Origin of the sequence: Paenibacillus sepulcri (assembly GCF_042647105.1) — a bacterium.
GTDB lineage: Bacteria > Bacillota > Bacilli > Paenibacillales > Paenibacillaceae > Paenibacillus_Z > Paenibacillus_Z sepulcri.
The window spans coordinates 749,727-865,069 of record NZ_JBHRUP010000001.1; the positions used below are offsets into that span (position 1 = coordinate 749,727).

General features: G+C 51.8%; 101 protein-coding genes, 1 riboswitch and 1 other annotated feature (2 of these 103 cut by a window edge). Of the genes, 22 read left to right on the top strand and 79 right to left on the bottom strand.

What is annotated here, in order from left to right; translation table 11 throughout:
• On the bottom strand, positions 1-1,361 hold the 5' end (the start) of the coding sequence (gene ileS, locus ACFOLF_RS03315) for an isoleucine--tRNA ligase (protein ID WP_210039831.1). The gene continues 1,402 nt to the left of window position 1, outside the view; the window shows 1,361 of its 2,763 coding nt (coding positions 1-1,361); it begins with the start codon at positions 1,359-1,361; the stop codon falls past the left edge of the window.
• A gap of 61 nt (positions 1,362-1,422) precedes the next feature.
• Positions 1,423-1,677: a binding site (T-box leader), on the bottom strand.
• A gap of 49 nt (positions 1,678-1,726) precedes the next feature.
• Positions 1,727-2,632: a TetR/AcrR family transcriptional regulator gene (locus ACFOLF_RS03320; RefSeq protein ID WP_210039830.1), complete on the bottom strand. Its 906-nt coding sequence runs from the start codon at positions 2,630-2,632 to the stop codon at positions 1,727-1,729.
• A 152-nt stretch (positions 2,633-2,784) separates the two neighbouring features.
• On the opposite strand from ACFOLF_RS03320, the gene ACFOLF_RS03325 reads away from it, so the two are divergent.
• Entirely contained in the window at positions 2,785-4,332 is a 1,548-nt protein-coding gene (locus ACFOLF_RS03325) for a DHA2 family efflux MFS transporter permease subunit (protein WP_379113314.1), read from the top strand.
• Positions 4,333-4,483: 151 nt separating this feature from the next.
• On the opposite strand, the gene ACFOLF_RS03330 is transcribed toward ACFOLF_RS03325, so the two are convergent.
• Positions 4,484-6,256 (bottom strand): glutamine--tRNA ligase/YqeY domain fusion protein, encoded by a 1,773-nt coding sequence (locus ACFOLF_RS03330; protein ID WP_379113312.1) that lies wholly within the window; start codon positions 6,254-6,256, stop codon positions 4,484-4,486.
• Positions 6,257-6,300: 44 nt separating this feature from the next.
• Positions 6,301-7,206 carry an NAD(P)/FAD-dependent oxidoreductase gene (locus ACFOLF_RS03335; RefSeq protein WP_210039828.1) on the bottom strand — a complete coding sequence of 302 codons (906 nt, stop codon included), beginning with the start codon at positions 7,204-7,206 and terminating at the stop codon, positions 6,301-6,303.
• Between the two features lie 474 nt (positions 7,207-7,680).
• On the opposite strand from ACFOLF_RS03335, the gene ACFOLF_RS03340 reads away from it, so the two are divergent.
• Both ACFOLF_RS03340 and ACFOLF_RS03345 read left to right on the top strand, forming a co-directional pair.
• A complete protein-coding gene (locus ACFOLF_RS03340) occupies positions 7,681-9,189 on the top strand; it encodes a UDP-N-acetylmuramoyl-L-alanyl-D-glutamate--2,6-diaminopimelate ligase (protein WP_210039827.1) in 1,509 nt (502 codons plus the stop codon).
• Between the two features lie 212 nt (positions 9,190-9,401).
• Positions 9,402-10,340 (top strand): hypothetical protein, encoded by a 939-nt coding sequence (locus ACFOLF_RS03345; RefSeq protein ID WP_210039826.1) that lies wholly within the window; start codon positions 9,402-9,404, stop codon positions 10,338-10,340.
• A 613-nt stretch (positions 10,341-10,953) separates the two neighbouring features.
• Here ACFOLF_RS03345 and ACFOLF_RS03350 read toward each other — a convergent pair.
• Both ACFOLF_RS03350 and ACFOLF_RS03355 read right to left on the bottom strand, forming a co-directional pair.
• A complete protein-coding gene (locus tag ACFOLF_RS03350) occupies positions 10,954-11,541 on the bottom strand; it encodes a hypothetical protein (protein WP_210039825.1) in 588 nt (195 codons plus the stop codon).
• Between the two features lie 293 nt (positions 11,542-11,834).
• Entirely contained in the window at positions 11,835-12,830 is a 996-nt protein-coding gene (locus ACFOLF_RS03355) for a type I glyceraldehyde-3-phosphate dehydrogenase (RefSeq protein WP_210039824.1), read from the bottom strand.
• Between the two features lie 225 nt (positions 12,831-13,055).
• Here ACFOLF_RS03355 and ACFOLF_RS03360 point away from each other — a divergent pair, with 225 nt between their 5' ends.
• Positions 13,056-14,048, top strand: coding sequence for a GntR family transcriptional regulator (locus tag ACFOLF_RS03360; RefSeq protein WP_210039823.1), 993 nt, complete (start codon positions 13,056-13,058; stop codon positions 14,046-14,048).
• 189 nt (positions 14,049-14,237) lie between these two features.
• On the opposite strand, the gene ACFOLF_RS03365 is transcribed toward ACFOLF_RS03360, so the two are convergent.
• Both ACFOLF_RS03365 and ACFOLF_RS03370 read right to left on the bottom strand, forming a co-directional pair.
• Positions 14,238-15,440, bottom strand: coding sequence for a hypothetical protein (locus ACFOLF_RS03365; protein WP_210039822.1), 1,203 nt, complete (start codon positions 15,438-15,440; stop codon positions 14,238-14,240).
• A gap of 198 nt (positions 15,441-15,638) precedes the next feature.
• Entirely contained in the window at positions 15,639-16,046 is a 408-nt protein-coding gene (locus ACFOLF_RS03370; RefSeq protein WP_210039821.1) for an Rrf2 family transcriptional regulator, read from the bottom strand.
• A 162-nt stretch (positions 16,047-16,208) separates the two neighbouring features.
• Here ACFOLF_RS03370 and ACFOLF_RS03375 point away from each other — a divergent pair, with 162 nt between their 5' ends.
• Positions 16,209-16,928 (top strand): FHA domain-containing protein, encoded by a 720-nt coding sequence (locus tag ACFOLF_RS03375; protein ID WP_210039820.1) that lies wholly within the window; start codon positions 16,209-16,211, stop codon positions 16,926-16,928.
• Positions 16,929-16,961: 33 nt separating this feature from the next.
• Here the strand turns inward: ACFOLF_RS03375 and ACFOLF_RS03380 are convergent, their stop codons facing one another.
• The 10 genes from ACFOLF_RS03380 to ACFOLF_RS03425 all read right to left on the bottom strand — a co-directional run bounded on the left by ACFOLF_RS03380 (position 16,962) and on the right by ACFOLF_RS03425 (position 31,425).
• A complete protein-coding gene (locus ACFOLF_RS03380) occupies positions 16,962-19,004 on the bottom strand; it encodes a penicillin-binding transpeptidase domain-containing protein (RefSeq protein WP_379113310.1) in 2,043 nt (680 codons plus the stop codon).
• A 226-nt stretch (positions 19,005-19,230) separates the two neighbouring features.
• Positions 19,231-20,070 (bottom strand): 1,4-dihydroxy-6-naphthoate synthase, encoded by an 840-nt coding sequence (locus ACFOLF_RS03385; RefSeq protein ID WP_210039818.1) that lies wholly within the window; start codon positions 20,068-20,070, stop codon positions 19,231-19,233.
• Positions 20,067-20,774 carry a futalosine hydrolase gene (locus tag ACFOLF_RS03390; RefSeq protein ID WP_210039817.1) on the bottom strand — a complete coding sequence of 236 codons (708 nt, stop codon included), beginning with the start codon at positions 20,772-20,774 and terminating at the stop codon, positions 20,067-20,069. Before ACFOLF_RS03390 ends, ACFOLF_RS03385 begins: the two co-directional genes overlap by 4 nt.
• A 154-nt stretch (positions 20,775-20,928) precedes the next feature.
• Positions 20,929-21,255 carry a YnfA family protein gene (locus tag ACFOLF_RS03395; protein ID WP_210040003.1) on the bottom strand — a complete coding sequence of 109 codons (327 nt, stop codon included), beginning with the start codon at positions 21,253-21,255 and terminating at the stop codon, positions 20,929-20,931.
• 360 nt (positions 21,256-21,615) lie between these two features.
• Positions 21,616-23,406, bottom strand: a complete 1,791-nt coding sequence (atzF, locus tag ACFOLF_RS03400) for an allophanate hydrolase (protein WP_210039816.1) — start codon at positions 23,404-23,406, stop codon at positions 21,616-21,618.
• Positions 23,403-27,047, bottom strand: a complete 3,645-nt coding sequence (gene uca / locus ACFOLF_RS03405) for an urea carboxylase (protein WP_210039815.1) — start codon at positions 27,045-27,047, stop codon at positions 23,403-23,405. The genes atzF and uca overlap by 4 nt, the downstream gene beginning before the upstream one ends.
• A gap of 28 nt (positions 27,048-27,075) precedes the next feature.
• The gene (locus ACFOLF_RS03410) at positions 27,076-27,738 is read right to left on the bottom strand and encodes an urea amidolyase associated protein UAAP2 (protein WP_210039814.1); all 663 of its coding nucleotides are present in this window, start codon (positions 27,736-27,738) and stop codon (positions 27,076-27,078) included.
• A gap of 44 nt (positions 27,739-27,782) precedes the next feature.
• On the bottom strand, positions 27,783-28,499 hold the full coding sequence (locus ACFOLF_RS03415; protein WP_210039813.1) for an urea amidolyase associated protein UAAP1: 717 nt from the start codon (positions 28,497-28,499) through the stop codon (positions 27,783-27,785).
• A 76-nt stretch (positions 28,500-28,575) separates the two neighbouring features.
• Positions 28,576-28,726: riboswitch (guanidine-I (ykkC/yxkD leader) on the bottom strand.
• A 105-nt stretch (positions 28,727-28,831) separates the two neighbouring features.
• Complete coding sequence (locus tag ACFOLF_RS03420) at positions 28,832-30,580, bottom strand: ATP-binding cassette domain-containing protein (protein WP_210039812.1); 1,749 nt, start codon at positions 30,578-30,580, stop codon at positions 28,832-28,834.
• Positions 30,577-31,425, bottom strand: coding sequence for an ATP-binding cassette domain-containing protein (locus ACFOLF_RS03425; RefSeq protein ID WP_210039811.1), 849 nt, complete (start codon positions 31,423-31,425; stop codon positions 30,577-30,579). The genes ACFOLF_RS03420 and ACFOLF_RS03425 overlap by 4 nt, the downstream gene beginning before the upstream one ends.
• Positions 31,426-31,520: 95 nt before the next feature.
• Between ACFOLF_RS03425 and ACFOLF_RS03430 the strand changes: the two genes are divergently transcribed.
• On the top strand, positions 31,521-32,141 hold the full coding sequence (locus ACFOLF_RS03430) for a biotin transporter BioY (protein WP_210039810.1): 621 nt from the start codon (positions 31,521-31,523) through the stop codon (positions 32,139-32,141).
• 249 nt (positions 32,142-32,390) lie between these two features.
• On the opposite strand, the gene ACFOLF_RS03435 is transcribed toward ACFOLF_RS03430, so the two are convergent.
• Complete coding sequence (locus tag ACFOLF_RS03435; protein WP_210039809.1) at positions 32,391-32,993, bottom strand: TetR/AcrR family transcriptional regulator; 603 nt, start codon at positions 32,991-32,993, stop codon at positions 32,391-32,393.
• 204 nt (positions 32,994-33,197) lie between these two features.
• On the opposite strand from ACFOLF_RS03435, the gene ACFOLF_RS03440 reads away from it, so the two are divergent.
• The gene (locus ACFOLF_RS03440; RefSeq protein ID WP_210039808.1) at positions 33,198-34,691 is read left to right on the top strand and encodes an MFS transporter; all 1,494 of its coding nucleotides are present in this window, start codon (positions 33,198-33,200) and stop codon (positions 34,689-34,691) included.
• 87 nt (positions 34,692-34,778) lie between these two features.
• Here the strand turns inward: ACFOLF_RS03440 and ACFOLF_RS03445 are convergent, their stop codons facing one another.
• Positions 34,779-36,707 (bottom strand): FtsX-like permease family protein, encoded by a 1,929-nt coding sequence (locus ACFOLF_RS03445; protein ID WP_210039807.1) that lies wholly within the window; start codon positions 36,705-36,707, stop codon positions 34,779-34,781.
• Positions 36,694-37,467: an ABC transporter ATP-binding protein gene (locus ACFOLF_RS03450; RefSeq protein ID WP_210039806.1), complete on the bottom strand. Its 774-nt coding sequence runs from the start codon at positions 37,465-37,467 to the stop codon at positions 36,694-36,696. Before ACFOLF_RS03450 ends, ACFOLF_RS03445 begins: the two co-directional genes overlap by 14 nt.
• Before the next feature lie 180 nt (positions 37,468-37,647).
• Here ACFOLF_RS03450 and ACFOLF_RS03455 point away from each other — a divergent pair, with 180 nt between their 5' ends.
• Positions 37,648-38,319, top strand: a complete 672-nt coding sequence (locus ACFOLF_RS03455) for a response regulator transcription factor (protein WP_210039805.1) — start codon at positions 37,648-37,650, stop codon at positions 38,317-38,319.
• Positions 38,316-39,347 carry a sensor histidine kinase gene (locus ACFOLF_RS03460; RefSeq protein ID WP_210039804.1) on the top strand — a complete coding sequence of 344 codons (1,032 nt, stop codon included), beginning with the start codon at positions 38,316-38,318 and terminating at the stop codon, positions 39,345-39,347. The genes ACFOLF_RS03455 and ACFOLF_RS03460 overlap by 4 nt, the downstream gene beginning before the upstream one ends.
• An 88-nt stretch (positions 39,348-39,435) precedes the next feature.
• Here the strand turns inward: ACFOLF_RS03460 and ACFOLF_RS03465 are convergent, their stop codons facing one another.
• Genes ACFOLF_RS03465 through ACFOLF_RS03475 form a run of 3 tightly spaced genes read right to left on the bottom strand, consistent with a single transcriptional unit; the run spans position 39,436 to position 41,960 of the window.
• Positions 39,436-40,155: an SDR family oxidoreductase gene (locus tag ACFOLF_RS03465; RefSeq protein WP_210039803.1), complete on the bottom strand. Its 720-nt coding sequence runs from the start codon at positions 40,153-40,155 to the stop codon at positions 39,436-39,438.
• A gap of 33 nt (positions 40,156-40,188) precedes the next feature.
• Entirely contained in the window at positions 40,189-41,220 is a 1,032-nt protein-coding gene (locus ACFOLF_RS03470; protein ID WP_210039802.1) for a zinc-dependent alcohol dehydrogenase, read from the bottom strand.
• A gap of 32 nt (positions 41,221-41,252) precedes the next feature.
• The gene (locus ACFOLF_RS03475) at positions 41,253-41,960 is read right to left on the bottom strand and encodes an RraA family protein (protein ID WP_210039801.1); all 708 of its coding nucleotides are present in this window, start codon (positions 41,958-41,960) and stop codon (positions 41,253-41,255) included.
• Between the two features lie 89 nt (positions 41,961-42,049).
• On the opposite strand from ACFOLF_RS03475, the gene ACFOLF_RS03480 reads away from it, so the two are divergent.
• Positions 42,050-42,859 carry an AraC family transcriptional regulator gene (locus ACFOLF_RS03480; RefSeq protein WP_210039800.1) on the top strand — a complete coding sequence of 270 codons (810 nt, stop codon included), beginning with the start codon at positions 42,050-42,052 and terminating at the stop codon, positions 42,857-42,859.
• A 20-nt stretch (positions 42,860-42,879) separates the two neighbouring features.
• Here the strand turns inward: ACFOLF_RS03480 and ACFOLF_RS03485 are convergent, their stop codons facing one another.
• The 7 genes from ACFOLF_RS03485 to ACFOLF_RS03515 form a co-directional block, all read right to left on the bottom strand.
• Positions 42,880-43,632 (bottom strand): hypothetical protein, encoded by a 753-nt coding sequence (locus tag ACFOLF_RS03485; protein ID WP_210039799.1) that lies wholly within the window; start codon positions 43,630-43,632, stop codon positions 42,880-42,882.
• Positions 43,633-43,679: 47 nt separating this feature from the next.
• Positions 43,680-44,741, bottom strand: coding sequence for a glycoside hydrolase family 88 protein (locus ACFOLF_RS03490; protein WP_210039798.1), 1,062 nt, complete (start codon positions 44,739-44,741; stop codon positions 43,680-43,682).
• 157 nt (positions 44,742-44,898) lie between these two features.
• Entirely contained in the window at positions 44,899-49,164 is a 4,266-nt protein-coding gene (locus ACFOLF_RS03495; RefSeq protein WP_210039797.1) for a discoidin domain-containing protein, read from the bottom strand.
• Between the two features lie 127 nt (positions 49,165-49,291).
• Positions 49,292-51,595, bottom strand: a complete 2,304-nt coding sequence (locus tag ACFOLF_RS03500) for a helix-turn-helix domain-containing protein (RefSeq protein ID WP_210039796.1) — start codon at positions 51,593-51,595, stop codon at positions 49,292-49,294.
• A gap of 61 nt (positions 51,596-51,656) precedes the next feature.
• Entirely contained in the window at positions 51,657-53,309 is a 1,653-nt protein-coding gene (locus ACFOLF_RS03505) for an extracellular solute-binding protein (RefSeq protein ID WP_210039795.1), read from the bottom strand.
• 40 nt (positions 53,310-53,349) lie between these two features.
• Positions 53,350-54,225, bottom strand: a complete 876-nt coding sequence (locus tag ACFOLF_RS03510) for a carbohydrate ABC transporter permease (RefSeq protein ID WP_210039794.1) — start codon at positions 54,223-54,225, stop codon at positions 53,350-53,352.
• 48 nt (positions 54,226-54,273) lie between these two features.
• The gene (locus ACFOLF_RS03515; protein WP_210039793.1) at positions 54,274-55,218 is read right to left on the bottom strand and encodes an ABC transporter permease; all 945 of its coding nucleotides are present in this window, start codon (positions 55,216-55,218) and stop codon (positions 54,274-54,276) included.
• Positions 55,219-55,573: 355 nt separating this feature from the next.
• On the opposite strand from ACFOLF_RS03515, the gene ACFOLF_RS03520 reads away from it, so the two are divergent.
• On the top strand, positions 55,574-56,065 hold the full coding sequence (locus tag ACFOLF_RS03520; protein WP_210039792.1) for a hypothetical protein: 492 nt from the start codon (positions 55,574-55,576) through the stop codon (positions 56,063-56,065).
• Between the two features lie 102 nt (positions 56,066-56,167).
• Here ACFOLF_RS03520 and ACFOLF_RS03525 read toward each other — a convergent pair whose 3' ends face one another.
• Complete coding sequence (locus tag ACFOLF_RS03525; protein ID WP_210039791.1) at positions 56,168-57,397, bottom strand: hypothetical protein; 1,230 nt, start codon at positions 57,395-57,397, stop codon at positions 56,168-56,170.
• Between the two features lie 304 nt (positions 57,398-57,701).
• Here ACFOLF_RS03525 and ACFOLF_RS03530 point away from each other — a divergent pair, with 304 nt between their 5' ends.
• Positions 57,702-58,652 carry a M15 family metallopeptidase gene (locus tag ACFOLF_RS03530; RefSeq protein ID WP_210039790.1) on the top strand — a complete coding sequence of 317 codons (951 nt, stop codon included), beginning with the start codon at positions 57,702-57,704 and terminating at the stop codon, positions 58,650-58,652.
• A gap of 62 nt (positions 58,653-58,714) precedes the next feature.
• Here the strand turns inward: ACFOLF_RS03530 and ACFOLF_RS03535 are convergent, their stop codons facing one another.
• Positions 58,715-59,863 (bottom strand): MGDG synthase family glycosyltransferase, encoded by a 1,149-nt coding sequence (locus tag ACFOLF_RS03535; protein WP_210039789.1) that lies wholly within the window; start codon positions 59,861-59,863, stop codon positions 58,715-58,717.
• Positions 59,864-60,204: 341 nt separating this feature from the next.
• Here ACFOLF_RS03535 and ACFOLF_RS03540 point away from each other — a divergent pair, with 341 nt between their 5' ends.
• Entirely contained in the window at positions 60,205-60,690 is a 486-nt protein-coding gene (locus ACFOLF_RS03540) for a C40 family peptidase (protein WP_210039788.1), read from the top strand.
• Between the two features lie 115 nt (positions 60,691-60,805).
• On the opposite strand, the gene ACFOLF_RS03545 is transcribed toward ACFOLF_RS03540, so the two are convergent.
• The 10 genes from ACFOLF_RS03545 to ilvD all read right to left on the bottom strand — a co-directional run bounded on the left by ACFOLF_RS03545 (position 60,806) and on the right by ilvD (position 70,608).
• Positions 60,806-61,066, bottom strand: coding sequence for an HPr family phosphocarrier protein (locus ACFOLF_RS03545; RefSeq protein ID WP_210039787.1), 261 nt, complete (start codon positions 61,064-61,066; stop codon positions 60,806-60,808).
• Between the two features lie 39 nt (positions 61,067-61,105).
• Entirely contained in the window at positions 61,106-61,669 is a 564-nt protein-coding gene (locus ACFOLF_RS03550) for a hypothetical protein (RefSeq protein ID WP_210039786.1), read from the bottom strand.
• Positions 61,670-61,871: 202 nt separating this feature from the next.
• Positions 61,872-62,705: an undecaprenyl-diphosphate phosphatase gene (locus tag ACFOLF_RS03555; RefSeq protein WP_210039785.1), complete on the bottom strand. Its 834-nt coding sequence runs from the start codon at positions 62,703-62,705 to the stop codon at positions 61,872-61,874.
• Between the two features lie 23 nt (positions 62,706-62,728).
• The gene (locus ACFOLF_RS03560) at positions 62,729-63,343 is read right to left on the bottom strand and encodes a DedA family protein (RefSeq protein WP_210039784.1); all 615 of its coding nucleotides are present in this window, start codon (positions 63,341-63,343) and stop codon (positions 62,729-62,731) included.
• Positions 63,344-63,573: 230 nt separating this feature from the next.
• A complete protein-coding gene (locus tag ACFOLF_RS03565) occupies positions 63,574-65,556 on the bottom strand; it encodes an ABC transporter permease (protein ID WP_210039783.1) in 1,983 nt (660 codons plus the stop codon).
• Positions 65,531-66,301, bottom strand: coding sequence for an ABC transporter ATP-binding protein (locus ACFOLF_RS03570; protein ID WP_210039782.1), 771 nt, complete (start codon positions 66,299-66,301; stop codon positions 65,531-65,533). Before ACFOLF_RS03570 ends, ACFOLF_RS03565 begins: the two co-directional genes overlap by 26 nt.
• Before the next feature lie 78 nt (positions 66,302-66,379).
• Entirely contained in the window at positions 66,380-67,372 is a 993-nt protein-coding gene (locus ACFOLF_RS03575; RefSeq protein ID WP_210039781.1) for a sensor histidine kinase, read from the bottom strand.
• Positions 67,373-67,375: 3 nt separating this feature from the next.
• Positions 67,376-68,074 carry a response regulator transcription factor gene (locus tag ACFOLF_RS03580; protein ID WP_210039780.1) on the bottom strand — a complete coding sequence of 233 codons (699 nt, stop codon included), beginning with the start codon at positions 68,072-68,074 and terminating at the stop codon, positions 67,376-67,378.
• Positions 68,075-68,193: 119 nt separating this feature from the next.
• Positions 68,194-68,733 carry a DUF1697 domain-containing protein gene (locus tag ACFOLF_RS03585; protein WP_210039779.1) on the bottom strand — a complete coding sequence of 180 codons (540 nt, stop codon included), beginning with the start codon at positions 68,731-68,733 and terminating at the stop codon, positions 68,194-68,196.
• Positions 68,734-68,913: 180 nt separating this feature from the next.
• Complete coding sequence (gene ilvD / locus ACFOLF_RS03590; protein ID WP_210039778.1) at positions 68,914-70,608, bottom strand: dihydroxy-acid dehydratase; 1,695 nt, start codon at positions 70,606-70,608, stop codon at positions 68,914-68,916.
• Positions 70,609-70,778: 170 nt separating this feature from the next.
• Here ilvD and ACFOLF_RS03595 point away from each other — a divergent pair, with 170 nt between their 5' ends.
• A complete protein-coding gene (locus tag ACFOLF_RS03595; protein ID WP_210039777.1) occupies positions 70,779-71,525 on the top strand; it encodes a YwaF family protein in 747 nt (248 codons plus the stop codon).
• A 6-nt stretch (positions 71,526-71,531) separates the two neighbouring features.
• Here ACFOLF_RS03595 and ACFOLF_RS03600 read toward each other — a convergent pair whose 3' ends face one another.
• Positions 71,532-72,122 (bottom strand): TetR/AcrR family transcriptional regulator, encoded by a 591-nt coding sequence (locus ACFOLF_RS03600; protein WP_210039776.1) that lies wholly within the window; start codon positions 72,120-72,122, stop codon positions 71,532-71,534.
• A gap of 160 nt (positions 72,123-72,282) precedes the next feature.
• Between ACFOLF_RS03600 and ACFOLF_RS03605 the strand changes: the two genes are divergently transcribed.
• On the top strand, positions 72,283-73,044 hold the full coding sequence (locus ACFOLF_RS03605) for an SDR family oxidoreductase (RefSeq protein WP_210039775.1): 762 nt from the start codon (positions 72,283-72,285) through the stop codon (positions 73,042-73,044).
• A 93-nt stretch (positions 73,045-73,137) separates the two neighbouring features.
• Here ACFOLF_RS03605 and ACFOLF_RS03610 read toward each other — a convergent pair whose 3' ends face one another.
• The 11 genes from ACFOLF_RS03610 to ACFOLF_RS03660 form a co-directional block, all read right to left on the bottom strand.
• Positions 73,138-74,103, bottom strand: coding sequence for an aldo/keto reductase (locus ACFOLF_RS03610; protein WP_210039774.1), 966 nt, complete (start codon positions 74,101-74,103; stop codon positions 73,138-73,140).
• A 12-nt stretch (positions 74,104-74,115) separates the two neighbouring features.
• A complete protein-coding gene (locus ACFOLF_RS03615; protein ID WP_210039773.1) occupies positions 74,116-74,634 on the bottom strand; it encodes a DinB family protein in 519 nt (172 codons plus the stop codon).
• Positions 74,635-74,831: 197 nt separating this feature from the next.
• On the bottom strand, positions 74,832-75,035 hold the full coding sequence (locus ACFOLF_RS03620; RefSeq protein ID WP_210039772.1) for a CLC_0170 family protein: 204 nt from the start codon (positions 75,033-75,035) through the stop codon (positions 74,832-74,834).
• Positions 75,036-75,058: 23 nt separating this feature from the next.
• Complete coding sequence (locus ACFOLF_RS03625; RefSeq protein WP_210039771.1) at positions 75,059-76,300, bottom strand: Ger(x)C family spore germination protein; 1,242 nt, start codon at positions 76,298-76,300, stop codon at positions 75,059-75,061.
• Positions 76,269-77,387 carry a GerAB/ArcD/ProY family transporter gene (locus ACFOLF_RS03630; RefSeq protein ID WP_210039770.1) on the bottom strand — a complete coding sequence of 373 codons (1,119 nt, stop codon included), beginning with the start codon at positions 77,385-77,387 and terminating at the stop codon, positions 76,269-76,271. Before ACFOLF_RS03630 ends, ACFOLF_RS03625 begins: the two co-directional genes overlap by 32 nt.
• Positions 77,338-78,957 (bottom strand): spore germination protein, encoded by a 1,620-nt coding sequence (locus ACFOLF_RS03635; RefSeq protein ID WP_210040002.1) that lies wholly within the window; start codon positions 78,955-78,957, stop codon positions 77,338-77,340. The genes ACFOLF_RS03630 and ACFOLF_RS03635 overlap by 50 nt, the downstream gene beginning before the upstream one ends.
• A gap of 293 nt (positions 78,958-79,250) precedes the next feature.
• A complete protein-coding gene (locus ACFOLF_RS03640; protein WP_210039769.1) occupies positions 79,251-79,793 on the bottom strand; it encodes a GNAT family N-acetyltransferase in 543 nt (180 codons plus the stop codon).
• Positions 79,794-79,843: 50 nt separating this feature from the next.
• Positions 79,844-80,830, bottom strand: a complete 987-nt coding sequence (locus ACFOLF_RS03645; protein ID WP_379113307.1) for a zinc-binding dehydrogenase — start codon at positions 80,828-80,830, stop codon at positions 79,844-79,846.
• Positions 80,831-81,162: 332 nt separating this feature from the next.
• Positions 81,163-81,678 (bottom strand): hypothetical protein, encoded by a 516-nt coding sequence (locus tag ACFOLF_RS03650; protein ID WP_210039768.1) that lies wholly within the window; start codon positions 81,676-81,678, stop codon positions 81,163-81,165.
• A 97-nt stretch (positions 81,679-81,775) separates the two neighbouring features.
• Positions 81,776-83,446, bottom strand: a complete 1,671-nt coding sequence (locus ACFOLF_RS03655; RefSeq protein WP_210039767.1) for a family 10 glycosylhydrolase — start codon at positions 83,444-83,446, stop codon at positions 81,776-81,778.
• Positions 83,447-83,579: 133 nt separating this feature from the next.
• Positions 83,580-83,906 (bottom strand): hypothetical protein, encoded by a 327-nt coding sequence (locus ACFOLF_RS03660; protein WP_210039766.1) that lies wholly within the window; start codon positions 83,904-83,906, stop codon positions 83,580-83,582.
• A 198-nt stretch (positions 83,907-84,104) separates the two neighbouring features.
• On the opposite strand from ACFOLF_RS03660, the gene ACFOLF_RS03665 reads away from it, so the two are divergent.
• Positions 84,105-84,371, top strand: coding sequence for a hypothetical protein (locus tag ACFOLF_RS03665; protein ID WP_210039765.1), 267 nt, complete (start codon positions 84,105-84,107; stop codon positions 84,369-84,371).
• Positions 84,372-84,498: 127 nt separating this feature from the next.
• On the opposite strand, the gene ACFOLF_RS03670 is transcribed toward ACFOLF_RS03665, so the two are convergent.
• The 3 genes from ACFOLF_RS03670 to ACFOLF_RS03680 all read right to left on the bottom strand — a co-directional run bounded on the left by ACFOLF_RS03670 (position 84,499) and on the right by ACFOLF_RS03680 (position 86,890).
• A complete protein-coding gene (locus ACFOLF_RS03670; RefSeq protein ID WP_210039764.1) occupies positions 84,499-84,669 on the bottom strand; it encodes a hypothetical protein in 171 nt (56 codons plus the stop codon).
• Between the two features lie 241 nt (positions 84,670-84,910).
• Positions 84,911-85,051, bottom strand: coding sequence for a hypothetical protein (locus tag ACFOLF_RS03675; RefSeq protein ID WP_210039763.1), 141 nt, complete (start codon positions 85,049-85,051; stop codon positions 84,911-84,913).
• A 33-nt stretch (positions 85,052-85,084) separates the two neighbouring features.
• The gene (locus tag ACFOLF_RS03680) at positions 85,085-86,890 is read right to left on the bottom strand and encodes an LTA synthase family protein (RefSeq protein ID WP_210040000.1); all 1,806 of its coding nucleotides are present in this window, start codon (positions 86,888-86,890) and stop codon (positions 85,085-85,087) included.
• 322 nt (positions 86,891-87,212) lie between these two features.
• On the opposite strand from ACFOLF_RS03680, the gene ACFOLF_RS03685 reads away from it, so the two are divergent.
• Together ACFOLF_RS03685 and ACFOLF_RS03690 are read left to right on the top strand one after the other, a co-directional pair.
• Positions 87,213-88,397, top strand: coding sequence for a permease (locus tag ACFOLF_RS03685; protein WP_210039762.1), 1,185 nt, complete (start codon positions 87,213-87,215; stop codon positions 88,395-88,397).
• Positions 88,398-88,414: 17 nt separating this feature from the next.
• Positions 88,415-89,386: a TIGR03943 family putative permease subunit gene (locus ACFOLF_RS03690; RefSeq protein WP_210039761.1), complete on the top strand. Its 972-nt coding sequence runs from the start codon at positions 88,415-88,417 to the stop codon at positions 89,384-89,386.
• An 80-nt stretch (positions 89,387-89,466) separates the two neighbouring features.
• Here the strand turns inward: ACFOLF_RS03690 and rpmG are convergent, their stop codons facing one another.
• From rpmG to ACFOLF_RS03720, 6 genes are all read right to left on the bottom strand, one after another.
• Positions 89,467-89,616, bottom strand: coding sequence for a 50S ribosomal protein L33 (rpmG, locus tag ACFOLF_RS03695; RefSeq protein WP_210039760.1), 150 nt, complete (start codon positions 89,614-89,616; stop codon positions 89,467-89,469).
• 35 nt (positions 89,617-89,651) lie between these two features.
• A complete protein-coding gene (locus tag ACFOLF_RS03700; protein WP_210039759.1) occupies positions 89,652-90,863 on the bottom strand; it encodes a GTP-binding protein in 1,212 nt (403 codons plus the stop codon).
• Between the two features lie 59 nt (positions 90,864-90,922).
• On the bottom strand, positions 90,923-91,951 hold the full coding sequence (locus ACFOLF_RS03705) for a metal ABC transporter substrate-binding protein (RefSeq protein WP_210039758.1): 1,029 nt from the start codon (positions 91,949-91,951) through the stop codon (positions 90,923-90,925).
• A gap of 100 nt (positions 91,952-92,051) precedes the next feature.
• Positions 92,052-92,945, bottom strand: a complete 894-nt coding sequence (locus ACFOLF_RS03710; RefSeq protein WP_210039757.1) for a metal ABC transporter permease — start codon at positions 92,943-92,945, stop codon at positions 92,052-92,054.
• A complete protein-coding gene (locus tag ACFOLF_RS03715; RefSeq protein ID WP_210039756.1) occupies positions 92,891-93,598 on the bottom strand; it encodes a metal ABC transporter ATP-binding protein in 708 nt (235 codons plus the stop codon). Before ACFOLF_RS03715 ends, ACFOLF_RS03710 begins: the two co-directional genes overlap by 55 nt.
• Before the next feature lie 432 nt (positions 93,599-94,030).
• Complete coding sequence (locus tag ACFOLF_RS03720) at positions 94,031-94,468, bottom strand: Fur family transcriptional regulator (protein ID WP_210039755.1); 438 nt, start codon at positions 94,466-94,468, stop codon at positions 94,031-94,033.
• A 189-nt stretch (positions 94,469-94,657) separates the two neighbouring features.
• Between ACFOLF_RS03720 and ACFOLF_RS03725 the strand changes: the two genes are divergently transcribed.
• Positions 94,658-94,855 (top strand): hypothetical protein, encoded by a 198-nt coding sequence (locus ACFOLF_RS03725; protein WP_210040028.1) that lies wholly within the window; start codon positions 94,658-94,660, stop codon positions 94,853-94,855.
• A gap of 283 nt (positions 94,856-95,138) precedes the next feature.
• A complete protein-coding gene (locus ACFOLF_RS03730) occupies positions 95,139-96,641 on the top strand; it encodes an MDR family MFS transporter (RefSeq protein WP_379113305.1) in 1,503 nt (500 codons plus the stop codon).
• Between the two features lie 40 nt (positions 96,642-96,681).
• Here ACFOLF_RS03730 and ACFOLF_RS03735 read toward each other — a convergent pair whose 3' ends face one another.
• Positions 96,682-97,398 (bottom strand): AAA family ATPase, encoded by a 717-nt coding sequence (locus ACFOLF_RS03735; RefSeq protein ID WP_210039754.1) that lies wholly within the window; start codon positions 97,396-97,398, stop codon positions 96,682-96,684.
• A 246-nt stretch (positions 97,399-97,644) separates the two neighbouring features.
• Here ACFOLF_RS03735 and ACFOLF_RS03740 point away from each other — a divergent pair, with 246 nt between their 5' ends.
• Positions 97,645-98,802 (top strand): SGNH/GDSL hydrolase family protein, encoded by a 1,158-nt coding sequence (locus ACFOLF_RS03740; protein ID WP_379113357.1) that lies wholly within the window; start codon positions 97,645-97,647, stop codon positions 98,800-98,802.
• Between the two features lie 15 nt (positions 98,803-98,817).
• On the opposite strand, the gene ACFOLF_RS03745 is transcribed toward ACFOLF_RS03740, so the two are convergent.
• From ACFOLF_RS03745 to ACFOLF_RS03755, 3 genes are all read right to left on the bottom strand, one after another.
• Positions 98,818-99,195 (bottom strand): VOC family protein, encoded by a 378-nt coding sequence (locus ACFOLF_RS03745; protein ID WP_210039752.1) that lies wholly within the window; start codon positions 99,193-99,195, stop codon positions 98,818-98,820.
• A gap of 159 nt (positions 99,196-99,354) precedes the next feature.
• Positions 99,355-99,495, bottom strand: coding sequence for a hypothetical protein (locus ACFOLF_RS03750; protein WP_210039751.1), 141 nt, complete (start codon positions 99,493-99,495; stop codon positions 99,355-99,357).
• Positions 99,496-99,541: 46 nt separating this feature from the next.
• Positions 99,542-100,498 (bottom strand): carbon-nitrogen hydrolase family protein, encoded by a 957-nt coding sequence (locus ACFOLF_RS03755; RefSeq protein WP_379113303.1) that lies wholly within the window; start codon positions 100,496-100,498, stop codon positions 99,542-99,544.
• 250 nt (positions 100,499-100,748) lie between these two features.
• On the opposite strand from ACFOLF_RS03755, the gene pdxR reads away from it, so the two are divergent.
• A complete protein-coding gene (pdxR, locus tag ACFOLF_RS03760; protein ID WP_210039749.1) occupies positions 100,749-102,191 on the top strand; it encodes a MocR-like pyridoxine biosynthesis transcription factor PdxR in 1,443 nt (480 codons plus the stop codon).
• A gap of 135 nt (positions 102,192-102,326) precedes the next feature.
• On the opposite strand, the gene ACFOLF_RS03765 is transcribed toward pdxR, so the two are convergent.
• From ACFOLF_RS03765 to ACFOLF_RS03815, 11 genes are all read right to left on the bottom strand, one after another.
• Positions 102,327-103,262, bottom strand: coding sequence for a phosphotransferase family protein (locus ACFOLF_RS03765; RefSeq protein WP_210039748.1), 936 nt, complete (start codon positions 103,260-103,262; stop codon positions 102,327-102,329).
• A gap of 33 nt (positions 103,263-103,295) precedes the next feature.
• On the bottom strand, positions 103,296-104,321 hold the full coding sequence (locus tag ACFOLF_RS03770) for a THUMP domain-containing class I SAM-dependent methyltransferase (protein ID WP_210039747.1): 1,026 nt from the start codon (positions 104,319-104,321) through the stop codon (positions 103,296-103,298).
• Between the two features lie 351 nt (positions 104,322-104,672).
• A complete protein-coding gene (locus tag ACFOLF_RS03775) occupies positions 104,673-104,951 on the bottom strand; it encodes a hypothetical protein (protein WP_210039746.1) in 279 nt (92 codons plus the stop codon).
• A 163-nt stretch (positions 104,952-105,114) separates the two neighbouring features.
• The gene (locus tag ACFOLF_RS03780; RefSeq protein WP_210039745.1) at positions 105,115-106,047 is read right to left on the bottom strand and encodes a manganese-dependent inorganic pyrophosphatase; all 933 of its coding nucleotides are present in this window, start codon (positions 106,045-106,047) and stop codon (positions 105,115-105,117) included.
• Between the two features lie 119 nt (positions 106,048-106,166).
• Positions 106,167-107,117: an alpha/beta fold hydrolase gene (locus ACFOLF_RS03785; RefSeq protein WP_210039744.1), complete on the bottom strand. Its 951-nt coding sequence runs from the start codon at positions 107,115-107,117 to the stop codon at positions 106,167-106,169.
• Positions 107,118-107,436: 319 nt separating this feature from the next.
• Positions 107,437-109,530, bottom strand: coding sequence for a transglycosylase domain-containing protein (locus ACFOLF_RS03790; protein ID WP_210039743.1), 2,094 nt, complete (start codon positions 109,528-109,530; stop codon positions 107,437-107,439).
• Between the two features lie 270 nt (positions 109,531-109,800).
• Entirely contained in the window at positions 109,801-110,619 is an 819-nt protein-coding gene (locus ACFOLF_RS03795; RefSeq protein WP_210039742.1) for a carbohydrate ABC transporter permease, read from the bottom strand.
• 1 nt (position 110,620) lies between these two features.
• Entirely contained in the window at positions 110,621-111,499 is an 879-nt protein-coding gene (locus tag ACFOLF_RS03800; protein ID WP_210039741.1) for a carbohydrate ABC transporter permease, read from the bottom strand.
• A 74-nt stretch (positions 111,500-111,573) separates the two neighbouring features.
• A complete protein-coding gene (locus ACFOLF_RS03805) occupies positions 111,574-112,917 on the bottom strand; it encodes an ABC transporter substrate-binding protein (protein WP_210039740.1) in 1,344 nt (447 codons plus the stop codon).
• A 129-nt stretch (positions 112,918-113,046) separates the two neighbouring features.
• Complete coding sequence (locus tag ACFOLF_RS03810; protein WP_210039739.1) at positions 113,047-114,648, bottom strand: helix-turn-helix domain-containing protein; 1,602 nt, start codon at positions 114,646-114,648, stop codon at positions 113,047-113,049.
• A 2-nt stretch (positions 114,649-114,650) separates the two neighbouring features.
• A protein-coding gene (locus tag ACFOLF_RS03815) for a sensor histidine kinase (RefSeq protein ID WP_210039738.1) crosses the window boundary here: on the bottom strand, positions 114,651-115,343 show its final stretch. It continues 1,086 nt past the right edge of the window; the window shows 693 of its 1,779 coding nt (coding positions 1,087-1,779); the start codon falls outside the window, past its right edge; it ends in the stop codon at positions 114,651-114,653.

Genomic DNA, 115,343 nt, shown 5'->3' on the forward strand with positions numbered 1-115,343 from the left:
CTGGAAATACACCAGTCGCCGCGGTCGGCAATCATATTATGCAGCCGGATTTCCCCCCATTCCGGGGTCCAGGCCACGCGCTTGATCTCATCCAGCATCTGCTGGCGGAAACCGTCCACGGAAGCGAACCACTGCTCGGTGGCCCGGAAGATCACAGGCTTCTTCGTTCGCCAATCATGCGGATAGGGATGTGTAATGGTATTCTGATGCAGCAGATGGCCAGATTCCTCCAGCATCTGCGTGACCAGTTTGCCGCCCTTCTCATAGAACATGCCTTCGAATCCCGGTGCTTCCGCGGTGAAATGCCCCTGATCGTCCACCGGACAGAGCACGCCCAGATTATATCTCTGCCCGATCATAAAGTCGTCCTCCCCGTGTCCTGGAGCCGTATGAACGCAGCCTGTTCCTGCCTCGAGCGTGACATGATCGCCAGTCATCACAAGTGAAGTTCGATCGTAGAAAGGATGCTGGCACAGAACGCCTTCAAGTTCGCTTCCCTTGAAGGAAGAGAGCGTATTAACATCCTTCCAGCCGACTTCCCGCGAGACTGCTTCCAGCAGCCCTCCGGCAACCACGAATTTCTTCCCGCCCGTTTCAACCAGAACATAATCAAAGTCCGGGTTCAGGGAAATGCCAAGGTTCGCAGGCAGCGTCCAGGGGGTTGTCGTCCAGATGACGATTGAGGAGTCCGGTGGAAGCTTCCCCTTTCCGTCCTTCAAGTCAAAAGCAACGTATACGGAGGTTGAAGTCTTATCCTGGTATTCAATCTCCGCTTCCGCAAGCGCGCTCTCCGAGGACGGGGACCAGTAAACCGGCTTCAAGCCTTTATAGATGTAGCCTTTGTTCACCATTCCGCCGAACACGCGGATTTGCTGTGCCTCATACTTCGGCTGAAGCGTAATATACGGGTTGTTCCAGTCGCCCCGGATACCCAGCCGCTTGAACTGCACCTTCTGCTTCTCCACCCACACCAGGGCATACTCTTTGCAATAATCACGGAACTCAGAGACCGTCATTTTCTTGCGGTCCACCTTGCCGCCGTTGGCAATCGCCTGCTCGATAGGCAGCCCATGCGTATCCCAGCCGGGAACAAAAGGGGCATCGAAGCCATGCATCGTCTTAAAGCGGACAATAATATCCTTCAAAATCTTGTTCATCGCATGGCCGATATGGATGTTGCCATTGGCATACGGCGGTCCGTCATGCAAAATAAATTTCGGCTTGCCCCTGCGGCTGCTGCGCACCTGGGCATAGATATCCTGCTCTTCCCACTGCTGCTGCAGCTTGGGCTCTGCCTGCGGCAGATTGCCGCGCATGGGAAAATCGGTTTGCAGCAGGTTTAACGTTTTTCCATAATCCATCCGTCTCACTCCTTGTCGGTGTTTAGGTAAATAAATATAAAAAAGACCTCTCATCCCTGAAAAAAGGGACGAGAAGTCTCGCGGTACCACCCTGATTAAGCCTGGCGCCTGTGGCATGTCAGGAACATACCGGCAGCGCCAATGCTTCGCTCTGGTGATCGTTAACGGGATCTGCCGATACTCTCTAAGCCTGTATAAGGTTCAAGAGATACTCAAGGGTGATTTTCCAACGGCGGTTGAAGTCCGGGCTTTCACCAAATCCCCGGCTCGCTGGCTGCAACCTGTGCCTTGTACTCGTCCCTGTCATCGCTTTGGTCGTCATTTTGCTTATTGTGAAGTAGTATAGCGGATAAGCGGATCCTTAGTCAACCAATCCCGTCCAGCTTATGCCTGTACCTGATCAGATGCCTGTTCAGCTGCCAAACAAAGTATTTGAGCTCATGCTCCTGCTCCAGCAGTACGAGCAGCGCCTGCATCACGACCAGTTTGGGTCGTTCCTGTTTGAATTCATCCTGAAGCGCCTCAACCGCCTCTTTCAGCTGCGTTCTTTTTGCATTGGTGACGGACAGCTCCTTCACGGTCGTCAGCAGCACCGCCAGCAGAGCGTTCCGATGATCGTCAGCAGAGACCGCAATCCCTTCCATGCCGCATTTCACGCATTCATTCATCAGCGAGTCGCTTAATACCGGAAGCGGTTTCTTTTGCAGAATGCTCGCAGCCATTTCCTCAATGCGGTCTACAATGAAAGAGGTGATATCTCTGATAATCAGCGGTTTATCCTCGAAGACCAGCAGGAAGATATATTCCCGCACAATGCCGTTATACATAACGACCAGATCCCATATGTTCGGAATGATTTCGTCACCCACCAGCCTGATCAAACCTTCCTTATGGAAGTTAAGCAAGCTGGATTTCAACTGCAGGAAGAACGTCGTCATTTGCCCGTCGGACTTCGTCAGTTCTTTGATTTCCTGCATAATAAACCGGTTGACCATAAAAAACTCAAATTGAATTTCCGTTTCCCGGATAAAAACCTCGCGCGGGGTAAGCTCCGAATGCTCTCGGATAGTCTCAAGCTGCTCACGCAGATTCTGTATCCTGCTCACATGAACTTCCCTGAATAAATCTTCTTTGGACTGAAAGTATTTATATAAAGAACCTTTGGCGATTCCACAATCATCGGAAATATCCTGGATCGATGTGGCCAGATATCCTTTTTCCGAGAAATGACGAACAGCGGACTCAATAATTCTGTCCTTGATAAGGCTCACTTTACTCCCTCTTTTCAAAAAAATGATTTGACTTTCACAAGAATATCGGTAAAATTAAGCCTACCGTGACCGATAGGTTTTTTATAAAAACCATAAGTCAATAATAGGAGGTTATTCAACTCCCGTCAAGGCGAGCTTGAACATGCTGCATATTGTGTCAGGCACGGTATAGAGAAAGAGACAAATATATAGAGATGGAGAGGAACAAACTCATGTCCACGCAAAATGCATCAACTGCTGCGTCAGAGCCGGAATTTTCAATCAAATCCATAATTGCGCCGCTTCTTGCCGTTATTATTGGAATGATCATGGTTATTCTGGACAGTACAGTCGTCAATGTCGCCGTTCCTAACTTGCAGGAATACTTCAACAGCTCGCTCAAAACCATTCAGTGGACGATCACTGGATACACCCTTGCACTATCGGCGGTCATCCCGCTGGCCGGCTGGATGACGGATAAATTCGGCGCGAAGCGGATTTTCCTGATTACCATCGCGCTGTTCACACTCGGTTCTGTGCTTTGCGCATTGGCGCAAACGCCGGAACAGCTCGTTCTTTTCCGCATCATTCAAGGGGTTGGCGGCGGTATGGTGTCCCCAATCGGCATGGCAATGATATTCAAGCTCGCTCCAACCGAGAAACGGGGAGCTGTAATGGGCATGCTCGGTATTCCGATGCTGCTTGCTCCCGCTATCGGGCCGATCCTGTCGGGTTGGTTGATCGGCTTCGCATCCTGGCACTGGATCTTCCTGATCAACCTGCCAATCGGGATTGCCGCGCTGCTTGTCGGAATCAAATATCTGCCTAACGTTGAACGTCAAAAAGCGCCTGCCCTTGATATTCTAGGGATGATCCTTGCTCCCATCGCCTTCTCCATGCTAGCTTACGGCGTGAGCGAAGGTGGAACGGACTGGGGCTCCACCAAGACCTTGACCGGTCTGATCGTAGGCGGCGTCGCCTTGATTTTGTTCATTATTGTAGAGCTTCGCCAGAAGCAGCCGCTGCTGGAGCTGCGTGTATTCGGATCATCGGATTTCACACGCGGCGTAATTATTCTATGGATTTCGCAAGTGGCGTTGTTCGGTGCGATCCTGATGATTCCGCTGTACCTGCAGAATGTCAGAGGCTTCACGGCACTCGAGAGCGGATTGACCACCTTGCCTATGGCCATTTGCTCGATGATCTTCATGCCGATCGGCGGACGTCTGTTCGATAAATTGGGCGCGCGTCCACTGGCCTTCACCGGTCTGACGATCATAGCTGTCGCTCTGTTTACTCTTTCCCAGGTCAATGTGGATACCAAGATGGCTTTGGTCATGATTCCAATTGCCATGATGGGCGCCGGCATGGGATTGTCCATGATGTCGTTGAATACGCATGTGCTGAACTCGGCTCCACGCAGGCTTGTAAGCCGGGTAACGCCTTTGACAACGGCCAGCCAGCAGGTCGTTACTTCATTCGCGATTGCCGGTTTGACAGGATATTTAACTTCCCAAATATCCGTTCATATGAAGGAAGCCGGCGCAGGCGGGGATCCATTGATAAGCGCTACTTCTGCCTTTGACGATACTTTCTTTGTAACAGCCTTCGTCGCGCTTGCGGGCGTATTATTAAGCATCATCCTCCGCAAACCGCGGGTTAAAGCGGATCATGAACGGGAAGAAGATGCTCCGGATCCAGCCATGATGATGGGCCATTAATTTCATATATTAAGAATCAATACTCATAAGAAAGGCCGTCGATTGCAATCGACGGCCTTTCTTTGTTGTACTTGCCGTCCGCTTTCGTACACAGCCACAGGCGCTTTTACAGCTGATAGCTTGCGGACGCGGACGGCACCGTGAAGTTTGGCTACTCGGCAGCCGGCAGCTGGAACGAGCTTTTCAGAGAAACCACTTGATTGAACACCGGCGCTCCCGGCTTCGAGTATTTTGTATCCACGTTAAAATAACCATGACGGAAAAACTGGAATTTGTCCTGCGGCTTGGCTTCCTTCATCTCCGCTTCGACAAACCCCCGCTTGATGGTCAGCGAATTCGGATTGAGTTGATCAAGGAACGTCTTGGCCGGCTTCTCAACCGCTGCCGCATCCAATCCATCCTCTTCGCCAAGCAGCTCATCCTCGGGCGCTTCCGCGCTGATCAGCGGCTCGTACAGTCTGAATTCCGCCTCAACCGCCTGGCTCGCTTCCACCCAGTGAATCGTGCCCTTCACCTTGCGGCCGGTAAATCCGCTGCCGCTCTTGGTCTCCGGGTCATACGTGCAGTGAATCTCGATGACCTTGCCGTCCGCATCCTTGATCATCTCATTGCACTTGATAAAGTAAGCATTCTTGAGCCGTACCTCGTTACCCGGGAACAGGCGGAAATATTTGTTAGGCGGATTTTCCATAAAATCGTCCTGCTCAATATAGATTTCCCGCGAGAACGGAATTTGGCGATTGCCCATTTCCGGATTCTCGCTGTTATTTTCCGCTTCCAGCCACTCTACCTTGCCTTCGGGGTAATTGGTGATGACCACCTTGAGCGGTTGAACGACAGCCATTGTTCTTGGGGCCTTCAGCTTGAGGTCCTCCCGGACAAAATGCTCCAGCATCTGCAGCTCCACAAGGCCCTGGCTTCTGGATATCCCGGTCTCATAGATGAAATTGCGGATCGCCTCAGGCGTGAAGCCGCGGCGTCTTAGGCCCGATATCGTCGGCATGCGCGGGTCATCCCAGCCGTCCACATGCTTCTCGTCGACAAGCAGCTTCAGCTTGCGCTTGCTGGTCACAGTCTGGGCCAGATTGAGCCGTCCGAATTCGTATTGGCGCGGTGTGGCCGCCATCTCGCATTCCGCGACAACCCAGTCGTAGAACGGACGCTGATCCTCAAACTCCAGCGAACAGAGCGAATGCGTCACGCCCTCAATGGCATCCTCAAGCGGATGGGCAAAGGTGTACATGGGATAAATGCACCATTTATCCCCTGTGTTGTGATGGGAAGCATGAGCAATGCGGTAAATGACAGGGTCGCGCAAATTGATATTCGGCGAAGCCATGTCGATTTTGGCGCGCAGCACCTTTTCCCCATCCTTCAATTCCCCGCTGCGCATTTTCCGGAATAGCTCCAGATTCTCCTGAACGCTGCGGTCCCGGTAGGGGCTGTTCTTGCCCGGTTCAGTCAGAGTGCCGCGCATTTCACGAATTTCCGCAGCGCTGAGATCATCGACATATGCCTTGCCCTTCCCGATCAGCTTCTCGGCCCGATTGTATATTTCCTCGAAATAATCGGAAGCGAAGAACAGGCTTTCCCAGTCATAGCCAAGCCATTTTACATCTTCCTTAATGGAATTTACATATTCGACATCTTCTTTTAACGGGTTGGTGTCATCGAAGCGCAGATGGGTCCTGCCGCCAAACTCGTCCGCCAGGCTGAAGTTAATCCAGATTGCCCGGGCATGTCCAATATGCAAATATCCATTCGGCTCGGGTGGAAAACGCGTAACCACTTGCTTCGTCTTGCCGCTTCCCAGATCCTCAGTCATGATATTTTTAATAAAATTGGGGGGAGTTTTCGCATTCTCCACATCGATCAACCTTTCGTTGTACAAATTGGCGACTATTGCTTGCAAAATAAGTTTCATTTAAATATACCTTTAAACCGGGGAATGATCAATATGATCGATTTTCAAGACCCGATCAGGCTCTTATGTATCCAAATAGCAGCCTGCGCGCCATCCCCCATGGCAATCGCCGCTTGTTCGGAATGCACCGTCACATCGCCAGCCGCCCATACATGGCTTACGCTCGTCATTTTCGTGCGGGCGTCCACGATAATATGACGGTTGTCCATCAGCTTGACGCCGAGCTGCTCAGCCAAATCGGATTGAACCTTATTTCTTCCAAAAGCGATGAACCCGCAATCCGCTTCAATGCAAGCTCCGTCCGAAAGCCTCACACCCGCCATTTTACCGTCCGTATGATCCACTGCTGCGACCGCTTCTTCCATATATGCAATTCCCTTTTGCTTGAGCTGCTCGTGCATGCCTGCATCCAGCTCCTGCCGCTCATGGTTGATATATATGATCTCCTCTGTCCAATAACGCAGCACCAGGGCCATCGATGCGCCGGCATTGCCCGAGCCGAGCACCAGCGTGCGCTTGCCTCTGATTTCATAGCCATCGCAGTCCGGGCAAATATAGAGGCTGGTGCCGATACAGGGCTTCAGATCCAGATCGGCAGGCAGCCGGTCCGAAACTCCCGTCGCCAGCAGCAGTCTTTTCGCTTCATACACGGCTCCTGCTGTTGTATCGACCCTGAACCCGCCATTCCGGATTTGTGTCATCACCACTGTGTCTTTCGCCAGCTCGATGCCAAGCTTTTCCGCCTGGGCCCTCCCCGATCGGAGGAGCGCTTCCCCGCTGATTCCTTCCGGCCAACCCATAAGATTATGATAACGGCGGCATATGGTGGATCGGCCTTTGCCCCCATCCAGCAGCAGGACCCGATGCTGATACCTGCCTAACTGGATTGCTGCCTGCAAACCGGCAATTCCCCCGCCAATAATGATGCATTCATATGGACTCCTAATCATGTTGTCCTCCTTTTGCCTGATATGTCGCATGCCCGAAAATTCCATTTCTTTTATTATTCCTCAGCAACAATCCATTAACCCTGGGTTGAATTTAAATCAGTTTTTTGATCAAATCATGCAAAAATTTGCAATTTGGAAACAATCCGTATTGGCGCAGAAACATTGTCGGGCTAATCTTGAATGATAATGCCTCGGCAATGAAGACAATCGGATTGCTTGGATTTCCACACTATAACTCTTTTAATCAGATGGACTGAACGTGAACCATAGGGCAGTCCGCCGCTGCCTCCGGTGCCGACTTTACTGCCATGCAAAAGCATGCTCGAGCTGCATGACATTGGCGCCGTATTTCCCGGACATATTATGTGAAAGAGCTTCACCGTGATCGGGATCAGTGAGACGCCGATACGGGACGGTTTTAACTGATTGCCATGATTGAACCAGTAAGATACTCCATTGAAAGGGGGCAAAACGATGTGGTTGTCGTCCATTGTTACCGGTCTTGAATTCGTCAAGGTGCAAGGAGATCTCGAGATTGAAGTCAACGCCATTGCATTCGACTCCCGGAACGTGACAGCGGGAAGCGTCTTCGTGGCGATATCCGGATTCGAGACCGACGGTCACCGGTATATCGGCAATGCCATTGAACGGGGAGCGGTTGCCGTTATTGTAGAGAAGGAGCTGGACGTGGACGCTCCAATCACAGTCTTGCAGGTTGCCGATTCACGTTATGCGCTTGCGCATCTGTCGGCCGCCTTCTATGATGACCCGACCAAACAGATTAATCTGATCGGCGTTACCGGCACGAATGGCAAAACCTCCATCACCTATTTCATACAATCCATTCTGGAGCAGGCTGGCCGCTCCGTGGGTCTGATCGGCAGCATGGGTGCGCTGATTAACGGCATGGCGGTCAAAAGCAGAAACACGACACCCGAATCGCTTCATCTTCAGCAGTTGTTTGCGAAAATGCGGGAAGCCGGGATTGACGATTGCGTAATGGAGGTATCCTCCCATGCGCTCAGTCTGGGGCGTACCGCCCACTCCCGCTTCAAGGTCGGCATATTTTCCAATTTGACACCCGATCATCTGGAGTTTCACCAGACCATGGATGAATATTTCAGGGTAAAATCCCAATTGTTCGAAAGAACCAGCTGCGCCAATATTATCAACGCCGATGATCCATACGGCCAATTGCTGATCGGCAAGCTGAAAGTGCGGCCGGTAAAACTGATTACTTACGGTATCCGCAATGACTGCGACGTCTATGCTGCCGATATCCGGTATTTTGAGAATGCGGTATCCTTCACTGCCCATACACCCGCTGGATCCATACCGGTGCGGGTACACCTGCCCGGCATTATTTATATCTATAACGCGCTTGCGGCGATTGCCTGCGCCATCGGCTGCGGCATTGGCCTTGATGACATTCAAGCCGGCATTGACAGCTTAAAAGGCGTCCGCGGCAGACTGGAAACCGTTTATCAGGATGATGACAACAAGGTAATCGTCGATTTTGCCCATACCGAGGACGGACTGGAGAAGGCGCTTAAGACGATTCGGCCATTCGTACGCTCCAGAATCATTCTTGTGTTCGGGGTATACGGCGCCGAAGGCGTGCATGGGCAACGCAAGCGGTACGCCATGGGCAAGATTGCGGCGACCTATTCCGACTTGTCCGTTGTCACGTCGGATAATCCCAAAAACCAGAATCGGCAGCGCATCATACAAGAGATCGTCAATGGAATCCGGCAGGCCGGAGGCGAATACCGCTCGTTCGTTGACCGCAAGGAAGCGATTCTATTCGCTCTCCGGGAATGCCGGAAAGGCGATGTTGTACTGATCGCCGGCAAAGGCCATGAAACGACGCAGATTCTGGGCAGCACGGAACTGCCTTTTAACGAACGAGAGATCGTGAGCCAATTCATGGCAGCCAAACGCGAAGCCAGAATGGCAGGGACCTCGAATGAAATTTTCGGGTGAAACGGCATGCAGATGAATGAGACCCGGAAGGATGTCATAGGATGTCATTGATGCAATGGACATTTTTATCGGTCGTCCACTTTTTTGCCCGGCGGAAGCAGCGGCATAACCGCAAAGGTTTGCAAGTCGGAAACAAGTTGTGATTCCACTGAAACATTGTTCGGGTAATCTATATCTAGCCCGAAAAACTAGAATGATGGAGGATTACACTTATGACTACTTTTTCTAAAAGCACGAAGGTTCTCACTTTAGCCGCGCTCGCAGCACTGACCTTGTCCACTCAAGCCGGAGCAGCACCGCTGCAGAACTCATCCATTGCTCCCCAGAAGCTGGCCGCGCAAGCTTCAGCTCTGAATACAGGTACAGCAACCAAGGTATTCAATACTTTCCAGGCCATGCTGAAGAAGTCAGGGCAGCTGCCCCAAGCCTTTACTTATTTGAGCGAGCATATCGATGAAGTGTCTCCCTATCAGGCTTCCTTGATGGTGCTGTTCCTGGAGAACGGGATCAAGAAAGAGCTGCCGGTTATTGAGAAGAAATTTTATCCGGAATCCATTCAAGCCGCTATCGGCAAAGTGTACAAAATCGGAGACAGCCTGACCAATGTCCTCAATCGGACCAAAGACAACAAGCTGAAAGCACTGCTGAAGGAAGCCAACGCGAGCGGCTACAAGCTGGAGACGGCAGAAGGCATGTTCTTCCCCGTGGTCAGCTACAAAGCTCTGCAGCCCTTCACCAAAGGGATTAATGCGGATATCCGGGCATATGTCGATATCATGACCGTTGAATCGGAGAAAGCAAAATTGAAGGATGCCGCCCTCAGGATCGGCTATCAGGAGCTCGTCAACCGCGCTCTTGCGGCAGAACGATTCGTGAAGCAGTATCCAAACTCCAACCGGACCGCGCAAATCAAAAATTTATTTGCTGAATATAAGACGCTTACGTTCTTCGGTTCCAACAACACGCCGCTGTTTGAATATGAAAACAAAAAAATGCAGGCAAATGCAAAGATCGGTTATACCAATGTTCTGAAGTGGAACGATCCGGCTTCCAGCGAGTATTTGACGCTGCTGAAGAAATTCATGGATGTCGTGGCGGATCATGACTATAAGCTGACGTCAGAGGTTGAGAAATTCCGTAAAAATGTGTAGCTCCTCCCTAAATCCCTCCATAGGAGGGACCCCAAAGGGCCGCCGGCCCTCTGGACACCCGGAATTTGAATAACGTTGGCGTTGCAGAGAAACACTTGGTTGACGCTCCCTGCATGGATCGTTTTCGTCCCTTTCGGGACACACTTCCATGCGGAGCTCCCAAGCCGCCTGGTGGACTGCGTACAGCTCCTCCCTAAATCCCTCCATAGGAGGGACCCCAAAGGGCCGCCGGCCCTCTGGACACCCGGAATTTGAATAACGTTGGCGTTGCAGAGAAACGCTTGGTTGACGCTCCCTGCATGGATCGTTTTCGTCCCTTTCAGGACACACTTCCATGCGGAGCTCCCAAGCCGCCTGGTGGACTGCGTACAGCTCCTCCCTAAATCCCTCCATAGGAGGGACCCCAAAGGGCCGCCGGCCCTCTGGACACCCGGAATTTGAATAACGTTGGCGTTGCAGAGAAACACTTGGTTGACGCTCCCTGCATGGATCGTTTTCGTCCCTTTCGGGACACACTTCCATGCGGAGCTCCCAAGCCGCCTGGTGGACTTTGTCCCCTAATAATATAGGAGTTACAGACAATGCTTGGGGTGGCTTTCTCATCCCTTTTGCATTACTGCGGTACACCTGCAATTCTTAATGTTTTTGCTGCTGCCAGGAACATCGGTATTGCCTTCTCTTTTTCATCCTTGAAATAAGAAAAGCGCACAACATACTTTTGTCCGGCATGCTCCACAAGAAAAAAATCTTCTACTCGCGCATCTAAATCTTCTGAACCGATATACTCATCGTATTTTATTAGTTCCTCATTTTCGAGAGTTAACTCATTCAAATTGATATAGCCATAATCCAGGGTGGAAATGAAGCTCTTTGCTTCACTCTCGCCTTCTTTACTATAGCCCCACCCCCTGCCGTCTTCGAATTCATATGTTTCCATTTGCTCGGGAACATATAAGCCCAAGGGGACATAAGGATGCTCGCTGTATACTGCCGTAAATTCCTGACCGCCCCAACCGATCATAATTTTCTCCTCCCAGTTGTATGACTTTAACTCGAAAAGCTTTTCTTTGCCCGCATTTTCAGCTATTGATGTTTCCTCCTGAATGGTTGTCGTAACGTCATTCAGAACTGGCATATCTTGATTGTTCGTGCATGCAGAAATCAGTAATAGCATCGGGATAAGAGTGAACCATTTGTTCATATTAATTCCTCCAGGTTCCATTTTAGTATCCGTTTAAACGTCACTTCTTTTTCGTAATATATAATCTTTATATTCGCTTTTTCAGCGGTTCCATCCTGTACTTGGGATAAGTCAATTGAAAAGAATAAGCTATATTCTTTTTCAAAGATGATCGAATCATCGGCATCTTATATCGATATGCCGACCCGCAGAAAAAAAACAGGAACCCTTCCTCCGGATCGAGGTAGATTCCTGTTTTTTTAGTGCTATCTATGCGGCCACGGGTTCATTCCGGCATCTTTTGAAGAATTGGGTTAGCGGGCCAGAAAGGCAGCGACTTCAGCCAGCCGCGAGGCAAAGCCCCATTCGTTGTCGTACCAGGTGGCAATGGATAGAATCTCTCCCTGAACCTGCGTCAGCGGAAGATCAATAATGGAGGAATGCGAGTCTCCTACAATTCGGGAAGAAGCCCATTCGCCCTCCAAAACATCGATGACTCCCTTCAATACCCCCTCTGAAGCAGCGCTTCTGAAGATATCGTTAATTTGCTCAACGGTACAGGACTTCTCCGCCACAAGATTCAATTCGGCAATGCTTCCGGTACGGGTCGGCACCCGGTAGGCCTTGCCCGTAATTTGCAGATCGGGCCAGATAAATTTCAGAGCTTTCGCCGCTCCCGAGGAGGAAGGAATGATGTTTTCCGCTGCTGCCCAGGAATCCCGGCGGTCCTTCATCGGCTGATCCGTCAGCGATTGGGTGTTCGTATAGGAATGGACCGTTGAGAAAAGTCCATATTTAATGCCGAAATTTTCTTTAATGATTTTAACAACAGGCGCCAATGCATTTGTCGTACAGCTCGCCATGCTGATGATTTTATGTTTTTCCGGATCAAATGTATCCAGGTTGATGCCCTTAAGCAGAACAGCATCGCAATCGTCAAGACTTTTGCTTGGCCCGCTTACGAGCACCCGCTTGGCCCCCCTGTCCAGATGAATCTGAGCAACAGCACGGGTAACGGCGCGGCCGGAACAGTCGATAACAAGATCCACATCCAAGGCCTTCCAATCCGGCACTTCCTTGGATGAGTTGATGTACTGGATCTCTCTTCCGCCGATAACCAGCTGACCTTCACTTCCGGAAACGGACTCGTGCCAACGTTTGTAGTTGGTATCGACCTCGAATAACGCTGCGAGTGTCCCTTCGTCCTTGATATCGGAAACCGATACCGGAACAAATAGTTCTTCCTGCAGCGCCACCCTTAATAATTGTCTGCCTATCCGGCCAAATCCAAATACCGCGATTTTACCCATGTTTAATTCCTCCCTGTATTCAATATGGTTTGCAGCTTCCTACCCGAAACCTGGGAATTCGTTTAGCTTGTCTTCAAATTCCCTCTCTCGCTAAATAACCAGCAATCTAGTTATACCGCATAATTTATTTCCTTGTCAACGCACAAAACCAATAGTTATTATAGATATTAGGAAATATAGATGTATAATATAAATAGTTAACTAGGTATTTGGGGGTTATATAGAATGAGAAACAAGATATGCCTACAGGTCGATCACCGCTTGACGTTCAGTGTGAATACGCAAATCAAGGAACAGCTCAAATGGCTGATCGGCACCGGGCAAATAGAAACGGGAGATATGCTGCCTGCCGCCAGCCAGTTGGCTGCGACACTGGGTCTTAATCGGAATACGGTCAATTGGGTCTATACCCAGCTGCGTGACGAAGGTCTTGTCTCCATGCAAAAAGGCAAGGGGACGCAGGTGCTGGACGGTGCGGAAACGGAGCAGCTGCGAAAGGAGCGCGCGCCGATGCGGCAGCTGCTCGAGCGCGCGATCAAGGAAGCGCAGGCTGAAGGCATCAAGCTGCACGATTTGTTCGTAGCCGGGCTTGCCTACAGCCTGCTGCAGAACGAACAGCCATCGGTTGCGCGGATCCTGTTTGTGGAATGCAAGGGACATGCCTACACCTTCTACCGGAGAGAAATCGAGAAAGCTACCGGCCGCGAAGTCCAAATGGTTTTCCTGGAGGATTTGTTGTCCGGTGGATTAAACGCAATCGAAGAGGCCGGTCAAGCCGATATTATTGTTACAACCTTGAACCAGGCGGAGGAGGTCAAAGCCGTACTTGCGCCTTTCGATAAGAAAGTGCATGTGATCGGCGCCACAGCCGAGCCTTCCGTCCTCCTGGAAATTTCCAGGCTGCAGCCGGATATGGAGGTATCGTTTGTCTGTCTTGGTAAAAAGGGCGGAGAATGGATGGCGCGGCGCGTTAACGATGCCGGCATTACCGGAATCAAGTCTGCAGCATTCGGTCTCCTGGATAGTGAACATCTGTCGGAGGCGTTGGACCGGTCGGCCAAAATTTACGCTTCCGAGGCCGTATTTCCGGAATTGAAGAAAATGGCGCCGGACAAGGTTGAGCTCTTTCCCATGCGCCTGGAACAAAGCAGCGAAAATCTGCTGCGGGAACTCGTTGGGACTGATCATTCGAAGCATGCAGCAGGCGTTAATCCTTAACATACTGAGATTTGATTTCAAGAATCAATTAGCAGAAAAAGCTTCGCTCCCATTCGAGGGCGAAGCTTTTTTTGCGCAGCCTGGCTGCGTCAATTTGGTCCCACCCTGGTAAAGGCTTCAACAGCTTTTAGCCGCCCGGATTCTCTGTCCCTTACATGCATCAGCAGGACAAATAAATTCCCGGCAATTCTAGCCTGCCATCTTTTCTTTCAATCTTAAGGCGATGAGGCGGGCGCCTGCATTTTGCCAGTTGTATAAGGTTCGCTCGGGCACGTAAGCCCGGAACCACTCCAGAGCTTCGAGCAATGTGGCGTCCAGGAGCTCTTCGGAGAATTTGCGGTTATATGGCTTCAGTCCCGCAAGGTAAGGAAAATATAAGGCATTGTAGTACCTCCACTCATCCGTAGTGCCGAATGGCTCATTCTGGCGGGGCTTCAGCTGCTCTATCGATTCGGTCAATACGGCCTTCAATTCTATGGCGCGTTCAATGACCTCGCCCTGTCCGCTTTGGCTATGCATCCGCTGATCAATCAGCTTAAGCCGCGTCAAAGGATTGGATGCCAGACGCTCCAGATCGCCGAAGCTTTTCAGGGCGCTGCGGGTAAAGCGGAACAATGCTTCATCGTCCAGCTGCTCCGGAACCGCTTCCTCGTCCACACGGGGCGCAGCGCGGTCCACCATCCGCAGCTCGGCACTCTCTTCCCGGAGAGCGGGAAATGTCGCATATGCCACATTATCGAGCAGGGTGCGCAGCTGGTGCGAGAACACCTGCAGCCCTACCGACAGTGCGATAACACCCGATAATAACCCCAGCAGCGTGATGTCGCTGCCTGTACCCCATACAATCGCCAGCACGACCATACCGGAGAAGAGCAGCGCGTAGAAGGCGGAATAGTCGAGCGAACGGAAGAAATCAGGCAGCCAGGCCTCGCCCTGCCGCTTGATTTCCATTGAAACCGCTGCGGCTCCGAGCAGCAGCAGCGCCAATCCATTTCCCAGCCAAAGGCCGCTGTTGGTCATGTCAGCGTCAACGAGTCCATTATACACACCAGCGAATATATAGAGCAGAAGCAGCAGTCCGGCCAAGCCCTTTACGGCTGTGAGCTGTTTTCTCAGATAAGCCGAAACCACAAAAACAATAGACAAAAGAAGCAGTATGAGAGTGACCACAGCCGAAATATGATCGATTGCGGAAAGAATAGTTTTGGTTATTCCTCCCGTGGAAAACCTCATTAAGATAGATGAATTCAAGGAGACCGCGAAGGCAGCAAGAGCAGCGCCGATGACAGACAGGCGCGGCTGACCCGGTATTCGATTGAGCATATATAAGCCTAGCCAGAAAATAATTCCGAAACAGAAAAATTGATAAATCAGCAGTCCGTTTGACATCATAACACCCGTCCTTAAGCGTCAGGTTCAATGGGTGCTTGCCCATCCATTATGAGTTTACAGGGTTTCGCGGCAGAAAAAAAGAAGGAATGGGCAAAACGGTTTCCATTTTATTCAACTTGAATTCTTCCGGATGCAACAGCAAAAAGACCACAATCCCGGGTTGGGGAGTGGCCCTTCCATATCTCATTACAGCAATGCCTACTTCCGGACAACCTGTACTTTATCAACAAGCGAAATCAGCTTGCGCTCCCGCAATACCTGCTCCATCGTTTGCTCGGCCTCCACCATGACACCCTGGATCAGGCACTCTTCGCTGTTATGCTCCAATCCGCAATGAAACAATGAAGCCGTTCCTTCTATGGCATGGATCACGTCCAGGAAGGAAATGTCCTCTTTCCTCCGGATCAGCTTGTAGCCCCCGCCTGCCCCGGAAGCCGATTCAATCATGCCCGCTTTGACGAGCTTGGTCAATATTTTGGAAAGATAGGTTTGCGATACCTGCTGAATCTCGGCCAGCTGCTGAACGCCAACCGGATTCTCGGCAGTAGATGCGACCAGATGAAGCATCGTGTGCAGTGCATAATTCGTTGCTTTGGAATATTTCATATCACCGGGCTCCAATGCTAGATTTGATGGATTTATATTAACCTTGTTGATTGTTCAAGTCAATGAAACGTCCCAGTCCTTCCATTCTTTGGATAAGAGGAATATTCGGAGAATTCATGATAAAATAAGAGTTATCTATGGTCTGTACTGGAGGTTTTGCCTGTGAGTTTGCCCTCATGCCTGGTTGTTGAACGCGGTTACCCCTATGAATGCGGAACGATTCTGCCCTGCCATCCCTCTCAGACGATCCTCGGAAGAAAAGGAGAGCAGTGGGAGCCCGACATGGCTTTCGAGAATGCCTTTGTTTCCCGGAAGCAAGCGTCAATCTATTCCGAACATAATCAAACCTTTATCATGGATCTGGACAGCAAGCACGGAACCGACTTGAACGGGAACTCGCTGATCCCGTTTCAGCCTGTGCCGCTAGAGCCGTCCGACAATATCTCCTTTGCCAAAGGCATGGTCGTTCTCACGTTCTCCCCGGTAAATCTTGAGGAGACGCTGGACTTTACCCTTCTAAGCTCGGAGAACCGCAGCCTGCGCAGCGATTTCATGTTTGATCCCATCAGACAGACGATCCGGCTGCATGATCAGGATTATCGTTTTTCGGAAAAAGAATATAATTGTCTGGAGCTGCTTGTCCGCAAAGAGCATCAATTCGTCGGCAAGGACGAGATTATCCGCTGCGTCTGGCCCGAGCGTATGACCGATGATGCGGCTTCGCAAGTGTCGCCGGAAGAATTGAATTCGCTGCTCTACCGCATCCGCAAAAAAAGCAACGACACCTTCGCAATTGAAAGTATACGGGGAAAAGGGTATATCCTCCATGTTGTTCCGCCGCAGCAAACGCCCGTCGTTCCACCCCGCCTTCAAACAAAATAAGGAGCTGCGAATCGATCGCAGCCCCCACGCGGCCTACCCGTTATTCTGGAGCTGGAGCGTTTTTAAGAAAATATGCTTCACCTTCGGAGTCGTGTAGCCGCTCCCCCCGCGTTCCTTCACATCTTCGATCATCATCGCCAGCAGCAAATTCGGATTATCGGCATTAAAACCGGCAAACCAGCCGTTCTCGCTGCCCTCTCCGCCTTTGCTCTGCTTCAATTCTGCCGTTCCCGTCTTGCCCGCGATGGAAGCCCCAGGGATATAGGCGCCGTGGCCGGCACCGCCGGCAGTGCTCACTGCTTTGACCAGATCGCTCTTCAGAAGCGCTGCCGTTTCAGGCGACATGACGTGTTCCTTCCAGTATTTGGCACTGCCTGCCCCGTCATCCTCCGACAATAGCGGGTAGATCATATTCCCGTCATTGACGAGAGCGGAGAACATCAGCGCCACCTGCAGGGAGGTCATCGTCAGCTCCCCTTGTCCATATCCTGTATCCGCCAGTTGAATGTCATTTTGAATGCCGTCGTTGGCCAGCTGCGATTTCTTCAGAGGATAGGGAACCGGGATGGCTTCGCCCACACCGTATTTGGCCGTCTCCTCCGTAAAGGCATCCCGGCCGATGCCAAGCGCCGTCTGGGCAAAATAAATATTATCCGAATATACCAGGGCGTCCTGAAGATTGACCGGGTTCACATCATGCACCCGTTTCACATAATAATTCCCCCACGAGGAATCGGCGCTCCAGGTCAGACCGGAAATATTCTTCTTCTCCGCCGGATCAAGCTTCTTGGTATCCAGACCAATGGCGGCCGTTATGACTTTAAAGGCCGAACCCGGCGCGTAGCCCTGCGCGAAGCGGTTCAGAAAAGGCTTATCCGGATCATCATTCCACTGCTGGTACTGCTTGCCCAGAATTCCCCGCTGGAAGGCGTTGGGATCATAGGACGGACTGCTCACAAGCGCCAGCACGTCTCCGGTCTGCGGATCGATCGCCGCTGCGGAGCCCGTATCGGATTTGAGCTCATCATAGACTGTCTGCTGCAGCTCTCCGTCTATGGTCAGGCGGATCGTCTCGCCGGCTGCGGCTTCAATCTGTGCAAGAACGGCTTTTTCCTTGCCCGCTTCATCGGCGATAATAATCCGCTTGCCGTCCTTCCCCTTAAGCCGCTTCTCGAACACCTGCTCCAATCCCGACTTTCCGATGAGGTCGCCCGTTTTATAGCCTTGGTCCTTATTCTGCTCCAGCTGCTCGGCGCTGATTTCGGCAATATAACCCGTCAGATGGGCGGCGGCGGCTCCATACGGATAGGCGCGCACCGTCTTCTTCTGATAATCCACCCCGGGGATGTCCAGATACGGCTGCAGCGATTCTTGCGGAACAACGGCAATCGGGACGAAAAGATTATCCTTGACCCATGCTGCGCTGAGCTTCTTGTTTATATCGTCCACCGTTATATCAAGCTTCTCAGCCAGACTGGCTTTGGCCCCTTCGGGGTTGTCGCCTAATTTCCCGGGTACGATGCCGATTTGCGGAAGCTCGGCATTGACAGCCAGTCCATTCTCGGACCTGTCATAAATCTCTCCGCGCTGACCTTCCGAGGTCAGCACACGAACTTTATCGCCCTCCTCCATTTGCGGAAAAATAAGCGACGGTTCCCACGCAATGAGCCACTTCGTTTCTTTATCGATGACGGACTTGAGCAGCTTTGCAGCATGGCTGAATGTCACGGGACCTGCCGCCGTTTCCATTTTGACATTATACGTGTAGCTGATCTCCGTAACTTCTTCGCCTGGTTTGTCCTCCTCAGGAGGAACCGCGCCCGTAACCGTCAGCTGACTGGCTGAAATGCCCTCATATATCTTGCTGTAGCGCTCGGCGAAATCCGTCTCTGTGATGGCGGTTTTGGCTGCCGGCGTCAATTTCGTATACATGCCTGCAAAATTCTGCTGCTGCCAGTCCGTCAAGTAAGCCTGAAACACATCCGAAGGCTTCTCCGCTTCTTCCTTGTCGCAGCCCGTGAGAAGCACGAAGAGTACAACCACCGCGCCTGTCAAATAAAGCAACCCTTTTTTCAAGCTTCTCTCCCTCTCTCTATTATGTCTAAATAACCCATCCTCTCTAATCATAGCCTGCTGCGGGAAATCCGTACAATAGAGAAAGCATCATAATTTCATGATAATGGCAGACAAATGCAGAAAAAACAAAAAACAGACGATGAATCCGCCTGTTTTCCTCATGAAATAGTTGCAAAGTATAGCCATTTTCAACCTTTCTTATATGTTGAAACAATGGCTTCCTCTGCTAGCGCAGCAGCGCCGGATCGATTTCCGGAACCAGTCCTTCCTTTGCCGCTCTGCCGAGCAAAGCCGTAACGGCCGCATATCCATCCTCGCCAAGATTGGCCGTAAATTCATTCACATACAAGTCGATATGCGCCTGGGCAACCTCGGGAGACATCTCCTGTGCATGCTCAAGCACATATTCCTGCGAAGCATCGGGATGCGCCCAGGCATATTCGACAGAGGCGCGAATCCAGCCGGCGATGGCATTCAGATCCATTGAACGCCGGGCAATGATAGCGCCGAGCGGGATCGGCAGCCCCGTATCCGCTTCCCACCAGCTGCCAAGATCGGTTTGCAGAGTGAGGCCATAGGAGGGATACGTAAAGCGGGCTTCGTGTATGACCAGACCGGCATCGATCAAGCCATCCCGCACAGCGGGCATAATTTCATGGAAAGGCATGACGACAATCTCGCCGACGCCCCCCGGAATATTCTGGGCTGCCCATAGGCGGAACAGGAGATAGGCCGTTGATCGCTCGCTGGGCACAGCTACGCGCTTGCCGCTCAGCGATGCCGGATCACTCGCGCTGCCATCACCGCCAGCGGTAAGAACCAGCGGCCCGCAGCCTCTGCCGAGCGCTCCTCCGCAGGGCAGCAGCGCATAGTCGGACAGCAGCCACGGCAGAGCTGCATAGGATACCTTCATGACCTCGGGCCCGCTGACCTTGGCAGCAAGATTATTGGTTATGTCAATATCCGCATAGGTTACATTCAACTCAGGCGCATCCGGCAGGAGGCCGTGCTCCCATGCATGAAAAACAAAGGTATCATTGGGACATGGTGAAAAAGCAATATTCATTGTAACACCTCCGTTAAAATTGAGCTTGCAGCTTCCAGCGCTTTGAGCGCGTCCCCGATCCGCCAGGCGTCACGGTCGCGGGGGCCGACAATATTGGAGATTGCCCGGATTTCCAGCACCGGTACGCCATGCTGATATGCGGCAGCTGCAATGCCATAGCCTTCCATGGCCTCAGCTGCGGCACCGGGTACACGCTCGGCCAGCAAAGCGGCTGTCTCCGCTGTCCCGGTAACGGTGGATAAGGTCAGCACCGGACCGGTCTGAACGCTGACACCCGCCGCGCGGATTGCTTCCGTCAAGGCAGCCAAATGGCCGGAATTCACCTGAAACCGCGAGCTGCCGAAGCCAAGCTCGTCCACGCTGAGGAAGCCATCCGGCGTCTCGGCCCCCAGGTCGGCTGCGATAATCTCGCTGGCCATGACAATCGTGCCGATCTCCGCCTTATCCTTGAAGCCTCCGGCAATGCCTGCGCAAATAATTAAATCATAACGGGATAATGCCAGGGCGCCTGCCGTGCTGGCTGCCGCAGCGGCCACGCCGACTCCGCCAACAAGAACTTCGAACCGTTCTGCTCCTGTACCGCCGAGTCCCCGCAGTACGGCATCTCTCTCCGCGTTCACAGATGTTACAATAAGCACGCGCAAGCCTTGGCTTGTCTGTGCGGGCGGTTTCTGACTGTTTTCCATATCCTGTTTCTCTGTCATCGTCTAAATCCCTCCATTAGGAATTTTACACGATTTCCGAAGCCTATACCAATAAAAGACGCTGTCAATCCCATGCAGCGTTGCCGCAGATCAGCCGACTGCCAAGCCGCCAGGCGCGATAGGATCACCCAACAGCAGGCGTGAAAATCCTGTGTCAGCTCCGCGGCGCCCATAAAATGACCGAAACGCCAACGAGGCAAATAAGCGCTCCGACCCAATCATACAGATCGGGCGTTTTCTTATCGACTGCCCATCCCCAAAGCACCGCCAGCACCACAAATACGCCGCCATATGCGGCATATACGCGGCCAAAGCTGGGGAACTGCTGCAATGTCGGGATAATGCCGTATACGAGGAGAATCAATCCCCCGACAATGCCAAACCATAGAGGCCTGGATTCACGCAGCCACAGCCATACGAGGTACCCGCCTCCGATTTCGGCCAGACCCGCCAGAACGAATAAACCGATTGCCATGCCGATCGCGTCCCTTTCTCTAGCATATATTAAGAAGAAACGGCTTGGCGAGTAAGTTTCTTCCCTCATACTTTATAGAAATATATAGGCGTGAGACTTATATTTTCTATAAAAAAGTAGAAAAAACACTTATCAACCGATTACAAATGAGGTTTCTTCTGTCCCCACGCATGCATCTTCATAAACGACTAACCTACCAACAATCCTAATGCGCGCATCCTCGTTTGACAAGCTGTTCTTCACGAGGCCGGAGCAAGCTGCAAGAGAATCGTTAGCAGGAGTGCAGAAGCGCAGAAAAGCCGGCCTTCCTCTCCTTAGAGAGGAACACCGGCCTCAGCTTGCTGTATTTCATGAAGAGATCAGCCATTACTTCATCATATGATTGCGCCATCCGCCGGAAGCCGTGATGTCTTCCGCGCCGGACAAGGCATACCCTTCGCAGACAAAGCCGGGAACCTCCGTCCCGTCCTCCAGCTCGACCTTGCCGATCCCAAGGGGTGCGGGAATGGACGCCGCGAAGGAGCCGAATGCGGCAAGCGGCATCTCCCACACCTCCAGCAGAACGGCGGAACCGCCGTCATTCACTTTGATCATGCCCGGTTTGGCAGGAGCTGTCGGCAGCTTGACCAGCTTATATTTCGCTGCGCTTGCCGTCTCGCGCACGAATCGCGCACCGCATGCGCGCATCTGCTTCTCCAGCGGAAACCCCCGCATATGCAGGCCGCAAACCGCCACCAGCGTGGCTGCTTCCTCCATGGCAGCGGCAGCTTCCGGAGCTGCGGAATGATCAACTGCAGCATGCCCGGCGGCCGTCTCAACGAACCACTCCGCAGCTTCGCAAATCATCCCCTCTTCCCCCGAGAGGCCAAACAATGTAATGCCGAAGGGAAGCCCGGCGGCTGCGTCACATGAAGGAACTGCCACTGCCGACAAATCCAGCAGATTGCAGTGATTCGTATAACGTCCCATATCGCTGTTGGTGCTGACGGGATTTTCTCTGACCTGATCGCGCGTCCAGGTTCCGCCGCATGTCGGCATTACGAGAACGGCGTCCTTCAGCAGCCCGCCGGCTGCAAGCTTCAGGCGCTGCAGCTTGTGCATAGCCTGGAATACGGATGCCGCCGTGTAACGGGTTGCTGCTCCGGTACGCAGTACCTGAGCGGTTACCGGAAATATGGCGTCCGGATATTCTTCGACGAACCCGCCCAGGCTCGCCCAGCGCTCCGCCACCAAAGGGCCGCCATACAGGATTTCAGCAGCTTCCGCGAACAAGTCCGTGTCTATATAGTCAACAGGAATCTTAAGCTTCTCCAATGCCATGACGGAAGCTTCCCAGGCCTGCCTGTAGTCCTCCGCATAAGGTCCGAAGAATTCGAGCGGCCCGCGCGGCAGGTAAATAAGGGCAGGCTGGCGGGCCTTGGGATGAGGCACCCTTCTGGACCACGGGTCTGTGACATCCACGCCGCGCGCAATGGAATCTACGGATAATGCGTCGGCCAGACTATGCGTGAACACCGTGATGCAATCCAGGCTTGCGCAGGCGGGTACAAGACCCTTGGTCGGCCATGCGCCGAGGCTCGGTTTGAAGCCGACCAGGCGGTTGAGCGCTGCCGGCACCCGCCCAGAGCCTGCGGTATCGGTACCGAGGGCGAATGCCGCTTGCCCGCAGGCAACAGCCACGGCGGAACCAGAGCTGGAGCCGCCGCTGATCAGATCTTCCCGCAGGGAATTACGGGTTTCGCCGTATGGGCTTCTGGTTCCGACGAGTCCCGTCGCGAACTGGTCCAGATTCGTTTTGCCCAGCGGAATGGCGCCCGCAGCCGTGAGCCGCGCAACGACCTCCGCGCTGTCATCCGGCGTATAGGCATATTCCGCGCATCCTGCCGTAGTCGGTATGCCGGCCAGGTCAATATTATCCTTGATGGCAAAAGGGATGCCCCACAGCGGCGAGCTGGCCGGATCAAGCGAATCCAATTTCGCCAGATAAGGCTCTATATGCTCAATCGCCGGAGGAGTGATCCAGATATTCATTTCTTTGTCCCTGTCTGCACGCTTTAAAATTTCTGCGATTACCTGCCTCGGCGTCGCTTCCTTGCTGGCATACATCCGCCGCAGCCCGCTTATCGTGAGCTCCCGGGGAAGCTGGAAGGGTTTCATACTGCGGTCACCACGCTTTCGCTTTCATTGGTAATCCCTACAATCAGCTGTCCTGTAAACACTTCATCGCCCGGCTTCACCAATACGGCAGCGACAATGCCGTCGCATGGCGCCAGCTGGGAGAATTCCATCTTCATGCTTTCTTCGATGATCAGCACATCGCCTTTCCGGACTGCCTGACCGGGAGTGACGAGCACCTTCCACACGCTGCCGGGCATGGAACAGCGAACAGCCGTAGTGCCCGGCGGAAGTTCGTCCTCCGGCGCATTCTTCGCTGACGACTCATGCTCCGAGATATATTCAGAGAGCCCAAGCTCTCTCCAGCTTTCCCGTTCCGCATGAAAAGCCGTCTGCTGCTGCTTGCGGAAAGTATCCGTGCTCTCGCTGATGGAGTCCAGAAATTGCAAATATTCGTTCAGATCAAAGGTCGTCTCCGTGATATCGGCTTCGAACCTGCCGCGGGAGAAATCCTCCCGCAGTTGAAGCAGCTCCTCCGCCTCTACCGGATAGAACTGGATCTGATCAAAAAATCGCAGCAGCCAGGGCTTCCCGGGCTGAAAGCTCGCGTTCTGCCGGTTCAAATTCCACATCTGGATCGTGCGGCCGACGAATTGATAGCCTCCTGGCCCCTCCATGCCGTAGACACACATATAAGCTCCGCCAATACCGACCGCGTTCTCCGGCGTCCATGTGCGGGCCGGATTATATTTGGTCGTAACCAGACGGTGCCGGGGGTCCACAGGCGTCGCCACAGGCGCGCCCAGATAGACATCACCCAGACCCAGCACCAGATAGTTCGCGTCGAAGACGACTCTCTTCACTTCATCGATGGATGTAAGACCATTCACACGCCTGATAAATTCCAGGTTGCTTGGACACCAGGGAGCGTCCGGCCTGACATTCTGCTGGTAGCGTTCAATGGCCAGCCGGGTCGCCGGATCATCCCAGGAAAGCGGGAGTCTGACGATCCGCGAAGGAACGCGAATGGAAGCAAGCGGCGGCAGCAGGCTGTCCAGCTCCAGAATGATCCGGCAGGCTTCCTGCACCGTTATCCGCTTGGAATCGATATGAACCTGCAGAGAGCGGATGCCCGGCGTCAGATCCAGCACCGGAATGTCATCCCGCTCCTGGATCGCCTGCATCAGGGCATGCGCCTGAAACCTCAGCAGCAGATCAAGCTCCATGCTGCCGTACTCCACCAGCACATTCTCATCGCCGCTGCAGCGGATCGTGATCGGAAAGCGGCGGTTCCCCTTCTCCTGCACCAGCAGTGGATAGTCCGCAGACAGCCCCTCAACCTGGAGCGGAAGCTCTGCCGGGACAAGCTTCTCCCGGCTGCCGCTGCCGATAAACCCGAGATTCCGGTCCTGCAGCCTCCGCAGCTCATCAGCCTGCTCCAGCGTAAGCAGCCGGAAGCGGACCCGGTCGCCCGGATGAAGCTGGCCAATCTTCCAGAACTCGGCTGAGGCCGTCGTCACCGGGCAGACGAAGCCCCCAAGACTGGGACCGTCCGGCCCCAAGAGAATCGGCATATCCCCGGTCAAATCCAGAGTTCCGACGGCATAGGCATTATCATGAATATTGGATGGATGCAGCCCTGCTTCACCGCCGTCCTCCCTTGCCCACAATGGCGCAGGTCCGCTCAGACGGACGCCGGTCCTCGAGCTGTTGAAATGCACCTCGTAACTTGTAGCGGCAAGCTCCTGCAAATAATCGGGCTGCAAATACTCCTCCGTACAATGCGGCCCGGGTATAACCCCGATCGTCCATTCCCGTGTCATTTGCGGGCGGCGGCTCTCTGCCAGCTCAACCCGGTTGACAGGGGCATCCGCTGCCTGCCTGACTGCCAGCACATCGCCGGTGCGCAGCGCCCTGCCGCCATGACCGCCGAAACCGCCAAGCGTGAAGGTGGAAGAGCTGCCAAGGATGCGGGGCATATCGAAGCCGCCTGAGACAAGCAAGTATCCGCGCATGCCAACGGCTGCTTCACCGAAGCTGAGCACCTGGCCCCGCTCGGCATATACCGGTTGGTACAAGGGAAGAGGCTCTTCATCAAGATGCGCATCCATGTCGGCGCCGGTCACACAAAACCACATGCCGCCGCGGAAACGGTACGATCCTCCGCGCAGCGTCAGCTCAAGGCCGGATGCGTCGTCCGGATTGCCAAGCAGCTTGTTGCCGGTCCGGAAAGCCAGTGGGTCCATAGGACCGCATGGCGGCACGCCCACATCCCAGTGCCCGACCCTGCCCGGCCAGTCCTGAACGGTCGTCTGTATGCCGCCATCCAGAACCTCAACCGCGCGCTCGGACGGCTGGAAGCCATTTAACAATTGGGTATATACATGGCCATCCCGCACTTCCTCTTCTTTCAGCAGCTCCTGCACATAAAACAAATTAGTCGTTATGCCGTAAATCCGGGTCTCATCCAGCGCACGGATCAGGTTGTCAATCGCTTCCTCCCTGTCTCTTCCAGTAACGATGATCTTGGCGAGCATGGGATCATAAAGGGTCGTAACCGTCATACCGTCCCGGAGCCAGGTTTCGATGCGGGCATTCTCCGTGAACACGGCCTTATCCAGCTTGCCGGCGCTCGGACGAAAATCCTGCAAGCAATCCTCGGCGTAAATACGCGCCTGAATGCTGTGTCCCACCGGCCCCCGGACCAGCGAATGGATTTCCTTCAGCTCATCCGCCGATTCCCGGACCATCCATTCCACCAGATCGATGCCCAGCACCTCCTCGGTAACGCCGTGCTCGACCTGCAGACGGGTATTCACCTCCAAAAAATAGAAGGCAAGAGATTCCGGATCATAAAGATATTCCACGGTGCCTGCGCTGCGGTATCCGGTCTCGGCCGCCAGACGCTTCGCCGAAGCGAACATTTCCTCACGCACATGCTCCGGCAGATGAGGTGCGGGGCTTTCCTCGACGACCTTCTGATTTCTGCGCTGGATAGAACAGTCGCGCTCACCGAGCGCTGCTACCTCGCCAAAGCGGTTGCCGAAGATTTGCACCTCCACGTGACGGGCCCGGGCTATATATTTCTCCAGAAAAATACCGCCGTTCTTGAAATTCGTCTCGGCCAGATGGCGCACGCCGTCATAAGCGGAGCGCAGTGCATTCTCATCCGCACAAACGCGCATCCCGATGCCGCCCCCGCCCGCGGTGCTTTTCAAAATAACGGGATACCCGATGCGGGACGCTTCCCGGACCGCTTCCTCCAGCTCCTGGATAAGCGGGGTTCCCGGCAGCAGAGGAACCTCGGAGCGCTCTGCAAGCTCCCGGGCGGAATGCTTCAGTCCGAACATCTCCATCTGTTCGGGGGTAGGACCGATAAACACGATCCCGCGCTCGCGGCAGGAGCGGGCGAATTCAGCGTTCTCACTGAGGAAACCGTAGCCGGGATGAATCGCCTCTGCGCCGGTTTCGATAGCGGTTTGGAGAATAAGCTCCGCATTCAGATAGCTCTCTTTGGCTGGCCCGCTTCCAATACAAACCGCTTCATCCGCGAATTCGACATGCAGGCTGTCCTGATCGGCTTGCGTATATACAGCAACGGAGCTAATTCCCATCTTGCGCAGCGTTCGTTCAATACGGACTGCGATGGCTCCCCGGTTGGCGATTAATATTTTCTTGAACATACTGTCCACTCCTCAATGTCATCTCTGTTTACTGTAATCCGCTGTCCCAGATCAAGAGCTGAATCGGCGTCGGATTATAGGCATTGCAGGGGTTATTCAACTGTGGACAGTTGCTGATGAGCGCCATTGTTCGGCACAGCGATATCAGTTCCACATAACAGCCGGGCGCCGAGACCCCATCGGCGAATTCCAGCCCCCCGTCAGGCGTTACCGGCACGTTCATGAAGAAATTGATGTTGGGGGCAAGGTCCCTCTTCGAGTAGGAGGCTCCGCCATGCCGGGAAAGCTGCAGCATAAACGTGTCGCGGCAGTTGTGCATCGGCAGCTTGTCGTGGGCGTAACGGACAGTATTGCTCTGCGCCGAGCAGGACCCGCCCAGCGTATCGTGCCGCCCGCAGGTGTCCGCCACGATGGACAGCAGCTCCTTGCCGGACTCGGAACGCAGGATAGATCCCGTTGTGAGATAGATGTTGCCTTGTCCTGCTATAGTAGCGACAGCGCTGTAGTGGTCCTCCGGGTTATCTGCATCATAGAACAGCGTATCTGCAGCCTGGTTGCCCTCCAGATCGACAATCCGCAGCACCTGTCCAGGGAGCAGCTCATGCATCCAGCCCTCACCTGCGGGTATAATTTGACTATAAATGGCATCTTCAGCAAGAAGCGTGCTTTCTGCGCGGTTAAAACCAGTCATAAGATTTCCTCCTCCATGAATGTGGATCTTTAATCTGTTCAAGCTTATGTGGAAAGAACGTAATAGTCCCAGGTATTCTCGAATGCGCGGCGGTTCTCCGGCCGGAAGTTCAGGCAGTAATCATCGGCTTCAAGCGGACTGGCCGCTCTGACATTAATTTCAACCGGTACGGATGGATAGACGGCGGCAGGATCAAGCGGATGCGGCGTGTTGGACAAGAGCAGCAGGACATCCATCTCGGTGCGGAGCGTGACGCTCGCCCCCGCCGCGCAATGACCGGAGCTGAAGTGCATATCGCCGTTCGCGTCGCAGATTACCTTCGAGAACAGATTCACGACAGGCACAAGATCCCTCGTGCCCAATCCGTTCCTTAGCAGCTCGACTGCAAAATTCTCCTGCCCGCTGCGCAGCCAGTCATTTCGCAGCTCCTGATAGGTGGTGACTCCATATTTCATATCCGTATGCTGGCGTGTGGTGTAACCGCTGATGGGATCATGCCATCCCAGTTCGTCCTCAACCAGACTTGCCATGGCGAGTCCATTGTCGCTCATCAGCACATGTCCTTTGCTTAAATGCGAGGTATGCTGCGCTTTGAGGGTATCGGACATATTGTAGCGCTCGGTCAGGTCTCTGGCGTTGTACAGCAGCATGGATAGATTGGCGCCTCCGCCCAAGGCAGTCAGCTGGATCAGCTTGCCCTTGCCTATCACGGCCGACCACTTTCCCCCGGCAGGCAGGGTCTTGCTCCATTGTTTGTCCATGTGTGATTTCCTCCCATATTCATCCTGTTATCCGGTTGAAAGCCCCGGATTTACAACAAAAAAGCCTGGGAGATCAATCTCCCAGGCTTTTATCCTTCCGTGTTATACAAAAGAGGCAGCTGCGCTGACATCCTTTGTACACTATCTCTTGGACCAGACTTGACTAGCAGGCAGCGCCCGATAAATCGGTGAAACCCCTAATCAACGGAACCCTAGACAGTTTATCGTTCTCCATTCCGCATAGGGAGGAGAACCGATATGCAGTTGTTGAATGCTGATATCCGTATTATAGGAGGTGAAAATCGGTGTGTCAATGTTCATGTAAGGTTTTATTACATAAAGTTAAAAAGACCTTTGGCCCAAATCCAAAAAAATCCGAAAATCAATAAACATCCGATAAGCAGATACGTATCCCTCCGCTTCCAGAACTGGCTGCGGATAAAGGTCGGCTGGCGTGTTCCGATTCCCCGGCTCTCCAGGGCATCCGCCGCATGCTCGCCCAGACGGAACAGGGCAAGCATGAAAGGTATGGCAGTGTCTCTTAGCTGGCCGACAGCTCCAAGGATTGTTACCCGCGGGGCTTTGCCCCGGGCAACGGCGATACGGGAGAATCTCTCCCATTCCTCCAGCAGAATCGGCACGAAACGGAGCAGCAGCGTAATCGTCAGGATCAGGCGCTGCGCCCAGGGAGGAACACGTCCCGCCCAGGCAAATAATTGCTCCAGCGAGCGGCGAAGGCGCAGCGGCGTTATGGCAAGCGGCAGGCCAAGGCCAAGCAGCATGACAAGCCACGGACGCGCCAGCGATTGGAGCGATACCAGGAAGGCATCCGTGTTCCACCAGCCGCCGCCAGCCGTGTTCCCCGCACCCGACAATATCGAGATCATGATCATAAAGAATCCGAAGCTTATGATCGGAATGCGCCAGCGGGCCAGCGGAATACGAAATAAGATAATAGCGGTTAACACCAAGATCAATGACCATCCGGTTCCGGACCAGGATTTCTGCATAAATATGCCGCTGGAAACGAGTATATAGGACAGCCACACCGATCGGGGATCGAATAAGGGGAGCCGCGATTTTGATCTGGCAGCTGCCCCTGCTCTCGCTGCAAATGCAAACGGCAGCTGCGCTTGATCTGCTTGATCTGCTTGATCTGCATGCAGAGGCAGGCTCTCTTCCGGCAACCCTTCGCTTTCAGCGCTACCCTGCATCTTCCGGCCGAGAACCGGAAGTACGTCCGCCAGATCAGCCGGGGACCAAAGCTTGTCAACCGGCATGCCTCTTTTCCACCATTCATGTGCGATTTCAAGCCATGCAGGGATTGGCATTCCGGCTTGCGACAGCCACTCCGGATGAGCGATTATATCATTCCTGCCGCATAACCTGGGCGAACCGCTGCTGCTCATGATCAGAATATTGTCCGCGAGTGCCGCCGCCCAATCGCTTTCATGAGAAATCAGCAGAATTCCCTGGCCTGCAGCGGCCCGCTGCCTCAGCTGCTCTGCCAGCAGCTCATGTCCGGCGGCATCCAGACCGGCTGTCGGTTCATCCAGCAGCAGCCATCGGGCGGGAACGGCGAACAGGCAAGCGAGAGCCGTCCGTCTGCGCTCCCCGCCGCTCATGGCATACGGGTCCTTCTCCAGCCAAGTATGATCCCAGCCGACCGCATGAAGGGCTGCAGCTATACGGCGGCGCTCCTCCTGCTCAGACAGGTTATAGGGTTTGAGCACATAACGCAGCTCGCTCGCGACGGAACGGGCAAATAACTGCTCCTCCGGCGATTGGGATGCATATCCGTATGCAAGAAGCGCGGCTGGATTCCGTCGCCGTCTGCTCTTCCTGCCCCTAAGCCACATCCTTTCGTCTCCATAGGAAATATTCCATTCTTCCGTGAATCTCAAGCCTGCAGTCATCTCCAGCAGCCGCGTCTTCCCTGCGCCATTCGGTCCCATTACCAGCGTAATTGTTCCTTGGCCAAATTTCAGCCCTGTTCCCGGAGAACGCTGTGGATTCAGCCCGTCATTGTCATCGGTTAATCTAATCCCGTCTATCGTTAAAGGCAGCAGCTGTTCGCTCATGGACGCTTCAATACCTCCCGCCATTCTTCCGCCGTAACCGGAAGAGGTGAATGGGGATCCAGCTTGCCGAGCCGGTTCATCTCAATGGCCAGCGAAGCCAGGTACGGCAAGCGCAGCCCGCACTGCTCGCAGGGTGTTTGACCCTTGCCGCCAAGCCCGTCGCCAAGCAGGAACTGCCGCCCTGCTCCGTCATAGACGATTTTGCCTCCGGCCAAGGCCACCACGCGCGAGTAAGGATCCAGTTCATTCAGCCGTTGGGTAACCCAGACAACCGCCGTTCCGCTGCGGCATAGACGGCCAGCTACCTGCTGCACCCGTCCACGGGAGGCATCGTCCAGCATCGAAGTCGCTTCATCGAACACCAGCAGCGGCGTTTCCGCCGCGCCCGAAGCCGCGACCGCCGCGAGCTGGCGCTGTCCTCCCGACAGCTGCTCCCATGGCCAGTCCGCAATTGGCAGCAGCCCCGTCCAGGACAGAATACGTTCAGACCTGTCCGGAATTTCATCAGCCGGTACGCCCCGCCACTCCAGGGCGAAGCTGACCTCCTCCCTCGGATTCTCGCCGAACAGCTGCGCATCGGGATGCTGCATTACATAAGGCGACGGCCCGAAGCCGGCGAATCCGCGGTCCATCTCCCCATAGACGCCTTCCATCGTGAGTCCTGCCAGTAGACGGGCTAGTGTCGTCTTGCCGCTCCCGTTCACGCCGACCAGATTCAGCCACTCGCCGGGCGCCAGGAGCAGGTCGATTTGTTCCAGTCTTGCCGAGCTTCCCTCAGCCTCCGGATCTCCAGAGACCTTAATGCCCGAAAGCTTAAAATATCCATTCTTTAATTGCTCATTCACAAAATTCACTCTTCCCAAGTTGATGATCCCATGATAAAATGCGAATTGTTAACCTCGAACAAATAACAAGTTAACATATGAAAGGGGATTAAACAATGTCCACATCGAATCCAATCTCAACTGTTTCAGCATCCCAACCCGGGACGATCTACCGGATACGCGGGATCGTATTCACCGCGCTGTTCGCCGCATTATTCATTGCCTTCAGCTTTATTCAAATTCCACTCTGGTACACGGCAGTCCCCATCACGCTTCAGACACTTGCCGTTATGCTGGCTGGCGGGCTGCTCGGAGCCGTGTACGGATTCTGGAGTATCGCTCTAGTCGTGCTACTGACTGCCACCGGACTGCCGCTGCTTCATGGCAGCGGAGGCATGTCCGTGCTTCTGGGAGCCACTGGCGGTTTTATCTGGATGTTTCCATTCGCCGCTCTGCTGATCGGCTGGGTCAGCGATCTTGTGTTCCGCAGCGGCAATAAGTTAACCACCTTAAAATGGATCGCTCTTATAATCAGCATTATCGTCTTTGGCGTTCTGTTTGTCTATGCGTCGGGTGTTTTATGGTATGCGCATTTTGCCCATGTCTCCCTCGCCAAAGCCTTGGCGGCATGCTGTTACCCGTTCCTGACAGGCGATACGATCAAAACCGTCATCGCGGTCATCCTGATTCCGGTCCTGCGGCCACTTCTTCCCAGGCTGCGTGCGGCGCGGCGTTAATAAGGAACAAGAAGAAACGACTAATGCCCGTCCTCTCGCGGCTGAAGCAGGCTTCTTCCCACACAAATGCCTTTTATTGGTTAAACTGAATTTCATACTTACTGAATTTTTTAAGAAGAAACAGCTTTATCGTCTTTCGCGGCAGAGTTAGCTTCTTCCCTCAAGCCTTATAATTCTATAAAAGCAAAAAATAAACCCGGCCGCCAGGGATTTCCTTGAGGACCGGGTTCGACTTGTTGACCGGAAAGATTAGACGCTCAGCTTCCGCATGGCGGTATCTGCTCCGTCTATTTGTTGATTGATCAACAAACGCAGCGTATTTGAGAATTCCTCCGCATTAAAGACCGACCTGTCCATCGACGATACCATTATCGCTCCGCTGATTAGCATACGAAGCTGCGCAGACAACGCTTTGGCATCCTTCGCGCCGGCTTCACGGGCGATCGCCTCAATTCCATCCCACAGCTCCTGCCGGAAAGCGGCAGCCTTCCTGTTGCCGGGATGATCCTTGTCCGGAAACTCCACAGAGGTGTTCATGAGCGAACATCCCCGGTAAACCACATTCTCCGCCCGTACGACCAGACCATGGAGCAGTTCATACAGCTGTTTGACTGGATTATCCGGGTAATGGCGCTTCGCCTTGTCCATATTGTCCATATTGATACCGTGGCGATATTCCAGATAAGCGACGACAAGATCGTCCTTCGACGCAAAATTGCGGTAGAAGCTGGCTTTTGCCACGCCGGATTCCTCTATAATACGGTCAATCCCTACCGCACGCACACCCTCGCTGTAAAATAAGGCGGAAGCCGTCCGCAGGATGCGCTCCTTGGCAGATTCTTTTTTTTCCATGCATTTACATCTCCATTCCCCATGCCCCAGAGACGTCCGCGGCAAATTTAAATATTGACATGGTACAGATCCGTCTGTATTATTCAATTTACGGAATGAGACGGAACTGTCTCTCTCATATTATGAATAAACCTGTCTGCTGTCAACCTGGGTCATGATTCGGCCCTCGTTAAGCAAGGATACGGATATAAAGGAGCAGATCCCATGTCAACATTAGTAAAAACAGCCGCACAAACTCACCCTGCCCCGGCGAAAGAAATGCGTCCGCGGCCCCGTATTATGCTGAGCGTGATGCTGTTGTCCGTCTTTATGGCTGTCGCCAATATTTTTGTTGTCAATGTGGCTACGCCTGCCATTCAAAGCGGACTTCATTCCAGCTTTTCCGGCGTGCAGTTCGTCATAACCGGCTATACGCTGGCTTATGCTATCGCCCTGATAATTGGCGGAAGACTTGGTGACCGCTACGGACGGAAACGGATGCTAATGATTGGAGTTGCGGGGTTTACGCTCGCATCGCTGCTGTGCGGTGTCGCTTCCGGTGTCAACATGCTTATACTGGCCCGTATCATTCAGGGTCTGAGCGCCGCATTGATTTCGCCGCAGGTGCTGTCTCTGATCCAGGTCAATTATCCGGCCGAGAAACGCGCCTCCGTCTTTGGGCTGTACGGCGCCTCTCAGGGAATAGCGGCATCAAGCGGTCAATTAATCGGCGGACTTCTGCTGTATTGGAACCCGTGGGACCTGGACTGGCGTATGGTATTCTTCTTCAGCGTTCCGCTTGGCCTGATCATCCTGTCCATGATTCCCTTCATTCAGGAATCGAAGGAGCCGGTCAAGACCAGGCTTGATCTCTCCGGAGCCGTGCTTATCGCAGCCGGCTTGCTGATGCTCGTTTACCCTCTCGTTCAAGGACAAAAAGAAGGCTGGCCAGCCCTGCTGATCATCAGCCTTATTATGTCTGTACCCGTGCTTGCCGTATTCGCCTGGTTCGAGAAAAGGCTGTTGAAACACGGACGGGTGCCTTTCATGAATGTACAGCTGTTCCGTCATAAAATGTTTACGGTCGGCATGCTGATTGTCTTTATTCTGCTGTGCTCGCAGGCTGCATTTTTCCTGGTCACCGCTTATCTCCTGCAGGTGGGACTCGGTTTCAGCGCATTGAAAGCGGGATCCGTTATTCTGCCGATGGGACTCGGGTATTTTGCCGCATCCCTTATGTCTTCCAGAATTTCCGCCAGAATCGGCCCTCATGTGCTGACCATCGGCTCGGCTTTGACAGTTCTCGGCTTCCTGACCCTTGCATTGTCCGTCCATGCAACGGGAATTGGCTTCAACGGCTATAAGTGGATACCTGCGCTAGCCGTGCTTGGTATCGGACAGGGGTTCGTCGCTGCTCCGATTACGAATATCGTGCTCTCCAAAATACGTCCTGGCGATATTGGCTCCGCCTCCGGGATCCTGACGACTGGCATGCAGGTCGCCTTCGCAATCGGCATCGGCCTGATCGGCATCGTGTGGCTGAACGCGCTGGGCAGTCCCGCTGCTAATGTCAGCCCGCAGGCATTCGCACAATCGTATGCCGACGCCTATCTGCTATGTCTTTATTTGCTGGCTGGACTCACCGCTATCCTGCTCCCGCTTGTCCTTGTTCTGGCCAACCGGAGGAAATCCCAGGCAGATGGATCTGCGGCGGATTAAACATTTCAGCGAGAAGAAACGCCCGCAGCCGCCCTTCGTCGCGAAGGGGGCCGCGGGCGTTCTTTTTATATCCCGGCGCGATTCTTCTTACTTGTTCACGATTTTATTAAAGGACTGCACGGTCAGCACATAATAGATCAGATAAATAACAACATAAACAGCCATGGAAGTCATAATGGGCGTGGTCAGGCTGCCGTTGATGAGATTAATGCTGGACAAGGCTTTCAGAATCATGGAGCTGTGCAGAATGCCTATGACAAGCGGAAGCGCGAATACGAAAAAGGTCTGCTTCGCGACAGAGATCCGGATGTCTTTCCGGCTGACGCCGATTTTCCGCAAAATATCATAACGCCCCTGATCCGAACGGGCTTCGGTCAGCTGCTTGAAATAAATGATGCTGCCGGTTGCCGCCAGAAACACCAAGCCCAGAAACCCCAGGACAAATATATTCAAGGCGGCATCTTCGAGTCCATCCCGGTATACCGCATAATAGGAGGACATCTGATTCTCTTCCGTCGCAAGCCCGGTTAATTGTTCGGAAGAAGCTTTCGCTGTCTGTTGATCCTCGACCTGATACACGTGATAGATATCCGGGGGCACCTGCCCTGCTATTTCGTCAAACAACCGGTCGCTGACGACAATGGTCACATCCGGGAAAGTCCAGCGCAGCACATTGCTTTCAAGGAATTGTACGAGGGAGACATCCTTATCCGCTTGAGGGGCTTTAATCGTGACGGACCGGCCCGCATAATCGGAAGAAGTCAAATCAGTCGCATACCTTGGACGGATAGCGGCTGCCTGATTATCTGTCAGCTGAGCCCGTCCCTTCCGGCCGATTGCCCCGGAAACCTCATTGTATTTGCTTGCCGCAATCAATTTCAAAGGCGTATCATCAGGCGGGAAATTCGATGGATTATAAGCCAGCGCTGCTGTATTCGCCTTTAGCCTTATAACCGGAATGGCAAAATTCTTCGTGACCGGATGCTCCGTATCCGCCGCCAGAATTTGCTCTACCTGCTTATCCAGCGCGCCCCCATCCGAGATATAGCTGTAGCTGAAGGGAGCGGCATCATCCGCATTGTTCTCATTGCTGTAGTACATGCTGTAGCCCACGCCCACCGCGCTCAAGGTGATCGCACTGAGCAGGGCGATCATAGTCAGCGTACGCGTATTTCCCTTGATGCGGAACAGCAGCTGGGAGGTGGCGATAACGTTCATCCCGCGATAGTAACGCGACTTGTTGCTTTGCGATGCGCGCAGCAGCCAGACGATGGCCGAGTGGAACAGGAAATAGGTTCCGGCAATGAGCGCCACAATGAACAACAACATATTCCTTCCCATTTGTTCATTGGTCGTCATCGGCTGGAACACAAGCCAGTAGCTGAAGGCAAGCAGCAGAACGGCAAGGGACGCCACCATTACCGAGGCTTTGGGCGCTTGATCGCCTTCTTTTTCGGCCTGAAATAATTCAATCAGCTTAAAGCGGTAAATCAGGCGATATGCCTGAACCGATGTAAACAGAATCAGCACCGCAAATACGATGACCGTATTCAGAATCGCCTGCAGGGAGATACTGAAGCTTACATTGATGGCTGAATCCAGCAGCTTCAGGAAAATCATCGTAAACAATTTGGACAATAATGTCCCGAACACGACGCCAATCGCCACACCGACTGCTCCCATGATGAGGTTCTCGTAAAACAGCATTTTGCCGATTGTCCGTTTCCTCATGCCAAGGAGCGAATACAGCCCTACCTCCTTTTTTCTTTTTCTCGTGAAGAAGGAATTCGAATACCAGATAAATACAGCTACGAACAGAATCAATACAATGGATGCCCCCATAAATACCGAGCTCATGACCTGAGACGACTGCATCGTTGCCTGGATTTCTTCGGAATATTGCAGGGAAACGAAGGTGTAATAAATCACAACGCTGAAGATCATGGAAACAAAATAGAGCAAATAGCTTTTAAAATTCCCGGTGACATTTTTCTTCGCGATATCAAACAACGTCACTTACGCCACCCCCGAGCACGGACAGCACATCGAGCACTTTATTGAAAAATTCCTTGCGGGTGGCAGCCTGCCCCTTCACCAGTTCCGTGAACATACGGCCGTCCTTGATGAACAGCACCCGCTTGCAGTAGCTTGCGGCAAAAGCGTCATGCGTGACCATCAGAATGGTCGACTTCGCCTGCTCATTCAAATCTCTGAGACTCTCCAGCAAATCGGTGGCCGATTTGGAATCGAGCGAGCCTGTCGGCTCATCCGCCAGAACCAGGCTCGGACTTGCTACGATCGCGCGCGATGCCGCCGTGCGCTGCTTCTGACCGCCGGATATATGATAAGGGTATTTGTCCAGCAGCTGCCTGATGCCGAACTTATCGGCGATGTCGTCCACTCTCCGCTCCAATTCCTTTACATTCATTTTGGCCAGCGCGAGCGGCAGCAGAATATTTTCTTTGACCGTCAGCGTATCGAGCAAATTAAAGTCCTGGAAGATAAAACCCAGCTTATCCCTTCGAAAAACCGACAGCTGCTCCTCGTTCATCTTCAGAATGCTGGTTCCGTCAATGACAATGTCCCCTGAAGTCGGCTGATCGATGGTGGCCAGCATGTTGAGCAGCGTCGATTTCCCCGAGCCCGACGGACCCATAATCCCGACGAATTCCCCTTCCTGTACTGTAAGATCAATGCCGTCCAATGCCGTAAACACATTTCCTTTGGTTCCGTATATTTTTTTGATTTGCTTCGCTTCCACGATGGTTCTGCTCATCTGCGGCGCCTCCATTGCTATCATTTGTCATGCTTATGGATTTATTCTACAAGATTCAAACCGCATGCGGACTTACAACATCCCCGTTTAACCTTACAAAACTGTCACATGGATTGCTTTCAAATCCGGTAAAATGGTATGTTTCATCATACAGCAGGCTTTATCCAGGGAGGTGCAGGCGTGAAAATAATGATCGTGGAGGATGACCGCGTAATTGGCGATCTGGTAGCGGAGACGCTGATCAAATGGGGCTTCGAGGTTGCCCTGGCCGATGACTTTGATCATATTCTGCAGCTGTTTGTCAAAGAAAATCCGCAGCTTGTCCTGATGGACATTAATCTGCCGGCGTTCGACGGCTTCTACTGGTGCAGTCAAATCAGGGAAATCTCGAAGGTTCCGATTCTGTTTATTTCCTCCCGGAACACGCCGATTGATATGGTTATGGCGATGAATATGGGCGGAGACGACTTTATCCAGAAGCCCTTCTTTACCGAGGTGCTGATCGCCAAAATCAATGCCCTCCTGCGCAGAACCTACTCCTATACCGAAAATGCCCTGAACGTGCTGGAGCATGACGGCATTGTCCTGCATCTGGGCGACGGAACGATCGCCGCCGGGGGACAGCGGGTAGAGCTGACCAAGACCGAACTTACCATTCTGAAGCTGCTGATGCAGCAGAAAGGTACAGTCGTCAATCGCAAAAAAATTATGCGCAGTTTATGGGAAGATGAAAGCTTCGTGGACGATAATACGCTTACGGTCAATATTACCCGGGTTCGCAAAAAACTGGCGGAGCTTGGCAAGGATTCCTTCATCGCCACCCGGAAAGGAGAGGGATATATCATCTCATGAGCTTTCTCGCCTATATGCAGGACAAGCGATATTTTCTGGGCTTCTATGTAATCATCATGCTGTTTGTCAGCTCCCTTATGCTCGTGAGCGTCGGGGAACGTCAGCCTATCTATCATAATATCATGTATGCCAATGCGGGATGCTTCTTCTTCATGGCGCTGTACATCGTGATCGGCTACTTTTACCGCAGAGCCTTCTTCCTGGAGCTGAAAGCGCTGACTGGCAGCGATTCGGAGCAGGCGATTGCAACCCTCTCCGAACCGCAAAATCATCAGCAGGCGCTTTACCTTGAGCTGGTAAAGACGCTCTATGAGGCCCATTCCCGGCAGCTGCAGCGCTCGGTCGACGAGCAGCGGGATCATCAGGATTTTATTATGTCCTGGATTCATGAGGTCAAGCTGCCGATCGCGGCAAGCCGCCTGCTGATGGATAACAGTTCAGGCAAATCGGTCGATTATCTGGTTGACAAGCTGGAGGATGAATTGGCTGAAATCGACAATTATGTGGAGCAGGCGCTTTATTACTCCCGGATCGATTCCTTCTCCAGGGATTATTTCATCACAGAGGTTCAACTGGGTCAAAGGGTTAAAGAAAGCGTGAAAAAATATGCCAAGCTGTTCATCAACAAGGACATCGGCCTGCAAATGAACGATGTGCAGCAGTTTGTACAAAGCGACAGCAAATGGCTTGTTTTTATCATCGACCAGATCACCTCCAATGCCCTGAAATATACGCCGGAGGGCGGCAGCATTGTCTTCGGCTTCGAGGAGGACGCCAAAGAGAAGCGGCTGTTGATCAAGGATACGGGAATCGGCATCAAAACGGAGGATATCCACCGCGTGTTTGAGAAAGGCTTTACGGGAGCAAACGGAAGAAGCCATGCCAAATCGACGGGAATGGGACTGTATCTTGCCAGGCAGATGGCTCTCAAGCTGGGACATGATCTGTCCATTCAATCGGAAGAAGGCATATCGACAACAGTGACCATTCATTTTCCCAAATTGAGCCATTATTATCGGATGCAATAAGAAGAAGCCTGCGGCTGTCGCAGGCTTCTGATCGTTAATATACAGGCTCGCCGCCAAATGACGGCAACTGCTTCTTCAATATGCGGATTTATTTGTAGAATGCAAAAGACTCGAAGTTAATCTCATGGATCACAAGCCGCGGATCCATCTGCAGAACGAACAGCAGCACCTCCGCCACATCCTCGGCTGTCATGAATTTCTCCCTCGGGACCTGGCGCGTTCCCCAGAAGCCGGTATCCGTCGCCCCCGGATTCAGGGTCGTGACACGAATATTCCGCTCGATCAGCTGCAGGGAGAGCCCCTGCGAGAACATATTGACCGCTGCCTTGGCCGTGCAGTACAGGGGAGCATTGGCATTCGCGCGTTTGGCCGCCATTGATCCGACATTGACGATCAATCCCCCCGCTTCCTGATCCACGCAGGGAATAAAATGCTTCGAGCAAAGAAAGATACCCCTCAAATTGACATCCATCGACTGTTCATACTGCTGGATCGTCATCTCCGAGATGGCTGAGGGTATACTGAGGCCGGCCAAATTGAGCAGGGCATCGCATTGTCCAAACGCCGCGGCCGCATGCCCGAAGAATGCCTCTACCTCCTGCTCGTTTGTCACATCCACTTTCTTGTACGCCGCCTGGGCGCCGCTGCTTATCAATTCATCGGCCAGATTCTGCAAAGCCGGCTCATTCCGCGAACCGAGCACTACCCTTGCTCCCTGCGCGGCAAGCGCTCTTGCGGCCGCCTGCCCCATCCCTCCGGCAGCGCCTATGATTACGATCACTTTATCCTTCAACCGCTCATCCTGCACGTCAAACGACTCCTTTCTCTAATCATGCAAGTCCTAAAATTCGATCAATATTTTTCCGGGGACTGTCCCTTCCTTCATCGTCTGGATGGACTGCGCGAGCTCCTCCAGGGAATGAACACCGCTGATAAGCTTCTCCAAATCATAATGACCCGCCGCCTCCACACTCTCCAGAAGTCTCACGGCTTTCTGAAAATGGGAGTAGGTATACACGCGGCTGCCCACCATGGTCAATTCCTTGAAAATCCCCTGCATCACGTTAAACTGCGGAATGCTTCCGGGAAAACCGACAAAAACAACCGTCCCTCTGATTCTGCAGGCTTGCGTCGCAAGCAGGAGGCCTGCCTGGGAGCCCGAAACCTCGATGACAACGTCGAACCCTTCTCCCTCTGTCAGCAGAGCAGCCTCTGCGGCGGCATCATTCTCGATCGGGTTAATGATGTCCGTAAAGCCAAAGGACCTCACCTGATCAATTCGGATCGGGTTGATCTCCGAGAACGCGATCTGTGCGGCTCCGCCTTCACGGGCAACAAGTCCCACGATCAGTCCAATCGGCCCTGCGCCGATCACCAATACACGGTCGCCGTTCTTGACCCCGGCCCGCTGGTTGACATGAAAGCCTACCGCAAAGGGCTCGGCCATCGCTGCGATCCGGTCAGTCAATCTGTCGTTCACCTTGATGACCTTGCCTACCGGCGCTCTCAAATACTCGGCGAACCCGCCGCCTGTATGAATGCCAAGCAGCTTGAGATTTTGACATACATGCCAGTTCCCTTCTCTGCACGCACCGCAGCTGCTGCAGCTGATTAAGGGCTCAACGACAACGCGGTCTCCTATCTTAAGGTTAACGGGACTTTTTGTGTTGATCCGCTCAATCGTGCCGACGAATTCATGTCCCAGGATAACCGGAGTTTTTGCCGTAGGGTGGTGACCGCCATAAATATGAAGATCCGTGCCGCAAATCCCCGCATATCTCACCTTGATCAGGCATTCCTCCTCCCCGATTTCGGGAACCGGAACATCCTGAATCTCAATATTTTCCCACGCTGTCAAAACGGCCGCTTTCATCAAATTCCTCCCTTCATGAATATGCACATTCCTTAAAAGTACCCGCCTTTTTTGATCACTTCAGAGGGTGTCAATCCTTCGAGAACCATCTGCTTGATCGCTTTCTCATTCTCTTTAATATATTCTGATTTGAGCAGCACATCATAAGCGATATCCCTTGGAATCACGATTACGCCGTCGATATCGCCGAAGATAATATCCCCCGGATAGATGAATACCTGGCCAATCATGACGGGAATTTGCCAATCGATCATCCGGAAGCGGCCGAGCATGCCGTTGGAGGTGCGGTACCTGCAGAAGACGGGAAAATCCAGCTCCAGTACCTTGTTCGTATCGCGGACGCCCCCGTCAATGACAGCCCCCCTGCAGCCCCGCTTCTGCGAAGCCATCGTCATCACCTCGCCCCACTGAGCCGACTCGTCATCCCCGCTCGTATCCCAGACGACAACGGAATTATCTCCGATTTCCTCCAGCATCTTGGCGCGCTGCTCCATCTCGCTTTCAATCGTCAGATTCTTCGAACCCTTAACCGTAAAGGCGACGGCGCATACTTTCATTTCCGGCTTCAAGGGCGCAATATTGCTGGGCAGCACCTGATGCAGCAGTCCATGCTCTCTTAATACATCATTCACGGCCGCCGTAAACACCTCCTGGAAGCGATTGCACAGTTCTTTCTCCGGTATGGGAAGGGCACTCAGTTCCCTCCTGCCGCGTTTGGCTTTCAGATCGTCCAGATTCATTTGATTTCCTCCTGTTTAGAGATAGACAATAATCCTGCCGCATAATTATAATGAATACCATGATCCCAATGGGCTGGAGCGATGCGTATATGTCTGGTATCCATGTACAAGATGATTTAGATTTCAACATACGGTTCATCGAGCACATCAATGAGAAAGAGCCTGATCCGCAGTGGCGCATCGATCAGATTGTTTATCACAATACCTGCGTCATCGCATTTTGCTCCTCCGGCGAGGCCGTCTATCGTTATTTGAACCGTGAAGTTCCGGTTAAGGAAGGCGATCTGCTTTTCTTCCCCAAGGGATTGGTCCGCTCCGCAAGATCCAACCCGGACAATCCGTGGTCGTTCTATACGGTTTCCTTCGACATGGAATTTCTGAATGACAGCACATGGGATTTCTTCAAGGGGTTCAAAAATGTCATCCGCAGCCCCCATCCCTTCAAGCTGCAGTCCCTGTTCGCCGAGCTCAGCATGGTCTGGAGCGGCAGGCGAAGCGGGTTCACGATCAAATGCAAGAGCATCATGATGGATATCCTGTACCAGATCATCAAGGAACAGGATCGGGCCGAGCATGGCGGCGCCCACTACTACGCCATTGAGAAAACCGCCAACCTCATCCTGTCCAGCTACAGAGACCACTTCTCGATAGACGAGCTGGCTGCGCTAAGCGGGTTAAGCTCCTCACATTTCCGGCTGCTGTTCAAGAAAATAATCGGGATGACAGCCGTACAATACCAGAATCAGATTCGTATTTATAAAGCCAAGGATTTGCTGCTGAGCGGCGATTGCAATGTATCGGAAGCAGCAAGATCCGTCGGTTTTGAAGACATCTATTATTTTAGCAGGCTGTTCAAAAAGCTGACGGGCGCGTCCCCTTCCTACTACTTGAAGGACTAGCCTGTTGCCTCAATTGAAGTTCAATGGCTGGAATAGCAGATGGTCCGGACATTGCCATCCGGATGGCTTCTGACGACAAGCTCATCATTCTCCCCTAGCTCCAGCGAATAGCCGGTTAATCCGGCGGGCGGCTCCACATAGAACTGCCGGTCCGTCAGTGGAAGGATATGCCACTCTTTCACTGCCTCCGTATCGTCTCTGGCAGCGGCATATACATGGATGTGCTCCGTTTGGCAGGAATCGCCTGTAAAGCGAAACGTGGATGCGTTCATTTCCACCGGCCCGCTGTATGGCGTATCTCCTATCCAAAGACTGCTCCGGCTGGCTTCCCCTCCGGATGCGGCGCTAACCTGAAAGAACTTCATTCCCGCTGCGTTCCGCCTCAGAACAAGCTTTGTTTCAGCCGCCGCCTTGACCTTCATCCGGTTGTCGTCATCGTTAAGCATGAATGAACTGACGACCCTGACCGGCCTCTCCGCCTTCAAGCGGTCTATAATAAACAGAGTATGTGACATCGCAGTAATCCAGATCCGCTCCGCTTTAATGATCGGGTACCCGTACAGCTCCGCCGCGTCCGAACGGATTACCTCAATACCGTCCCGCTCTGTGACCATACGCGCCGGTTTAAGCGGCAATACAGCTCCTGCCTTCTTCAATGCTTCCTCCACGGGAAGCTGCCTGATTCCATCCTCATCTGCCGCTTCAAAGCTCCATGTACCGGTATTCAACTCATGCTCATCTCTAAAAAAACGCTCCTGCAGATGTGGCAGCATCCTCTCATCCTCCTGAGTGCAGCTTCTTGCATTCCTGGCATATGACGTTACGCTTCAGATTTGCGGGGCAAATCGTACAGACCGTTCCGGTAAGCCTCCACCATCGCAAACATCAGAGGGGCGAAGCTGTGATGCTCGTCGCGGTGGGGAAGCATCAGCGTCACATAGGATTTGACCGTGCCTTTCTCATCGCCTTCACCGGGACACAGACAGCCCGGGCAGCTTCGCTCCGTTGAGAAGTCAACGTTAATGCTGATCTGATTCAAGCCCTCGATTCCCTTGCGGAATGCGGGCGAATAGATATCCCTGTCCAACAGTCCGCATCGCATGCCCACACCAATACCATAAAGGAACAACCCGGTGCCCGACGTTTCTTCATAAGAATATTCGAAAGGAATTTCCTGTCTCCATAGTCCTCTCTCCGACTGATGAGGAAGGAGGGCTGCCGCCAAATCCCTGAAATATTTCTCCGCCTTCGGCCTGTGGCGGGAATGCTGCGGCAGATGCTGTACAAGCTCCGCAAGAGGCAGAAACCCCCAGCCATTGCCTCTTCCCCAATGATCCTGCGAGTATTTGCCGGGTCCTGCGAAGTTTTTGCTCTGATGGAGCAGGCCATTCTCGGGGTCAAGAAACTCCTCATACATGAGAAAGCTTTGATTGGCCGCCTCATCGATCAATCGCTCTTCGCCAAGCGCCAAGCCAGCGAACAGCAAATACGGCGTTACCGCCATCGCAACGTCAATCCAGATCATTTCGCGCTCGGGTGCATAGGGGTATGACATGATGCCGCTGCGGTCCCTGGCTGCCGTCATCATCTCCTCCGCATACTGCCTGACCTGATCCTCCGCTTCGGGCATATGGCCTTTCATCAGTGCATAAGCCTTTGGGATTCCGCCAATCCGGTAGCTTGGAAAGTTATAAGTAGGATGTTCAATACGGTCGGGAAAACGGGACAGAACCGTTTTGCACTTTTCGAGTAAAACGGGATCCTGCTTTTCTTCAGCGGTCAGCAGCAGTGCGTAGATGGCCAATAACCCGTAATAGTGTTTGACCTCTTCGACATGCTCATAGTGTTCATACAGCTTTTGTGAAATATAAAGCGGATTCACGAATCATTAGCCTCCTTGGCAATCCGGATTGAATTACAACCCCATTCTATAATTTCAAGGCGCACGGGAACATGAAGGAAACAACTAATTTTTGTCTCATTCGCTGAACAGCCGAGAAAAAAGCGGAGCCTCACGAGCTCCGCTTCTTGGTGCGATTCTAGACAATATCCGGCTCTGAAACCTGCTCCTGCGGCGACTGATCCTGCGGCGCTTGATCCTGCGGCGCTTGATCCTGCGGTGCCTGGTCTTGCGGCGCTTGATCCTGCGGCGCCTGATCCTGCGGCGGCGCCTGGTCCTGCCGCGCTTCGTCCTGCGGCGCTTGATCCTGCGGCGGCGTCTGGTCCTGCGGCGCTTCGTCCTGCGGCGCTTGGTCCTGCGGCGCTTGATCCTGCGGCGGCGCCTGGTCCTGCGGCGCCTGGCCCTGCGGCGCTTGATCCTGCGGCGGTGCTTGATCCTGCGGTGCCTGGTCTTGCGGCGCTTCGTCCTGCGGCGGCGCCTGGTCCTCCAGTGCTTGCTCCTCCAGCATCTGCGCCTGTTTAGGTTTTGCGATCACCCTCAATTCCGCCACCGCAGCATAATTCACCGGTTTGACGAACCGAATATACCGAAATGACACCGGCTGCGGCAATTCGATGGACCAGGTTGCCCGATATGGCAGAACTTCTTCATTCTGAGACCCCAACACGGTTATATCGGCAAAGTCGCTTTGGTTCGATCCCTGAACCGTAAATAATTTGCGTGTTGATTGCTGATCTGCATCCTGGCGTGTAACGACCTCTATACGGGTAATATCGTAATAGCGGTAGGATTCTCCCAAATCTACGGTCAACGAGCCCGGAACGCTTGTCGTCCATAGCGAACTGTTATTGCCGTCAACCGCTTTATCCGCTCCATAGGTCGCACTGAAAGCAGAAGTAGCCGTTGTCGGTTTTCTTTTGGCAAGGTTGACAGTCTCCGGCTTTGTTTGCCCCGCTGCAACGATAAAAAGATCAAGTTTGGTAATAAAGTTCCCGTCACTGTGCACGCCGGTAATTTTTATTTGGGCATCACCGCTGCCCACTGCGTTAATTAACCCTGTTTGAGCATTGACAGTCGCGATTGACGGATTAAGCGACTCATATTGCCATAAGGTCTCTCCTTCAATGACAGTTCCGTTATCGTGTGTCAGGACGGGCTGGAGCTGCAGAGTTTCACCCGCATTCATAACAGGTGAGCCTCCGCTCATATTCAATTCGATGTGATAGTCCGGCCAATTCGCTGTAAACGAGACAGACGGACCATTCATACTCCAGCGCCCCTCCGTATTTACCGCCTCAACCTTGGCTGTTACAGGCACATTTTCCGGCCAATTGCTAATCGTAGTTGAATAAACGGAACCAGTTACGGTAAGAGGAGCACGCCCATCGACATTAACATTATAGGAAGCAATGTTATACGAAGGATCAAGTAGAGACCATTCCAATCGGACTTTGCCGGGATCATCCATTTTGAATGCCTGAAGCACACTCCCTTCCGGCCAAGTGAGAGATAAGTCTTCTCCCGTATCATATTCAGCTATGACGCGCAGTTCTGCAACAGCTGCGTAATCAATAGGTTTTGAAAAACGAATATATTGAAAAGATTGCGGCTCGGGCAAATTCACAGTCCAAGTTGAGCGGTATGGAAGCGTCAGTTCATTTTGGCTCCCTAGTACGGTATAAGTTGCAAAATCTTTGCGGTTGGAGGCCTGCAGCTCAAAATTTCTCCGTGGTGATTGCTGGTCAGTGTCCTGACGTGTAACAACTTCGATGCGTTGAATTTTGAACAGATGATAGAGATCGCTCAAATCAGCCGTTAAAGTACCCGTGCCTGCTGTCGTCCAAAGCGTCTGGATATTACCGTCCAGCGCTTTTTCCGATCCAAAATTGGGCCCCGCGATAGTGCCGGTGGAATAGGATTGTTTATTTTTTGCAATGTTGACAAAGGCGGGTTTTATCTGTCCGGCAGCGGAAATATATAGATCAAGTTTTGCAGTAACGACAATGTCATTGTATTCCGTTGTAATGGTAACATAGGTTTCGCCGGCGCCTAGTGCTTGTATTTCGCCCGTTTGAGCATCTACCGTCGCAATCGCCGGATTTGCCGAAACGAACTGCCATTCCTCAGGACCCGAAGTAACGGGGACATTGTCGCGGGTTTTGACAAACGGATGAAGAGCAGCGGTATCATTAACGCTTAGAATCGGAGATCCGGTAATTTCAAGATCGATCACGTAAGGGTTCCGGACTTGATTCGTGATGGAGAATTGTTCAGTGAGAGCATTCTTGTTAAACGCAGGATCCTGCAGCGCTCCTTCGGCCATTGTGAGCGTTATCGGGTGCTGATATTCTAGAATTCCATTCGTTTGCAGAATTACTGCATTATTATTCGGCAAATAGGTATTCATTACGACCGAAGCGACTGTTGCGGCCGTCCCGTTTAGAATAAACCGTTCGGGATCTAGCGAAGACGGCGATATCGCTTCACTGAAGGTCAGTTCGATTTTTGTGCCTTCTTCATCCGTAATAGCTTGTAATAACTCTGGCTTTATCGGATCGTACTCTTTAACGGGAATCGAAATGTCCTTGTATTGCGCCGTTAAGCCCGCATTAGCTTTAATTGATGCAAAATCGCCGTAATTATCGGTATAGGTGTCAGCACCAAGCTTGAACCGGTTTGCGAAAATTGGGGTAGGAACATTAACAATCACGTTTCGTTCCACTGCATATCCTTCGGTAGCTTGGTCGAGGTAAATACCCACTACGGGAAACCAGTTCTTGGTGGGATCCGTTGGCGGTGCCGCCCAGGGAGACCGGTCAAAATCGTGTATGAAATTTTCATAAATTTGCGAATTCGGCTGTTTGGACAACGTGTAGATTCCAGCGCCGTCGACCATCTGCTTCATGACATGATGAATATCGTTGTATCTGATAATATTGTCTTTAAGCTGTGTCGTATTTATTGTCCAGCCCCACCCTACGGAGATTGCACTGTAGGGAAGATCCGTTAATTCGTTATGCTCCACAGTAAGCGCTTCCGTAAACCCTCCGAATATTCCGACAGCCCCGTAATAATCCTGTCCGACTCTCGTAATGAAGTTATTGGCTACCAGCGTTTGTTTAACGATGGTCCTAGGATCTGCAGGCACCTGCTTCAATATAGATAATCCACTCTCCACATTCACACCGTTTGCGGAAATATCTTTAAATACATTGCCTATGACATCCACATTGTTCGTTGCAGAAATAAGATCGAGTCCCGTTCCACCCAGATTTTGAAAGGTATTGCGCTCGAAGACAATGTTCTCCGCAGCTTCGACGGAAAATGCCGCCGGAACTTTGCCGTCATAATTCGTCATTATGGGGTAAAAGCTCGCTTGCGTACTGGTATATCCCTGCTGAGTGGGCAGATTCCACCCGGTATGCTGAAACGATAATCCGATAAATTTCATATTTTTCACAGTCTGATCCAGTGTTCCGGTTACCTTCACCAGCGATTCCAAAACCGGGACGACTACATAAGCTCTTGCCATATCTTCACCAAAGCGTGGTCTGTAAAAGAGCTCGCTATTTTCTTTATCGAGATAAAACTCGCCTGAAAGATCCATAAATTCTAAGGCATTTTCAAAATGGTAAGCTTGTTTGGGATCCATCTGAGGGGCTGTGCGGTTAAATATGACATCCCTTCCTGGATTCTGTGGTTTGATGACCGCTTCATCACCGCTCACATTCATGGACTCTATTAGCATATGCTGATCGGACCAATACGTCTGAATGACCATTTCGACTTTTTGTGGGTTTTGGATGCCTGCTACTTCGGATTGGTTAACGTATATATCTTGATTCGCTCTGTCCCACCGCTTGACCCTGAAGAATTCGCCTATATTGGGCGTCCTGGCCCGAACCGCCCTGTTGTCATTGACATACAGCTGGCGGAATTCCAAATTGCCGATTGGCGCTTTGAACACGCCACCACCGATCGATTCCCAGCCTGTAATTTCCTGGCCGCCGCTAAGGATGGGATGTTCCCCCGGGTAAGCCTGATAGATGACCTGATGGCCGTTTTTTCCAGAGTCCTCATTGGTGAAAAGCAGCGTCTGGGTCAAGTTATACGTTCCACCATGAAGATAAACTACAATATCAGCTGTCTGATCGCCAGATGCCAGGATGGACCTTACTTCATCACGCGCTTTCTCAAGTGTCTGAAAAGGCGCTGCCTCCGATCCATCCCCCGAATCGGATCCTTGCGGAGAAACGTGAATTGCTCCCGGTTCGATGTCGGGTACCGGATCCTCTGCACGCGTATTTCCTGGTGATAACATGATCCCAAACAAACAGGTCAAGCCAATTAACAACAGCCATTTCAGCTTTTGCGTGCTGTGTAACCTTACCCCTTTAAATAACATACTGATCACTCCTCATGAAATATCATTGTTGTCCTGATCAATTTGAATATCCATATTTTTGTTTTTATAGTATTGATTGCGCTTACATAGTCTTAAAGAAAGAAGAAGGAATCTCATCAGGCATCTCTCATGTTCGCATTGTTTCTCTGTAGCGTCCCGGCGTGATTCCTTCGACTTTTTTAAAAATCCGTATGAAGTAGGTTGGCTGGTAGCCCACTTTCTCCGCAATTGTATTTATTTTCAGATCCGTGCCGCTCAGAAGTTCCTTTGCCTTTTCCAATCTGGTAATGGTCAAATAATCAATGAAATTTGTTCCTGTATATTGCTTGAATGCCTTGCTTAGATTATAGGATGTAACACCGTGCTGATCCGCGTATGATTCCAGCGATATCGATGTGTGAAAATCGACCTGAATCGCTTCCGTCACCTTGCTGACAATCTGCTCCAATATCGTTTCCCTGGTCTCCGAAAGCTCCTCGATATAAGGTTCGATAATGGTAAAGCGCAGCCAGCCAAGCATTTCATCCTGATCCTTGATCCCGCTCAATTGTTCATAGAGATTGCCGCTCTGCATAACGGACGAGTATACTCCTGATCTCAGCAGCTCGTGTATGATGCTTCCAAGCAGCTGCAGCATCCCCTGCTGAAACTGCATTTCCCTGGAATGATTATGCTTTATTTGTTCGGCAAAATGGCCCAGCTCCCTGACCGCCTCATCTCTGAGCCCCATTTTCATGGATTGGATGATGGCATTCTCAAGGTTGAACGGATAGTTTACTTGAATGGTTTGCCGGGGCAGCAAATCGTCCATATCCAGAATCTCTTCGTTTTTGTCCAGATCCCTGAACTGGAGAGCGGCCCGCGTTTCCTCCAGGGACTTGTGAATATCCCGCGGATCATCTACAAGTTTTCCGACCCCCACCGTTATCCGCATCGTCGTATATTGAGTCAGCATCTGAATGAGCTCGCTGGAGAAGTGAAACAAATCGCTTTTGACCTGCTCCCTGGGCCGCTCTGCCGGAAAGGCAAATATGACAGCGAGGGACAGATCATGAAAATTAATCACTTCGGCGTCCTGCCGGCTGCTTTGCAGCACTTCCTGCGTGATATTGGCGGCTGCGAAGGTTGCCAGCTGTTCGTCGCCTTCATTAAACTTCCCTTTGTTATGGGCGAATCTGTCCATACGCACCAGCAGAATGGCGAAGATTTTATCGCTCGCCTTCCAGCCGTGAAACGTCATTTTTTCTTTGAGCTCCATTTCGGTGAAGAAGTAGAGATGTCCTTGCACCAATTGAAGCAGGAAACCTTCCTTCAGAGACTGCCTGTTCTGCTCAAGCTTTGTCTCCAGCTGATGGCTTTCATCGATGAGCTTGCGCCACCTGCCGGCAATAAATTGAAACTCGTCGCTTTTATCGGATGTGGAGGGTATTCCAACTGTGTCCTTAAACAAACCGACAAGATGTTTAACCGGTCTGTAGATGCGTCTTGACGCGAGCCAGGAGAGGATGACGGCAACCGCAAGGCCTATTAGACTGAAGACAAGGCCCAGCTTGGATACCAGAATGACAGGGGATGTTAGTTTGGAGAGCGGAGTGGCAACGACATACTTCCATTCGTTCCGCGATAATGCGCCTACTGTGACAGAATAACTGATACCTTTGCGGTTGAAGATAAAATCTCCTACTTCGAGCTTGCGGTCGATGACCTCGCTGCGGACGGCTTCGTCCAGGTCGACGGCCTTCGCGCCTTGATTTCTGCCCTTTGTGATCCAATCGCCGTCCTGCCGGAGGATATAGGCTACACCCTCCCCGTCGGGATTAAGCGGGTACAGGAAATCGTCAATTTGGCTTTTGTCGAGGTACAGAATGATCGTTCCCAGAGGTTCTTCCCCCGCGCCGAGAACCTTGTGGACAAGCGCAGCGTTCACATTGTTTTTATACTTTAGCGGACTAATGGGCTCATTCCACCACATCAAGGAGGATTTTCCCCTTTGCAGATCCTGGAATGTCCGCTTGACAGCCTCGTCTGTGATGGTATAGATGCCTTCTTCATCCGAAACAAGCAGCTGTTCCTTGTTCAGATAAAGCACGGCATTGCCGATGAGCGGATTCGATTCCTTCAAGATCCGGAGCGATACGAACAGCTCCCGTGTCGTATTCGGCTTCTGTCTCAGATCGCCCTCAAGCAGCTCCTGATTGAATACCGGATTGAATACCCATTGATTCCCGATGATCTCAAGCTGGGACAGCTGCTTCTCCATGCTTTGGTATATTTCATCCAGCTGCAGCCGGTGATTCCGCTTCACTTCAGCCTCAATCTGTTTGACCCCGATAAAATAATTGCTTGCCGCAATGATTGCCATGGGAAGGCAGGTAACCATGAACACAATGATCAAATTCTTGTAGAAAAAATTCAGGTTAAGCTTCCTCATGGCAATCCGTCCATCCTTTAATCAACTTCATAATACTCCCATTATATCAAACCTTGCCTATCTATTTGCCTGCTTTTTTATGATAAGCGTCATTTAATTCCTCCAGCGATTTATTCCAGTTCGGATCCGCAAGCAGTTCAGCCGTGAAGGCATCCCATTTGTCCAGCGGCTCCGTGCCCAGCATGATTTTCACCTGCAGATCGGTAATCTTCTTGAGAAAATCGTTGCGGTACTTGGTCCAGGTTTCGGAGTACAGCCCAAAGCTTGGATTGGAGACGCTGACCTTGCCGATTTCGTCAACGATGCTTTTGTTGCGGTTGTAATAATCAGCCGGAATATTCGGCGCTTTCGCATAGGCGTATTGATCATAGCGGGTAAATATTTGACCGAATGCGGAGGTGGAGACAATATCCTTCTTCGCCTGTTCCGTCTGCACGTAGAAGTCCCCGTCCTTCGTAAAGTGCACATCCTTGAAGCCATAAGCGCCAAGCTCATACCCTTCCTCCGACGCACCATAATCGAGGAACGCGAGAATTTTTTTCATTTTCTCTTCGGACACGGACTTCGGAATTGCGAAAACGCCGTTGAATCCAACGCCTTTGCCCACATACGGCGTGCCGCCTGGTCCGGTTAAGGAAACCAGTGGAAGCATATCGCCAGCGGGATTGGTGGTGCGGATTCCTTCGGTCATCACCCACGCCGCCGATACGGCTTCAAAGGCAATGCCCGCTTTGCTCGCCATGACAGCTTCTCTGGCCTGGGTATTCTTCAAGGTGGCAAAATCGCTATGGATTAGTCCCTCCTTGTAGGCCTTGCTCAGCCAGGCGAGCGCATCTTTGGTTGATTTATCCGTTACCATATTCACCAATTTTCCGCTGTCGTCGACCTTCCAGCCGTCATTGGCGCCTTGGAACGCGTTCAGAATCGGTGCGAAGCTGCCCAGACCCAATCCATCCGCGCCTATGCTTCCGACCAGTCCCACGCTATCCTTCTTGCCGTTTCCATCCGGATCGTCGTTGGTGAACGCCTGCATCACCTTGTATAGTTCGTCGATTGTTTTCGGAACCGGCAGGTTCAGCTTATCAAGCCAGTCTTTACGTACTGATGCGAGGCCCCCGTCAAGTCCCCTGACCCGGGGAATCGCATAGATTTTACCGTCCTGATACTTGGTATTTTCCCAAGCCTCCTTAGGATAGGCGTTAAGGTTCGGATAATCTTTAATATATGAGCCAAGCTCCCAAAAAGCACCCTGGGTTACCATTGTTCTGACATTCTGGGCAAAATTGTCCCCGATCAGCGTAAGATCCGGCATGTCCCCGGAGGCAAGCGTGACATTCACCTTCTCATTGTAGCTGTTGGGGGATACCCATGTAATGGTCAGCTTGGTATTGGTCCGTTTTTCGACTTCCTTAATCACCACATTATCCGGACCCGGCGGCTCCTCGCCATAGAACTGGGTCATAATGCTGATGCTTGTTGGCTCTTCCTGCTTCTCCGGCTCCACGGCAGGCTCATTGGTTTGATTGCCGGTCTGGTTATCCGTTTGGCTGGCGGTGTTGTTGTCCGTTTGATCCGTATTGCCGGTGCTTGGTGTGTTGTTCGACGGGCTGTTGCTGCCGCTGCTGCAGGCGCTGAGCAGAGCCATCCCGGCAAGTGTAAAAACCAGAAGCACCGCAGCCATAGACCGCATCGATAATCGTTTCTTTTTCTTCAATTTGCTTCCTCCCTTTGAAATATATTCTATCTGTATGTCATCATTCCTTTACAGATCCTACCATAACTCCCTTGGTAAAATGCTTTTGCAGGAATGGATATACCATCATGATGGGAACAGTCGCAATAATGACGGCTGCCATTTTGATTGATTGGGGATTAATGATTTGCCCTTCCTGGAGCACATTGCCGCCGCCCGCCGATGTGTTGGAATCAATCAGCATTTGCCTCAATACAAGCTGCAGCGGCCATTTGCGGAAATCATTAATATACAGCACCGCATTAAAGAACACATTCCAGTGGGCAACGGCGAAGAACAGGCCGAATGTCGCCAGAGCCGGCAGAGACAATGGCAGAATAATGCGCCACCATACTTGCAGATCGTTGCAGCCGTCTATGACGGCAGCCTCCTCAAGGCTTGCGGGAATGCTGTCAAAGAAGCTTTTCATCAAAAACACATTCCATCCGCTGCTGAGCGCGGGAAGAATGAGCGCCCACAAGGAGTTCATCAGATTCAGATCCCGTATCAGCAAATAGTTCGGGATAATGCCGGGATGAAACAAAATCGTAATCAAAATCACCATGAGAATTGTCTTTCTTCCCAGTAAGCGCTTTCTCGATAACGTATAAGCAAGGGCCGATGTGACGATCAGCCCAAGCACCGTACCGGCTACGGCCAGAAAGGTCGATACGCCGATGGAGCGGATAAACAGCGGTGTAGAAAACAAATACCGGTAATTCTCCAATGTGAACCCGCGTGGATACCAGATGATTCCGCCCTTCAGATACTCCCTCGGATCCGTGAAGGATACGCTGAGCACGTAATACAACGGAAACACCATAACCAGACTGAGCAGGAGAAGCAGCAGCACATTAAGCCGGGAATATATTTTTTCGGCAAAGGTTTCTTTAATCATGATTTCTCCCCTTATGGATTTGCTTGAGCCAGGCAAGAGCCCATCCTCTTAATAGAGGCCATCCTGACCGAATAATTTGGCACATTTATTGGCTGCCATCACCATGATTAAACCGACAATCGATTTGAACAAACCGACTGAAGCGGTATAGCTGAACTCCCCGTTCAGTACGCCATTGCGGTATACATAGGTGTCGAATACGTCGGATACATTCGATACTGCAGCGCTGCCCATCAGGAATACCTGTTCGAATCCGACGTCCATCACATCTCCAAGCTTCAGAATCAGCAGTACAAATATGACATTCCGGATACCGGGAAGCGTGACATGCCAGATCTGTTTCCATTTGCCGGCGCCGTCCATCTTCGCTGCTTCATACAAGGTAGGATCGATTCCGGAGACCGCCGCCAGGAAAATGACCGTCCCCCAACCGGCGTCCTTCCATATATTTTGCAGGGTCAGCATGGGCCAGAACAGATTGGGCGAGGTCAGGAAGGCTATTTTATCAATCCCCAATAGCGCCAGGATGCTGTTAATGACCCCCTCCGACTGCCCCAGCATGATGAAGCTGATCCCGGCAATGATGACCCAGGAGAGAAAATGAGGGAAATAAATAACGGTCTGGATCAGACGCTTCAGTATCACCTGCCGTACTTCATTGAGCATAATGGAGATGACAATCGGCGCCGGGAAAAACAGCAGCAGGTTCAGGAAACTGATCGCTAATGTGTTGCGCAGCAGGATATAGAAGTCCGAATTGCTGAAGAAGCGGATAAAATGATCCAGCCCCACCCATTCGCTGCCCAGAATTCCGGCGTATGGCGAGTAATTCTGGAACGCAATGACCAGGCCCCACATGGGGACATATTTGAAAATGAGAAAAAACAATAATCCGGGCAGTGCCAGCAGATATAAATAACGGTCCCGGAACAACACCTTCATTCGTGAATGGCCTTTATTGCCCAAATTTGTAGTTGCCAGCGTTTTACCCATGAGCTTTGGTCCTCCTGTTCTTGTTCGGTCTCTGCTGCGGAATCTGGCTCGGACGTTTGGTAAACCCAATTTACTTGATGGATAAGCTCACCGTCTAGACGACTTTTTTGCCCTGGTGCTGAAGGAGAAAACCCTTGTTTTTCGCTGGTTGCAAGAGCTGACGGACTCAGGCGGCAAAAATGTTCACTGCTTCCCCACTGCACTTTTTTGCCAAAGTGTTGGCTGTGCATGAAAGTGCAGTTATAAATTACGACAAAAGAATAAGGCTTTAGTCCGATTAACAAAATATGGATGTAATGGCATGCTGTTGTTAAGAGGCTGGCCAGCTGATCATGAGTATGAAGGAGGAATTATTTTGAAGCTCAAAAGCATTCTTCTTGCTGCCTTGACAGGAGCCGTTCTTATGACGGCACAAACCGCGGCCGCGGCCCCCGTAATTCCGAAATCCTTTCTGGAAACGGTGGACTATGGCAATGAATTTGAGCTGGGCGCCGTCCGTTCCACTTTATCGAATCAATTTAATATGGGCTATATCGGCAACAGCGATGATCCTGCGGGATGGGATTTTGACTGGTACAGCTATACGAATACGACGGACCGCTATCAACGCGTGGAAAGCTGGCTGTATGTGCCGGCAGGATATGACTATGAGTTTCTCGAAGGGGCATACCGGCCCAGAGGCGATTCAGAGCGCATTGGCCAATATCGCCGCTACATCAGCTATTTGTCTCCGGGGCAAACGATTGTGCGGGGTGTAACGGAATGGGATTATCCGTACAAGACCAGCAAGACCAAAAATTATGTATTCTGGGTATTGGCGGAGCCTTATGACCTTTCATCCCGATAAATTTCTATAGGCTATCGAACAAAGTATCATCAATACGCAAGGGCTGCCATGCGGCAGCCCCTTTGAGTGTAGTATATACCGTTCTCCCTGAATGCTCTGGACTTATCCAAGCAAGCGAGCCACGTCGATTTCGTCGACAACCGCCAATCGGCCGGGCAGCGTGTTGACCAGAACCCTGCTGCCGTCCCGGGAGAAAACGGGATGATGGCATACCCGATGAGGATTTCTGCCGCTGATTTCGGACTCTCCCAGGGTACGGGGAAGGAATAGACTTTTCATAACCGTGTCGGTCTGCAAATCTATGAACACCACTTCCCCCGGAATTCCTCCTGTATCGGTAACAAGCAGATTATAATCCGTTGGCGATATGCTCGGATGCCCTCCGCTGTTATGTTTGCTTATTTTCCTGTAACCGCTCCCATCATATCGGACCTGAGCCACGCACAGCTTCGCCCTGTCATCCGGGTCCTGCCCGTATCCGATCAGATGCTCCCCGTCAGGATGCCAGGACCAGTGAACGCCCGATCTGTCATAGCTTAAATCGAGAGCCAGATGAACATCCCTCATATCTTGATCCGAAGTAAATACATAAGCCAGCCGCGGCTCTTCCCTGCCCGCGTCCACGCAATGATTGCCAAAATAAAATAAAAACCGGCTGCTGTCCGCATTCCATCGGACGCAGTAGCACATCAGCGTCAATCCTTCTTCGTCCCCCAGCTTCTGTCTAAGCTCAAGCTCTGAATGCATCAGACGATCCAGCCGGGGATGCTTCTTGAGTATATCGTCCGTGCTCATGACCAGCGATGCCCGGTCCGGATCGAACGAGAACCGGAAAAGTCCATGCTCACCCCGCCGCTGAAAAGGAACCGGACTAAGAGCAGGCTCATAAACGCCAGTTCCGTACCCCGCCGCATACAGCATCCCCATCAAGCCGGAAATAATCGGCTCGCCGCGCGGCGGAACTCCTTCCATATCGCCCTCCAGAATTCGCTCTTCTCCCGTTTTCAACTCGCGCCTGACAATAAGGGGCTGGTTTAATGTGCCGCTCTGATAATATACAAATCTCCCGTCCGGGCTCCAGGATTGCCATAGACCCGTATGGAAAAAGCCGGCATGCAGCGCAGTTTGTCCGAATCTGTCGACTACCTCTCCATCCGAAGATACGACAAGCACCTCTCCTAGCCCATTGTCCAAATCTCCTCCGGCCAGCAATAACAATCCCGAGCCGTCCGGCGCATACGGACTAATCGTGTAGTAGGCATGCACGCACCAGCGATCTTGTACCGGAATCGGCCTGATAGAGGATAGCTCCGGCATTCCTGTCAGATTCATGACAACCGCCTCCGCTTTATAGGATAGATAACCCATTTTCTACTCGTATTATTATATGCTCCTTTACAGCTGCGGACCATTCATGAAGTGCCCGCTATTTGCACAAAATGATTTTCCCGATTTTTCTATCAAGTCGAAACCTTCTCTATTAAAATTGCGTCTATTCTATTGGATGGCGCTTGATAAGCCCGTTATCTGCTTCATATCCTTGTGCTCAAATGTTTACAAGCTCGAAACATTACTTGCCAGTCTCGAAACATCTGGCTTATATAATGGGTACAGATCATTCGGGAGGTTTCGACAGATGAGAAAAAGAACGAAAAAAAAATCCGGCGGCCGTATAGCCGTCCTGCTTGTGCTGATTTGTGCGGTTATCGCAGTTGTCACTATTCAGGAAATTAAAGCAGGCTCGGATTCTGCCAAAACCGGCCAATCGGCGAATGAGAGCCCGGGCCAGAATGAGAATGCTGCTGCCGGCTCATCGGACAGCACCACCACCGGCGAACCCGTGCAATCGGGTACGGACGAGCCCACGAAGACAGGTCAGGAAGAGCCGCCAGCAGATGATCAGCAGCCTGCTGACGCGAACCAGACGCCGGCCAAGCCGCCTGTGTCTGATTCAACTAACGATGATGACTCCATCGTTGTCGTTGCACAGCCCGAAAGCGTCACCGCACTCATAAACAAACACTTTGCGCTGCCCGAGGACTATGAACCGGCCGATCTGGTCTATCCGGATGTTCCGTTCACATTCTCGGAGAAAATCGAAAAACGCAAAATCCGCCAGGTCGCTGCCGACGCGCTGGTTCAACTGTTTGCGGGAGCCAAGGAAGACGGCGTTCCGCTGGCAGGCGTATCCGCCTACCGTTCCTATTCCAGACAAAAGACCTTGTTTGATAATTATGTCCGCGAGGATGGATTGGAAAAAGCCCGCACCTACAGTGCGGTGCCGGGGACAAGCGAGCATCAGACCGGTCTTGCCATCGACGTGACCGGCAAGGACGGCAAATGTGCCGCTTCGGACTGCTTTGCCGGTACGCCCGAAGCCAAATGGTTAGCCGAGCACGCAGATGAATATGGATTTATCATTCGCTACCCCGAAGGAAAAGAAGACATTACCGGCTACAAATATGAGCCTTGGCATATCCGCTACGTGGGTAAAGAAATAGCCAAAGTGGTCGCGTCCGAGGATTTGACGCTGGAGCAGTATATGGACAAATACGGAGACGGGGCGGTGCTCGTTACCGGGCAATAATCAATGGCCGCCGTATTATTTTCTGATATTCCAAGTCCAGGTCCAGCATGGATTAACAGTCGTTACCCATGCTGGACCTGGACGCTTTGGTAGCGCAATTTCCAAATCATATCGGCAGCATCCGTTGCCGCCTGCCGCTTGGCAATTTCTCTTGCCTGCTCCCTCATCCGCCCCAAAATGGAGGGCTGACTGAAGCATTCCCTGATTTTGCTGCCTAAATCCCTGGTACTGTTTGCCAGCAGCGCCGTACCCGATCGGAGCAAGTAGTTGACGTTGTCTTCCTCCTGGCCGGGAAGCGGCTTGAAGACAATCATCGGCAGCTCCATGTTCAAGGCTTCCGAAATTGTCAGCCCGCCTGCCTTGGTCACCAATAAATCGGCAACCGCCATCAATTCATGTACATAGTCGATATAACCCAGAATAAGCACCTTGTGGCTGGATGATTTGAATTTCTCGGTTAATTGCTGCTTCAGTTTATGGTTATGCCCGCAAATAATAATGACCTGAATGGGATCCGCAAGCGATTCCAGCGCTTCGATCTGATGGGGACCCTCGCCGAAAAAACCGTCTCCGCCTCCCATAAACAGCAGCGTTGGCCGGCCGTCGTCCAGATGATGCTTTCTCCTCAGCAGTTCCAAATTACCCCTTTGGCTGAATTCCAGCCGAAGGGGTATTCCTGTTACAGATATGCTTTCACCCGGTATATGATGGCGGATCAGCCCCTGCTTGACCTCATCGGAGCCCACAATATAAAGATCCGTAAACGGATAAACCCAATAACTGTGAACAGTATAATCGGTCATCACCGTTACGGTCGGAACCTCCGTCAGACCGTGAGACTTGAGCAGCGACATTAGACCGGCAGCACCGGGGAATGTGGAGACCACGACGGATGGACGCATGCTCTCAATCAAATCCAGCAGCTTCTCCTCGCCGAACCGGTTGAGCTTTTTGAGAAAATCCGACAAAGAGTTCACATGCCTCGTTTTGCGATACAAATATCCGTACATAGAAGGAACCTTCTTCAGGCTTTGCAGAAAAAGATAACGGCCAATGGAATGAAAATAGGGGTGCGTCAAATCCATCACATCGACAATGACGGTTTCGGCCTGCGGATAGCCGAGCTTTAAGGAATGGCTGACAGCGGCTGCAGCCTGTTGATGGCCATCTCCGTAATTGCCGGTCAAAATCAGAATTTTGTCGTTATGCATGTCGATGAACTTTCCCCTTTCATAAACAGATAACCCTTATTCTATGTATTCTATTATTCCATTTTCCCATTCATTCGCATTTAACCAAAACATTATATTTCCTGGTGCTTTCATCCCATGCAGTCATAATAAATCTATTATTGTAATGATAGTTTCCTGCCTTGTCCACACCCAAACCATGAAGATTTTCTAATCAAAATCTCATAAACTCCTAAAAGCCGCAGAATCGCTCAAAATCTATAACACTATGTAAATAGTGGAAAAGATTAACGTGTTATAGTGGTTTATGCAATCCTTTACATTCTTGATTCATCCATTACACCCTTGGGAGGCAGAACAAATTGAATAAGAAAAACCTGTTTCGGAAAAGCATCGTCGGCATCACCTTGAGCTTGGCCGTCCTGGCAAGCAGCACATTGGCAGCACCGCCAAAACCGGTTGCAGCGGCATCCGCTACCACAAGCTCAACTTCATCCAAAATCATCGCAAACGCCAAAAAGTATCTGGGCGTAAAATATCAGTTTGGAGCTTCGACAAGCACAACGAAACGCTTTGACTGCTCATCTTTCACCAAACGCGTATTGTCGACTGTCGGCGTGACTATTCCGCGCACATCCAAAGCCCAGTCCAAAGCCGGTAAATATGTCTCGAAAAGCAACCTTAAAGTCGGCGATCTGGTCTTCTTCTATTCCCCCATCCACCATGTAGGCATTTACATCGGGGACGGTAAAATCATCCATACATATGGAGCCCCGGGAGTTACCATCTCCAGCATCAACTCCGGCTGGTGGAAAGATCACTACGAAACTGCACGCCGCGTACTGTAATCCACGTATCGCAAAGGGGATTATCCGATATCCTATCGGATCGTCCCCTTTTTTTGTTTCCTTATCCGAACGGGATAAACAGTGAAGAATCTGGCTGCGCATGCGAATAGAGGAATTAACGCTCTTCCAGTAAACCGACAATGAAGGCCATCGCTTCTTCCTCGTCATTTCCTTTTGTTTCAATCCGGATCTTCGTACCCGAATCAACTGGCACCAGCATGACGCCAACAAGGCTTTTGGCATCCACCGCATGCTCGATATAGTGATGGTCAAAATAAATATGGATGTCGGAGGTGAACTGTGCAGCCTTCTGAAAAACCGCAATCAAATCCTCGCGTTGAATCTCGGAATGGATAATAAATTCATAAACCTTCATAGTATCCACCTCTTCATATCGTTTCGACTTGACGCGCTGCTATGGCAGCAGCCCGCTTAAATCCTCCAGCCTGGGCTTCTGGAACTCTACGACAAGGCTTCCATTATGAATCCTGATGTTTCGGACAACCAGAACTTCCGGCAGTTCTTCCCCGATTGGAATCACGACATTCCCGAAGTAACGGATGGGCAGCGTGATATCTCTCATCCGGGCCTCTTCGATGACAGCTGTCAGATCCGGATTCCGCCACTCCAGCCGGTAGGTCAGCTTCAGTGCCGCGGGAATCCGGTCCTTGACACGAATGTTCAGATCGGCGATCAGCCTGTCCCCGGCCAGTTGAAATTTTGCACCCGTTACCACAATTCCGCTGCCGTACCGGGGTGCTTGCGCAAGCGCCTGTTTCCCAAAATTGTTAATATCCGTCTCTGACAGCATTAATTCCGTAGATAACCGTCTGACCATGCTCATAGCCCTGTCCATGAGAGGCACTTCCTCATAAGCCAAATCAAGCTTCTGGCTTGGGGAGACATACCATATGGCGCCGATAACCGCCAGAGCTATGATAATGATGAAAATAACCAACGAAATCAACAGCTTTTTCACGATTGTCCTCTCAACTCCAGGTCTGCCGATCATCCTGCTTATTCCAAAATCCGTTTCTGACACGATTATATCATGTTGAATGAGACGATGCACCGAGAGAGGGTGTTTCTCTATTCTAGACGATATTGCTCCGCTTAAGGTTGCGAAAGAAAAGCCGAACCACCGGCGCCTTAGCGCCTCGATGATCCGGCCTGAGCTGGATTTAAAAATAAATAACATACACAATGATGGCAAGCACGATCCGGTATATTGCAAATGGAACAAGCTTGACGCGGTTGATCAGCTTCAGGAAGAAGCGGATGGAAATGAGGGCGAAGAGGAAGGCGCTCACGAAACCGACAATAAAGAACGGCAGGGAATCCATGGTGAAATACTCCCAATTCTTGACCAGTGAGAGCATGCTCGCCCCCAGCATAATCGGCACTGCCATAATGAAGGTGAAATCGGCTGCCGCCCTGTGGCTCATCCCGAGGAGCACACCGCCGGAGATCGTGGAGCCCGATCTGGAGAATCCCGGCCAAAGCGACAGGCATTGAACAAGACCGATCATAATGGCTTGTCTGTAGGTAATCTGGTCAACAGTTTGAATACTCGGAACAGCCGGAGCGAACCGGTCGGCTGCAATCATCAGAACCGCACCAAGCACAAGTCCGATCAGCACTGTTCCCGTAGAGAACAGATGATCGTCAATATAACTTTCCGTCAATACTCCAAGCACACCGGCTGGAAGCAAGCCAACAATGACCTGCGACAGTCTCAGACGCTGTCCCGGGGCGGCAGCTTGACCCTCGCTGCGCCGCCGCAGCCCAAGCAGGTCCATGAACCGTTTCCAGAAAATAATAACGACGGCTAATATGGAGCCCAACTGAATAACAATCTTGAACGTATTCGCCACATATTTGGTCAGAAATTGCTCGGACTGCAGCCACATATCATCCACGATAATCATATGTCCTGTCGATGAGACGGGAGCGAATTCCGTTACGCCTTCCACCAGGCCCAGCAGCAGTGCTTTCAACAATTCAATAAAATCCATTCCTGGCATCTCTCCCTTCCTGCTTAAGCTTTAGCTTTTCTCTGTCTGCGGATAAATAAGAAAATGAATACGATCATTCCGGCACCGATTGCCGCATATGCAGCATGGGAATACAAGTCCATGAAATGGAGAATATCCGCCCAATTCTCTCCCAGAGCTGCTCCAATCATCACCAGAATAATGTTCCAGATCAACGTCCCCAGGGTAGTGAAAAGAAGGAACAGCCAAAATTTCATCCGCGACATGCCCGCCGGAATGGAAATCAAACTTCTTATGAGTGGAATCATCCTGCAAAATAACACGGTCCAATATCCATATTTTTCAAACCAGGTATTCGCTTTATGGATATCTGCCTTCTTGAGCCTCAGAACATGACCCCAGCGTTCGACGATTTTCTCCAGTCTTTCCACGTGAAGCAGCAGCCCGATGCCATACAGGACAAGAGCTCCCAGCACAGACCCCACCGTAGCAAAGGCGATGACGCCGGGTACTGTCAGACTCGTGTTGGTCGTCATAAACCCGCCAAAGGTAAGAATGACTTCCGAAGGAATGGGAGGAAAGACATTCTCCAGGGCGATCATCAGCAAGATTCCCCAATAACCAAACTGCTCCATAAAATCAGTTATCCAGTTCTGCACCTTCTTAAGCCTCCTCACTAGTCAGGTGAAAGCCAGGCTGCGCAGGTGGAAACGTCTTCCGATCGCTGTTGTACCCCTGAATTTTTTTTATTGTGGATACCTGTGGTGCAATGCTACCCACAATAAACACCGTGGGAAGCATTGTCACCTGTATCGGTTAAATTCGGGGTACAAAGGCGAACGCTTACGCTTCTCCAGACTATTTCCGCCTGCCAGTTATTCACCTGCCTTTAAACAAGCGTCTTCTTCAGGTTCCGCAAGTAGCGGTTGCGGATGAAGAAGAAATATAATATCTGCGCCATGAAAAAGCTGATCAGCACGACCCCCATTTGATTTGCGATCGACAGGAAGAAAAACTTCTGCAGAGCAATAAACGCGAATATGCTGTGCACAACCGCAAACAGAATCGGAACGAAGAACAGCAGGGCAAGCTGTCTTGTAACCATCCTCGACAGCTCTTTTTCCGTGAGTCCAATCTTGACCATCGTGAGAAATTGGCGGCGGTCATAATCCAGATCCGCATAAAGACGGAAGTACAGGAAGCTGCCGGCGGCAATAAAAAACACAGTGCCGACGAGAAGCGCAACGAACAGCATAATGCTGTACAAGCTGTTTTGCGCAGCCTGCAGCGTTCCGCTTACTGTAATTGCATAAGGCTGGCCCATGTCATAGCGCATCACTCCGAAGTCCGCCAGCTCTTCCAGCATCCCGATCGTTTGTTCAATATCCTTGACATAGAAGCCGGTATAGTAATCGGTTTGGACCGGTGCGGTGATTTGGTTGAAAAGCTCATCGCTCACGACCATTCCGCTGAACTCCGTATCGATATCCTCCTCCAGCTCGGCCAGATCCCGATCATCGTCGAGATCCGTCATCAGATAATCCGGTATGGCAACCCGCTTGGTGTAGCCGGTCTCGCGAAGGCCTATACCGCTGTCCTGGAGGGTATACGTCAAGAGCTCCCGAATCTGGATATAGGCTTTATCCCGGAGTGAGCTCATCAGAACCAAGGCTTCATCGCCGCTTAAAGCTTGTTCCGTCGTGGGCACGCCCGCAAGCTTGGTCACTTCCTTGTAATCCGAGAATGAGATCAGATGCAGCTCTCTTTCTTGAGCGGAATCCGCTGCCGAATGGGTCTGAACCGCGACATATTTGACCGGCATGCGGTAGCTTTCATAGGGAATAGCTTTGTAGGCTAATTCATCCCTGATCTGCTGCAGATGCCCTTCCTCAAGCCCGCTTCCATCCTTGGCCACGTAGCCGATGGCGGCCGGATAATCATCGGCGAATTGACTGGTCAAGGTTTGCAGGGAGGTAAATGCGCCAACGCTGCAGAACGAAACAGTCGAGATGATGGTAACCATAAAGAACATCCGGGCATTGTCCTTCACCCGGTAAGCCAGGCTGGAAACCGTTATAATGTTCGTTTTCCGCAGGAAAAAGGAACGCTTCCTCTGCAGCAGCTTGATCGTGTATACACTTAGCTGCGTGTAGAAGAAATAGGTGCCGGTTATTGTCATCACGATAACCGGAATCATCCGCAGGATCACCGTGGACACGCTCGCGGACACCGATAAATAATAGCTTGCGGTTAGCAGGACGACGGCAAGCAGCGACAGCAGAACAGAGCTCTTCGGCTGCGCTTTTGGCTTCTGGCCGGATTGAAACAATTCAATTAATTTGTTGGTGCGGATCAGGACCGCGGTACATAAGGAAATCAACAGAAACAAGACGATGAAGGACAGCGCCGTGAGCGCAAGAGCCTTTCCCGACAGATAGAACGGCAGCGACGACAAGCCTACGAATTTCGAGCCGATCATCAGGAACAGCTTCCCCGTCAGCAGCCCCGCTGCAATCCCCGCGGCAATCGCTCCCAGACCAATCAGCATATTCTCAAAGAAAATCATCCGGTTGAGCTGCCCTTTGGTCATGCCGTGCATCATCAATAGGCCGAATTCACGCTTGCGCATTTTCAGAAAAGAACTGACAGAATACAGAACAAAGAAAAATGAGAACACGTACATAATGCCCTCTGCTGCCACAAGCGCCTGTATCGCGGCATTGAAGATCATGCCCTCCTGAATGCCCGGATTAAAGATGAACAGCGCGCAGATGCAAAAGATCATCACCGAGAAGGAGCTGCTCAGAAAATAAGCCGCGTAGGTCCGCTTGTTCCGCATTACATTCCTATAAGCGAACTGACGAAAGGTCATGGCTGTCCCCCCCTAACAGCGACAGCATATCGATGATTTTTTGAAAAAAGGCCTGACGATTGTTCCCGCGGTAAATCTCGTTGTAGAACCTGCCGTCCTTGATGAAGATGACCCTGCGGCAAAAGCTGGCGGCCAGCACATCATGAGTGACCATCAGAATTGTGGCTCCATCCTGCTCGTTAACAGCCGAGAAGGTCTCCATCACATCCTTGGAAGCCTTGGAATCCAGATTGCCCGTCGGTTCGTCCGCCAGAATAAGCGAAGGGGCATGGATGATCGCCCTTGCTATCGCGGTCCGCTGCATCTGTCCGCCTGAGATTTCATAGGTCCGTTTTTTCAATATGGCCTGAATCCCAAGCTTCGCGGCCACTTCTTGGAGCCTTCGGTCCATCTCCGGCACAGCCACGCCATCGAGGGTCAGTGTCAGCAGAATATTTTCTTCCACCGTCAGCGAATCGAGCAGATTGTAATACTGAAAGACAAAACCCAATTCATGGCGGCGAAAAAGGGCGGTCTCCTGCTTGTTCAGCTGCTGCGGATCCTTGCCGTTGATGATGATTTCTCCTGATGTCGGCTCGTCGATGGTCGCCAGAAGATTTAGCAAGGTCGTTTTTCCGCTGCCCGACGGGCCCATGATCCCAACGAATTCGCCTGCCTGAACGTCGAACTGGATATTATCCAATGCCCTGTACGCCACCTTGCCCTCATACAGCTTCGACAGATTACGAACCTTCAAAATAGACAATGGGCATAACTCCTTGTGCAGTGGAATGTCCTTATTATATAAAGGCAGGAGAAGTCTCTGCTATCGTTCAAGATTACATTAGCTTACAGCTTTGTAAGACTTGAAAAGAATCCGGACCGTCGTTCCCAGCCCGACAGTGGATTCAAGCTTCACGTCATGGCCCAGCTTTTCACAGATTTGCTTCACCAGATAGAGTCCCATTCCCGTCGACTCCTGGAACTGCCTCCCGTTCTCCCCGGTGAAATAGGGATCGAAGACACGCGGCAGATCGCTTTCGGCTATGCCTACCCCTTCATCGCGTATTTCCAGAACTGTTCCTTCCGTGCCGGAAAATCCCCGGAAATAAAGATGACGGTTGTCCTGTGCCGTATAACGGACAGCATTCGTAATGATCTGATTGATGACAAAGGACAGCCACTTGTCATCCGAGGCGACTGCAAGCTTCCCCTCGATATGAATGAGCGGAAATATACGCCGGCGGATAAACAAGCGCTTCTGGCTGCTGGCCGCCGCACGCACGACGGCTTCCAGATCAAGCTGCTCCACATAAAAATCATGCTCGAACATGTCCAGACGGGCAGTGTACAGGACCATTTCGAGACCTTTTTTGAGCTTGTCCATCTCGTCGCCGATGGCTGTAAAACGGGGCTCATCCTCGTTTTGGATCATCAAATGAATGACCGACACCGGCGTTTTCATTTGGTGAACCCATTGGTTGATGAATTGAATATGATCCTCAATCCGCTGCTTATACTGCAGCAGATCCGTTTGGTAGTGCCGGAATTGGCTCTTGAGCAGAGCCTGCAGGCTTTCAGTCAGAGGGGTTTGATGGCGGGCTTTGAACAAATCTTCATTCGAAGCGAGCGGCTGCTCGAGCCGCTCATAGAAACTGCGGTTTGTGATATACCGGAAAGCCAGGTAGCCAATCAGCATGCAGGTGCCCAGCAGGCCCGCATATAAGCTGACAGCCGTATGACGGTAACCGTCCAGCCAATAGATAAAACCGATAACAAGCAGCTGCGAGAAATACAAATAGATAAAGGGCAGCTGCTCGCGGAAGAATAGCTTCATGCCTTACTCACTCCCCCAGTTCGGGTAAAGCCGATACCCCTGGCCGCGAATCGTCTGAAGCGAATCGTGAATATTCAGAGCCGTAAGCTTCTTGCGGACACGGTTCACATATACATTCAACGTATTATCGTCCACAAAAGTTTGCTCATCCCATATTTTGTCCAGCAGCCGGTCACGGCTCACTACTTTCTCCGCTTTCTTCATCAGCTCATCCATGATCTTCGCTTCCGTATGGCTGAGCTCGATTTTCACATCATGCAGGGAAAGCAGCAGCCGCTCCACATCCAGCGTAAGTCCGGCAACGGAAATGGTCCGCTCGTTAGCGGCAATGGCATAGGAGCCGTAAGCCCGGCGGAGCAGACTACGGATCTTGGCGGTTGCGAGTTCATAATCGAAGGGCTTGGTAATATAGTCGTCCGCGCCGTTCTCCAGCGCCATCACCTGATCCATCTTGCTCTCGCGGGCGGAGATGAACAGAATGGGACATGTCGAGCTGCTGCGGATCTGCCTGCACCAATAGTAACCGTCGAATTTGGGCAAATTCACATCCATCAGCACAAGATGCGGCTCGAACTGTTCGAATTCAGCCAGAACCGCTTCAAAATTCATAACGGCCCTGGTCTCGTAACCGAAATTATGCAAATGCTCCTGCAGCAAGCCCACCAGTCCCTTGTCATCTTCAACAATAAATAACTTGAACATCGGCATTCTCCGTTCTCTGGGGCGATCCTTTTGGGTAAAATCTTTATGTCATCTTCCCGTCTTTATTGACATCCAGGCATGCCTGCGCACGTGGAGGCCAACTATTCACGGGTATCCAATCAAGCTCTGCACATTGCCGCCAGCTTGTTTACGGTTTGCCAGTTGCGGGTCGTTGCGGTCACCTTGAGCTTCTTCTCGAGAAAGGCATTGGAGAATTGGGTAGTTCCGTAGTTGGTGCGGCACCAGAGGTAAACTTCCTTTCCCTGGACGCGGAGCTCGTCGGTCCCGTTCTGGAAGGAAAGCAAATGCTGAATGGACTCTGCAGCCGGTTCATTGGCAAGAAACGCAATATACAGCTTCCCCTCGTCGTCATTGCCGTTAGAGGCAAATGGATTGCGGCCGATGACCTCGTCCAGCTCATCCATGGTACGCACGATCACCGGCACATCGAATGAGAGCGAGTCCGCAAGCTTGTTCCCGATCTCTTCGGACAATAGCTTCGTCTGCTTCTTTTGTGCCTGAAAGACCACATTTCCGCTTTGGATATAGGTTTGCACCTTCTGGACAGGCAGGGATTCCATAATGCTTTTCAGTACATCCATCTTGATCTGTTTCTTCCCGACATTAATGCCGCGCAGCAAAGCAATATAAGTGGTCATGCTCAATTCTCCTTCCCTGCAAACTTTTCATATGCAAAATCGTAACACGTTCCCGTTCATGGAAACAAGCCTGCATCGGTATGGCCTCTCTTCGCCCTTAGAGACAGCCCCGGCATAACAAGAGCCTCTGGTCCACTGGACCAGAGGCTCTTGTTGGCAAGGATTTGCTTTTCCTATTGGTTAATCCAGATTCAAATCGGTCACAGCCCCGGTCGATGCGGACGAAACAAGGCGTGCGTACTTGGCCAGAACGCCTGTGGTGAATCTGGGTACGGGCCTGGTCCAGGTCAGCGCGCGTCGTTCCAATTCCTCGTTGGAAACCGCAAACGAAATCTCCCGGGTTTCGCTGTCGATTGTAATCATATCCCCATCCCGCAGTAAACCGATGGGGCCGCCAACCTGGGCCTCCGGAGAGACGTGCCCGACAACGAAACCGTGTGAGCCTCCCGAGAACCTTCCGTCTGTCATCAAGGCTACTTCCCCGCCCAGTCCTTTCCCAACGATCATGGCTGTTACAGAGAGCATCTCCGGCATGCCGGGGCCTCCCTTGGGACCGACATAACGGATGACCACGACGTCTCCCTTCAGTATTTCATCATTCATAATGGCCTGCGTCGTCTCTTCTTCGCTGTCAAACACGCGCGCAGGTCCGGAGAAGCGGAGATTCTTCAGTCCCGACATCTTGGCTACGGCACCCTCGGGAGCCAGATTGCCCCGGAGTACGACGAGCGGACCGCTCGCCTTAAGCGGATTATCGAAAGGCCGGATGACGGCTTGTCCGTCAGCCAATGGCCGGGCATCCGCCAAATTCTCAGCCAGGGTTCTTCCCGTGACAGTCAAACAATCGCCATGGAGCAGTCCTTCAGCTAGCAGCAGCTTCATGACGCCAGCGACGCCGCCCACGTCATTGAGATCCTGCATGACATATTTGCCGCTTGGCTTCAAATCCGCCAGATGCGGCACCTTCAAACGGATGCGCTCAAAGTCGTCAAGCTTCAAATCGACCCCGACGGAATGCGCCATTGCAATCAAATGCAGGAAGGCATTCGTCGAGCCGCCAAGCGCCATTACGACCGTGATCGCATTCTCAAAAGCTTTTTTGGTCATGATATCGCGCGGACGGATATTCTTCTCCAGCAGCTTGAGCACCGCTTTGCCCGCTTCCGCGCATTCCAGGGCTTTATCGGGCGAAATCGCGGGCGTGGAAGACGATCCGGGCAGACTCATACCCATGGCTTCGACAGCGGATGCCATTGTATTGGCGGTATACATGCCCCCGCAAGCGCCAGGACCCGGGCATACCCGGCATTCCACCTGATGCAGCTGCTCATCGTTGATTTGACCGTTCTGATGCTGTCCTACCGCTTCAAAGGCCGTAACGATATCGACGTCTTTGCCGTCAAGCTTGCCGGGCTGAATCGTCCCCCCATATACATAGACGGCAGGCAAATTCATGCGCCCGATCGCCATGAGGCAGGCCGGGGTATTCTTGTCGCACCCTCCGATGGCAACCAGCGCGTCAAAACGCTCCGCCTGGGTCACAATTTCAATGGAATCGGCAATCACTTCCCGGCTGGGCAGCGAGAACAGCATCCCCTCATGCCCCATCGATATTCCGTCTGATACGGTGATCGTATTAAAGATCAACGGAGCGCCGCCGTGGGCCTGGACGCCCTTCTTGGCTTCCCTCGCCAAATGGTCGATATGCATATTGCAGGGCGTCACTTCACTCCAGGTGCTGGCAACGCCGATCATCGGCTTTTTGAAATCGTCATCATTAAATCCCACAGCACGGAGCATCGCACGGTTTGGAACCCGGTTGACGCCCTCGCTGATCACGATGCTGCGAATCCTCAGATCTTGATTATCCGCCATTTTTCCACCACTCCTTCTCCATTGCCTTTATATCCGTTATTCCTTTATTAATACTGCCGCTAACATTCTGCCCTTCGCCGAAAAAAGTATACCGTTTCCCGATGCTATTCTCCGCTTCCATAAGATAATATAAAGTAATGGAACATTTTTCAAACCAGGAGGAAAAGCCAATGGATCGATTTCTTGATGTCAAACAGGCAGCGGCCTTCACGGCCTACTCTCCGCCGCATCTGTTCGCTCTCCTTATTTTCGGTCTGGCCGTTATCCTGCTGTATCTGTTCCGCGGCTGGCTTCAGAAGGGCAGCCGGAACCGGAACGGCCGGTATTTTCTGGCGGCTGTATTAGTGATCTGCGAGGCATCGCTGAATATCTGGTATACCGCGGAATCCGTTTATCAGGTGAAAAGCTCTCTGCCGCTTGAGCTGTGCAGCATCACCTTGTATCTGTGCATCCTGATGCTGCTGACCCGAAGCCGCATGCTTTTTCAAATCGCATATTTTACGGGAATCGGCGGAGCCATTCAGGCCTTGCTTACGCCGGCGCTTGATTACGGCTACCCCCATTTTCGCTTCATTGAATTTTTCACCGCCCATATTGCCATTATTCTGGCCGTTCTCTATATGGTATGGGTTGAGCGGTTCCGGCCGACACTGAAATCCATAGGGCTTACCATGATCGTTCTGAATGCTCTGCTTGTTGTTGTCCTGTTCGTTAATGCCGCAACCGGGGGGAATTACATGTTTCTCTCCAGAAAGCCCGATTCCGCGTCGCTCCTCGATTTCCTTGGCCCCTATCCCTGGTACCTGCTTTCGCTGGAGGGCGTGGCTTTGGTGCTGTTCCTGATTCTATATCTGCCTTTCGTTGCCATACCTTCTCACGGCAGGAAGAGGAGGGTCCAGTCATCCTCCGAAAAATAAGCAATTCTACAGCAGAAGCCTGCTCGTCGATTCGGCAATCATCAGAATTTGCTCCATTATCTCTTCTTCCGAGGGCTGCAGATCATTTTTGAGCCAATACGTAAATACGCCGATAGCCCCGCCAATTATCCAGTTGATATAAAGCTCAGGGTTTACCTTGGTATTAACCGGGGCTGCTTTCCGGTAGCTGTTGTACATGGCCTGGTAGATGCGCTCATGGAATCTGGATGCGAACTCCGGGACCCCCTGCGTCAGGAGCATGACTTTATAGAAAGCCGCATTATCCTTGATATGCCTGACTGACAGCTGGACGGCAAGGAACAAATCCGTCGGGGATGGAGCCGAAATGGCGGACATTTGATCAATTATTGCCGCGTATTCGTTCAGAGTTCCGTCCATTACCTCTGACAGCAGCTCCTCTTTGGAGGAGAAATGATCATAAAATGTGACCCGGTTGATACCGGCACGATCGGCAATTTCCTTTGTTTTGAGCTCATGAAAGCCTTTTTCCATCATCAAGCCCAGCAGGGCTTCTATTAGCAGCGCGCGCGTCCGCATAACGCGGATATCCGGATAAACACTCCCGTGCTTCAACATTCTATAACCACCCGTAAACATTAATTGACAGATTTCCGGCTTCTGTCGTAAAAACGACTGAATCGCTTGTTGTGTCATTGACCATTTGAAAGCTGTCGCTATCATTATAGTTAACACCCTTAACACAAACAACTTTTGAAATCGAAGGGATGGGATTTAGATGAAGCTTCAATCCAAATCAGCTGTCATCACAGGCGCAGGGTCAGGAATGGGACGGGCCATGGCGATTTTGTTTGCCCAGGAGGGGGCCAGCGTCATTGTCGCTGATGTGAACGGCGCTGCGGTAGACAGCGTTGTGCAGGAAATTACGGCTGCAGGCGGCAAAGCTGTCGGGGTCATATCCAATGTGTCCAAGGAAGAGGATGTACAGCGGATGATCGATCAGGCAGTAGACAGCTTCGGTTCTCTCGATATTCTGGTAAACAACGCAGGCATTATGGACAATATGGTTGCTGCCGGAAATTTGACGGACGAGCTGTGGAACCGTGTCCTCGATATTAACCTTACCGGCCCGATGAGAGCGATCCGCAAGGCGCTGCCTATCATGATCAAGCAAGGCAAAGGGGTCATCGTCAATACGGCCTCAATCGGCGGGCTGTTTGGTTCAAGAGCGGGACTCGCTTATACAGCCTCCAAGCACGGCGTCGTCGGTCTGACCAAAAACGTCGGCTTCCAATATGCCAAGGCCGGAATCCGCTGCAACGCCATTGCTCCCGGTTCTGTCGCAACCAACATCGGCACCACCATGCAAACCCCGGATCCTTACGGTATGGAAAACGCCATGGCCGGTATGGGCCTGAACCGGGCCGAGCCGGCTGATCCCGCTCAAATTGCCCGTGTCGCCCTGTTCCTCGCCTCCGATGATGCCAGCTACATTAACGGCACCGTGGTGACTGCGGACGCTGGCTGGACCGCTTACTAAGCTTGTAAAGCTTCTAAATAAAGAACAAAAACACCTCTTGCAAAAGAGGTGTTTTTGCTTTTACAAGAGCCTGCCGTTAAGATCTGATGCTCGTCAGCCTTCTTCCAGATATTTGACCATTTGGGGTGTCAGCCTGACTTCTGCCGCCTGCAGAGCCTCTTCAATCTGGGTCTGGGTATGGCTTCCGATGACTGGAATAACCGGGAATGGCTGGCTGATCAGATAAGCTAGGACAATGGCGGATACCGGAACCGACAGCTGCCCGGACAGCTCCAGCGCTCTCGCGAGTCTGCCCAAATTGATCTCGTTATAATAGGTTTGTTTTGTGGAATCCCGCAGAGACTCTGCGCCGCCTGCCGCCATCTTTGGAAAAAAACCTTTGGCCTGCGACGTGAAGGCGAAAAGAGCCATTTCCGATCGCTTGTGAAAATTCAGCTCTGCCCTGTCCATCACCACCATCGTGCGGTCGCCAATAGCCTCCTCATTGACTTCGGCGAGGCTCCATTGAATTTGACTGGCAAAAAAAGCTTGAATTCCTTTATCCTTCGCATAGGCATTAGCTTCCTCTATACGGTCGGAACGCCAGTTGGAGCAGCCAAAATAACGGATTTTACCCTCCCGCACAAGCCGGTTCAAGGTTTCCAGAATTTCGCCGGCCGGTCTGTTTCGTTCATCCCGGTGCAGCCAGTACAGATCAATCTCATCGACGCCGAGAGCGGCCAGGCTCTCATCCAGATCGGAAACAATATCCCGTGGCGACAGCCTGGATATGTTCATGGTCGACAGATCGGGGTGGGCGCCCTTAGTGGAGATCTGAATTTGCTGCCGCTTGCCGGAGGCTTTCAGCCAGGCTCCGATCGTTTTCTCGCTCATCCCGTGACCGTCAGGCAGCCAGTCCGCATAGACACGGGCGCTGTCCACTACGCTGCCTCCGCCATCAACAAACTGGTCGAGGAGGCGGAAGGACTGCTCCCGGGTTACAGCCGTTCCATAATCCGCCGTGCCCAGCGCGACAGGAAGCAGGGAGAGATCGGTTCCCTTGATCGTGATTCGGCTCATTCGTGTTTCCTCCTATTCGATTCCATATCTCTCGTTAATGATCTTCCTGTGATGAAGCTCATGACCGGCAATGATATAAGCCAATGCGAGAACATTGATTTCCTTCCCGTTGACAATCCCCCTTCTGGTCGGGGCATCCTCGGACAACCCCTTCAGCAGACATAAAGTGGACCGCCGCACAAGACTGTATTCCTCCATTAATTCAGACAATAAATGCGAATCAAAATCTGCTGCCTCCACGTAATCGTCCTGCTCGAAGCCGGGGAGCGGCGTCTTGTCACCTCTGGCAATCCGCAGCAGCCGGTAGCTCATGATTCTTTCGGTATCCGAGATGTGGCCGATGACTTCTTTCAGACTCCATTTACCCGGCGCATATCTGAAACTCCCCTGTTCCTCAGACAAATTCCTGAACTGCTCCAGCGTTTCCCCCAGCTGCTGTTCAAGAATTTTCGTGACACTCCCATCCGGCACTAAGCCTATGTACGTACCAAAATAGGGGTCATAATCTTGCTTTGATAACCGATAAGTCATAAGGGCTTTCGCATCCTTCCATATTGTGTTTCCAGCAAAAAAACAGATGTTCCGATGTATCCACTATAAACCTAACACAAGGAATTCAAAAGCAATTTCATAAAAAAGGACCGGGGATCATGCAGATCCCGAGTCCTTCCCTCCATGTATACCCTCATTCACAATCTGGATCGACGGTACCGCCTGTGATAATCCGCTCAGGTCACGATAGCCGTGACAATATTAATAACAAGCGTCAAGCTGCCCAGACCGATATTTACCCATCCCAGCACATGTGCAATTTTATGCTCCTTTTGCAGCTTGTCCTTGGCCTGCTTTCGTCCATCGAAGCGAAGAATCAAGTAACCCGAGCCAATAAAAGTCAAAATAATAAAATTGACATACCCCACATTTTGAAGCAATTCATCACCTCATTTGATATAAATCAGCTCGCCTTCATCCCGACCCTCCGCATCCGCACCTGGCATTGAATATCGACGGACAAGGTCTTGAAGGTCTCCGTCCATTTCTCATCCGTCCGGATATTGCGATTCCAGTAACCCGGCATCTTCGCCCGAAACTGTTCGCCAAAGCCGAATATATCCGATCCCGCAGCCTGCAATTCTTTAACGAATTCCGTGGTTCCCTTCACAGTCATGGAAGCCGAGGTAACAGCAAGCTCCTCCAGGCTCGCTTGTTTGTCGATTCTGGAGTTCTCGTTCGCATTCTCCTCAATATCCTCTTCCAGGAGCACATGCACCTGCACATGCGGCTTTCCATCCTTCACAGATACCTGCGTTCTGGTTCTTCGCTGCGTGGCTCTGATCATAATCATGTCCTGGCTGCCCTTGCGCCTTGGAATAAAGGCTGTGTAACCTCCCCGCTTCCTGCCGGTCAAAGCCATATAAAACCCGATTTCAAGCGGCTTGGTGCTTCCAACCATTTTATCCGCTTTAAAATAGGCAAGTCCGGCGACTTCAATGCTTCCTTCCCTGTTCATATTGAGCAGCGGCAGGATCGGCTCTACCCCTTTGCTCGTACTCTTGCTCCAGAATATCCCGATAAATTCATTCGGGTATTTGCCCATCTCCACAGCATGATCAAACATGGCCAGCAAATAAAGCGCAGGGACCCTTTCCAGCTGCGGAGCCGCCCTTACCACCTTCTCGGCTCTGCCTTTGGATATACTGAGCCATGCGAGTCTTCGCACCTCCGCATTTCTTCTCAGATAATCATTCAAATTCTCAAGTCCCACGCGGGCTACCTTCTCGGATACGATAATGACGCGAAGATGGCCAAGGAACAGCTTGTCCGCCAGCTGCTGCTGCAGCACACTCATGGCATCATCCATGGTATGTCCGCTTGCCGACAAGATCCAGACCGGCTTCTGCGAAGCCCCGGACCCCCCGCCTCCTTCGTTGCTTGGCCCCAGCGGAATACGTCCCGGCACAGCGATTTGCGCAGTAAGCTGGTACCCGATGCCCTCCGGCTCCGGAATGGAGTCCTTGACATGCGCCACCTCCGGTTCCTCCTGCTCCCCTTGAGGAGTTGCAACATCAATCGCTATAGCAAGCACAACTGCCCGCTCTTCGATTTCCAGACGGTCCCAGCAGCCCGTCAGCAAAGGAACGAAGATGCTCACAAGCAGAAGTGAGCTACAGGTTCTTTTGATGGTCTGAACCGACATTCTCTTCTCCCCTTTTCTTCCGGATCATGGCCAGCATCAACAGCAGACACGGATACCCGACCGTAAGGATGAGTCCGGTTTGACCAACAATATCAATATAATCATACATTTGCAGCACGCTTTGCGGCAGCATGGCGCTCAGAAAGATAAATGGCAGCAGAAAATAAGAGAACATCTTGTGATCGCGGAGACGGAACATTTGCGTAATGGATTTTATCGTCAAATAATAGGTCGAGAACAGCGTCGTGAAAACCGCGGTTACCCAGACAGCCAAAAATGCCGCATCCAGTCTTTCCAGGATATTGGCGGGAAGAGCAGTCGTTTTGGCCAGCTCCAGTGTTGGCCACATCAATACTTTTATTTCTTCAGGACCGAATACGGCAACTGCCGCAATTACAATCAGCAGATATAACACGCCAGATATTCCCCATCCCCATAGCATCGAAACATATGCTCTTTTGGGGGAACGCATGAAGGGAATAATCAATGTGATGACGAAGGAACACTGGAACAGCGCCGCAATCGTCAGCAGGCCGCTGAATATCTGATGGTGCTCGTTTCCCCATATCGGAAGCAGGTTTAAGGCAAAGCCATTTTTGAGCGAAAAAATAACGATGGCAATTCCCGGAACGAACATGAAAGGCAAATAGAATAGATGGACGCTGGTAAATGTGGCGATATCCGTTCTTACAATCACCGCTGCCAGCAGCAGCATCATGATCACCGTCACTTCCAGCGGAGTGCGCTTCAATACGGAGGTCACGACCACCTCTCCAAACTCGCGCGAGGCCAGAGCGGTCAGGATGGAGAAGAAAACGACGAGTGCCATATTGATAACCAGGGCAAGCCATCTGCCTATAATATCTTCACTGTATTGAATCAACGACTTTCTGGGAAAACGTACGCCAAGCACGGTTGTCAGTATCAATCCGACTAATCCGATAAGAGCTCCGATAAGCGTAAACAATGGAGCTCCCGAATCCATGGCATTAACGGACAGACGGGGCAGTTCAAGCACACCGACCCCAATGATGGTGCTAGCGATAACCGCTGCCGCCTGAACCATCGTTATCTGACGAGCTTCCATCCTGATTCCCTCCTTCCTCCGATTCGGTATTCTGCATCGGATCAAGCACATTGGATTGCTGTTCATGGTTGGGCTGCGACTTCTCCCCTACCCGGGTCGGATCAGGAGAATGAAGCATCGCGGGCCTCAGCTTCATCGACCAGATCGGAGCACGCGTAACCAAATCCTTGAAGCCTTGCATATCAACCGGAACTGCCGGGCTCATATACGGAACACCAAAGGATTTCAGGGAAAGCATATGATTCCCGATCACGATCAAGCCAATCACGACGCCATACAAACCAAACATACCGGCCATGATGATAAGCGGAAACCGCAACATACGCAGCGCGAAGGCTGAGTTATAGGCAGGCGTCGCGAACGATCCGATTGTCGTCAGCGCGATAACGACAACGGTAATCGGGCTTGCGAATCCGGCCGCAACCGCCGCTTGGCCGATAACAAGCACGCCTACGATCGATAATGCACCCCCGACCTGCTGCGGCAGCCTGATGGTAGCTTCCCGCAGCACCTCCATTGATATCTCTACAATAAGCACCTCAAAAAAAGACGGGAACGGCACTCCCGCTCTCCCCCCGGCTACGGCAACGGCGAACTCCGTAGGAATCAGTTCGGGATTGAAGGAGATGATGGCAACATATAACGATGGAAATATGAGAGAAAAAACCAGGGCTATTACACGCACCACCCTGATGAAGCTGCCCTGCAGAAAACGCGATGTATAATCCTCGGTTACCTGGTAGAACTGGTTGAACACCGCCGGCACTATAAGCGCGAAGGGCGTTCCGTCCACCAGAATGGAAACCCTTCCTTCCAGCAGATTGGCAACGACTTTATCGGGCTTCTCGGTATTCTGCACCTGCGGGAACGGGGACAGATAGTTGTCTTCGATGAACTGCTCCAAATAGCCGGCATCCATGATTCCATCGATATCGATATTGGACAGCCGCTTTTCCACTTCCTGAACCAGCTCCGGATTTACAATCCCGTCCAGATACGTAATCGCGACATCGGTTTTGGTCACACGTCCAAGCGTAATCACTTTTACCCGCAAATCCGGGGTCATCAGCCGGTACCGGATCAAGCCCAGGTTGTCGTCCAGATGTTCGATGAAGCCTTCCCTGGGGCCTTGAATCACCTGCTCGGTCGGCGGCTGCTCGATCGCTCTCTTGCCAATATCCCGGCAGCCCATAATGAGCACTTCATCCAGACCCTCTATGGCAAGGACCGTTGATCCTCTCGAGATGCCATCCACCAGCTCGCTGATCTTGGAGGTCGTCTTGATGGGACTGTATGTCAGCGTCTGCCGCTTAATCATGTCCGCAAGCTGTTTGGGGGTTTTGCGTTCCTCCTCTGGCGTCTCCACAATCCTCATCAAAGGCCGCAGCACGTCCTCATTGATTTGCGTTTTGTCGGCCAAACTGAAGTAATAGAACAATACCGCCGGATAATGGCCGTGAATATCGAATTCACGGATAATGAAGTCATCGCTGTCTTTAAGCAATTCCTGCAAGAAAAGAACCGTTTCATTAATTGACCGATGAGTAGGCTCATCCCCCAGCTTCTCCATAATCTTGTTGGGCGGCTCTATTTTCCTTCGTGACTGATCAGACCTTTGGATATGATTTGACTTTTGCTTGGATCTATTAATCATGGATCTCCAGACGGACATATCCGTTCCCCCTCACATACCGGAATAGAAAGCTTGCTCATCATCAATATTCTTCTCCATGATAGGCTTCCATTTATTTCATTCGATTATGCATGCGGGCCTGTAACGCTGTGAGGCAGAAAAAAAAGCCAACCGGAAACCGCCGGTTGGCCTGATCAGACAAAAGACTGCCTCGCGGCAGTCCGTTATATTCATTTGGCATAAGCTTTCTGGTGAAATGAAATGATATAGCGGAATAAAGCTTCTCCATCAACAGGCAGACCGCTGCCAGGCTCAAACCAGTTGAACATGGCCCTGTAAGGCTCAGGGACCCATCTGTAATGATGGACATAATCCGTTAAGGTAAATCCGCATTTTTCCCAAAAGCGGATCCGGCTGGCGTTTACGGCCGTCTCATCCGCTTCCGCCTCAATAACGATCCCCTCCAGAGCCTGCTCCTCCTGCGTCCAGCGGGAAATGGCCCGGACGAAATCCGCTCCCGTACCTTGACCCCGCAGGTCCTCCCGAACGGCAAGATAATCGATAACCAGCACCCTGCCGTCATCGCTTCTTGCGGATATCGCCATAGCGGCCGCTTCCTGATTAATCGACCCGATGTGCAGGAAACACAAATGCTTGTCGAACATCCGCTTGATCACCGCATCGGATTTCCGGCCTTCCTGCGCAAAAGCACCGTGATAAATCCGCAGCGCCTCTGGCCATAACGGATGGTTCAAATCAGCTGATGTTATCATAATCAAATGGCTCGTACCGGCACCCCCTGCTGTATTGGAGCTCCTTGCTCCTATTGAAGGAGAAGAACTATTTTCCCAGTGACATGTCTTTGCGATAATCGGGTCAGCGCTTCCGGCACCTGCTCCAGCGAGATAATCTCACTGACCATCGATTTGATCTTCTTCTCCAGCATCAAGGCCATAAACTCGTCCGCCATGGCTGCCAGATCCTCCTCGGCCTCCCGGTTTCCAGATCCATGGGCCCCGCTTAACATGATTTTGTGCAGCGTGAACGTCTTGGAGGAGGGCTGAAAATCCGCTACGGTTTCCGGAGCCCCCGCGATGCAGGCTAATTGCCCCCCGAACTTCAAAGCGGACAGATCCTCCTGGGCGGTTGCGCGGTTGACGGAATTCAGGATCAGATCCACGCCGGCCCCGTCAGTAAGCTCTCTGATCCGGCTGTATGTATCCTCCTTATTATAATCAATTCCGACGTCGGCACCAAGCGCCTTCACATGCTCCATGCTTTTCTGGGAAGCCGTTGTCAGGATCAATGATGCTCCGGCAAGCCTGGCGAGCTGAATGGCATATCCGCCTACGCCTCCTCCGCCGGCATGAATCAGGATCGATTGACCCGCTTGCATATGCATTTTGCGAAATAACACCTGATAAGCGGTCAGGCCAGCGCATGGAAAAGCCGCAGCCTCGACGAAGGAGACGCCTTCAGGAATTCGCGCAGCCGTATGTGCGGTGGTCACGCTGAATTCAGCATATCCGCCCGGCTTGGTAAAATCGCCATGATAAACAACGCGGTCGCCAATCTGCCACTTCGTCACGCCATCCCCAATCTCCACTACTTCGCCCGCAACATCCACGCCCGGGACAAAAGGGTACACCCATGCGGGATGGCCGTTCAAAGCGAGCTTGTAATCAACCGGATTCAATCCGGCCGCGATTACCTTGACCCCGATTTCACCCGGTCCGGCCGCCGGAACCGGCAGCTCCGTCGTTTCCAGGGATTCCGGCTTTCCCGGTCTGTTCCATACAAGTGCTTTCATAATGGTTGCCTCCTGTGTGTTTTGCGCAGTAAAACTTGCTTCACAAACAGAAGCTTTAAGTTTTACGCCGTAAAACCTGCTTCGTTCAGATAAAATGCTATTCTGCCCATAATTCATCTAACTAAGGAAAAAACAGGACCGGATAAGGGCCCTGTTTCCATTGTATAGGTAATCGCTCGGCATTGTCTATTCGGAAGCGGCAGGACCTTGCATTTTCTCCCGATTAGCCGAAGTGCCCCAAATCGATAAAAATGAAACTTACACATTCTATAAGGTTAAAAAAAGACCCGCTCGGTAACCGAGCGGGCCTATGTATAGCCGCAAGCTGACAATTAAGGGATATACTGCTGAACGATGCGGACAACCTTCCCGTCCTTAATCGTCAAATGATAAGGAAAACCGCTCAAATCCACGATATGCTTATCTCCAAAAATGGCATTAAACTTCTCGAGCGGGATTGCCTGATTAAAGACGGGCTGAAGATCTTCTAGCACACCATCCTGATCATATATCTGCATCTCTACCTGCGCGTCTGGATCGATCTCGACCGCTCTGGTTTGATTATCGGAATTGACAATATAATAGCCATCCGGCGCGCCGTCCATTCCGGAATACGGTTCATTCTCTAGAAAAGCTTCATTGGCGGCGGCACCCTCAAACCATTGAATATCGTCGACTGTCAAATACAGCTTGCCTTCCTTGTGATCAATATGATTGATAAAAGCGGTCACCGTTTCAGCCGACTGCCCGGCTGGCGCGCTTTCTCCCTTGCCTACGGCATTTGCGCTTGGGATGGAGAATGCCAGAACGACTGCAATTACGGCTGTAGATAATGATAATTTTTTCATACTTAAGCCACTCCCTATCAAGGACATCTGGTTATAGAATAACTATAACCGGGAATAGGCTCCAAATTGTTTCGAAAAGGTAACAATACCGTATAAATTAATTAAGATTGTAATAAACCGTGAGCGCTTGAAGAAGTCCCAGCGGATTTTTGCGCAAATCCTTGGCGCTGAAGAACAGGTCGCCGCTGACTTCTTTAATCGAAGTGTTGTAAGACAATTGATCGATAATCTCCTTGGCATTCTGCCAGCCTGCCTCGGCAGTCCCCAGCTTGTAAGGTGAATGGCCGATATACAGCTTAACGTCCGTGCCCTGTACCTCATTTGCCCACCAATCTACCAAGGTGCCATAGGGAGCCGCCGTGAAAGAGAAGCTCCAGTATATCTGCGGAACGACATAATCGATCCACTCCTGCTTGATCCAGGTGCGTACATCCGCATACATGCTGTCATAAGCGGTTACACCAGCCTTGGTATCCGAGCCTGTCGCATCCAGCGCCTTGTTGCGCCACACCCCGAACGGACTGATGCCGAACTGCACCTGCGGCTTGGCGCTGTGGATGGATTCGCCCAGCTGCCGGACAAATTCATTAATATTATCGCGGCGCCAGTCCGCGAGCGTGGCGAGATTCTTGCTGTTGTATGTCCGGAAAGTAACATCATCGCCAAAGGTGCCGCCGGACGGATAGAAATAATCATCCAGATGGATGCCGTCCACATCGTATTGATGGACCACTTCCATGATCGTATCGATAATATGCTGCCGCGCCTCCGGGATGCCGGGATTAATATAAAACATGCTGCCGGATTTGACAATCCATTCGGGATGCTGCTTGACCACATGATTGACGGCCAGCTTATCCGTTTTCGTATCTGTCGTCGCGCGGAACGGATTGAACCAGGCATGGAATTCCATTCCCCGCTTATGTGTCTCCCCGATCATGAACGCCAGCGGATCATAATCCGGCGCTTTCCCGCTTGTTCCGGTCAGAAAGGCAGACCATGGAACAAGCGTGGAGGGGTATAAAGCGTCGCCTGCCGGGCGAACCTGAACAAATACCGCGTTCATGCCCATTCCTTGCAAATCATCCAAAAGCTTGATGAACTCATCCTGCTGCTTCGTCTTGTTTCCGAATGAACCCGTTGATGGCCAATCCAGATTGAAAACCGTCGATACCCAGGCTCCTCTGAGGCCTGCGCCGATGCCCCCCGTATTCCCGCCGCCGTTATCGTCAAGGGGCGGCAATGGAAAGGCGGGATCGACCGGCGGCTTTGGCTCCGCCGGGGCAACAGGATCGACGGGTTCGGAAGGAGGCAGCTCAGCCAAACCTCCGCTTAGCATCGTGATCGTATGCTCGCTTTGATTCCAGTTTACCTGCAGACCGAGCTGCTCTCCGACAAAACGCAGCGGGACCATAACTCTGCCCTGCTTGACTGTCACAGTCGTTCCCAAGGCAATCTTGCTCCCGTCCACGAGAGCGTAGGTTTGGCCGGCCGTCAGCGCAATCGCCGTTTCAGGCCAGCTGATGGTCACGCTCTTGCTGCTCTGCTTCCAATCCACCGCCGCTCCCAATCCTTCGCTGATCACTCTGAGGGGAACCAGGGTTGTGTCCACTTTAGGAACAATATAAGGAGATACATCGCTTATGATTTCCTGCCCGTCCAAAAAGATCTTAATCGTACTGTAATTCTGGGCATGCACATTCAGGGCCGCAGCTTGCGACCATAAGACAACAAACAGCAAAACAGCAAGGCACTTGCGCAAGTTCATTAATAAATCCTCCAAATTTCGTTAGACTCTGCTTCTTCACTTATATATGGACGCATCATAATGGAAATTGTTGCTTCCAATAAAAAAGAGACCTCCGGAGAGGTCCCTTATATGGGTTCGTATATGTTTTTATTTAAGCTCCGGTTAGTAACGCGTGCATATCTTCGTCGCTTCTTTCAAATCTCAGCACTTCTTCCGCATGGATATCCCGCCTGTCAGGCTTCATAAACTTCTTCCCCTGCAGGTAGTACCCGTTCTCCCTTGCCATGGAGTAAAAAGCACACAGCTGATTGGCAATCCGAACGGCCTGCTCTTCCGAATGTGCGGAATACAGCGTGTTGCCGGAACCGAAAGGACTGTTATTGCTTTGAATGTTGACATCATATTGCCCAATGCTGTCATCTTCCTGCTTCACCGTAATGGTTGTGTTATAGCAGTTCACAAGATATCGGACTGTCATGTCATTCACCGCCTTGATTCAGTTTGTTTTCGGCTTGCCGTATTCCTTATTACACACATTGCTTCACAATTAACCATAATCGTATAATAAATATAGCAAAGGGGTAATTTCACTTTGACAAAAGTGGTATAATCCAATTAGTATTACTAAGCACACGCTTATGCAAATAAAAATCAAATATGTGAACAGGAGATAAACATGGCGCTTAAAATTCATATCAAAAACCTTGTAGTGGTGGACAGCAATGAAGCAGAAGGACTTTACCATTTTGTTGCCACACTGACGGACAACACCAAATGCCGGCTTATTTACAGCAAGAAACCGGATTGGGAGTTAATCGGCGTTAACCGCCTGCTTACCGTTCCATGCCCGATTTGCCGTAAAGACTACTATTGCAACTGTATGTCCAAGCATGCTTCCGAGTTTGAGAATGAAATCAAAGAAAAAGGGCTGATCAAGATCTAACCCTTCATTCCCTGTCGACTCGCTAAACGCTTCGATCCGTTTGATTTGATGAATTCCTGTCTTAGGCTTTACGATCAAATCATACGGGTCCAAACGTATGCGGATTCGCATTGCAGCCGCTCTTCCGCTAAGCTTTATTCAGTCCTTTGTCCGCATGCAGCAAATTCTCTCTCAGTTTCTTATCCGCCCTGTAATAGCTTTGACGCACAAGCTCATCCGCGCATGGCCGCTCCAGCTTATTCTCCTCTTTATTCTGATCCGGATTCGTACGGTTTATGATTTCATACAAAATTCCCATTCGGTCGCCTCCTGTCTCGCTGCCTTATTGCCTGCCTGGCCTGGAACAATGGCTGCATTCGCCGGCACATGCTTTTTCTATGTATATGCGGCTGTATTCATTTTAATTGATAATGATTATCATTGTCAATTAAAAGAAACGTAATTCGCCGTCCTTTAACGGCAAAGCAAATTTCTCCCGGAATTTAATTGCAAAAAAAAGAACCGTACAGACAAGGCTGCCGGCTCCAGGGTTAAAGCTGTTATTCTTTTTTTCCCTGATTTTCTTCCTCATGCTCTTCCCATCTCTTCGAATACGCCTTATTGGTTACCCAAATGGTCAGCCAGACTACAATGACCCCAATAACAATTGCTCCAATCCAGACGCCTGCCGGTACCCCCATGTTGATCCTCCTTTATTGTTGGTATAATGGTATCTATTTTCGATTGGGGAGAGAACGGACATATTGGTCCGAAAGCTCCATCAACTTAAGCACGTAATCGTAGTCTTTGCGGTAAGCGGAGAAATCAGTCACGGGCTTCAATGTTGACAATGATGTCGCTTTACCGTCCTCAAACCCTTTGCCGGGAACAAACAGGATGTCATTGTTGAAAAATGAGCCCGTCGGCAAATAATAGCGCATGCCAAACACATTGTGATCGATATTCAGCAGATCGTGGCCAAACGCTGTAAATTTTTCTTCGCTGAGGGAGACTCCGAGCAGATTGGCGATCGTCGGCATGATATCAAGCTGTCCTCCAACTGTGTTTACAACCTTGCCGTCCGTCTCTCCGGGCATGTGGATAATGAGCGGGATGTTAAACCGGGAAACCTGCGGATCATACGTGATGCCAAGCTCAGAGCTGATAAGAGCGGGATCAATTTGATCGGGCTGCAGGCCGAAGTGATCCCCGTACAGAACCAGCACCGTGTTATCCCACATGCCGTTTTGCTTCAAGCGGTCAATGAGCGTGCCGACCGCATAATCCGTATAGTTGACGGCGGCCAGATAGCTCCCAAGCTGCGTGCCTTTCAGCGCGTCCGGTATTTTCATTTTCAAACGATCCTCCGGCACCTCGAACGGGAAGTGGCTGGATACGGTGACGAATTGGGCGTAAAACGGCTTGCCCTGCTTGCTGAGCTCCGACAGCTTCTCAACCCCTACTCGGTACAGCTCTTCATCGGAAGCGCCGAAGCTGTTGAAATGATCATTGGTATAAAACGGCTTATCGTAATAATGATTGAAATTAAGCGCCGGGTAGAGCTTGCTCCTGTCCCAGAAGCCCACATCATTGACATGGAACGTATCCGCTTCGTAATTGCGTTCCTGCAGCAGTCTTGGCATACTCGGCAGCATGCGGTTCCCGTAGCCTGTCGACATCGCTATTTTCCCCGTCGGATAGATGGACGTGTTCGACATAAACTCGGCATCGGAGGTGTTGCCCTGTCCGATTTGCTGGAAGATATGCGGGAAGTACATGCCCTGATCAGCCAATCCGTTCAGGACAGGCGTCAGCTCCTTCCCGTCCAGCGACAGATGGATCGGAAAATTCTGAAACGCCTCCATCTGAATGACGATGACGTTCTTCCCTTTGGCTTCCCCGAAAAATGCAGGCGCTTCTCCCGGCTGATCCTTATACGCATAGGATGCCTGAAGGTCACTAATTTCCTGGGCGATCTCATCCGTATTGCCTTCCGCTGCTATGCTGTTATCCTTCACGGCCTTGATGGCCGAGGCTACCTGATAATTTAGAAATCCATCGGTCTCGGCCGCCACCAGCTCATTCTCAATGGGCATGCCCAGCTGGATGTATCTGGCGGATATCGCGATGCAGACGACGAAAGTGATAAGCACGCCTATTTTCCAGATGGAACGGTTGGCCGGCAGGCGCACTCCGATGATTCTGAGCACAAGCCAGCCTATAACGGCAATAACGATATCGATAAAATAGAGATAATTGCTTAACTCAACCGTGGACTGAACGCTTGATTTGATTTGCAGCACCTGATCCAGATTATAAAGCGCCGTGTAGGTCGGCACCGAGCCAAAATGCGAGAAATATAAGGTGGCTGCAAACAAGGTGAGCGAATAGATGAAATTAAACAGCCAGAATACAATGGACTTCACCTTAAGCGGCAGAGCGAGCTCGAACAGGCTCAAAATTACCAGTAATGCGGCGGCGTCTGTCGTCAGGCGGCTCCAGGCAATATCATGAAAGAAAAAGCTGCGCAGCAGAATCATTTTCAGAAGCAGCAGCAGGAATGTGATATAAAAGAGAGGAATACGGCGCCGCTTCTCATCCTGGAAGGACAGCGTATATCGTTGTTTTCTGAATAAAGCTTTTTCCACGAAAATCCAGATCCTTTCCTATTCATTTATTCATGTCCTCCAGTATAACATTTACGGACAGGCTCTTCTATAAGATCCGGCCCAATCATGCGCCATATGCCCCCAATCTGCAAGATTGACAAAAAATAGACACTTGGTTTGATCTATTTACCAAAAGGGATAAATCTTTTATACTTAATCGTAATCCTTACTAGTTACGAAAGGTCGGTCCAATATGCCCAATTCGATTTACCGCTGGAGCCTGAACATTGTCACGGTCGGGATATTGGCCGCTCTGCTGCTGGTCTTCACAGGACATCGTATGCTATCGGCGGATCTGTTACCTGATATTTCGGCAGCCCAGTGGCAGAGCCTGAAGACGGTTTTCGTCAGTATTTTTCTGGAGGCGCTGCCCTTCATTCTGCTTGGCGTGCTCGTTTCTTCCTTCATGAATCTGTATATTTCCGAGGAGCGAATGCGCAAATTTATCCCCAAGAATCCGCTGCTGGGCGTTGTATATGCCTGCCTGCTGGGGATTCTGCTTCCCGTATGCGAATGCGGCATGATTCCCATTGTGCGCCGGCTGATCAGCAAAGGCATGCCTGTCTATATCGGAATTACTTACATATTGGCTGCCCCGATCATCAATCCCGTCACTTTCGCAGCGACCTATATGGCCTTCCGGCTGAATACGGACATGGTATATTTCCGGATGGGACTCGCTTTCGCCGTTTCTGCCATAGTCGGTCTGGTGCTGTATCACCGGGTGAGAACCAGCCCGCTTAAATTTGCCGCCGCTTCCCTGGAAGCGGGCGAATCTGCTGACGCCCTTTCCGGCCGTTCGCATGACCGTAATTCGCAAGTTCCAATTCATAATAATTCCGCGCTCCGGCATGGCGCTCATGAACATGTCAGCGGCAGTCATCATCAGGCGCATATGCATGATCATCATATTCACGGGCATGGACATGCGCATGATCACGACCATGATCACAGCCATGCATCGGGAGGCAAATTCCTCTCCGTATTCACGCATGCCGCGGATGAATTTTTTGAAATGGGCAAATTTCTGATGCTAGGCGCTTTCCTGACAGCCCTGATCCAAACCTTTGTCAGCCGGGATTATCTCGTTTCGCTCAGCGGAGGCGATCTCGGCGCGCATGCTCTGATGATGGCTTTTGCCTTCCTGATCTCGTTATGCTCAACCTCCGATGCTTTTATCGCCGCTTCCTTCAACGGGGTATTTCCCAAAGGAGCCCTGCTTGCTTTTCTGGTCTTTGGACCGATGGTTGATTTCAAAAATACGCTCATGATGCTGGCGGTTTTCCGCTCGCGTTTTGTGTTTGGGCTCATTGCCCTGATTACAGCTGTCGTATTGATCCTGTCTATCGTTGCCGGACAGCTTTGGCCAAATCCATAATCAAGGAGGCGCAAGCCATGGAAGAACAATCCGTTGGACGCCAGGTCATCCATCCGATCATCCGTGCGGTTATACTGGGAGGTATCGCGTTCTATATCGCCCGGCTGCAGCTGACGGGGCATCTGACCTTGTATATCGCCCCGCGTATGACGATTTACGTCAAGCTCGCTGCAATTGCCCTTTACGGCGTAGCCGTTGTACAGATCTACCAGGCTTTCAAGCTGTGGAACGGCAAAGAAGACGACTGCGGCTGCGAGCATCCGCCTTCGCCTTCTCTCATACGCAATATACTCGTATACGGCCTGTTCATCGTCCCGCTTGCCGTCTTCATTTTCACCCCGGACACAACCATCGGCAGCGCGATGGCCGCCCAGAAGGGCATGACCTTGAGCACATCGGGGAGCATCAAGATGAAAGAGAAAAACGCCGCTGCCGATCCATCGCTGCTATCGGCTGACGTAAGCGCTCAAGCCGCCTCTGCTCCGCAATCAACGCCCGGCAGCCCGGAAGATGCCCCGTCCGCTGACGGTCCCCAGTCGGAGCTTGCGAAGCTGTTCCCGGCAGATGAGTTCACCGAGGCATATTCCAAATACGGCATGGAGCTCTACCAGAAGCCGCTCATTACCGTTACCGAGAAGAATTATATGGAAATCCTTACGACTATCGATCTGTATCTGGATAACTTTATAGGAAAGAAATTGACCATGGAGGGCTTCGTATACCGCGACGAAACGCTTGCTGCCAATCAATTCATTCTGGGCCGCTTCGCCGTCCAGTGCTGTACGGCGGATGCTCTTCCCTACGGCGTGCTGGTCAATGCGGCAGATGCCGGCGCGTATAAGAACGATACCTGGCTAAGAATGACCGGGACCATTAATAAAACCCAGTATAACGGCACAGACGTCATCCTCTTTACAGCCGGCAAATCCGAGAAAATCAAGCCGTCAGATGATCCCTATGTATATCCGGACTATGATTTTGGCCTATAGTCATGCTTTGCTCGTGTTTATCCGCAGGTAAAAGCCGGGCTGCAGCAGCAGCCCGGCTTTTACCTGCGCGATTATAGCGATTATCTCGTTTCCCGGTGAATCGTGAATTTTTTCAGCCGCGGACTGTATTTGCGCAGCTCCAGCCGCTCGGGATGGTTGCGTTTGTTCTTGGTTGTCGTATAGTTGCGGTCTCCGGTTTCCGTGCAGGCAAGTGTAACAACGACTCTCATGGTTATCAACCTTTCTTGGTTTTAATGATTTGATTTTAATGAAGCACTGCTTCCTCTTCCTGAACCGGATTCGGCAGATCATCCTGGAAGCTGCTCCAGTCCTGCTCAAGCTCCTCGTCCGACAGCAAGCAATCGTCCAGGGTAGAGATGATCTGCGGTCCGTCCATCTCGATCCCGATGAATACAACCTTGTTAATCCGGTCCCCATGCACTTCATCCCAGTCGGTGAGCAGCTCCTGATCCTCAAGCAGAACAGCCTGCCTCTCATCCTCGGGCAGTGCGGCAACCCAGTAGCCGGCGGGTCCAAACTGGATGGACGGGCCTGCCTGGCTGATATTCTGGGCCATATCATGACGGGAGGACAACCACATCATCCCCTTCGCGCGGACAATGTCAACCGGCCAGTTCTCCATCCACTGCAGCAAGCGTCCGGGATGGAACGGTCTATGACGCTCGTAGACAAATGACGAGATGCCGTATTCTTCGGTTTCCGGCACATGAACAGGCTTGGCCATTTCCTTCATCCAGCCTGCCGACGTGCTCGCCGCGTCGAAGTCGAATAATCCGGTGTTCAGAATTTCCGCCGGGTCAATCCTCCCTTGACTGCTGCGGATCAGCCTGGCGCTCGGCTGCAGCTTGCGCAGCACGCCTTCCAGCTCCGTCAAATCCTCTTCATCCACCAGATCGCATTTGTTCAGAATAAGCACATCGCAGAATTCAATCTGATCGATTAGCAGATCGACTACATCGCGGTGATCGTCGTCGCCAACCGCCTGACTGCGCTCCAGCAGCGTATCGCCCGAGGAGAAGTCATGCCAGAACCGGAAGGCATCCACAACGGTCACCATGCAGTCCAGACGGCAAAACGCAGTCAAATCGATACCATGCTCCTCATCGATGTAAGCGAAGGTCTGGGCGACCGGAAGCGGCTCGCCGACGCCCGTCGATTCGATGAGAATATAATCGAACCGGTTATCCCTGGCCAGCTTTTCCACTTCCTTGAGCAGATCCTCGCGGAGCGTGCAGCAGATACAGCCGTTGGACATCTCCACCAGCTTCTCATCGGTCCGGGAGAGGCCTCCGCCGTCCTTGATCAGATCCGCGTCAATATTGACCTCGCTGAGATCGTTCACGATTACCGCAACCTTCAAGCCGCTCCGGTTGTTCAGAACATGATTCAATACCGTGGTTTTGCCTGCTCCCAAATAACCGCTCAATACGGTAACGGGAATTTTGGTCGTATTCATGAATCACAACGTCCCTTCAATTACGTAATTATTACGATAATGACCGGAAATAAAAAGCACTATTCATTCAACGCTTTCTCCAGACCTTCAAGATTGGATTTCATAACGGCGATATAATCCAGATTTTTGCTGATTTCTTCTTCAGTCAGCCCTTCCAGAGGATTAAGCACATCCGTTTTGGCTCCTATTTCATCCGCGATGGTTTGGGCGACTTTCGGGTCAACCAATGTTTCGAAGAAAATGGTTTTCACTTCGTTTTGTTTGGCGAACTCCACTATTTCAGCCATTTTTTCCGGAGACGGCTCTTCCTCCGGCGACAATCCGGCAATCGGAATCTGGGTGATCCCATATTCCTTGGCCATGTATCCAAAAGCCGCATGCTGGGTCACAAATCCTTTTCGTTTCGTATTGGCAAGACCTGTCTTATAGGCATCATCCAGCTCCTGGAGCTTGGCAAGATAAGCTTCGCCATTCTTCGTGTAATCCGCTTCATTGGCAGGATCCGCCTGAATGAGCGCAGCCTGGATAGCAGCCACTTCCTTCTGGGCAAGCGCCGGGTCAAGCCATACATGGGGATCAAGAACGGGACCGGCATCCGCTGGCGCCTCTTCCCCTTCTTCCTCCTCCGCCGTTCCTTCCATCAGAGCAAGGCCCTTGCTGGCTTCAACGACAATCCGTTTGTCATTGGTTGTGCTGCTTATCGCGTCGTCCGCCCAGCCTTCAACGATTCCGTTGTAAACAAATACATCGGCTTCCTGCACCTGAACCATATCCTTGGCGCTTGGCTCCCAATCATGGGGCTCTGTACCGGAAGGGATCAGTCCAACGACATCGGCGTGATCGCCGGCCACCTGTTTGCTGAATTCCACCATCGGATAAAAGCTGGCGACGATTTTCAGCTTCTTGCCGCTATCCGCATTTGTGCTGCCGTTTGCCCCACTCGAAGCAGTTGTGCTGTTTGCAGCCGCTGCATTGTTATTGCCTGTGCTTGCCGTATTGCCCGCATTATTCGTATTTCCCCCGCAGCCCGCGATCAATACCGCTGAAGCAGCCACCACTGCCAAAGATTTGCTCAACCCGAATTTCATTTTTCTTCCTCCTTGTGATCTTTGCCAGCCTGAAGGCGCCCGGTTCTGCATCCACATACCCTATCGGAACTTTCAGGCCGGCTTGTTCTCTTTATACTGCTTAATGAAGCGACGAATCTTTAGAAAATCGGGGCAGCTGCCCTATTACGGCCGCCTCCGGTTCCTTCCTGGTTTTGCTCCTGCTTCTAACCAGCCATGCCGCGAATTTCTTGACGCCGATGCCGGCGATCAGAATGAACAGCAGCAGCAATGCAATCGTACCGCCGGGCGGCGTGCTGAATTGATAAGAGGCGGTCAAGCCGGAGAAGACGCCAATCAATCCGATGATCATCGCATAAATCAGCGCCGCCGTGAAGCTTGGGGCAATCCGGATCGCGAGCGCCGCCGGAAGAATGATGAGCGAGGAAACAAGCAGCACGCCCACAATCGGCATGGCCGCCGCCACAATCATGCCCGTCAGCACGCTGAAGCCAAGCGATATCCATTTTACGGGCAGCCCGCTTGTTCTGGCTGTCTCTTCGTCAAACGTAATTTGATAGAGGGGCCTCCTGCAGAGGAAGAAAAATAATCCTCCGGCGATTGCCACCGCAGCCATTAATTTCAATTCCGTACTGTTTACAGCAACGACCGACCCGAACAGATAGGAGGAGAAGCTTTTGTTCACGCTATGGTTAAGACTCATCAGCACAACCGCGCTGGACAAGCCGCCGACCATAATAATGGCAATGGAAATCTCGCTGTAGGTTTTATAAGAGCGTCTGACATATTCCACTGCTATTGCGCCAATAATGGCAACCGCAAATCCGGTCAATGTCGGATTGATATGAAGATAAGCGCCGCCCGCAACGCCTGCAAGCGATACGTGAGAGAGCATGTCTGCCATGAGCGCCTGCCGGCGCAGCATCAAATAAACGCCAAGCACCGAGGCCACCAGCGCAATCAGCCCACCGGCATAAAATGCCCGCTGCATGAAGTCGTAGTGCAGCATTTCCATCCGCCATCCTCCTTCCGAACGAGCTCGATCACCCGGTCCAGATAAGGACTGACCTCCGATAATCCATGGGTCACCATAATAACAGTCCTTCCGTACTCCTTCACCTGATGCCGCATGAGCTCATAGAGGCCGAATCGGCTCGCCTGATCCATACCGGTCGTAGGCTCATCGAGCACAAGCAGATCCGGCTCCTGCGCCAGCGCCCGGGCAATACAGATACGCTGCTTCTGCCCGCCTGACAGCTCCCCGATCCTGCGGTGCCGCAGATCCCACATGCCGACCTGGCGGAGAGCCTGCTCGGTGCTGTCATGATCCTTGGCTTTCAACCGGCGCAGCCATGAACCGTGAACATACCGTCCGGACCGCACAAATTCTGCGATCGTACTAGGAAATCCGCTGTTGAAAGCGGCAATTTGCTGCGGAACATAGCCGATGACAAGCTTGTTTCCTCTGGCATTCTTGGGGGATAAACGGACGTCACCCTTCCACGGATCCAGCAGGCCCAGCACCAGCTTGAGCAGTGTTGTCTTGGAGGCGCCATTGGGTCCGGTCACGGCAACAAACTCATCCGAGTGGATCTCCAGACTTACATCTTCCAGACAGGGCACATCCCGGTATCCGAACTCAACGCCTTGCATTTCGGCAAGCAGCATGCTTGAATCCCCCTTCCTTTCTCTGATTGCACAAAACCATTCTATTTATATGTAAGTTTTACGATTTTGAGACATGCTAGAAGAAACGGGTTTCGCCGTCCTTTAGCGGCGCAGTTCATTTCCTCCAACAGAAATATAAGCAAAGTATCGGGGTATTTGATATTTTCTTATATTTTTAGAAGAAACGGCTCCTGCCGTCCTCCGTTTTCCTTAATCGTAATATTTACTCAATGAAGTTTACCAGCTAACGCAGCATTAGTCAATGCCGCAGACCAGCCGCCTTTTATTTCCTTATCCGTGGCGATGCAAGCCGCTCTGCCTCCCCAGTATGAACCTCAAAAAAATAAAAAGGGCCGATTCCCGCATGGAAATCGCCCCCTTAACCGCTTGCCGTCCTTTATTTTAAACCGATTCCTTGCCGCAGCAAGGGGATCAGGCCGATGCTTCCACCTGGCAGGTTTCACATATCCCGTAAACCTCGAAGCGATGATTAATGATTTTGAAATTACCCGGCAGCTGCAGGGAATTTTCCATGGGACAATAATCAAAGGTCAACGTTTTCTCGCAGTTCACGCAGATGAGATGGTGATGGTGATGCGTGGTGCAGCTGCCCCTGAATTTGAGCCCGCCGTCCATAAAATAAAACTGCTCCAGCGCTCCCATCTCGCTAAGCAGCCGCAAATTGCGGTATACCGTATCAAAGCTGAGGCTCGGATATTGGACAGTCATCAGATCATAAACGTCTTTTGGGGACAAATAGCCTTCACGCTTCGTAAAAATCTCCGCCATCATGCGGCGCTGCTCCGTTATTCTCCAGCCGTTCTTCACCATAACATCGATAATCTGCTGCATCCTATTTTGTTCAGCCATAGTAGCAATCCTTTCAACTTGAGTCTTCATTTCATCATGCCGCACTTTATGAAGATATGTCAAGACTATGAACGTTTACACGCGCCAACATGAGCCAGATGCAGGAAGGACTGTATATTCAAACCCAATTTGCAAAAGCTAACCCCGTGCCGAGAGCGATCGGCAATATGAATGAGGAGGCAACTGACAGTGTCCAATAATGTGAACAAGGATCGGAACCGCCACGGCGGAAGCGATAATAACGGGCAAAGCCAATCCGAGGTGCATGGCGGCGAGTTTCGCAATGGACGAAAAAGCATGTTCAAGAATAACAATCCCCAGGGGGATGAAATACCAAACGAGTACATCAGCAAACTTGAGGACGATATTGAGGAAGAACAAAAGTAATCTTGCCATCGCAAGTCAGGCAGACGGGAAGCTCTTCAACATGGGGGCTTCCCTTGTCTGCTGCGGCATTATAAAGAAGCGGAATAAACATAAAAAAAGAGCACCCTGTTTGGGGCGCACTATATCAATAAGATAACTTACCGGAAAGAAAAAGTCTACTCTTTTTTCGATTTTTCCGTTATATTTTTTATGCTGCTTTCGCAGGCCTGCAAACAGCACCAATATTTCCGGGACTTCCTGACGGCAAGATAGAGGGACTTCCTGAGAGACGGAGTGTGCGATATTGAAACAACATGCCCATATCAAATGGATTACAGCCGGGCTGCTGCTTGGCTTGGTACTGGCTTCCCTGGATCAGACCATCGTGTCCACTGCCATGCCGACCATTGTTAAAGATTTATCGGGACTTCATCTATACAGCTGGGTATTCGCGATCTACATGCTGGCCTCCACTACGACTATTCCCATCTATGGAAAGCTAGCCGACCTGTTCGGTCGCAAAAAAGTGTATATGGCCGGCTTACTGGTATTTCTGGCAGGCTCTGCTCTGTGCGCCATGTCCGGAACGATGACGGAGCTCATTATATTCAGAGCCGTTCAAGGCCTGGGTGCCGGTGCTTTAATGCCCATTGCCTTCACCATTGTCGGCGATCTGTATCCGCCTGAGCGGCGGGGAAAATTTCAGGGATTGTTTGGCGGCGTTTTTGCGCTGACCAGTACCTTCGGCCCCACGCTCGGCGGAATCATCGTCAATTATTGGCATTGGGGATGGATTTTCCTGATTAATCTGCCTATCGGGATCGCTGCGGTACTCATTATTCTGATCGCCATGAAGGAGAGCAAGGGCGCGGAGAAACGCTCCATCGACTGGTATGGGGCGGTCACGCTGAGCGGTGCGGTCGTTTCCGTTCTGCTCGCTCTGGTGCTGGCAGGCGGAGGACAGGAGGACGGGACTCATTTGGGATGGGGCTCCTGGCAAATCGTGAGCCTATTCGCAGTTAGCGCCTTGCTATTGGGATTGTTTCTATGGATTGAAACGCGGACCCATGAACCGATTATCCCTCTACAGCTGTTCAAGCTGCGGGAAATCGCGTTCGGCAACATCGCCGGATTCTTCATGAGTGCGGCCATGTTCGGAGCTATTGCCTACATTCCCTTGTATATTCAAGGCGTTATTGGCGTGAGTCCTTCTGTAGCCGGATATATTCTAACCCCTCTGATGCTGTCTGTCGTTATCACTTCAACCTATGGCGGACGGCTCATGGGCAAGGTATCCTTCCGGACCCTGCTTCTGCCAAGCCTGGCCATGATGGCCGGCGGTCTCCTGCTGCTGAGCACTATGACCGCAGAGACAACCCTGGCGCAAATTATTCTCTATATGATTGTGACCGGCCTTGGCATAGGCGCCGTTTTCCCTGTCCTTGGAACGGCCGCCATGAGCGCCGTAGATTTCGAAAACCGGGGGGCCGCCACCTCATCCTCGCAGTTTTTCCGTTCGATCGGCGGGACAATCGGAGTCAGCGTGTTTGGCAGTCTGCTGGCACAACGGATGACTCTCGATCCGCAGCAGCTGCTGGATGGGGATTCCCGGAGCAAGCTTCCCGGCAACGAACTGATGGAGCTCCAGCAGTTATTCAGCAGCGCTCTGGATCATCTGTTTGCAATCGGCAGCGTGCTCGTCCTGATTGCGCTCGCGGCGAGCTTCTTCATGGGCAATGCGCGGCTTGTCCAGCGGCCCATCCGCACCAGCCCGCCTGCCGAGCAGCCGTCTTCCCTTACTGAATAAGCGCATGCTCACAACAAGCTTATCCCGCAGCAGATAAGGATCAGTCAATCAGCTCATTTAGATAGCTTTTCCTGTTTTCCAGAAATCTCCGGGTGATCTGATAATGATCGGTATCCTCATAACGGATCATTGCCGGCGGCCTTGCGTCAAAGCTGTAAATATCGGCGTTCGGATAGCCCAGAAGAATCGGGGAGTGGGTGGCAATAATAAGCTGCGCATAACGCTGCAGCTCATGAATCATGCTGAGGAACACCAGCTGTCTTGCCGGTGACAGCGCAGCCTCGGGCTCGTCAAGCAGATAAATTCCCCGCTGGCCGAATCTGTTCTTGAACAGGGAGAGGAAGGATTCGCCGTGCGACTGCTCATGCAGCGATTTGCCGCCGTAAGCATCATAAACGGATGCGTGCTCCCTGGCGATGTCGTCTATATGGTTGGCAAAATTATAAAAGGATTCCGCCCGCAGAAAAAAACCATTGGTCAATTTGGGCATCCACGATAGCCGGATATAATCACCAAGCTGTGCTCCTGCGGAGGCCAGCTCATATTGATTATTGCGCCCGCCCCCTGCTGTGTTGAAATGGCATTGATAAGCGATCGCCTCCAGCAGCGTTGACTTGCCCGATCCATTCTCTCCGACCAGAAAGGTTACTTTCTTGCCAAAACGCAGCCGATCCAGAGACTTAATGGAAGGAATATTGAACGGATACCTGTTTCCCGCAGGTATCTTTTCTTTAAGCGTACTCACTTCAAGCAGCATTGTCAGCTTCCCTTCGTTAGACCGGATTGAGCAACTCGTCACATTTCGACCCGATATCCGTCTCAGAATAACCTACATCCAGCCAGGACACGAGTAAATAATTGTAAAAAATATAAATTTTGCGCAGTTCATAAATAAATTTTTTATGAAAAGGTTCTGTTATTATTTACATTAATCATTGTAAATGATACGATTTGTATCGTAATAAACAAAACTAAATAGTAGGAGCTGGTGATATTGAAGAGAATGATTAAATTATTCTTAATAAAACCGATTCTGCCAGCAGGGTTTCTAGTCATCATTCTTGTTTTCACATTATTTTTAGGCAGTCAAAATTTGCAGAACAAAATCAGGATGACCTCGACAGTAAATGCCGCTTCCCTACAGATTCAGCCAAATACCTCGAATGTGTACGACAAAATGAAGACAGGCTCATTCATCAACTATCTGGTGGTCGGAGATGCTATCGGTCAAAGCGACGGGGCAGGCCGCAAGCGGGACAAGTGGTTTTACCAGTTCGAGGATCAGATGAAAACAACCCGCCAGGTGACGGCGCTGCGAACGCTGGTCACCAATCCCACAGGTACCGTTTTCGGAGGATGGTCAGACTACTGGAAGCTCTTGAACGTCAATGCCAGATATGATCTGGCCATCATCAGCTTCGGCCAGAATGATCAGGCTGCACTGGACCCGCAAACGTACGGTGCGATCTGCGAGAGCCTGATCCGCAATATCAAGAACCGTAACCCAAAAACTGAAATTCTGCTGCTTATCGAGAACACCGTGAAGAAAAACGCATACCCCGATATACTCAAAAAACTGAGCGCCTATTACGGGCTCACCGCAATCGATATCAGAAACGAATTCCTCTCCAACCAAAAAGAAAAACTGACGGATGACGGCACTCTTCCCAATAGCCGCGGATATGAGCTTTACACCGGGCAAATTATGCAAGCACTGGAAGCCGATCTGAACGCTGGCAAAACCATAACAGCGATTCCCGAAACGCCTCTTTTCCCGGATTCGGAGCTGTTCCATACAGGAAAAGAAACGATGATTTCCCCTACTGACATGAGCTCGCAAGGATTTGTTGAAAACAACAACGGCTATACAGGCAGCCGCCCTGGGGACTATATCAGCAGTTCCTTCGAAGGGAACGTGCTGGGTCTCAATGTCGAGACTTCAAGCAGCGGCGGAATCGGCAAAATATATATCGACGGTAAGTTCGCGGGCATGGTGGATGCCTATTCCAAAGTCTCCACGACAAAAAAGATGTTCATAACCAGCGGTCTGACATCGGGCGCGCATTCATTTAAGCTGGTCGTCACCGAGAACAAAAAGAAAGAGTCCTCAGGAACGACGATCAGACTGCTTAATCTGATTACCAGCGATGACAAGTCATAAAAAGCAAAAAGCTGTTCAGTTCGGCCGATATGCGCCAAGCTCATTGCCGAAAGGATCGACGAATTTGATTACCCAACCGAAGCCTTCATCCTGATACATACGGATGAAGGTATTATTTTTGTCCAGCTGCTGCTTCAATTGAACCATATTCTCCGTAATGAACATAAAAGCCGGCATTGGAAAATCCTCCTCCGACAGCCATTGAACCTTCGTTTCCTTATTGCTGTGGTGGAGCATCAAAAAGGGGCCTTTGGCAAAACGCAGCCATGCTGCATGCTTATGTACAGATTTAACCTCGAGTCCGAGCACCTCGGAATACCACTGTATCGCTTTCTTCAAATCACTGACGGGCAATTGAACATGGTCTACTCCCTGGATGTAATGAGTGCGCAAGAAATTCCCCTCCCCAGCCGCTTCATACCCCTTTGACAGGGCAGTACAGATTATTGCAATCATACCATATATGGCAATAATCTGAAAATGCACCTTTCAAAAACCTTACATGGCAAGAAGCGGCCTTGCCGTCCTTAAAGAGGGGGCTGCTGCCCTATGCTAATTGTCTGTCCGGTCGATCTCGCTGGTCCTGTCCTCCCATCTGCGGGAATAGGCTTTGTTCGTTACCCAAATGGTTATCCAGGTTACGATAATGGCAATAATAATGGCACATATCCATACAAAAGCAGGTACACCCATTTTGTCCACCTCCCTTATCTATTGTGAAGCAGGCTGCCGCCAGGTCCTATCCCTTAAAACGGACGATGCTCTGCTTCGACTCGTTAACGGTCAGCTGGAACACATCAGGACGGCTGTAATGGCCGACTGCGTCAAAGTCAAACCGGCTCTGCGTTACCAGCGCCATGTCCAGCTCGGCCATAATAAGGCCTTCTTCATCATACAAAGGCTGGGCGACATATTCGCCCAGCGGCCCTACAACCGCGCTGCCGCCACGGCACAGCACCTCCGGATCGCCTGCGATATTGTCATAGCCGTATAAATCCTCGGGATAGGTCGATTTTGTTGCATATTGATTGCTGGATATGACGTAGCAGCGTCCTTCGCAGGCAATATGCCGGAGGGTAGCCTGCCATGTGTCCCGGGCATCCGCAGTGGGCGTGACCAGAATATCGATACCTTTGGCGTACATGGCCGTTCTCGCCAAGGGCATATAATTCTCCCAGCAGATCAAACCGCCAATACGGCCAAAAGGCGTGTCGATCACCGTCAAGGTGCTGCCGTCCCCTTGCCCCCACAGCAGCCTTTCGGCTCCTGTCGGCATCAGCTTCCGATGCTTGCCCAGCACTTCCCCGTCCGGCCCTATATACAGGATGGTGTTGTAAAGCGTAGCGCCGCTGAATTCCCCGTCGCGCTCAACCACTCCGATAACCAGATAAAGACCGGTCTCACGGGCAATCTCGCCTAGACGAAGCGTATCCTTGCCCGGAATATCGACAGCGCTCTCCCAGTATCTTGCGAAGTCCTTGCGGCCTTCCATCGTTCTGCTGCCGACCCGGGCGCCGAAGGAAAGCCCTCTCGGATAGCCGGCGACAAAAACCTCTGGAAACACAAGCAGACGGGCATCTTGAGATTGCGCTTGCGATGCGTAATCGGCGATACGCTCCAATGCCGACTCCTTGTCAAATAGAACCGGCGCCGCTTGAACCACTGCAATCCGTACATTTTGCCCCATCCTGACCATCCTCTCCTGCAAGCCCTAATTCATCTCTGTTAAAGATGCAATTCTGTTCGATATGCCCCTATCATAGAAGCAAATGATCCCCTTGTAACCAGCCAATTGGATCAGAATGAACCCATCCATTTGAGGTGAATTGATGAATTGGATGGTCAATTGCAAATCCAATCGGTAGGCTGTATGATAGCTTGAACCGGTTATGATACGTTTGTACCGTTCAAGCCTGTATTTTATTTGTCAAAGGTGTGACTTCTAGATGTGGAAACCTGACCGCCATTCGAAACACCCGATATACCGGCAAATCGTGGAGTATTTGGAGAGGAGTATTGCATGCGGCGAGCTGCCTCCGGGCAGTCTGCTTCCGTCCGAGCGGAAAATGGCGGAGCAGCTGGATGTGAACCGCAGCACCATTGTTCAGGCCTATGAAGAGCTGCGCGCATCCGGATTGCTGGAAAGCGCTGTAGGCAGAGGCACCAGCGTCAGCCGCACCAAATGGGGGCTCACTCCATCCCATACGCCAAATTGGCGGCAGTACACGGAGGGAGGAGCTTTCATGCCCAATCTCCCGCTGATGCGGCGTATCCGCGAAGTCGTCCGTCATGACGCGAATTTGATCGATATGGCAAGCGGCGAGCTATCGGCCGATTTGTTTCCCAATGAACTTGTCCAGGAGCTTCTGCGGGAGCAGCCCTTTACGGAGCATCTGGGCTATGATCATCCCCAGGGCAGCCCGGCGCTGCGCACGACCCTGGCAAGGTTTCTTAGCCGCCGGCACGGGATAGCCGCCACGGAATCCTCCATATTGATTACATCGGGTTCCCAGCAGTCCCTGTACTTGATCACCCAATGCCTGTTATCACCGGGAGATGCGGTAGCGATTGAGGATCCCTCCTACTGCTACTCCCTGCCGATGTTCCAGTCTGCAGGCCTTCGCATCTGCCGGCTTCCAGTTTACAAGGACGGCATTGATCCGGAGGATGTCGCCAGGCTGTACCGCGAGCACCGGATTCGAATGGTCTTTCTGAATCCCAATTTCCAGAATCCCACCGGGAGTATTCTCAGTCTGACGAAGAGGAGACGTCTTCTGGAAATCGCCGCAGAACTCAGGATTCCCATTGTCGAGGACGATCCTTTCAGCCTCACCTCGATGCTGCCGGAGTCTCCGCAGACGTTGAAAGCACTGGACAAGGACGGCATCGTGATGTATATCGGCTCCTTATCCAAAATTGCCGCCTCCGGCCTGCGGATTGGCTGGCTTGCTGCCCCGCAATCTGTCGTCAGCCGGCTCGCGGATGCGAGGCAGCAAATGGATTTTGGGCTCAGCATCGTGTCGGAATGGCTGGCGGAACAACTGATGCGCTCCGGACGTTTTGAGGACCACATTATCCATTTGCAGATGGCGCTGCAGCAGAAGCGGGACGAGATGATCGACGCCCTGAACAAATATTTGCCGGATGCCGTCACCTTCGACCTTCCGCATGGCGGTCTGAACCTGTGGTGCAAAATCAACCGGAAGGTAAATGACAGCCGTCTGCTGGAGGAAGGAATCCGCAGCGGAGTCGTATTCGTCCCCGGAACCGTATATGGATCAGAGGAAGGTTATATCCGGCTCAGCTACGCCAAGCCCAGGCTTGAGGATATAGAACCGGGGATCAGGGCTTTGGCCCGTGCGCTGCTTGGACAGTCAGCTGTCCGCTGAGCTCCTTCAGTAACAACCGGTAATTATTCCTCCCTCCAAAATAAGCAAAGCTTAGCCAAATAAACGCTTACTTGTATTTCAAATAAGCCTTTCGGAACTGCATCCGAAAGGCCATAGAAATGAAGGGGGCATTCATTATATCTTATTCCCGGCAATACGGCGGAGCAGATCGTCCCTTACATAAACATAGGCATGCTCGTCATTGGTTCTGGCATAGAATCGCAGAGCATCAAGACCCTTGCACAGCAGAGCCGAGAGAAACCTCTCTTCAAAATGCCTGATCTCTCTGCCTTCGGCTTGACAATGCTTATAATAAAGTTCGGGAAGCCTGACATGCGGCGACCACAAATCAAAGGTGGACAGGTCGAACATATAATCGCCATACATCGCCATTTCCCAGTCAATCACGCCAGTCAATCGCGGCCCGTCTGCGATCAGATTTCCCGTATGAAAATCTCCATGAACCAGATAACGTTCCTCCTGGCTGTACGCAGCCAGCCTCATCATCTTGCCGTATAAGGCATCGAACAGTCCTTTATCCAGGAAACTCCCCTCAAACAAACCATGCCAGCCCTGCCAGAATCCCGGCTCTTTCTCATCGAAGGACGATTCCAGATGCGCCTGCCAGCTTGCTTGGCTGCCATTGCCGGAAGGCAGAATCCATCCGAACCCCTGTGTCTCCCCCACATTCAGCTTGTTTATCCCGGCAAAAAGCTTAATCAGCACGGATTGGAGCAGGGGCAGCTGATCCGCATCATATTGAACCAGGGTCTTTCCCGCAGCGCGCTTGGAGATCGCGAAGTACATGCCGTTAACAGGACCGATTTCAATAATTGCCGGAATCGGCAGCTCATCTGAACCGAAATGGTCGGACAGGTAACGCTCTTTTTGAAATCCGCTCTCCTGGGCATTAAAACGAACAACATAATCCTGCTCCCTGAACCGGAAGAAATATGCGCGGTTGACCTCTCCCTGTTCAATAGCCTCCAATCCTGAAACAGGCTCTCCCCAATAATCCTGCAGAAAAGCAGCGGCGGACTGGCCGTCCATATCAGACTTGATGTCAGACATATAAATCCCTCTTCTCTTTTTTTAAAATGTCAGCTATTTGGTTAAACGGTAGATCGCGGGCTGAATCCCTTTCAGACTGATCCGCATCAGCTCCGTACAGTCAAGCCCGTATTGCTCCGCTGCCGAGCGAAGCAGTGCGCCGTCTTCCGCAAGAAGAACAGCTCTGCCCGCCGGGTCAAGCAGCCTGGACATTTCCCTGAGCAGAGCGCCATACAGCTCCTGCAATGACTCGCGCTGGCCTATTTGCCTGCCGAACGCCAGGTTGCTGATAATCGTGCTGGCCCAGCCGTTGTCAATCGGCAGATTCCTTGCATCCCATTGATGAATAGCTGCCGGGAACCTCCCCGGCAAATTATGCCTGCTGGCCTGAACCGCATTCGCGGAACAATCCCCTCCCCTGATTTCCCGAAGAGGATAAGCCAGGCGTTCGCCTACTAATGTTCCGGATCCGCAGCACGGATCGATGATGCGGTCGGCAGGCTGCGGCGATGACAGCCACACAAGCGCGTGGGCAACGGTTGGGCGAAGAGCACCGGGAGTGAAGATGCGTTCCCTGGAGCGGTATCTGAAGGTTGAATCCGTCATACGGAATGAAAAAACAGCTGCATCATCATCAATATCCAGGCGAAATTCGCAGCCGTGACTCTCAGGGCTTCCCTTTCTCCACCTGGGATAATGCCTCCCGATGCCGCATATGGCCGCCTCAGCCGCCTCAAACCGGCTGTAGCTGTGCGCACCCTTCCGGCTGGCATTGACCACGAATCCCCCCTCGCGCAAGCCGGCGGTATCTGCAAAAGATAAATCGCATGCCGCGATATTCTTCTGCAGTCTGGGCAGATCCGAGCGGTGGAGCCCAACAGAAAAGCAGCAGATTACACGGTAAATATTATCAGCGGTGCGCAAGGACAGAAGATCGCGGGCGGGCAAATCCGTTTCAAAAAAGATTTTTCCTCGTTTAATCGACTTGATTCGCGCCTCCGGAATTTTACGGGTCATTTCATCAGCCAGGACGGCTTCTATTCCGGGGAGCACCGTGGCCATATAACGAATTCTATTCATGCTGGGTTCCTCCGATAATGGAAAATCGGAAAACCGGCTGAACGCAAAAAAAGCCGCAAATGAACAAATGTCCATTCACAGCTCAGGCATACAACGGGTAATAACTGAAATAACCCTGTTTATTTGCAGGAGCAACCGATTGACCGTAATGTTCAAGACATTTCCGGTATCCCAATCTAGCCATGAAAAATCAATCCGGCCATCCGACCGAATCTTCTCATCTCAATTTGGAAATACCGTCTATTCAGTTTATTAGGACTGAACAGCTGTCAAGAATACGGTCATCATCATCACGGCAAACTACCTCCTGCTTCAACGTACTCTTCATTCTATAGGAAACGCTTGCAGCAATCAAGATTTTTTGAGATAACGCCTATAGCCAAGCTTTCCCAAAATAAACAGGACACTTCCTGCCAGGACAATAAATATGAACATGCAGACCTCTTGATTCGGACTCTCCACCCGGCCAAAGGAAACCTCGCTTGCAGCCGGCTCCACCGTATTATACGCCTCGGCAATGTCAGGCACATATTTCATGGTCATGTAGACGCCTTGTCCAATCTGCACCGCCAAATAAATAACGGCGAGCGCAGCCCCTGCCAGCAGGCTTTGCAGAATGGTCCTGATCAATTCCCCCAACTCCTTTACGCAGATGCCAAAAGTTCACTTTTACAATTGTACCACAATTTGGGGTTCCTCTCCTTCAAAATCCTGTAGAGACAAGGACTACAACGGGAATAATAAAAAGCCGCCGGCGCAAAGGCCGGCGGCTGCTCTATTGAATCGATTGGAATTACCAGTTGTTCAATGTATCCGTCAGAACAGGGACGATTTGCGATTTGCGCGACACAACGCCCTTGAGGATTGCTTTGTTGTCGGCAAGCTTGACGTTATAAGCTTTTTCAACAGCGCCGGATACTTTGCCTAGCGCAAGCGCAACGGAATCGTTATTGAGAATATCGGTCACGACCAGCAGGAACAGGTCGAGTCCTTTATCGGCGATAATGCCGCTCAGTGCATCTTCAAGCTCGGCTTGACGGGAAATCACATCATTGGTATCCACAGCGTTTACTTGAGCGATTTCCACTTTATAGCTGCCCATCGTAAACTCCTTGGCGTCAAGGGAGATCAGTTGAGCGATCGTTTTGTCGCTAAGGTCCGCTCCCGCTTTGAGCATTTCCAGTCCGTAGCTCTCAGCGTCCACGCCGGCGATCTCGGCAAGCTCGCGGGCTGCCGCAATATCCTGCTCCGTGCAGGTCGGGGATTTGAACAGCAGGGAATCGGAGATGATGGCGGAGAGCATCAGACCGGCAATCTCTTTGCCGATTTTCAAGCCGTTTTCCTTGTACATTTTATTGAGAATCGTCGCTGTACAGCCAACCGGCTCAGCGCGGTAGTATAAGGGCTGGCTTGTCTCGAAATTGGCAATACGGTGATGGTCGATAACCTCCACAACGCGAACCTGATCAATATCGGCAGCGCTTTGCTGGCGTTCGTTATGGTCAACCAGGATAACGCTGGAAGCTTCACCGGCAACCGTCTCCACAAGACGGGGTGCTGCGGTGTTGAACTGTGTCAACGCATATTGCGTTTCTCCGTTCACTTCACCGAGGCGAACGGCTTCAACATTCAGACCCAGCTGAGTTTTCAGATCGGCGTAAGCGATTGCGGAACAAATGGTGTCCGTATCCGGGTTTTTGTGTCCGAAAATAAGTATTTTTTCCATGGTTGTTCTCCTTAATAATGAAATTTTTGACGAGATCCCTTATATTATAACGAATTATTCGCCTTATTCCTATGCTTTATGTAAGAAATTGAAGAGCGGTTTGTTCACACTTCAGACGATTATGAATGCGCGGTCTGTTTCGCCGGTTTTATTACGGTCCCGTAAATCCATTTAAGAACATCGCCATATACCTGCTCACGGCCAATTTCATTGAGGATTTCATGCCGCATGCCTTCATACAAGGTCATCCCCAGCTCCATTACCCCAGCTTTACCGAAAGAACGGTAGGCTCTTTTCACTGTTTTGCCGTAGGCGCCAACCGGGTCATCCTGACCGGAGAGCATGACAATGGGCAAATTGCGCGGCATGTGCCGGATGTTGGATTTCTTCGTAATGTAGAGCAGTCCGTCAAACATATCCCGGAAGCCGGCGGCTGTAAAAACAAATCCGCACTGCTCGTCATCAATAAAACGATCCACCTCCGCTTCGTCGCGGGTGAGCCAGTCCTGGAGCGTTCTTGCCGGTTTAATCCGGCGGTTGAAGGATTTATAGGTCAGCTTATTGAGAAAATGACTGCGGTACATGCAGCCCTTGGTCATGATTTCCCAAGCTGCAATTCCTCTTCCCAGATGAAGCAGCACCCGGGGCTGATGCGCCGTTCCGATCAAAATCATACCGTCCAGATCCTCACCGGCTATAATGGCATAATGCCTGGCGAGAAAGGACCCCATGCTGTGCCCGACCAGCGTCAGCTTCAAATCCGGATGCTCGGATTTGGCCAGGGCTGTCACACGCCTCAGATCGCTCACCATGCCCGCCCAGCCGTTCCGTTCCCCGAAGAAGCCGAGCTCCTCCCGCTTCTCCACCGACCAGCCATGACCACGCAGATCGCTGGCGTACACAACCAGCCCCCGGTCCGTCAAATATCTGGCAAAATGCTCATAGCGCCTCGCATGCTCGCAGGAGCCATGGATCAAATGAATCAAACCCGTGATCTCTTCGCCTTCATCAGGCTCCCATTTGTACAGATGAATAGATTCACCCGGCAATTGATGATGAGTGCTTCTCATGCAGAATTCCTCCGTTCTTAGAGTACTCCGTCTTTATTTTGCCGTTATTTTCAACATTTCAGTCTGAATAATCAACTCCTATTCAGCTGCCAAAGAAAAAGACCAGGATCTTGATTCCGGGTATCCAGTACGCAACCCGCTTCATGCTAACCCCCCTTAAATTTATCGCGTGCGTGACGCACAAATCAAGCTTCCGGAACAAAAAAAGATGTCACCCGTGTTTAGCGGCGACATCCCGTTTATCTATATATAACGCAAGAGGCCGGTGATTAACCGGAGAGCAGGCAGAAAATTCTTCAGAAGCAGTTTTCTCCACTATTCAATCGTCATCGTCATCATCATTATGTTTGTCGTCTTTCTTATGTCCGCGGCTTCCGTGCTCCCGGTCACGGGGATGATCATCATCTTTTTTACCCCACGGGTTATGCCATTTTGGTTCCTTCTGATCCTTATCCGGGTTCTTGTGTCCCTTCTGATCCTGATTCTCAGCGTTGTCATCGACGTGACCGCCATGCGCATTGCCGCTAGATGTGCCCGGCGGATCCGGGAAATCCATGACCGGCTCGCCCTGCAGCGCTTCAGTCATCAGCACCTGAAATACGGCAGCCGCGGCTTTGGAGCTTGTGGTTAAATAATGATCGGCGTCCGTATGATCGTATCCGAGCCATACCGCTCCCACCAATTGAGGCGTGTAGCCGACGAACCAATTGTCCTTGGCTCCCGCCCCTCCGGTTCCCGGCATCTCCGTCGTTCCCGTCTTCCCGGCAGCCGGACGGCCAGCCAGTGCGGCGGATTCCCCCGTTCCATCCTGCACGACCCCTTCGAGCTCTGCTGTCATCATACGGGCGATAGCAGGATCGGTCGTCTTCTCTCCGGTTATATCTCCTGCATCAGCAAGAACCTCGCCGCTCGCAGTCTCGATCCGGATAATCGAATGTGCCGGCATACGGGTACCATCATTGGCAAATACCCCAAAGGCTTCGGCCATCTCAAGCGGGGATACGCCTTCCTGCAGACCGCCCAAAGCAAGTCCCAGCGTTCGGTCGGCATCCGTCAGCTCAAGCCCGAACCGGGCCGCCGCATCCATCCCCGCATCAATGCCCATATCGTTAAGCAGCCGGACCGCGGGAATATTATAGGACTCGGTAATCGCCTCATGAATCGTCACCTCGCCATGGTAAGCCCCTCCCGCATTCTGCGGCTGGTACCCCCCGTAATTAACCGGTTCGTCGACGATTGTGTCTTCCGGGCGGTAACCCTTCTCGAAGGCCGGCGTATAGACCGATATCGGCTTCATGGCTGATCCCGGCTGCCGCTTCAACTGAACGGCGCGGTTGAAGCCGCGGAACGGCTGCTTGCCCCTGCCGCCGATAAGCGCCTTGATACCGCCATCGCGGGGATCGACCAATACGGCTCCGCTCTGGATCAATTGATCCGCCGCGCTTGGCGGAAACAGCTCCTCTTGCGCATAGACTTGTTCAGCCGCTTGCTGCATACGCGCATCCAGCGTCGTATAGATCCTCAGACCGCCATGCAGAATTTCATTCTCTGTCAATCCGTATTTGGCGGATGCCTCGCGGATAATCTGATCGACATAATACGGATATTTCAATGCCGTATCCTGCTTGGACGCGGGATTCCGCAGTATGATCGCTTCCTTGACCGCTTGACTGTAAACCTCCTCCGTAATCCGGCCCTGGTCCTTCATAAGCTGGAGCACGACATTGCGCCGCGCTTTGGCCTGGTCCGGTTTTTTGTAGGGAGTAAGCGCAGACGGGGCCTTGACAAGGCCTGCCAGCAGCGCAGACTCCGATACTGTAAGTTCCGGGGGGGATTTGCCAAAATAGGTTTCCGCGGCATGCTTAATCCCCCATGCCCCTTCTCCGTAATAAATCTGGTTGACATACATCTCCAGAATGTCGGATTTATTATAATTCTCCTCTATCTTCTTGGCGAGCAGCACCTCGTTCCACTTGCGGGACCATGTCCGCTCCTGGGACAGGAACACATTCTTGGCCAGCTGCTGTGTGATGGTGCTTGCGCCCTGTCTGGTTTCTCCTGACGTGAGATTGGTATAGAGCGCCCGGCCGATCCCCCAAATATCCATGCCGTCATGCTCGAAGAAACGCTTGTCCTCGACCGCCACCACCGCATCGATGAATGACTTGGGCAAGCTTTCGTAACGGACGGCTTCGATGGTGCCCAGAGCGATCCGGCTGGCCTCCTTGCCGCTCGCTTCATATAGAATAGTCGCCGCAGGCAGCGGCTCGGCCAGCTTTGAAATATCCTGCTCCGCAACCAGCATGCGGAAGATCTCCCAACCAGCCGCTGCCAAAATACAAGCGATCACAACTGCAATCATTAACCCTTTCCAATGTGAATGCTTCGTCTTGTTCTTCATAACCGGATTCATATGCTGCCTCCAACCTTGATGTCCCTTATGCCCGTTCCTATAAAGATTCGCAGGAATCCGCCATTTTCAGTACGTTCAGGTTGTTATCGACGTGCATGGTATTCCTGCATGCGGCTTGAGGATGTGATTATCCCCGGGATGCACCGCCGTACAGCGCTCTGCTGCCTGCACAGGGCGCAAAAGAAATACACCCGATGCCATCGCGGGGATGACATCAGGTGTAATTATTATTGATATAGCCTGTTCAAGGAGGCGGCATTTATAACCGGGCTAACCCTTGATTGCGCCGGCTGCAATCCCTTTAATAATATATCTCTGCATGAACAGGAAGAACACGATGATCGGAATCATCCCCATTACGGCATAAGCGAAGGCCAGATTCAGATCGCTGCTGTATTGGCCAAAGAAAAAATACTGCTGCAGCGGAATGGTGCGGTACGCCTTGTCCTGCAGAAACAGCAGCGGCAGCAGGAAGTCATTCCAGATATACAGCGCATTCAGCACAATGACAGTCGCGGTGACCGGCTTGAGCAGCGGCATAATGACCTTGATGAAGATACCCGGCGTCGAGCAGCCGTCAATACGGGCCGCCTCCTCGATTTCCCTGGAGATGCCGCGGATGAATCCGGTATAGAACAGCACCCCCATCTGTACGCCGAGACCTCCGTAGATAAGCGTGATTCCCCAGTGCGTATTGATCAGATGGAGCGTCTTGCCCATTTTGTACAGCGGCAGCATCGTCACCTGGAAAGGCACCATCATTCCCGAGAGCAGAATGACAAAGATCGCATTGTAGAACGGCTTGTTCCTTCTGGCGATCGAATACCCTGCCAGCGCCGAAGAAATGATAATCAAGGCGACGGAGATGGCGGTTACGATCAAGCTGTTGGAGATGGCCGTCGGATATTTCGATGTATCCCAGGCATGCACGAAATTGGACAGGTTCAAACTCGACGGCAGCGCGTAAAAGGAAACGAACGTCTGCTGTGAGGTTTTCAGTGACATAAGCAGCGCGACATAAAGCGGGAACAGGAACACAACCGCCAGGATCGCGACGAGGATGAAGACCGTTATTCGGGATGCTTTCATATCAGAATTCCACTTCCCGTCTTCTGAAGATGCCCAGCTGGACAATCGTAACGATGACCAGGATGAGGAAGAAAATCATCGACAGCGCCATTCCGTATCCGGCTTTGAAATTGGCGAACGAGGTTCTGTAGATGAAGGTCGTCATCACATCGGTGGCAAAGCCCGGTCCGCTGTTTGTAGTGACGAATACAAGATCAAACACTTTGAGCGCTCCTGTCAGCACCAGCAGCAAATTGATGGTGACCGAAGGCGCCAGGAGCGGCAGCGTCACGCTTCTGAACGTGCGGAATGCGCCCGCCCCGTCAATCCTGGCACTCTCGATCAATTCGCCCGGGATGCCCTGCAGCCCGGCGATATAAATGATCATCGGAGAGCCGATGCCCTGCCAGACGGCGACCACGATCAGCCCAAACAAGGCATAATCGGGATTGCCCAGCGGACTGGTGACGTCCAGCCCGAAATAGGCAAGCAGCTTGGGAAAGCCGTTGCTGTAATTGTAGTTCCATACAAATCCCGACAAGACGACGGATATAACGCTTGGCAGAAAGAATATCGTTCGGAACAGATTCCGGAATTTCAGATAGGAATCAAGCAGCAGGGCGAGCAGCAGCGATAGAACATTAACGAGAATGGTGAGGATAAACGCATATTTGAACGTGTTTCCGAGTACTCTCCACAGATCGGAATCCTGAAGAGCTTGCACGTAATTGTCCCAGCCGATATAAGTAAGCTTGGGCGATATTCCGTCCCAGCTTGTAAAGGAATAGCGGACTCCGAGCAGCAGCGGAATAAACACCGCGATCAAAAATAAACAGATCCCCGGCACAAGGAACAGCAAATACCATGCCTCGCCGCGTATCATTCGTTTCAGGTTTCCCATAGGCCAAGTTCCCTTCCTTAAAGCTGACGGCATAGGCATCTCGCGCCTATGCCGTCAGCTGCTGTTTGCATCTGTTATTTATGGTTTTTGGCAATCCAGTCGTCAATATTTTTGATGACCTGATCCTCAGTTTCCTTGCCGAAGAACAGATTCTGCATATCCTGACCGAGCGGAGTCAGCCAGTCGATTGTCGTACGTGCCATATAACCTTGAGAATCATAGGTTTCGCCATTATCGAAGTAAGGCTTCAAATCATTGATGGCCGGCGCAATATCAGTCGAAGAGCCTTTTACATAGCTCAGGGAGTTGATGTTCTTCACCCATGCGTCGCCGCCTTCTTTGCTCGCCATGAAGGCCAGGAATTTCAGGGCTGCTTCCTTATGCTCGGACTTGCTGTTGACCGCGAGCGACGCATCCGGATTGAATTCCAGCTTGTTCAGGCTTTCGTCATTGCTGAACGGGTAAGGGAAGACGCCCATTCCGCTATTGTACAAATCGGGATTTTTCTTCTGGATATCAGCCAGCGGCCATGTGCCGGAGTACAGCATGGCGGCTTCGCCCTTGGCGAAGAGATCCACGCTGCCGTTGTAGTCTACGCCGAGCTGGTCCTTGTTGCCGTATTGGTAGAGCTGCATCGCATGCGCCAGTGTGGTTTTGATCGCCGGATTGTCAGCGAATTTGGCGGCGCCCGTCTCGATTTTGTCGAAGAAGTCGGGGATGTTGCCTACAAGCACCGTGTTGCTCGGCAGATCCCGTCCGATCCACATATTAAGCGTCCACAGATCTTTCCAGCCCAATGCGAAAGGCGTTTTGCCGGAATCCTTGATTTTCTGGGCTGCCGCCATCAGCGCGTCGTAGGTTCTTGGAATTTCAATACCCAGGTCGCTGAAGATTTTTTTGTTATAGTAAACAGCGATTGGTCCTGCATTTACAGGCATAATGTAGTTTTTGCCGTCTGTTGCCTGCGCCTTCAGTACGCTGTCATCGAAGTTTGACAAAAAGTCCTTGCCGGTCAAATCCTCCAGATAACCGCCGTCCGCGAACAGCTTCGTTTGGGCGCCGGAGTTCAGGGTGAACACGTCAATGATATCGCCGCCGGCCATCTTGGTTTTGAGCAGCGTGTAGTAATCGTCATATTTGACAGGCTGCACATCGACTTTAATGTTCGGGTTCTCGCTTTCGAACTGTTCGACGATTTTGGCGACGCCGTCGGTCACATCGCTCTTGAAGTGCATGAACGAAATGGTGACAGGCTCATCGCTCGCAGCAGGCTCATTCGCTCCGGCATTGCCGGCGCCGTTGGCCGGTGCTGCCGGGGTATCTGCAGCAGGCTGCGGATTATTGTTGCCGCTTCCACATGCGGACAGCGCAAGCATCAGAAGAAGCGCGCAGATGCCAAGGCTTAAAAACTTTTTCATTTCGTTTCCCCTTCTCTTGTTTGGTTTGGGTTGAACGTGAAATTCCCCGTTCTGCCTTTATCTTACTTCCGCTCTGGTACGGCTGGTAATAAAATAAATGGTGCTTCCGATGTTCAATATTTTGGAGCATCATGTTCCAGGGGCATGATGCTCGCGGTACTCGGAAGGCGTCCGGCCGGTGAATTTCTTGAATACCTGGCTGAAATAACGCTGGTTCTCGTAGCCTGTAAGCTCGGCGATTTCGTTGATCTTGCGGTCGGAGCCGCCGAGCAGCTCGCATGCTTTTTCCATCCGCTTGCGCGTGAGATACTCAATAAAATTCTCGTTGGTCACGGTCTTGAACAGCTTGCTGAGATAGCTCGGGTCCATATGAAACCTTGTTGCCACATCGATCAGGCTGACATCCTCAAAGTAGTGCTCATCCATAAACTGCACCACTTCCCGGATTGTATGAACAGATTCCGATACGCCCAGACTTGCCCCGTAGTGGCCCAGCGCCTCCGCCAGCTGGTCCAGAAACAACCGGAGCTGCTCCGCATCCAGAATAACCGCAATAGCCCTTGGATCAAAAAGCGAAGGATGGGCCGCCCCGATGCCTTTCAGCTCCGAAGCGGCGATATCCAGTATTTTATGAAGATCCCGGTGGATGCCCTGAATCGTGATTGCGGGATCAGCAGCAGCCTTGCGCAAAAAAACCTGCAGCAGCCTGCTGCTCTCCGCCGCTTTGCCTGCAGCGAAGGCCTGATGGAGTGTTTTCAGGTCAAATGAAGACAGCAGTTCCCCGTTCGTCGTCCTGGCTGGATCGGCGGCGGAGGATATACTCAGCCCGGAATAATTCAACCGATTCCGGAACAGCTCGTCTTTGGCTTCACGAAAGGCTTCCGGCAGTTTGTCCAGTTCCCGGTAAACCGAGCTGATCCCGGCAGCAACATCCGCTTTGAGTATCGAGTGCACGGCATGATGAAAGGCCGCTACCAGTTCCCGGCTCCGATTGTCGTCAAAGACTTGCTCGGGAAGGATCAGGCAAATCCGCATCCGGTCGTCGGACTTGTACACCAGAGGCGGGCTGCCTTGCATCGCCCCGGCGATGACTTCATTTAATATATTTTCGACGCTGAACATGAACAGGTCCGCATTGCCGTGGAATTTGGTAGCGGAAATCTCATTGAACTGGCGAAACATGCAGATGGCCAACCGGTAGCTTCCGGCTGTCCGGGATATCTGCAATTCATCCGCCTGCTTGCGGATATCCGACAAATTCGTGATGCGTCCGCCTGCGACATGCTGCAAGAATTCTTCACGGCGCAATTTCACGATATCCTGCGTTGATTTCTTCTGCTGCTGAAGACTTGAATAGTTGCGGCTGGCTTCGATCGCCTTGACCATCGCGTCTCTCAAATCGGCAACGGATATGGGCTTCAGCACATATTCGCATGCCTGATAGGTCAAGGCTGCCTTCAAATATTCGAATTGGGAGTATCCGCTCATCACGATCGTTTTGATTTCGTTATAATGCTTGTACAGGTTCTCCAGAAACAGCTGCCCGTCCATAATAGGCATATTCATGTCCGTCACCACGATATGCGGCTTATTGATCCGGATCAATTCAAGCGCTTCTTCCCCATGCTTGGCCTCTGCAATGACAATGACATCCAGACCAAGCTCGCTGATCATCTTGCTGACGGATTTCCTCCCTACAGTCTCGTCGTCTACCACCATTACTTTGTACAAGCTCAAGCCCTCCGCTTTCTGTAAGGGATTCGTATCCGGATTGTCGTACCCAATCCGGGCTCGCTGTCAATCTCCAGTCCATTCGGACCGCCGTATACGAGCCGGATCCGTTCATGGACATTTTTAAGCCCGATGGAAATGCCGGAGAACACATCAAGCGACTTGCGGTCAAGTCCGGACCGCAGCGCGGCCAGCTTGTCAGGGGCCATGCCCGGACCGCTGTCTCGAAGCGTAATGATAACGGAATCCCGCTCGTGGATGGCACCGACACTGATCCGGAGCTGATCGCTCATCTCTTTGTCCCAGACATGCACAATCACATTCTCCATGATCGGCTGGAGCACGAAGCGGATAATGGAGCAGTCCATTAAATCCGGCTGCACGTCAAAATCCGCCGACAGCGCATCGTCAAACCGGAACTGCTGGATATATAAATAATTGTTCACATGGGTAAGCTCCTGCCTGATCGTCGACTCCATATTGCCCTCATAGAAGCTGTAGCGGAACATATCCCCCAGCGCGCGGCACATCTCATGGATCTCATAGTCTCCCAACAGAACGGCCTTGCCGCCTATCGTTTGCAGGGTATTGTACAGAAAATGCGGATTGATCTGCATCTGCAGCGCGAGGATTTGCGCTTCCTTGCTGCGCAGCTGCATCTGGTAATCCTGCTCGATCAGATCGCGGATTTTCTC

Coding starts and splice junctions, on each gene's coding strand:
- ACFOLF_RS03330 (WP_379113312.1), bottom strand. CDS start 6,256: ATGAAACTTATTTTGCAAGCAATAGTCGCCAATTTGTACAACGAAAGG.
- ACFOLF_RS03335 (WP_210039828.1), bottom strand. CDS start 7,206: ATGATTAGGAGTCCATATGAATGCATCATTATTGGCGGGGGAATTGCC.
- ACFOLF_RS03340 (WP_210039827.1), top strand. CDS start 7,681: ATGTGGTTGTCGTCCATTGTTACCGGTCTTGAATTCGTCAAGGTGCAA.
- ACFOLF_RS03345 (WP_210039826.1), top strand. CDS start 9,402: ATGACTACTTTTTCTAAAAGCACGAAGGTTCTCACTTTAGCCGCGCTC.
- ACFOLF_RS03350 (WP_210039825.1), bottom strand. CDS start 11,541: ATGAACAAATGGTTCACTCTTATCCCGATGCTATTACTGATTTCTGCA.
- ACFOLF_RS03355 (WP_210039824.1), bottom strand. CDS start 12,830: ATGGGTAAAATCGCGGTATTTGGATTTGGCCGGATAGGCAGACAATTA.
- ACFOLF_RS03360 (WP_210039823.1), top strand. CDS start 13,056: ATGAGAAACAAGATATGCCTACAGGTCGATCACCGCTTGACGTTCAGT.
- ACFOLF_RS03365 (WP_210039822.1), bottom strand. CDS start 15,440: ATGATGTCAAACGGACTGCTGATTTATCAATTTTTCTGTTTCGGAATT.
- ACFOLF_RS03370 (WP_210039821.1), bottom strand. CDS start 16,046: ATGAAATATTCCAAAGCAACGAATTATGCACTGCACACGATGCTTCAT.
- ACFOLF_RS03385 (WP_210039818.1), bottom strand. CDS start 20,070: ATGAATATTGCTTTTTCACCATGTCCCAATGATACCTTTGTTTTTCAT.
- ACFOLF_RS03390 (WP_210039817.1), bottom strand. CDS start 20,774: ATGACAGAGAAACAGGATATGGAAAACAGTCAGAAACCGCCCGCACAG.
- atzF (WP_210039816.1), bottom strand. CDS start 23,406: ATGAAACCCTTCCAGCTTCCCCGGGAGCTCACGATAAGCGGGCTGCGG.
- uca (WP_210039815.1), bottom strand. CDS start 27,047: ATGTTCAAGAAAATATTAATCGCCAACCGGGGAGCCATCGCAGTCCGT.
- ACFOLF_RS03410 (WP_210039814.1), bottom strand. CDS start 27,738: ATGACTGGTTTTAACCGCGCAGAAAGCACGCTTCTTGCTGAAGATGCC.
- ACFOLF_RS03415 (WP_210039813.1), bottom strand. CDS start 28,499: ATGGACAAACAATGGAGCAAGACCCTGCCTGCCGGGGGAAAGTGGTCG.
- ACFOLF_RS03420 (WP_210039812.1), bottom strand. CDS start 30,580: ATGAGCGAACAGCTGCTGCCTTTAACGATAGACGGGATTAGATTAACC.
- ACFOLF_RS03430 (WP_210039810.1), top strand. CDS start 31,521: ATGTCCACATCGAATCCAATCTCAACTGTTTCAGCATCCCAACCCGGG.
- ACFOLF_RS03435 (WP_210039809.1), bottom strand. CDS start 32,993: ATGGAAAAAAAAGAATCTGCCAAGGAGCGCATCCTGCGGACGGCTTCC.
- ACFOLF_RS03440 (WP_210039808.1), top strand. CDS start 33,198: ATGTCAACATTAGTAAAAACAGCCGCACAAACTCACCCTGCCCCGGCG.
- ACFOLF_RS03450 (WP_210039806.1), bottom strand. CDS start 37,467: ATGAGCAGAACCATCGTGGAAGCGAAGCAAATCAAAAAAATATACGGA.
- ACFOLF_RS03460 (WP_210039804.1), top strand. CDS start 38,316: ATGAGCTTTCTCGCCTATATGCAGGACAAGCGATATTTTCTGGGCTTC.
- ACFOLF_RS03470 (WP_210039802.1), bottom strand. CDS start 41,220: ATGAAAGCGGCCGTTTTGACAGCGTGGGAAAATATTGAGATTCAGGAT.
- ACFOLF_RS03475 (WP_210039801.1), bottom strand. CDS start 41,960: ATGAATCTGGACGATCTGAAAGCCAAACGCGGCAGGAGGGAACTGAGT.
- ACFOLF_RS03480 (WP_210039800.1), top strand. CDS start 42,050: ATGTCTGGTATCCATGTACAAGATGATTTAGATTTCAACATACGGTTC.
- ACFOLF_RS03485 (WP_210039799.1), bottom strand. CDS start 43,632: ATGCTGCCACATCTGCAGGAGCGTTTTTTTAGAGATGAGCATGAGTTG.
- ACFOLF_RS03495 (WP_210039797.1), bottom strand. CDS start 49,164: ATGTTATTTAAAGGGGTAAGGTTACACAGCACGCAAAAGCTGAAATGG.
- ACFOLF_RS03500 (WP_210039796.1), bottom strand. CDS start 51,595: ATGAGGAAGCTTAACCTGAATTTTTTCTACAAGAATTTGATCATTGTG.
- ACFOLF_RS03510 (WP_210039794.1), bottom strand. CDS start 54,225: ATGATTAAAGAAACCTTTGCCGAAAAAATATATTCCCGGCTTAATGTG.
- ACFOLF_RS03515 (WP_210039793.1), bottom strand. CDS start 55,218: ATGGGTAAAACGCTGGCAACTACAAATTTGGGCAATAAAGGCCATTCA.
- ACFOLF_RS03525 (WP_210039791.1), bottom strand. CDS start 57,397: ATGAATCTGACAGGAATGCCGGAGCTATCCTCTATCAGGCCGATTCCG.
- ACFOLF_RS03530 (WP_210039790.1), top strand. CDS start 57,702: ATGAGAAAAAGAACGAAAAAAAAATCCGGCGGCCGTATAGCCGTCCTG.
- ACFOLF_RS03535 (WP_210039789.1), bottom strand. CDS start 59,863: ATGCATAACGACAAAATTCTGATTTTGACCGGCAATTACGGAGATGGC.
- ACFOLF_RS03545 (WP_210039787.1), bottom strand. CDS start 61,066: ATGAAGGTTTATGAATTTATTATCCATTCCGAGATTCAACGCGAGGAT.
- ACFOLF_RS03555 (WP_210039785.1), bottom strand. CDS start 62,705: ATGGATTTTATTGAATTGTTGAAAGCACTGCTGCTGGGCCTGGTGGAA.
- ACFOLF_RS03565 (WP_210039783.1), bottom strand. CDS start 65,556: ATGACCTTTCGTCAGTTCGCTTATAGGAATGTAATGCGGAACAAGCGG.
- ACFOLF_RS03575 (WP_210039781.1), bottom strand. CDS start 67,372: ATGAAGCTATTCTTCCGCGAGCAGCTGCCCTTTATCTATTTGTATTTC.
- ACFOLF_RS03580 (WP_210039780.1), bottom strand. CDS start 68,074: ATGTTCAAGTTATTTATTGTTGAAGATGACAAGGGACTGGTGGGCTTG.
- ACFOLF_RS03585 (WP_210039779.1), bottom strand. CDS start 68,733: ATGACCACTTATATTGCTTTGCTGCGCGGCATTAATGTCGGGAAGAAA.
- ilvD (WP_210039778.1), bottom strand. CDS start 70,608: ATGGCGGATAATCAAGATCTGAGGATTCGCAGCATCGTGATCAGCGAG.
- ACFOLF_RS03595 (WP_210039777.1), top strand. CDS start 70,779: ATGGATCGATTTCTTGATGTCAAACAGGCAGCGGCCTTCACGGCCTAC.
- ACFOLF_RS03600 (WP_210039776.1), bottom strand. CDS start 72,122: ATGTTGAAGCACGGGAGTGTTTATCCGGATATCCGCGTTATGCGGACG.
- ACFOLF_RS03605 (WP_210039775.1), top strand. CDS start 72,283: ATGAAGCTTCAATCCAAATCAGCTGTCATCACAGGCGCAGGGTCAGGA.
- ACFOLF_RS03610 (WP_210039774.1), bottom strand. CDS start 74,103: ATGAGCCGAATCACGATCAAGGGAACCGATCTCTCCCTGCTTCCTGTC.
- ACFOLF_RS03615 (WP_210039773.1), bottom strand. CDS start 74,634: ATGACTTATCGGTTATCAAAGCAAGATTATGACCCCTATTTTGGTACG.
- ACFOLF_RS03625 (WP_210039771.1), bottom strand. CDS start 76,300: ATGTCGGTTCAGACCATCAAAAGAACCTGTAGCTCACTTCTGCTTGTG.
- ACFOLF_RS03630 (WP_210039770.1), bottom strand. CDS start 77,387: ATGGAAGCTCGTCAGATAACGATGGTTCAGGCGGCAGCGGTTATCGCT.
- ACFOLF_RS03635 (WP_210040002.1), bottom strand. CDS start 78,957: ATGGAGAAGCTGGGGGATGAGCCTACTCATCGGTCAATTAATGAAACG.
- ACFOLF_RS03640 (WP_210039769.1), bottom strand. CDS start 79,793: ATGATAACATCAGCTGATTTGAACCATCCGTTATGGCCAGAGGCGCTG.
- ACFOLF_RS03645 (WP_379113307.1), bottom strand. CDS start 80,830: ATGAAAGCACTTGTATGGAACAGACCGGGAAAGCCGGAATCCCTGGAA.
- ACFOLF_RS03650 (WP_210039768.1), bottom strand. CDS start 81,678: ATGAAAAAATTATCATTATCTACAGCCGTAATTGCAGTCGTTCTGGCA.
- ACFOLF_RS03655 (WP_210039767.1), bottom strand. CDS start 83,446: ATGAACTTGCGCAAGTGCCTTGCTGTTTTGCTGTTTGTTGTCTTATGG.
- ACFOLF_RS03660 (WP_210039766.1), bottom strand. CDS start 83,906: ATGACAGTCCGATATCTTGTGAACTGCTATAACACAACCATTACGGTG.
- ACFOLF_RS03665 (WP_210039765.1), top strand. CDS start 84,105: ATGGCGCTTAAAATTCATATCAAAAACCTTGTAGTGGTGGACAGCAAT.
- ACFOLF_RS03670 (WP_210039764.1), bottom strand. CDS start 84,669: ATGGGAATTTTGTATGAAATCATAAACCGTACGAATCCGGATCAGAAT.
- ACFOLF_RS03675 (WP_210039763.1), bottom strand. CDS start 85,051: ATGGGGGTACCGGCAGGCGTCTGGATTGGAGCAATTGTTATTGGGGTC.
- ACFOLF_RS03680 (WP_210040000.1), bottom strand. CDS start 86,890: ATGATTCTGCTGCGCAGCTTTTTCTTTCATGATATTGCCTGGAGCCGC.
- ACFOLF_RS03685 (WP_210039762.1), top strand. CDS start 87,213: ATGCCCAATTCGATTTACCGCTGGAGCCTGAACATTGTCACGGTCGGG.
- ACFOLF_RS03690 (WP_210039761.1), top strand. CDS start 88,415: ATGGAAGAACAATCCGTTGGACGCCAGGTCATCCATCCGATCATCCGT.
- rpmG (WP_210039760.1), bottom strand. CDS start 89,616: ATGAGAGTCGTTGTTACACTTGCCTGCACGGAAACCGGAGACCGCAAC.
- ACFOLF_RS03700 (WP_210039759.1), bottom strand. CDS start 90,863: ATGAATACGACCAAAATTCCCGTTACCGTATTGAGCGGTTATTTGGGA.
- ACFOLF_RS03705 (WP_210039758.1), bottom strand. CDS start 91,951: ATGAAATTCGGGTTGAGCAAATCTTTGGCAGTGGTGGCTGCTTCAGCG.
- ACFOLF_RS03710 (WP_210039757.1), bottom strand. CDS start 92,945: ATGGAAATGCTGCACTACGACTTCATGCAGCGGGCATTTTATGCCGGT.
- ACFOLF_RS03715 (WP_210039756.1), bottom strand. CDS start 93,598: ATGCTGCTTGCCGAAATGCAAGGCGTTGAGTTCGGATACCGGGATGTG.
- ACFOLF_RS03720 (WP_210039755.1), bottom strand. CDS start 94,468: ATGGCTGAACAAAATAGGATGCAGCAGATTATCGATGTTATGGTGAAG.
- ACFOLF_RS03735 (WP_210039754.1), bottom strand. CDS start 97,398: ATGCTGCTTGAAGTGAGTACGCTTAAAGAAAAGATACCTGCGGGAAAC.
- ACFOLF_RS03740 (WP_379113357.1), top strand. CDS start 97,645: ATGATTAAATTATTCTTAATAAAACCGATTCTGCCAGCAGGGTTTCTA.
- ACFOLF_RS03750 (WP_210039751.1), bottom strand. CDS start 99,495: ATGGGTGTACCTGCTTTTGTATGGATATGTGCCATTATTATTGCCATT.
- ACFOLF_RS03755 (WP_379113303.1), bottom strand. CDS start 100,498: ATGGTCAGGATGGGGCAAAATGTACGGATTGCAGTGGTTCAAGCGGCG.
- pdxR (WP_210039749.1), top strand. CDS start 100,749: ATGTGGAAACCTGACCGCCATTCGAAACACCCGATATACCGGCAAATC.
- ACFOLF_RS03765 (WP_210039748.1), bottom strand. CDS start 103,262: ATGTCTGACATCAAGTCTGATATGGACGGCCAGTCCGCCGCTGCTTTT.
- ACFOLF_RS03770 (WP_210039747.1), bottom strand. CDS start 104,321: ATGAATAGAATTCGTTATATGGCCACGGTGCTCCCCGGAATAGAAGCC.
- ACFOLF_RS03780 (WP_210039745.1), bottom strand. CDS start 106,047: ATGGAAAAAATACTTATTTTCGGACACAAAAACCCGGATACGGACACC.
- ACFOLF_RS03785 (WP_210039744.1), bottom strand. CDS start 107,117: ATGAGAAGCACTCATCATCAATTGCCGGGTGAATCTATTCATCTGTAC.
- ACFOLF_RS03790 (WP_210039743.1), bottom strand. CDS start 109,530: ATGAATCCGGTTATGAAGAACAAGACGAAGCATTCACATTGGAAAGGG.
- ACFOLF_RS03795 (WP_210039742.1), bottom strand. CDS start 110,619: ATGAAAGCATCCCGAATAACGGTCTTCATCCTCGTCGCGATCCTGGCG.
- ACFOLF_RS03800 (WP_210039741.1), bottom strand. CDS start 111,499: ATGGGAAACCTGAAACGAATGATACGCGGCGAGGCATGGTATTTGCTG.
- ACFOLF_RS03805 (WP_210039740.1), bottom strand. CDS start 112,917: ATGAAAAAGTTTTTAAGCCTTGGCATCTGCGCGCTTCTTCTGATGCTT.